Below are 108,456 nucleotides of genomic sequence, written 5' to 3' on the forward strand. Positions count from 1 at the left end.
AAGGGCAAGGGCAAGACGACCGCCGCGCTCGGCATGGTGGTCCGCGCCATCGGCCATGGCAGGAAGGTGGGCGTCGTGCAGTTCGTGAAGGGCGCGATGACCACCGGAGAAAAACGGGTGTTCGATGCGTTCCCCGACAATGTCGAATTCAAGCCGATGGGCGAAGGCTTCACCTGGAACACGCAGGACCGGACGCGGGACATTGCCCTTGCACGCGAAGCATGGGATGAGGTGAAACGCATGATCGCCGATCCGGCCTATGACATGGTCCTTGCCGATGAACTCAACATCGTCCTGCGCTACGACTATCTTCCGGTCGAAGAGGTGCTGGAGGCCGTGACCGCCAGGGGCGAAATGAAGCATGTCATCGTTACAGGCCGCAACGCGCCCGAGGCGCTGATAGAGGCGGCCGATCTCGTCACTGAAATGACCCTCGTCAAACATCCCTTCCGCAGCGGCGTGAAGGCCCAGCCGGGAATCGAATTCTGACACACACCGCCTTCGACATCGCCGCCTTCGAGGAACTGGTGCGCCTGCGTCGCGACGTGCGCCATTTCCTGACCGATCCGCTGGACGAGAGCGAGGTCGAACGGCTCCTTGCCCTCGCCCATAGCGCGCCCTCCGTCGGGCTGTCGCAGCCCTGGCGTTTCGTCCGGATCGAAACGCCCGCCTTGCGCGAGGATCTTGCCGCCCATGTCGACGCGCAGGTGATCGAGGCGGGCAGTATCTATCGGGGGGAGGAAGACAGGCTGTACCGAAGCCTGAAATTGCACGGCCTGCGCGAAGCGCCGGTGCTGTTCGCGGTCTATTGCGACGAAGGCACGGAAACCGGCCACAGGCTGGGCGCGATCACCATGCCGGAGGCGCGCCGCTATAGCTGCGTGATGGCGATCCACACCCTCTGGCTGGCTGCCCGCACGCGCGGCATCGGCATGGGCTGGGTTTCGATTCTCGACCGCCCGACCGTGGACGCCCTGCTCGCCATTCCGGAAAACTGGCGCTGCCTCGGCCTGCTGTGCCTGGGCTATCCGGTGAGCGAGGAGGCGACGCCGGAACTGGAGAGGCGCGGCTGGGAACATCGCACCGACTGGCATTCCACCATCGTCACGCGCTGACGATTCCCGTCCGAAGGCCTCTTCCCTTTCCTTTCCGCCCGGCCTATGAGCGTTTTTGGAGCGGGTTCCGCCCGCTCCATCGATCGCGTCGGTGCCCCGAAGGGGCTTAAATGGGAACGCGGTGCGGGAGGAGACTCCCTAATCCGTGGCTGTCCCTGCAACTGTGAGCGGCGAGCAAGGCAAGGACGTGCGGTTCCCCACGGGGAACGGCCAGCCACTGGAGCGATCCGGGAAGGCCCGTGCCGAAGCGACGACCCGCAAGCCAGGAGACCTGCCGAACGCAAAGGTCGCTCTAGCCATGGTCCAGGGGATGGTCACGGCTCGGTTCTCCGCACGGGCGACGAAATGCGGCTGGGGGTGAACCCTCCGGCCGTCGTTGCGACGTGGGAGGTAAGGTCCGTTGCCAGACGCGCAAAGCGCATCGTCCGCCGCCATTCGCGGCTGGTGCCCGACGGCATGGCGCCCGATGATGGCGGGCGACGGGCTGCTGGTGCGGGTCCGTCCACCGCTGGGCCGCCTGACCGCCCCCCAGGCCATCGGCCTTGCCGAAGCCGCGCGTCTTCACGGCAATGGCCTTGTCGACCTCACCAACCGGGCCGCGCTCCAGCTTCGCGGCGTGACGGAACAAGGCCATGGCCCGCTGCTCCGGCACCTTGTCGCCCTGGGCCTTGCAGATCACGATCCGGCCCGCGAAGCGCGCCGCAATTTCCTGCTCGCTCCCGATTCATCGCCCGGGGATGACACGGAAAGCATCGCGCTCAGCCTGATCGCCCACATCGATGAGCTGCCCCAGCTTCCTTCCAAGATCGGGATCGCCATAGATGCCGGGCCAGCCCCCTGTCTTGCCGCCGTCCCCGCCGATTTCCGGTTCGAGCGCAGCGAGGCGGGCAGGCTGCTGCTGCGGGTGGAGGGGCGTCCGCTGGGTTCGCCCACCAGCGTCGAAACGGCGGCGCGCGACCTGATTGCGCTTGCCCGCTGGTTCCTTGCCACGGGCGGCGGCGCATCGGGCCGCGCGGCCCGGCACGAAGCCCCGCTGCCGACCGCTGCCGACATCGCGCCCGCGCCGTCCCGCCCGCTGTCCCAATTGCTGGCGGAGGCATCGGGGCCTTTCCACGGCATTCCCTTCGGTCAGCTTGACGCCGACAGCCTTATCGCGCTGGCCGGGAAACCGCATGTCACGACCCTGCGCCTCACCCCATGGCGCGGCTTGATCCTGGAAGGCGGCGCAGATAGGGCGGAGCACGCCTCCCCTGACGGCCTGCTCCGCGTCGACGCCTGCCCCGGCGCGCCCGCATGCCCGCAGGCAAGCGTCGAGACCCGCGGCCTCGCCACCCGGCTCGCGCCCCTTGTCGAAGGGTCGCTGCATGTGTCCGGCTGCGCCAAGGGCTGCGCCCGTCAAAGACCCGCAGGGCTGGTCCTCACCGGACGGCAGGGCCGCTTCGACCTGTCCCGCAACGCCCGCGCCGGATCGCCGCCGGAAACGACCGGCCTGACCGCCCGACAAATCCTCGCCCTTTTCGGAAGGCCCTGATGCCCCACAGCTACGAAACCGACGGAGCCGCCATCTACCGGCAATCCTTCCGCACCATTCGCGCCGAAGCCGACCTTGCCCGCTTCTCGCCCGAGGAGGAACGCATCGCCGTCCGCATGATCCATGCGGCGGGTCTGGTCGGACTTGCTTCCCACATCCGCTTTTCGCCGTCCTTCGCCCGGGACGCCATCGCCGCGCTTCAGGCGGGCGCGCCGATCCTCTGCGACGCGCGCATGGTGTCGGAGGGCATAACCTTGAAGCGCCTGCCTGCCGCCAATCCGATCCTCTGCACCCTGAACGATCCGCAGGTGCCTGCCCTGGCGGCGCAAATGTCCAACACCCGCTCGGCCGCGGCGCTCGAACTCTGGCGCCCGCATCTGGAGGGCGCGCTGGTCGCGATCGGCAATGCCCCGACGGCGCTTTTCCATCTGCTCAACATGCTGGAGGACCCCGACTGCCCCCGCCCGGCCGCGATCATCGGCTGCCCCGTCGGCTTCGTCGGCGCGGCGGAATCGAAGGAAGCGCTCTGGCGCAGCCGGCCCGTCCCCTGCTCTGTCGTGGAGGGTCGCCCCGGCGGCAGCGCCATCACGGTCGCGGCGGTGAATGCGATAGCGAGCCCGGCGGAATGAGCGGCGGGACCATCCATGGCGTCGGCCTGGGACCGGGGGCGCAGGACCTGATGTGCGTCCGCGCCGACCGGCTGATCCGCAATGCCCGGCACATCGCCTATTTCCGCAAGAGGGGAAGGTCGGGCCATGCCCGCAGCATCGTGGAGGGCATGTTGCGCGCCGATGCCGTCGAATATCCGATGGAATATCCGGTCACGACGGAAATCCCGCTGTCCGACCCGCGCTACAATGATCTGCTCTCGACCTTCTATGCCGATTGCACGGCGCATCTGGACGGGCTTTCGGCACGCGGCGAGGATGTGGTCGTCCTTTGCGAAGGCGATCCCTTCTTCTACGGCAGCTTCATGCACCTGCACAGCCGCCTTGCCGCGCCGGTGAAGATCGTCCCCGGCATCACCGGCATGTCCGGCGCCTGGACCGCCAGCGGCACGCCGATCAGTTGGGGCGACGATGTCCTAACGGTGTTGATGGCCACCCTGTCCGAAGAGGAACTGACCCGCCGCATCCGCGACAGCCATGCTCTGGTCGTCATGAAGATCGGCCGCAACCTTCCCAGGCTTCGCCGCGCCGTCGAAGCCGCCGGCAAGCAGGACAGCGCCTGGCTGGTCGAATATGCGACCATGGCGGATCAGCGCATCACCCCGCTGACGGAAGCGACCGACGTCACCGCCTATTTTTCGATCCTGCTGGTCCACGGACAGGGCCGCCGTCCATGACCGGATGGGTCGTGGCCGCCGGTCTTGGTCCGGGAGCGGACGCGCTCATCACGCCGGAGGTGTCGGATGCGCTGGCGCAGGCGAGCGACGTCATCGGATACATCCCCTATGTCGCCCGGGTGGCCCAAAGACCGGGCCTGACGCTCCACGCCTCGGACAATCGGGTCGAACTCGACCGCGCCGCCCATGCCCTGGCACTCGCCGCGCAGGGCAAGCGGGTGGCGGTGGTTTCCTCGGGCGATCCGGGGGTCTTCGCCATGGCATCCGCCCTGTTCGAAGCCGTGGAGGCAGGGCCGGAGGACTGGCGCGACCTCGACATCCGCGTCCTGCCCGGCATCACCGCCATGCTCGCCGCCGCCGCAAGGGCGGGCGCGCCGCTCGGCCATGATTTCTGCGCCATCAACCTGTCCGACAATCTCAAGCCCTGGCCGCTGATCGAGCGCCGCCTGCGCCTCGCCGCACAGGCCGATTTCGCCATGGCCTTCTACAATCCCCGTTCCCGTTCCCGGCCGGAGGGTTTCGGGCGGGCGCTGGCGATCCTGCGCGAGGAATGCGGCGAGAACCGGCTCATCCTGTTCGCCCGGGCCGTCTCCACGCCGGAGGAAACGCTGAGCGTGGTGCCGTTGAGCCGGGCCACTGCGGACATGGCCGACATGCGCACCATGGTCATCGTCGGTTCCAGCCGCACCCGGCTGATCGAACGCTCCGGCCCACCGATCCTCTATACGCCGCGCTCCGCCGCATGACCCAGCCATTGCAGCACCCCGGCGACCTCATGCGTCACCTGCGCCGCTGGACAGGCCGGACGCTCGATCATCACGACCGGCAGTCCCAGCATCCGCGCGGCGACCAGCTTCGCCCGCGCGCCGCCGCCCCCCGCATTTTTCGACACCACGCAGTCGATGCCATGGGCGCGCATCAACTGCATGTCGCCCTCCACCGTGAAGGGACCGCGGTCGATCACCAGCGCATGATCGGGCAGCCCCGGCACAACGGCGGGCATATCGACGAAGCGCAACAGATAATGATGCTGAGGCTGCACGGCGAAGGCGTCCACATGCATGCGCCCCAGGGCCAGCATCACATTCCGCCTGGCTCCCTCCAGCGCCGCCACCGCCCCGGCCATGTCCGGCACATGGGTCCAGCGGTCTCCCTCCGCTGCGGTCCAGGGCGGCCGGGTCAGCATGATGTGCTCCACCCCCGCCTCCCGCGCCGCGCCAAGGGCATTCCCGCTCATTACAGCGGCGAAGGGATGAGTGGCGTCCACCAGATGGGTGACGCCTTCCTCCCGCAAATAGTGCGCGAGGCCGGCCATGCCCCCGAAGCCGCCGACGCGCACCGGCACCGGCTGCGCCCGTGGTTTGTCCGTCCGCCCCGCATAGCTCAACACCGCGCGAACGCCCCGCTCGGCAAGAGCAGCCGCAAGCGCGCTCGCTTCCGTGGTGCCGCCCAGAATGAGGATGTTGGACATGGCCGATACTCCTGACGGTCCGTGGCTGACGATCGTCGGCATCGGGGAAGACGGCCCGAATGGCCTGTCGTCCGCCGCCCGCGAAGCGCTGGAGAAAGCCGCGCTCGTCGCCGGAGCGCCGCGCCATCTTGCGCTGCTGCCAGCCCTTAGGGCCGAAAGCCTGCCCTGGCCAGTCCCGTTCGCGGCGGGCGTTCCGATGCTGCTCGCCCGCCGTGGAGACCCAACCGTCCTGCTTGCCTCCGGCGATCCCTTCTGGTTCGGCGCGGGGAGCAGCATCACGCGGCATTTGCGGCCGGATGAATGGACGGCGCACCCTGCCCCCTCCACATTCTCCCTTGCCGCCGCGCGGCTGGGCTGGGCGCTTCAGGACGTGGAATGCCATGGCCTCCACGCCGCGCCGCTGACGCGGTTGCGCCCCGGTCTCGTGCCCGGCCGCCGCGCCATATTGCTGCTGCGCGACGGGCAGGCGGCGGGCGAGCTTGCCGCCTGGCTGACGGAACAGGGCTTCGGCCGTTCGACCCTGCATGTGCTGGAAGCGTTGGGCGGCCCCCGCGAACATATCCGCCAGTGCACGGCCGAGGCGCCGGACCTTGCCGATATCGCGCATCCCGTTGCGGTCGGCCTGTCCGTGGCGGGCGAAGGCAGGACGCTCCCCCGCTCCAGCGGCATCCCCGACGACTGGTTCGACCATGACGGCCAGATCACCAAGCGCCCGGCCCGCGCCCTGACCCTGTCCGCCCTGGCGCCCCGCCCCGGCGAGACATTATGGGACATAGGCGCAGGTTCCGGCTCCATCGCCATAGAATGGCTGCTCGCCCATTCCTCCACCCAGGCCATCGCTTTCGAGGCTGATCCGGACCGCGCCGCCCGGGCGCGCGCCAATGCCCTTCATCTGGGCGTCGACCGCCTGACCGTCATGGAGGGCAGAGCCCCCGACATCCTGACCGGCCGGACCCGCCCCGAGGCCGTCTTCATCGGCGGAGGGCTGAGCCAGTCCCTGCTCGCGACATTGTTCGCCCTGCCCGGCGGTCCCACGCGCCTTGTCGCCAATGCCGTCACGCTGGAATCCGAAGCGCTGCTTGCCAAATGGCATGCCGACAAGGGCGGCGACCTGCTTCGCATCGAGCTTGCGCAGGCGATGCCCCTGGGCAGCCGTCGCGGCTGGCGTTCCGCCTATCCGCTGGTGCAGTGGAGCGTGACGCTATGATCGTCGCCGGCTTCGGCTTCCGCCACAGCGCGTCGCTCGCTTCGCTGGAATCGGCGCTGGAGCAGGCGACGGGCGCCATGATCGCGGTCGACGCGCTGGCAACCCTCGATGGCAAGGCCGGGCAGCTTGCGCCATTGGCGCGCAAGCTCGCCCTGCCCCTGATGGCCGTCGGCGTGGAAAGGCTGGCGGAACAGCCCGTGGCCACCCGATCTCCCGCCAGCATGGCCGCCCATGGCACCGGCAGCGTCGCCGAAGCCACGGCCCTCGCCGCCTCAGGGCTAAAGGGCCGCCTGCTTTCCCCCCGCGCCTTCTCTTCCGACCGCCTCGCAAGTTGCGCCCTAGCCGAAAGCCCTGCCTCTTGACCGTTCATTTCATCGGCGCCGGTCCCGGCGCGCCCGACCTCATCACCCTGCGCGGGCGCGACCTGATCGCGCGTTCTCCGGTCTGTCTCTATGCCGGATCGCTGGTGCCCGCCGCCCTGCTCGATCATTGTCCGGCAGGCGCGCGGATCGTCAACACGGCGCCGCTGACCCTGGACGAGATCGTCGCCATCATCGTCGATGCCCATCAAGCGGGGCATGACGTCGCGCGCCTTCATTCCGGCGACCTGTCCGTCTGGTCGGCCATGGGCGAGCAGCTTCGGCGGCTGAAAGCGATCGGCATTCCTTTCAGCATCACGCCCGGCGTCCCCTCCTTCGCCGCCGCCGCTGCCGCCATCGGCGCCGAACTGACGCTGCCCGAACTCGGCCAGTCGGTGATCCTCACCCGGACGCCGGGACGCGCCAGCGCCATGCCGTCCGGTGAAAGCCTCTCCGCATTCGGCGCGACCGGCGCGACGCTCGCCATCCATCTGTCGATCCATAATCTGGCGCAGGTGGTGCGCGACCTGATCCCGCATCATGGCGCCCATTGCCCCGCGGCCGTGGTGTGGCGCGCAAGCTGGCCGGATCAGCGGATCGTGCGGGCGACGCTGGGCACCATCGGGGAAGCTGCTGCGGACGGGCCCGAACGGACCGCCATCATTCTTGTCGGCCCGGTGCTGGGCAGTGAGGATTTCGCGGAAAGCAGCCTCTACGCGCCCGGCTATGACCGCCGTTTCCGACCGGCCAGCGCCGACTCCGCCTTCATCGACAAGCCATGACGCCGGGCCTTCTGATCGCGGCGCCCCGTTCAGGATCGGGCAAGACGACCCTCACGCTGGGCCTGCTGCGGGCCTTTTCCCGGATGGGCATCAGGGTACAGCCGTTCAAGTCCGGCCCCGACTATATCGACCCTGCCTTCCAGCAGGCGGCCAGCCGCCGCCCGTCCTTCAATCTCGACAGTTGGGCGATGTCCGCACCGCAGATGGCGACCGTTGCAGGCCGGGCCGACGCAGAGCTGATCGTCGCGGAAGGCGTGATGGGCCTGTTCGACGGCGCCCCCGCCATCGGGGAAGCCGGGACCGGCGCGAGCGCGGACATCGCGGCGCTGTTCAGCTGGCCTGTCCTTCTCGTCATGGACGTGTCGGGCCAGAGCCAGTCCGCCGCCGCCATCGCCAGCGGTTTCCGTGGCCTTCGTTCCGATATCTCCATGGCAGGCGTCGTCCTCAACCATGTCGCCAGCCAGCGCCACGAACGGCTGATCCGCGCGGCGATGGAGGAGGCGGGCATCCCCGTCCTGGGCGCCATACCGCGCTCCGCCGCGCTCCACCTTCCGGAGCGTCATCTGGGTCTGGTCCAGGCGGCCGAACAGGCCGATCTCGACCGGATCATCGACCGGATGGCGGACATCGTGGCGACCCATGTGGACCTCAACGCTGTCCGGCGCGCGGCCCGGTCCGCCCCGGCGCAGGATCGCGTTTCGATGCCGACCCTGCCGCCACCCGGCCAGCGCATCGCCATCGCCCGGGACGAAGCCTTCTCCTTCACCTATGCGCATCTCCTGTCCGGCTGGCGGGATGCAGGCGCCGAAATCCTGCCCTTCTCCCCCCTGGCCGACGAAGCGCCGGCGGCCGATGCCGATGCGGTCTGGCTCCCCGGCGGCTATCCCGAACTCCATGCGGGCCGGATCGCGCAGGCGGCCCATTTCCTTTCCGGCCTGCGCCGCCACGCACTGGACCGTCCGATCCATGGCGAATGCGGCGGCTATATGGTGCTGGGACAGGCGCTGATCGATGCCGACGGGCAGGCACATGCCATGGCCGGCCTGCTCGGCCTCGTCACCAGCTTCGCGGAACGGCGCCTTCATCTTGGCTACCGACAGGCGCGCTTGCTGGCGCCGATGGGCGGCATGCCTGCGGGAGCGATGCTGAACGGCCATGAATTCCATTATTCCACCATCGTCGAGCAACCGGACAGCCGGCTCGCTCATGTGACCGACGCGGAAGGTCAGGCCGTTCCGTCGACGGGATCGCATCGCGGCCGCGTCACCGGCAGTTTCTTCCACCTCATCGCTCCCGCCTCGAAAGCCTCCTCATGATCAGTATCGACCTTATCGGCATCGGCACGGGCAATCCCGATCACCTCACCCGCGCCGCGGTGAAGGCGATGAACGACGCCGACCTCATCCTGCTGCCCCGCAAGGGCGACGCCAAGTCCGACCTCATCGACCTGCGCCGCGCCATTTGCGCCGAACTGCTGACGCAGGCGGTGAAAATCGTGGAATTCGACATGCCCCGGCGACCGGACCGGACCGATTATGTCGGCGCCGTCCTCGACTGGCACGATGCCATCGCCGCGCTCTGGATGGAGCAGGTCGCCCGGCACCTTCCCGAAGGCGGCAGGCTCGCTCTGCTCGTCTGGGGCGATCCGTCGCTTTATGACAGCAGCCTGCGTATCGCCGGGCGCCTGCCAGGCGCGAAGATCCGCGTGATCCCCGGCATCACCAGCGTACAGGCGCTGACCGCCGCCCACGGCATCTGCCTCAACGACCTTGCCGATCCCGTGCTGATCACCACCGGCCGGCGCCTCAGCGAACGCGGCTGGCCGGACTGCGCCGACAGCCTGGTCGTCATGCTGGATGGCCATTGCGCCTTCCAGACCCTGCCGCCCGAGGGTCTCGACATCTGGTGGGGCGCCTATCTGGGATTGCCCCAGGAAAGACTCGCCCAGGGTCCGCTGGCCATGAGGGGGGCCGAGATCGCCTCATGCCGCGCTGCGCTCCGCCAGGAACACGGCTGGATCATGGACATCTATCTTTTACGAAGGCGCAAGACGGTCCGACGACCCTGAAGCCGTCAGGCGACGTTCGGCATCAGTTCGATGATCGGCCTGCTAGCGGCCTGTCGCATGCCGCTCGATGCCGTTTCGGCGCGGCGGCGGAACTCGGCAGCCATTGCCTGATGCATCATGCGCGCCGAAGCATCCGCAGTGGTCGCTGCCAGTTGATCATGCATTCTTGCCCGGTCTAGACATTCTTCTGGCGTAAGAGCATTCGTCATGAATCGAACTCCTGCCTGTCGCAGGGCCCGTCCTCTCCACCGCCTTCAGAGCGACAGATCCGACTTCGCCCACGAAAAACCGGCGGACAACTTAACCTTTCCCATCATCGATTGAAAACGGAATCTTGCCGCAGCCCTTTTCCCGTCCGCCGCGCGCACCGGTTCAGCGCAGCCAGACCGCATTGGGCTGCGCGCTATGGCTTTTCAATTCCTTGCGCGTTTCGGAATCGACCTCCTTCAACAGCACTTCATAGCCCCAGAGATTCGCCAGATTTTGCAATACCATAGCGGCATCGCGGGCCTCCAGTTGGACGCCGTCCAGCACCGAATGCTCGACGATCAGCTTGCGGTCGCCCGCCAAGTCGACATCGACCACCTGTATGTCGGGTTCCTGCCGCCCGATTTCATATTCCCGCGCCAGGGAGCGCCGAATCCGGCGATAGCCGCGCTCATCGTGAATGGCGTCGACCCGCAGTTCCGATTCGCCCTGCTTGTCGAGGATCTTGAACAGCCGCCATTGCCGGATCAGATGTGGGCTCAGAAATTGCGAAACGAAGCTTTCGTCCCGATAATTGGCCCATATGTCCTTCAGCACCTCCATCGGGTCGCCCGATCCGGCAATATCCCCGAACCATTCGCGATCCTCCTCCGTCGGCGCCCGGCAGACCCTTTCGATGTCCGACATGATGCCGAAGCCCAGGGCATAGGGGTTGAAACCGCCAAATTGTCCTGAATCATAGGTGGGTTGATAGACAACATTGGTATGGGATGAGAGGAATTCCATGAAGGCGCCGTCGGTCAGCCATCCCCGTTCGTGCAGCGTCGTCATGATGCGATAATGGGTGTAGGTCGCAGCGCCTTCGTTCATCGCCTTGGTCTGGCGCTGCGGGTAGAAATATTGCGCGATCAACCGCACGATCCGCAAAATCTCCCGTTGCCAGCTTTCCAACCGGGGGCCGGACTTTTCCAGGAAATAGAGGATATTTTCCTGCGGCAGTCCCAGCGCCGCCCGTCTGGCGTCGCTGGGGATCGCATCCGCCTTCGCTCCAGTGGGCACGGTGCGCCACAGATCGTCATAGATGCGGTCGCGATAAGCCTGCCGTTCCGCCTCCCGCGCCGCCTCCGCCTTCAAGTCCCTTGGGCGGACGCGCGGATAGCGATGCACGCCCTGGTTCATCAGCGCATGGGCGGCGTCCAGCACCCGCTCGACCGGCAATTGGCCGTAGCGCTCCTCGCATTGCGCGATGTAGCGCTTGGCGAATTCCAGATAATCCAGAATTCCCTCGGCATCGGTCCATTGCTTGAAGACATAATTATTCTTGAAGAAATGATTATGCCCGAAGGCCGCATGGGCGATGACCAGCGTCTGCATCGTCGCGCTGTTTTCCTGCATCAGATAGTTGATGCAGGGATCGCTGTTGATGACCAGCTCATAGGCCAGGCCGCGCAGCCCCTTGCGGTACATCATCTCATTGGTCACGAACTGCTTGCCGAAGGACCAATGCTTGTAGAAGAGCGGCATGCCGATGGAGGAATAGGCGTCCAGCATCTGCTCCGCGCTGATGACCTCTATCTGGTTGGGATAGATGTCGAGCTTCATTTCCTGGAGCGCGATGGGCTCGATCGTTTCGTAAATGCGGTTGATGAGCGCGAAGTCCCAATCGCTTCCCGTGAACAGCGGGGCGGACGCCAGTTCGACCGTCATGCCGGTTCCACCTTCATGAACTCCGCTCCGCCACGCCCTTGCGCTGGAACAACTCCCGGAAAACCGGATAGATTTCCCGCCGATGATGCACCTTGCGCATTACGAAATTGCGGTTTGCCTCGCTGACCGGGGCATAGGCCTGCCACAGTCCGGTCGTCGTGCCGATGGTCTCTATGTCGGCGAATTCCTCTCGCCCGACTTCCAGATAGGCGAAATATTGGCTGAAGGGCAGGATTTCCTGCTGCATCAGGCTGACCACCCGACCATTGTCGGACTGCATGGTGTCGCCGTCCGACGCCTGCGCCACATAGATGTTCCAGTCATCCGGACGGAAGCGTTCCTGCACCACCTCGATCAGTTTCTCCAGCGCGCTCGACACCAAAGTTCCGCCCGTCACCGTGCTGTAGAAGAAGGTCTGCTCATCCACCTCCGCCGCCCGGTCGGTATGGTGGATGAACACCACCTCCACATGCTCGTAGCAGCGCGACAGGAACAGGTGCAGCAGCGCGAAGAAACGCTTCGCCAGATCCTTCATATGCTCCGTCATGGAGCCGGAGACGTCCATCAGGCAGAACATCACTGCCTGGGCCACGGGCTTGGGCACCGTCTCAAACCGGCGATAGCGCAGGTCCACAGGGTCGATATAGGCGATCAGGTTGCGGCGGCGGATGACGGTCGAGCGTTCCTCGCGCAATGCCTCCAGTCGTACGGCATCGTCGGGCAGGGCCGGATCGCGCGCCTCGATCAGCGCGATCTCCTCCTCGATCCGGGCAAGATCGGCGCCCTTGGGACGGCGCAGCGCCAACCGACGCGACATCGCCTTCTGCATGGTGCGCGGCACGGACAGGTTGGACGGGTTGCCGACCGTCGAATAGCCTGCCCGCCTTATGCCGTCGACCGCCCCGCCGATCAGCCGCCTTTTGGCGAGGTCCGGCAGCTCCAGATCGTCGAGGAACAGATCCAGAAACTCTTCCCGGCTGAGCGCAAACTGGAAATCGTCATTCCCCTCGCCCTGCCCGGCCTTCGACCCCGCGCCCGCGCCGCCATCGGGCCGCTTGATCCGGTCGCCTTCCATATAATCGTGATTGCCGGGGAAGACCCGTTCGCGGCTGCCCCCCTGCGCGGCGCGGTGCAGCGTCGGTTCGTGGATGACGTCGCGCTGGATCGAAATCTGGCCTTCCTTGTCCAGATCCTTGATGCTGCGGTCCTTCAGGCTGTCGCGCACCGCCTGTTGCACATATGCCCTTGCCCTCCGCAGGAAGCGCTGCCTGTTGACCAGGCTTTTGCCTCCTGGATTCAACCGTCTGTCGACTATGTGCATGGCGGGCTTGGCGCCTCCATCATCCGGCCTGCTTGACGCGTATATACCATTCGACAAGCCGCCGAACCTGCCGCTCAGTATAGCCTCTTTCGATCATCCGCGCGACGAATTCGTCATGCTTGGTCGCGGTTTCGCCGTCCTTCTTCGATCCGAAGCTGATGACCGGCAGCAGGTCCTCGACCTGGCTGAACATCCGCTTCTCGATCACCTCGCGGATTTTCTCGTAACTGGTCCATGACGGGTTGCGCCCGTCATTGCTGGCCCGCATGCGCAGCGCGAACTTCACCACCTCGTTGCGGAAATCCTTGGGATTGGCGATCCCGGCGGGCTTTTCGGTCTTGGACAGTTCCTGGTTGATGACCTCCCGGTCCAGCAATTGACCCGTGTCCGGGTCCTTGAAGTCCAGATCCTCGATCCACGCATCGGCATAGGCGACATAACGGTCGAACAGGTTCTGCCCATAATCATGGTAGGATTCGAGATAGGCCTTCTGGATTTCATTGCCGATGAACTCGGCATAGCGCGGCGCCAGTTCGCCCTTGATGAACTCCAGATAGCGGGATTCGATCTCGGCGGGGAACTGCTCCTGCCGGACCATGCCCTCCAGCACATACATGAGGTGCACGGGATCGGCCGCAATCTCATTGGTGTCATGGTTGAAGGTGGCCGACAGCGCCTTGAAGGCGAAGCGGGTCGAAATGCCCGACATGCCCTCGTCCACGCCAGCAGCGTCGCGATATTCCTGAAGACTCTTGGCCCTCGGATCGATTTCCCGCAGCATCTCGCCGTCATAGACGCGCATCTTGGAATAGAGATTGCTGTTCTCATGCTCCCGCAGCCGCGTCAGCACGGAGAAACGCGCCAGCATGTCCAAAGTCCCCGGCGCGCAGGGCGCCTTGTTCAGGTCCGATTCCCGCAGCAACTTCTCATAGACATGCCGTTCTTCGGTGGCCTGCAAACTATAGGGAACCTTGATGACGTAGATACGGTCGATAAAGGCTTCGTTATTCTTGTTGTTCTTGAAATTCGCCCATTCCGATTCATTGCTATGGGCCATGATGATGCCGGTATAGGGAATGGCGCCGATATTCTCCGTGCCGATATAATTGCCCTCCTGCGTCGCGGTCAGCAACGGGTGGAGCATCTTGATCGGCGCCTTGAACATCTCGACGAATTCCAGCATGCCCTGGTTCGCCCGGTTGAGCCCGCCCGAATAGCTGTAGGCGTCCGGATCGTTCTGCGAGAGCATCTCCAGCTTGCGGATGTCGACCTTGCCGACCAGCGAACTGATGTCCTGGTTGTTCTCGTCGCCCGGCTCGGTCTTGGCGATGGCGACCTGCCGCATGCGGGACGGCATCATCCGCACGACCCTGAACTGGGATATGTCGCCGCCATATTCATCCAGCCGCTTGCGGCACCAGGGGCTGATCATGCCGGTCAGCCGCCGCCGGGGAATGGCGTAATTCTCCTCGATATAGTCGCCATGGGTTTCGGCGTCGAACAAGGCGAGCGGGCTTTCGAAGATCGGGCTGATCTCATCCCCCGCCTTCAGCACATAGATGGGATGCACCTCCATCAGCGCCTTCAGCCGTTCGGCCAGGGACGACTTGCCGCCGCCCACCGGACCCAGCAGGTAGAGGATCTGCTTGCGCTCCTCCAATCCCTGGCTGGCGTGGCGCAGGAAACTGACGATATGCTCGATTGTCCCTTCCATGCCGTAGAAATTGGTGAAGCTCTTGTAGCGGCGGATGGTCCGGTTCATGAAGATCCGGCCCAGCCGCTGATCGCGCGAGGTGTCGATGATCTCCGGCTCACCGATTGCAGCCAGCAGCCGCTCCGGCGCGGACGCATGCATCAATGGATCGTTGCGACATCCCAGCAGATAATCTTCGATAGACATTTCGGCCTGACGCCGATCATCGAACTTCCGCGTGAAGCTGGAAAACAGCTCATTCTTTGTCACTGGCGACTCCCGCTAAAGTAGCCATGGAATGTATATAGACCCTTATGGTCTGTAAAAACAGTGCAATAGAACCTGTTCAGAGTAAAAAATTCAAATCTGTCCAATCGTCGATCTGCATGTTTCTGCAAAAAGAACGCACGATGCTTATCCGGCCACGCAGAAGCATTTCCGGCAATCGCACGACCATCTTCATGCGACCGGCAAGATCATTACCGCGCCGCCGTCATGCAGCATCTTCCAATCGGCGCGACGTTCCCCCGCCGCGATATGATGCATAGTGTCACCTGAGCCCCCGGGAGGGAAGAGGGTAAAGGAGATAATCTCACCAGGGGTGCATTGGTTCCCAGGCATGGAACGATGCGATCGCGCCGATCGAAGGCTGCATTGCGTGTGCTGAACTTGTTTCAGCATCCTTCCCGCCTGCGGAAATGCCGTTACGCCCGCATGTCTATCGTGGCGATCAGCCCGCCATCCGGCGCATTGGCCAGGCGCACGGACGCCTCGAAACTCAGCGCCAGCGATCGCGCGATGGTGAGGCCGATGCCGGTCCCGGGCCGCCCGCCGGGCTGCCCCGCCACACCGCGGGTGAAGGGTTCGAACATCTGGTCCAACTGATCGGGCGCGATGCCCGGCCCATGGTCGCGCACCTCGATCAGCACGCGCGCGCCCTGCCGCATGCAACTGACGTCGGCGCTGCCGCCATATTTCACGGCATTGTTCACCAGATTGCTGATGCAGCGGGTCAGCGCGTTGGGCTTCACCCGGACCGTGCCGCCGCAGCCTGACAGGAAACGCACGGGCAATCCCAGGTCCTGCGCGTCTTCGGCCATGCTGGTCAGCAGCGAATCGATGTCGATCACCGACCAGTCCTCCTGCGCCTCCGTGCTCGCCGCCAGGTCCAGCCCTTCGCGGACCAGCGTCATCATCGCCTGGTGATCCTGCAAGAGGCGGGCCCGCAACTCCTCGTTCTCCACCAGTTCCAGCCGCAAGCGCAGGCGGGTGAGCGGCGTCTGAAGATCATGGCTGATCGCCGCCAGCAACTGCGTCCGCTCGGCAAAGCCCGCACGGACCCGGCGCTGCATCAGGTTGAAGGTCGACAGGGCGGCCCGCACTTCTTCCGGCCCCCGCTCCGGGATTTCCTCCGGATCGACCGATACCGAAAAGGCTTCGGCCGCCCGCTCCAGCCGGCGCAGCGGCTTGGCGACGAAGCGCGCGACGACGATCGCCAGCCCCGCCGAGGACAGCAGGATCAGCAGCAGGTAGATCGGCTTGGCGAGATTGCTGGGCGGCTTGACGACCCGCGGCAAATAGAGGGCGAGCGACCGCCGTTCGCCCGTGCCGTCGGTGAAGCGCACGACCCAGCAATCGGGCCGTGGCGCGTCGATCAGACCCGCCGCCCGATTGTTCGGATCGACCTTGCCGGCCGGAAAGCACAGCCCGACCGGCACCTGCCCCGCTTCGGGGTTGGAGTGCGGCCCGAAACGCACCGCCAGCGCGTCCGCCAGCGTCGGGTCCGGGTCCGCCAGCGCCACGCCCTCCGGCGCGGTCCTCGCCCCCATGATCTGCTGGTCCTTCAGCATCGCCTCTATCTTGACCGGATCGTGACTCAGCCGCTGCGCGATGTCGACGGCGCTGGCCACGACGCGCTGGAGGCGCCAGCGCTCGAAATCGAGATGCCGGGCCTGCTCCGCGACCAGCAGCGCCAGCACGGCGGCGATCGTCATGCCGACGGTCAGCAGCAGGAATATCTGTCCCACCAGCGACCGGAAGAAATTGCGCGCCCGCGCCACGACGGGGATCATCATGCGCCGATCATCCGCCCGTCATTCATAGGTCACCGTGCTCGCCAGCACATAGCCTTCGCCCCGCACCGTCAGGATCAGGCCGTCGCCGCCCGGGCTGTCGGCCAGTTTCTGCCGCAACCGGCTGACCTGCAGGTCTATGGACCGGTCGAACGCCGCCGTGGCCCGGCGTTCGGGCACCAGCGCCTCGCGCGCGAGCACCACATTGGGTTCCTCGATAAAGCGCGACAGCAGCCGGAATTCGGCGGAGGAGAGCATGATCAGCCGCTCGTCGCTGGCGATCAGCCGCCGCTGGAACAGGTCGAGCCGCCACGATCCGAAGCGGGCGATCCGCGCCGTCTTCTGCCGCGCCGGCTCCTCGCTGCGCGACCGCCGCAGCAGGTTGCGCACCCGCACCAGCAGCTCGCGCGGCTCGAACGGCTTGGTCAGATAATCGTCCGCGCCCAGTTCCAATCCCAGCACCCGGTCTATGGCGCTGCCCCGCGCCGTCACCATGATGATCTGAACCCCATTGCCCTGCCCCCGCAATTCCCGGCACAGCGACAGGCCGTCGCCGTCTGGCAGGTTGAGGTCGAGCACGATGAGGTCGACCGCCCCCGCCGCCATGAGCCCCCGCAACTCGGCAAGGCTGCCGGCCGCCTCCACCTCATAATGGTCCTGCGCAAGCTGTCCGACGATCAGCCCCCTTATGTCCTCATCATCATCGACGACGATCACGCGGAACGGGCGGGATGGCGGCATATCGGGCATCGTCTCCTTCTAACCGCATTCGCGCGGCAAGTCTGCGCTCGCGGCGGCGGCCGTTACATATCGATACAATCCGCTACACAATGATCCAACCGGATGAAAAGTCGCTCTACCATGCGACATGATGAAGAGGGATGAGGAGCAGGTCGGCGCCCCTTTTGAAGGAGCCGACCTTCGCCCGGCGCGCCCCTCCCTCCCCCTGCGCCGGGCGAAGTCCCCATCTTCATTCTGGACCCGCCCGACGACCATGCCCAGCCGCCTCCCCGCCCTTCGGACCGCCCCCATGGCGCTTTGCGTCCTTGTCGCCGCCTGCGGTCACAAGGAGGCGCCGAAAAAGGGACCGGTGGAGGTCGGGGTGGTGACTCTGGCGGCGCAGGATGTGACCGTATCCACCGAACTGCCCGGCCGCACCGCCTCCACCATGATGTCGGAGGTCCGGCCGCAGGTCGCCGGCGTCGTCCAGAAGCGGCTGTTCGCGGAGGGTTCGACGGTCAGGGCGGGCCAGCCCCTCTACCAGATCGACCCCTCGCTCTACCGCGCCTCCCGCGACGAGGCGCAGGCCACCTTGGCCAGCGCGCAGGCGACCGCCGCCGCCGCGCAGGCAAGGGCCAGTCGCTACCGTACGCTAGGCCAGAGCGAGGCGGTGAGCGCGCAGGATCGCGACGACGTCATCGCCACGGCCCGTCAGGCCGCCGCCGCCGTGCAACAGGCCCGCGCCACGCTCCAGACGGCGGGCATCAACCTCAACTTCACGCAGGTCCGGGCGCCGATCAGCGGGCGCATAGGCCGGTCCGCCGTGACGCCCGGCGCGCTGGTGACGGCCAGCCAGGCGACGCCGCTCGCCATCATCCAGCAGCTCGACCCGATCTTCGTCGATGTGACGCAATCGAGCGCAAAGCTGCTCCAGTTGCGCCGCGCGCTGGCGGCGGGCAAGGCGCTGCCCGCCAGCGCCACGATCCGGCTGAAACTGGACGACGGCACCGATTATCCGCTGGAAGGCCGCATCGAATTTGCCGAGCCCATCGTCGATCCCGACAGCGGCACCGTCACGCTGCGCGCCCGCTTCCCCAATCCGGACGGCCTGCTGCTGCCCGGCATGTTCGTGCGCGTGGTCGCGCCGCAGTCGGTCGTGCCGAATGCGATACTGGTGCCGCAGCAGGGCATCAGCCGCGATCCCAAGGGCAACGCCACCGCGCTGGTGGTGGACAAGGGGAACAAGGTCGAACGGCGCACCGTCACCGCCGCGCAGGCCGTGGGCGACAAATGGCTGATCACCGACGGATTGCGGAGGGGCGACAGGCTGATCGTCGAGGGCACGGACAAGGTGCAGCCCGGCGACACGGTCAAGGCCGTTCCGGTCGACCAGGCCGCGAAATAAGGGGCCGGGACCTTGCTCAGCCGCTTTTTCATCGAACGGCCGATCTTCGCCTGGGTCATCGCCATCGGCATCATGATGGCAGGCCTGGGCGCGATGCTGACTCTGCCGATCGCCCAATATCCGGACATCGCCCCACCGTCGGTCAACATCAGCGCCAACTATCCCGGCGCGGCGGCCGAAACCGTGGAGACCAGCGTCACCCAGGTCATCGAGCAACAGCTCACCGGCATCGACGGTCTCATGTACTTCTCCTCCTCGTCCACGGCCAATGGACAGGCGCGGATCACCGTTACCTTCAAGAAGGGCACCGATCCCGACACCGCGCAGGTGCAGGTGCAGAACAAGGTGCAGCAGGCGCTGAGCCGGCTGCCCAATGCCGTGCAGCAGCAGGGCCTGACCGTCACCAAGTCCCAGACCGATTTCCTGATGGTCGTCGGCCTTTACGACAGGACCGACACGGCGTCGCAGGCCGACATCGCGGACTATCTGGTCAATAATTTCCAGGACGCCATCGCCCGCGTCGACGGCGTCGGTTCATCCCAGATCTTCGGATCGCAATATGCGATGCGCATCTGGCTGGACCCCTACCGGCTGGCCACCGTCAAGCTGATGCCGTCGGACGTGCAAAGCGCCATCGCGGCCCAGAATGTCGAGGTGTCGGCGGGCCAAATCGGCGCCGACCCCGCGCCGGAGGGGCAGCAGCTCAATGCCACCGTCACCGCTCGCGCGCGCCTGCAGACGCCCGAGCAGTTCCGCAACATCATCGTCAAGACGCAGAGCGACGGATCGGTCGTCCACCTGTCGGACGTGGCGCGGGTCGAACTGGGCAATGAAAGCTACACCTCCTCCGCGCGCCTCAGCGGTCATCCCGCCTCCGGCATGGCGTTGCAGCTCGCGCCGGGCGCCGACGCGCTCAAGACCGCCGAACTGGTCAAGGCGAAGGTGCGGGAACTGTCGACCAACCTGCCGCATGGCTACACCGTCACCTATCCACGCGACACCACGCCCTTCATCAAGCTGTCGGTGGAGGAAGTGGTCCAGACGCTGATCGAGGCGGTCGCTCTGGTGGTGGTGGTGATGTTCATCTTCCTGCAAAGCTGGCGCGCGACACTGGTGCCCGCCATCGCCGTTCCGGTGGTGCTGCTCGGCACATTCGGCGTGCTGGCGCTGTTCGGCTATTCGATCAACACGCTGACGCTGTTCGGCATGGTGCTGGCCATCGGCCTGCTGGTCGACGACGCCATCGTCGTGGTCGAGAATGTCGAACGCATCATGGAAGAGGAAGGACTTTCCCCGCGGCAGGCCACCATCAAGTCGATGGAGGAGATCGGCAGCGCCCTGATCGGCATCGCGCTGGTCCTGTCCGCCGTGCTGCTGCCCATGGCCTTTTTCGGCGGGTCGACGGGCGTCATCTACCGGCAATTCTCGATCACCATCGTCTCCTCCATGCTGCTTTCGGTGGTCGTTGCGCTGATCCTTTCGCCCGCCCTCTGCGCGACGATCCTGAAGCCGGTTTCGCATGAGAAACGCGACCGGGGATGGACCGGCAAGTTCAATCGCTGGTTCGGCCGCGTCACCCATGGCTATATGGCGCGGCTGAATGGCTTCATCGGCCGGCGGACCGTCTTCTGGATCGGCTATGCGGTGATGCTCGGCCTGCTCTGGCTGCTGTTCGTCCGCCTGCCCACCAGCTTCCTGCCGGTGGAGGACCAGGGCCAGGTGATGGTTCAGGTCACATTGCCCGCCGGCGCCAAATCCTCCCGCACCAGCGCCGCGATCGACCAGATCCAGAATTATTTCGTCAATGACGAGAAGGACAATGTCGACTTCATCTTCGTGACCCAGGGCTTCAGCTTCGCCGGGCAGGGTGAGAATACCGCCCAGGGCTTCGTCAGCCTCGTGCCGTGGGACAAGCGCAAGGGAGCCGCCAACAGCGCTACCATGATCGCGAACCGCGCCACGAAGCAACTCGCCGCGATCCGCGATGCCAAGGCGCTGGCGATGACTCCGCCCTCCATTCGCGGGCTGGGCCAGTCCAACGGCTTTACCTTCGAACTGCTGAACACCGGCGGCCTCAGCCGCGAACGCTTCCTCGAACTGCGCAACCAGCTCATGAAGGCGGCGACCGGCAGCCCGAAACTGGCGGGCGTGCGCGCCGCCACGCTGGAGGACACGCCGCAGCTCAAGGTCGACATCGACTCCGAGAAACTCGCGGTACTCGGCCTCACCCAGAGCAGCGTCGACAATGTGCTGAGCGCCGCCTGGGGCAGCACCTATATCAACGATTTCGTCGACCGCGGCAGGGTGAAGCGCGTCTATATGCAGGCCGACGCGCCCTTCCGCGCCCTGCCGACCGATCTCGACAATTGGCAGGTGCGCTCCGCCACGACGGGGGAAATGGTGCCCTTCTCCGCCTTCGCCACCACCCACTGGACGATGGGGCCGACCACCGTTTCGCGCTATAACGGCCAGTCTTCCTATGAAATCCAGGGGCAGGCCGCGCCCGGTTCCAGTTCGGGCGAGGCGATGGACGAGATGGTGAAGCTGCAAAAACAGCTTCCCCCCGGCACCGGCTATGCCTGGAGTGGCCTATCCTATCAGGAGCAGCTTTCCGGCGGGCAGGCGCCGCTGCTCTACGGCCTGTCGGTGCTGGTCGTGTTCCTCTGCCTCGCCGCGCTCTACGAAAGCTGGTCGATCCCGCTCGCCGTGCTGCTGGTGATCCCGCTCGGCCTGATCGGCGCGGTGCTGGCGGTGACGCTGCGCGGGCTGGAGAACAACATCTATTTCCAGGTCGGCCTGCTCACCACCATGGGCCTCGCCGCCAAGAACGCGATCCTGATCGTTGAATTCGCGGAACTCGCCTATCTGCAGGGCAAGGACGCCATGTCCGCCGCGCTGGAGGCCGCGCGCCTGCGCTTCCGCCCGATCCTGATGACGTCGCTGGCCTTCATCGCGGGCGTCATTCCGCTCGCCATCGCGAGCGGCGCGGGCGCGCAGAGCCGCGTCGCCATCGGCACGGCGGTGATCGGGGGCATGCTGACCGCGACCGTGCTCGCCATCTTCTACGTCCCCCTCTTCTTCCTGACGATCATGCGCATCTTCAACCGCAAGAATCCGCCCTCCCCCGCCGCCAACGCCACGGAGGTTCCGGCATGAGGCGCGCCTTCCTCATCCTGACCTGGGGGGCGGCCCTGTCGGCCTGCAACATGGCGCCGACCTATGTGCGGCCTACGCCCCCGGTGCCCGCCGGCTTCCCCGGCGGCCCAGCCTATGCGCCCGCGGCCGCGACGGAAAGGCCCGGCCTGCCCTGGACCGCACTGGTCGGCGATCCCAGCCTCAGGACGGTGATCGGGCGTGCGCTGGACAATAATCGCGACCTGCGCGCCGCGCTCGCCAATGTGGAGGCGGCCCGGGCGCTCTACCGGGTGCAGCGCGCCGAACGGCTGCCCGCCGTCACCGGCGAGGCGGCAGCCAGCTTTTCCCGGCGGAACGACGCGCGCCAGGACAGTTACAGCGCCGACATCGGTTTCAGCGCGTTCGAGATCGACCTGTTCGGCCGGGTGAAGAACCTGACCCGATCGGCGCTGGAATCCTATCTGGCGACCGAGGAAGGGGCGCGGGCGACCCGCATCGCCCTGATCGCGGAAACGGCCACGGCCTATGCGACCTTGGCCGCCGATCAGGAATATCTGGACCTTTCCCGGCAGACATTGGCGAGCGCCGAACGGACGCTTGCCCTCACCCGGTCGCTGAACGGCGCGGGGCTGATCGGCAAGCTGGACGTCCATCAGGCCGAAACCACGGTCGAACAGGCGCGCAGCGACATTGCCGCGAACGTCACCCAGGTGGCGCAGGACCGGAACGCGCTGGACCTGCTGGCCGGCGCGCCGGTCGAGGATGCGCTGTTGCCCCGGTCGTTGCAGCAACTGACCAGCAGCATTGCGAAGGTGCCGGCGGGCCTTTCCTCCGACGTGCTGCTCCAGCGGCCGGACGTGCTGCAGGCCGAACATCAGCTGAAGGCCGCCAATGCCGACATCGGCGCGGCGCGCGCTGCGATGTTCCCGAGGATCAGCCTGACCGCGGCCATCGGCGTCGCCAGTTCGGCGCTGTCGTCGCTTTTCACGGGCGACGGCTTCGCCTGGTCGGCGGCGCCGTCCGTCGGCATGCCGATCTTCGGGGGCGCGGCTCGCGGCAATCTCGAATATAGCAAGGCGCAGCGCGACCTCAGCTTGGCCCAATATGAAAAGGCGATCCAGACCGCCTTTCAGGAAGTATCCGACGCACTGGCGCGCGAAGGCACGATTGACGAGCAGCAGGCCGCCCAGCAGCGTCTGGTCCTCGCCAGCCAGCGCAGCTACAGGCTGGCCGAGGAACGCTATCGCGCGGGCATCGACCCATTCCTCAACAGCCTGACCAGCCAGCGAAGCCTCTACAATGCGCAGCAAAGCGCGATCGCGACGAACCTGGCGCTGATCAGGAACCGCATCCTTCTCTACCGGGTCATCGGGGCCGATTTCCGGGAAGGATGATCGCCATGGCTGGCCGAATCTGCGCCGCCTGAACTGGCCCCCAAAGGTCAGGCGGCCGGCCACATCCAGCCTGACCTTAGCCCTTCAACCGCAGCGGCAAGCCGGCGGCCATCAATATGACGTCCTCGCACAGGGCCGCCATCTGCTGGTTCAGCCAGCCCGCCTCGTCCCGGAACCGCCGGGCCAGGGCATTGTCCGGCACGATGCCGAGGCCCACTTCATTGCTCACCAGCACGACAGGAACCGGACAGGCCATCATCGCCTCCGCCAGCGCCGCCCGGGCGCTGGCCAAATCCTCTTCGGCAAGCATCAGATTGGTCAGCCACAGCGTCAGGCAATCGACCAGGACGGCATCTGCCCGGCGCGCTGCTTGGGACAGGGCGGCGGGCAGGTCCATGGGCGCGTCGATGGTCAGCCAGCGGCTTCCACGCTCACCCTTGTGGCGCGCTATCCGCTCCTCCATCTCCGCGTCGAAGGCCTGCGCGGTCGCGATATAGGCCAGGTTCCCGTTCCCGACAGCCTCGCAGCGTTGCTGCGCATAGCGGCTCTTGCCGGACCGGCATCCGCCCAGCACCAGCATTCTCGTCATCCGACATTCTCCCAAATGGCGGCCAGGACCCACAGCAGCAGGCAGGCGCGCAAATAGATCCGGAGCGCGGCCCGCATCGCGCGGACGTCCGCTTCCCCACCCGCGCCGATCCATGGCTTGTCGTGCAGCACGCCGTCATAGTGGATCGGTCCCGCCAGCCGGATGCCGAGCGCGCCGGCCATCGCCGCCTCCGGCCATCCCGCATTGGGCGAGGCATGCTTCCGGCGATCCCGCCGCAACACGGCCCATCCGCCGCCGCCCGCAACGCACAGGATCAAGCCGGAGAGCCGCGCCGGCACCCAGTTCAACAGATCGTCGAAGCGGGCCGCCGCCCAGCCGAAGTCGGTATAGGGCGCTTCCTTGTGCCCGATCATGCTGTCGGCTGTGTTGACGGCCTTATAGGCCCATATTCCCGGCAGACCGAGCAGCAGCAGCCAGAACAGCGGCGCCACGACGCCATCGCAGAAGCTTTCGGCCAGACTTTCTATGCCGGCCCGTGCAACGCCCGCCTCATCCAGTGCGGCCGTGTCGCGGCCCACGATCCGGGCCACCGCCTGCCGCGCGGCATCCAGATCCCCGCGCGCCAGAGCGCGAACCACCGGCGCCACATGGACATAGAGGCTGTTCTGCGCCAGCGCCGGCCATGCGGCGAGCGCCAGCCATGGCCAGGCCATGGCCCCGCCCCAGCGGCGGATCGCCCATTCCAAAGCCAGACCGGCGCCCCCGCCCACGGCCAGCAACAGCAACAACAGGGCGAGTCCCGTCCAGCGGCGCAGCGGGCCGCTCCACGCCTCCCGGTTCCATCGCCGCTCCGCCACGCCGATGATCCGGGCGAAACCGCCCACCGGATGGCCGATCCGCGCATGCAGCCAGCCCGGCCAGCCAAGCGCCGCATCCAGCATCAGCGCCGCCAGGGCCACCGGCTCACCCATCGGCCAATGCCCGGTCAAGACGGGCGAGAGCCCTCGTATCGGCAGGCAGGCCGATCCGCAGCCAGCGCCGGTCCTCCTCGAAGGGGCGCGTCAGGATCGAACGCCGCGCCAGCCTGTCGAACAGGGCCCACCCATCTTCCAACTCCACCAGACGGAATAACGGGCATTCGCCCCGCGCCCCCAATCCGTGCCGCGCCAGCAAACCATCCAGTTGCGCCGCGTGCTCGCCCAGCGCCGTCACTGTCCCGTCGATCCAGTTCCGGTCGCGATAGGCCGCGCCGCCGAACGCCACCGCCGCCGCCGAAACCGGCCATTCCCCCAGCATCCGCCGCAGCTGTGCGACGATCTCTCGCGGTCCGAGCAGGAAACCCAGCCTGACACCGGCCAGCCCGAAGAATTTACCGAAGGACCGCAACAGGATCAGCCGCCGCCCATCCCCCACTTCGCCCGCCAGACTGCATGAAGGCACGGCGTCGGCATAGGCTTCGTCGACGATCAGCCATCCTCCGCGCTCCTCCAGCCGGGCCAGCCATTGCAGCAGGCGGGCAGGCGGCAGGATGCGCCCGTCGGGATTGTTGGGGTTGGCGAGCAGCAGGGCGATCGCTTCGCGAGGCGGTTCTTCATCGGCGGACATCGGGGCGCCATGCGCGAAAATCTCCGCATGGGTGCGGTAGCTGGGCACGAGCCATCGTGCGGGCATGTCCAGCATCCGCCCCACCAGCCGCAATCCCGCCTCGCTGCCGGGTACGGTGCAAAGATGATCGGGATCGACCCCGAAACAGGCCGCCGCCGCCGCCTCCATCGCCGCCAGATCGTGCGGATCGGGCAAATGCCGCCAGTCGATGGACAGATGATCGGACCCCGGCCAAGCCAGGGGGTTGATCCCGGTCGAGAGATCGATCCAGTCCTGCCCGCCATAAGCGCCCCGCGCTTCGGCCAGGCGGCCGCCATGCCAGGTGAAGCCGCTCATCGCGCCACCGCCATCGCCAGCAGCAGGGCGCTCTCCAGCAATTCGATGCCGGCGCCATGCCCATCCCCGGAGATGCCGCCGATCCGCGACCGCAGCCAAAGACCCCAAAGCGGGATCAACGGGATCGCCGCCAAAAGGGCAGGCTCCCGATAACCCAGCGCCAGCCCCAATATCGACCAGAAGATAAACGGCTCGGCCCGCCAGCCGGCCCGGAAACGGCTGGCCAGTCCTTCGTGGAGCGGCGGCAGCCAGCGCGTCCAGAATAGCGGCCCGATGCGCGCCACCATCGCCACGGCCGCCAGCATCCATGGCGGAAAGCTTTCCAGCCAGAGCCGCAACAGCACCAGCTTGGCCGCCAGTTGCAGGCCGATGGCGACAACGCCGAAGCTGCCGATATGCGGATCGGCCAGAACGGCGGACAGGCGGCTCCGATCGCCATGCGCCGCCCCCGCCGCATCCGCTATGTCGCCCAATCCATCCAGGTGCAGCGCACCGGTCACGGCCACCCAGGCGACCAGGCCGAACAGCGCCCCCGCCCAAGGGTCTATGCGCATGCCCAGCCCGGCACCGCCCGCGACCACCAGCCCGACGGCAATGCCCGTTGCGGGCAGCCAGCGGATGGCGGCGGCGAAATCCCCCTCATCGACATCCTGCGCGGGCAACGGCAGGCGCGTCATCAATTGCAGGGCCAGCACCAGCCGCTTCATGCGGTCAGGCCCGTAATCTGTCCCGACCGCCCTTCCGGCCAGACCCGCAGGCTCAGCACCGCGCCATAGGGCAGGTCAACCGCCCAGCCCTGCCGCACGTCGAAACCGCACAGCACAGCCAACGCCGCCCGTATCGCCCCGGCATGGCAGACCACCAATGCCGGCTCGCCAAGCACGTCCAGCCCGTCCCCGATCCGGGCGCGTAGGTCGGTCCAGCTTTCGCCCCCAGGCGGCGGAAATCCGTCCGGATCGTCCCAGAAGCGCGCCAGATCCTCCGCAGGCAGGAGCGCGGGGTCCGCACCCTCCCAATCCCCGAAATTCAGTTCCCGCCAGCGCCGGTCGACGTCAAGTTCAATGCCCCGCTCCGCCGCGATCGCCGCGCCCGGCGCCCGCGCCCTGGCGAGGTCGGATGTCACCACCCGCGCGAAATCCAGATGCCGCGCCCGCTCGATGCAGAGGGCGATCCCCTCCGCTTCAGGCGGGGCGTCCAGATGGCCGAGCAACCGTCCGGCAAGCTGCGGTGCGCCATGGCGCATCAGGTGGAGGGGAAAGGCGTTCATAGCGCACCTGCCACCGCCGCTTCGGCAAAGGTCGCCATGCCGCCATGCGCTGCCAGAGCGGAACGCACGATCTGCGCCGCGACCGCCGCGCCGCTTCCTTCGCCCAGCCGCATGTCGAGCCGCAGCAACGGCTCCAGCGCCAGAGCGGCCAGCAGGCGTTCATGCCCCGCTTCCGCCGACATATGGGCGGCCATGCAGTGCCCGACGATCGCCGGATTGTCCTTCGCCAGCGGCGCGACCGCCGCGCAGCCGATGAACCCGTCCAGCATCACCGGCACGCGCAGCATCCGCGCCGCCAGCACCGCGCCGGCCAGCGCCGCGATCTCTCGCCCGCCCAGCCGGCGCAACGTTTCGAAGGCATCGGCGCAACGCGCCCCGTGCAAGGCGAGCGCCCGCGCCACAGCTTCGGCCTTGCGCGCCAGCCCGTCGCCATCCACGCCTGTCCCGCGTCCCACCCAATGGGCCGCAGCAGCCCCAAAGGCCTGCGCGCAGAGCGCCGCCGCCGGCGTGCTGTTGGCAATGCCCATCTCGCCCAGCAGCAGCAGGTCCAGTCCCGGTTCCACCGCCACCGCCCCCGCATTGATCGCGCTCAGGCAATCCGCCTCGCTCATGGCCGCCGCGACGCAGATGTCGTCCGTCGGCCTTTCCAGATCGAGCGCGACGACGGCCAGCTCCGCCCCGCAGGCTTGGGCCAGCGCATTGATCGCCGCGCCGCCATGACGGAAATTCGCCACCATCTGGGCGGTGACCTCGGCCGGGAAGGCGCTGACCCCGCGCGCGGCCACGCCATGATTGCCGGCGAAGATCGCGGCGCGGATGCGCTCCGCCCGGGGGCGTTCCCGCCCCTGCCAACCCGCCATGAAAAGCGCGATCTCCTCCAGCCGCCCAAGCGAACCGGCCGGCTTCGTCAGCACCCGCTGCCGCGCCGCCGCGGATTCGGTGGCGCCTGCATCCGGGGCGGGAAGGTCGGCCAGCGCGGCGGCAAAGGCCGCGCGGTCGTCGAACCGGATCATGAACAGACGAAGCCTTCGGGCGGCGTCCGGACGATGAAATGCCCCTTCACCCCCTGGGGCCAGTCCGCATAGCGCACCACGCCCTCGTCACTTTGGGCATGGCGCAGGGCATAATCCAGGATCGCGCGCGCGGCTTCCTCATCCGGCGTGAAGTCGCCCAGCACATAGCCGATCTTGCCCGTTCCGCGCACATGTACCGTGCAATGGCGCTGACAGGCGAAGAGGCAGGGCATGTCCTGAACAGCGACGGACGCATAAGCGGGATCGCCTTCGCGTACCCTGTGCAGCGCCTCTGCCAGCAAGGCGCCGCCCCGCCGTCCGGCAGCATCCTCCCGCTGTTCCGCCGAAAGGCGGCAGGTCGAACAGACGACGACCGAAGTCCCCGGCCCCACGGCCCGCAGCATCAGCGATCGCTCCGCAAATCAGTCATTCCACATCCTCCCGCCCGACGGCATGTGCCCCGACGGGAACCGGGCAAGGGAGGACGGTCCGGCACCAGGCAGGCGACAGGCCTTCCCCCGCACGGTCCAACCGGCAAGGCGATGGCTGTCGTTCAGCGAGGGAACCCCCGTTCGGCCGGCACACCCTGTCCGGTCGAAGAACGACGGCGTCAGGCAGGTCTCCTGGCTCGCGGGTCGATGCTTTCCGGCCGCCTTCTCGGACCTTCATGGCCCAATGGCGCGATGGCCGGATGGCTCGCCGCTTACAGTTGCAGGGGCAGCGCGGGCGTTCCACCCGACTTCCCTTTTCATCCCCTTGCGGGGAACCTGTCGCACCAGCGCTGATAAAGCCGCCTTCGTCCAATCGCAAGGGTGGAAAAAACAAAGCCGGCCCAGCCCGCTCCAATGGCGCGACTTCCCCTGGGCCGGGCAATGGCAAAGCTTCTCTTCACCTGCGTGAACTGCTATTATCGGGCGATAGGGAGAGGGCCATGGCGATTCTGACGCGATGGATGGACTGGTTCTGCCGCCTGTTCGCATGCACGGCTGAAAACGACATGCGGGTCAACGACCTGATCGCGCACCTCCGTTCCGACATCACCGAACGCTGAGCGGCAGGCGCGAAGCCGCTTTCCCATTCGGCCGCATTCACGGGAACGGGCGCGCCTCTCGCGGGTATTATGGCTATGTTGGCCAACGACCTCGGCACCACGCTCGTCCGCCTTTTTCTCGCGACCCTGCTGGGGCTCGCCCTGGGGTTCGAGCGCGAACGCAACGGCCATGATGCGGGCCTGCGCACCCACGGGCTGGTATCGCTGAGTTCGGCCATGCTGACCCTGTCCGCCCTGGAACTGGCGGAGGTCCACAAGGACAGCGACCCGATCCGCGTCGTTCAGGGCCTTGCCCAGGCCATTGGCTTCATCGCGGGCGGCCTGATCTTCGTGCGCGGCGGAGATGTGCGCAACATGACCACGGCGGCAAGCCTGTGGATGGCCGCTGCCGTCGGGATCACGGCGGGCGCCGGCCAATATGTCCTCGTGCTGGCAGGGTCGCTGATCGCGCTGCTCCTGCTTTCCCTGCTGCTCATATTCGAAAAGCATATCGGTCCGCGCGAGAGCGGATCGGACGATCCGGACGCCGATTCCATGACCATGCCCAACCGGCGCGGGTCCGCCCCGGAGCGCGAAAACTGAAAGCCGGCAAGATGCGTTGAAACGAGCAGCCGGAAATCGCCCGCCCACGGTCCGTCGTCCCTTCGCCCTAACGGATCGTCATTCCGGAAACTGCGCCGTCATCTGTGCGGATCGGAATAGCCGGCGCATGATTCACCGCCGCCGGGTTGGAAAGGCATAGGCAGCATCTATGGGGCATATACCTTAATCGCATCTGGCGCGTTGGGCGCGTCTTCCCGATGCTGAAACGACATGAAGTTCAATGAACTGCGAACATCATTTTCGTCGCCTGGCGAGGCGGACACGCCCGCAGGGACGAGGCAGCATCTCGAGGTCAGCATATGGACGGCGTTCGCGTAGGCAAGAGAGTGATAGGCGCGCAGGCGCCCGTCATCATCGGGTGGGAAAATATAGGCCGGGTGGAAGGCGGACCGCTCAAGCAGTTCATCTTCACCTGGTTCCAGCCCACGGCGCTGTTCGCGCTCATCGCCTTCTGGTATTATGCGCCCAATTCCATCGCCAAGGCGTCCACCGCCATCGGGATCGGCATCGGTTTCAGGGTGCTGCTGCTGGCGCTCGAATGGGTCAGCCCGCGCTATGAGAGCTGGCGCCTGACCTGGAAGGAACTGGTCACCGATCTCTTCTATGTCGGGCTGGGCTACACTATTCTGGACCTTGTCGAACATTATATCGGCAGCGGTGCGGTGATCGAGGCCATTCAGCACAGTTTCGACTGGGACAAGCTGGCGTGGTTCACGGGCCTGCCGCTGCTGGTGCAGGCTTTCCTGATCTCCTTCATTTTCGACTTCGGGCAATATTGGATGCACCGGGGGATGCATAACTGGTATCCGCTCTGGCTGCCCCATTCGGTGCATCATTACATCACCCAGTTGAACATCAACAAAGGCGCGGTCGGCAATCCCGTCGAGCTTTTCCTGATCGGGCTGGGCATTGGCGGGTTCTTCGACTTCCTGCCGAGGGCCGCCCTCCTTGCCGGCAGCTTCGGTCTGGCGATCGGCACCTATCAGCACATCAATGTCCGCTTCAACACGCCGCGCTGGTGGCGCTTCCTGTTCAACACCACCGAACATCACAGCCTGCATCATTCGCAGGACTTCGAAGCGACCCGCAGCAATTATTCCAACACCTATATCTTCATCGATCGCATCTTCGGAACCTGCGTCGATGGCGAGGCCGAATTGCTGGGACTGGAGGGCGGACGCCGGATGTCGATCCGCGAGCAGATGACCTATCCCTTCACCGAAGGCTGGAAGACGATCAAGGAACGCTACGGCCGCCCAGCGGCGGTGCCGGCTGAATAAGGCAACTGCTCTTGCAAAAAGGGGATCATGTGACAGCGCGTTTCCTGGACTGGATCTGGCATATAAAGGGCAGCATGGCGCTCGCCTCCGGGCAATCGGCCGATGAGGCAATGGCCAGGCTCGGTCCCCTGTTCCGTCAGGCCGGCACCAGCCATGAGCGTATTGGCGACACGCTGACCTTCAGCAAGAAGGATCAGGCCGCGCAGGACAGGATGTCCATCTTCGATGGCGGCATTCTCAGGATCGAGAGGGAGCCGGCCGGGCCGGTGCTGCGCTATTGCCTGACCAGCCGGGCATTGCTGTTCTGCTTCCTGGCGCCGCTGCTGTTCCTGAGCTTCGCCGGGCTGACGATCGTCGCCGGCAAGCTCGCAAAGCCAGCGGCGCAGGAGACGGTGAAAAAGGACGACAAGAAGGACAAGGTCCTGCCGCAGCACTGGATCGACAAGGCGCTGGGCGCGCCGGCGCCTGAAAAGCCCAAGAAGGACGACAAGAACAAGGAGGATGGCAAGACGCCAAAGCCCACCGCGGCCTATGTCTTCGCCGGCCTGTTCGCCGCGCTCTATGTCGTGGGACGCATTCTGGAGGGTCGGCTCGTCAAATCACTGTTCAGAAAGAGCCTGCTGAGTTGACGATGGCTGCATCGGTTCGGCTGCGCTGCTGGCCGGGCCGAAGGAATCGAGCGGCAGGGCGCCGTCGAGCACGAGTTCGCCGCTGGCGATCCTGCGCTTCAGATAGGCGAAGGTCTGCGCCGTCTGGTTGAACAGATGCTCGCCGCCCTTGAGCGGGGCGTAACGGGGCGCCTCCCCGCGCACGACCGGGGCAACGACATAATCATAGTCGCACGCGTGGAAGAGCGCGAAGGAATAGCGTTCTTCCCTGACCTTCTTCACGCGGTGCCGTGTCGCGGCATAGCGGCCGTTGGAGAGTATCTCCATCATGTCGCCGATGTTCATGATCATCGTGCCCTCGACCAGGGGAACGTCGATCCACTGGCCCTGCCGGTCGATGATCTGGAGACCGGGCGCCGTTGCGAACAGCAGGGTGAAACATTCGTAATCGGTATGCGCGCCGATGCCCCGGCGATCTTCAGCGGTCGCGTCGAAGGGATAATGGATCAGCCGAAGCTGGCTGGGGGGATTTCGCAGATGCGCCTGGAAATGGTCTTCGTCGAGCCCGAGCGCCAGGGCGAAAGCGCGGAAAAGCTGGCCACCAATACTCGTCACATGGCGGTAATAAGCCTGCACGTCTTCGCGGAAGCCCGGCATTTCAGGCCACAGATTCGGACCCAGCAGCGGTCGCCTACCCTCGGAGCGCACATAGTCGCAATTGACGTCGAACGCCTCTTTGAGGTCGCGCTGGCCGGCGGCGAATTGCTCCTCCCCCACCGGCACATAGCCGCTGTGGTTTTCCGAAAGGCCGATATAGCTCTTCATCTTGGTGTCGACGTCGAGCGCGAAATAAGCCTGTGCGCGCGCGACGATCCTGCGGAACAAGGCATCGTCCATCTGTGCGCCCGCTATGTAGAGGAACCCTGCCTCCACGCAGGCGCGGTCGAGTTCACGGGCAACGGAAAGCCGATCCTCAAGCCTGGGGCTGTCCAGTTTCGAAATATCGACGAGCGGCAGGACATGGTGCTGTGTCATGGATGAGGAGCGTAAATCCCCCTGGGCATAGCGATAGATGGACCCATGCTATGATTTCCATCGATTTGATCTATGAGCGGAGCAGTCCACCGCCTATGAAGAGCCGCTCTATCTTCCAGGAAAGCAGCACGCGCATGAACGATCGAACGCCGCTGATCGACAGGAAATTTGCCAGCCGGGTCGATTGGAACCTCATGCGGACCTTCGTGGATATCGTTCGCGCCGGCGGCATAGGCGCGGCGGCGCGACGGCTCAACCGGCAGCAGCCCAGCATCAGCGCGGCGCTCAAGCGGCTGGAGGACCATGTCGGGACGGCGCTGCTCCACCGCACCGCCACCGGCGTGGAGATGACCGCGGCCGGCAAGGCGATGATGGCGCTGTGCGAGGACATGCTGGAATCCGCCCGGATGATGCCCCATGTGATCGCGCAGGCGACCAAGCGGGTGGAGGGCATCGTCCGCATCCAGATCGTGTCCGGCCTGGTGTCGGCCGAGTTCGACGAGGCCATTGCCAGCTTTCACCGACGCAATCCGGCCATCCACATCGAAATCCGCGTCTCTCCCTGGCGTCAGCTTCTCGATGCGCTGGAGCAGGGGGAGGTTGAGATCGGGGTGGGCTATGACAGCAGCGTTCGGGGAAGCCTGATGTACGAACCGCTGCTGATCGAGCGTCAGCAGCTCTATTGTTCGCGCAGCAGCCCCTATTTCGGCTATCGGGTGAGCCGATTGGGCGAGTTGAAGGATCAGGGTTTCGTCCTGACCGGCGATGATGAAATAGAGGCGATCACCCATTTGCGCCGGCGCTATCGGCTCGGCACCGTGGTAAGCGGCCTTGCGGAGGACATCAACGAGGCGCGGCGGCTTATCAACATGGGCGTAGGGATCGGCTTCCTTCCCACCGCCGCTGCTGCAAGTGACGTTGCAAGCGGCCGTTTATGGCCCATGCTGTTCGCGGATTTCGAGCCCGCTTACGACATCTTCCTGCTCGCCCGGTCGGAACCGGCGCGGGACACAGCCACGCAGCTCTTCTGGGATGAGGTCATCCGGCGCGTGCGTGCGCAACGGGCATAAATCCAGTCTATGGCTTTCATCGGGATTTTCGACCTCCCTTCATGACGCAGCGCAGCGCAGTGTGAATGCACTGACAGGAGCTGCGGCATGGAAACCAGCCTCAAAGACCGGCTATTCAACCTGATCCCGCCTGCCATGATCGCGGTCGTCCTCAGCTTCTGGGCGTTCGGGCCAAGGTCTCTGGTCGAGCATCCCTGGGCTCTCACCGTGACTTCTCCCCTCATCGTGATCGCCATCCTGCTGCTGGAGGCTGTGCACGAACGTCATGCCGGCTGGCGCATGAACAGGCGGGAGTTCCTGACGGACCTTTATTATTCGGTCCTCAGCGCGACCGTGATCGCCTGGCTGACGCAGAAACTGTCCGAGGAACCGCTGGTCGCCCTCAAGGCCTCGCTGGGGCTGACCACGGCATGGGCGAGCCATCTGCCCTGGCTGGCGCAGGTCGCAATGGTGATCTTCCTCATCGAATTCGGCCAATATTGGATGCATCGGCTGATGCACAATTGGACGCCTTTCTGGCTGACCCATGCGCCGCATCACCATATCACCCAGCTTAATGCGGCCAAGGGCGCCGTCGGCAACCCGATTGAGCTGTTCCTGATCAGCCTGAGCGTCGTCGCGCTGTTCGATTTCGACAAGACGGCCATCTTCGCAGCCCTGAACACCATGGGCGTCATCTCCGTCTTCGCCCATGCCAATGTGCGCGCCGACCCCCCGATCTGGTACTCCTTCTTCTTCACGACGATCAGGCATCACAGCCTGCACCATTCCACCGACTATGAGAGCACGCGTTGCAATTACGGCAACTCGCTGATCCTGCTGGATCGCATCTTCGGAACATATCGCGAGGGCGAGGGCATTCTCGTCGGGCAGGACGACCGCAAGCGGCTGACCATCCGGGAGCAGACGATGTTCCCCTTCGCGCCGATGATCGAGAAATTCAAGGTCTGGCGCGCAGCGAAGCAGCCACGCGGCGCACTGGCTGAGGCGAGCCCGGCCGATGATCTGGACCGGGACGCTGCGGGAGCAAAGGCCGCGGCATGATGGCGGCCCGCTCCGGTCAGGCCATCGCAGCGCGCAGCGCGCTCGCCCGGGGCGATATCGATGCCACCCAGCGATTGGCCGCGACGCTGGTGTCGGAAAATCCCGGCGATGCCGAAGGTCACTTCCTCCTTGGCGTCGCAGAATCGAGCATCGGCCGCGTCCATGCCGGCATCCAGCATCTCGGCCGCGCGGTCGAACTCGATCCCCAAGGCGAATATCGCGCGCAGCTTGCCAAGCTCTTCACTCTGGTACGGCAGGACGGGGACGCCGCCGCCGTGCTGCAGGATGCAGAGCATGCTCTCCCTGCCGATGCCCTGAGCCGCGACACGATGGGCTGCGTCTATGCCCGCCTGGGCGACCATCCGGCCGCGCTCGGTCATTTTTCGGCAGCGGTGCGGCTCGAACCCGGGAACAGGCAGTTCCGCTACAACCAGGCCGTGACGCTCAACTTCCTCGGCCGGACGGAGGAAGCCGAAGCCGCGCTGGAGGCGTTGATCGCCCTGGCGCCGGATGATGCCCGTGCCCATCACCTTCTCTCCAGCCTGCGCAAGCAGTCAGCCGGGCATAATCATGTCGAGCGCCTCGCGAAGGTTCACTCAACCACCGGGGACGGACGGGGCAGGCTGCTGCTGGGCTATGCTCTGGCGAAAGAACTCGAAGATCTCGGCCGCCCGGAAGAAGCACTGGAACGGCTCTGCGCGGTCAATGCCGAGCATCGCCGCACGTTGCGTTACGAGTTTGCGCGCGATGCCGCGACCTTCGACGCGATAGAGGCGAGTTGGCCGAGCATCGCTACGGCTCCCGCGGACGACGCCCCCCGCGATGCGCCGATCTTCATTATAGGGATGCCGCGCACCGGCACGACGCTGGTCGACCGCATTCTCTCGTCTCACCCTGGCGTCGAAAGCGCCGGGGAACTGCAAGCGATGCCGCTCGCCGTCAAGAAGGCGGCAGGCACGCACACGCCCACGGTCTTGGACCCGGAGACGATCGCCACGGCTGCCGCCAGCGACATGGGCGCGATCGGCCGCGACTTCCTGCAACGCGCCAGCCATCACCGGCGCGCCCCCGGCCGGAGGTTCATCGACAAGTTTCCGGGTAATTTCCACTATGCCGGGTTCATTGCGCGGGCCCTCCCGGCAGCCAGCATCGTCTGCCTCCGTCGCCACCCGATGGACACGGTGCTCAGCAACTTCCGCAATCTCTTTGCCGTCAATTCGCGCTATTATGACTATAGCTACGACCTTCTGGAGATCGCCGCTTACTACATCCGCTTCGACCGGCTGATGGCCCTGTGGCGCGAAGTCCTGCCGGGGCGGGTCATCGAACTGCGCTACGAGGATCTTGTGGCGGACCAGGAAGCCCAGAGCCGCCGCCTGCTCGCCCATTGCGGTCTGGAATGGGCGGATGAGTGCCTGTCCTTCCACACCAATGATGCGCCGGTTTCCACGCCCAGCGCGGCGCAGGTCCGCCGGCCGATCTACCGCGACGCGGTTGCGCGGTGGAAACGGCATGAGCAGGTCCTGGAACCCGTTCGACGCTTCTTCGAACGATCCGGCATTTCCATCGACTGAAAGGGAGCGCGCGACCATGCCCAGATCTGGAACATTCGCCTTCTGCATGGCCCTGGCTGCGGGGTTCGTGCAGCCAGCCGCCGCCGCTTCCTCCCCACGGACCCGTCTGGTGGAGTTTCGGTCGGAAAACTGCCTGCTGATTTCCGGCAGTCGCGACAATGCCGCTTCAAAGGTCAGCGTCAATGGCCACATCGTGCCGGTCGAAGGCCGCCATAACTGGCGGGTTCGCTTGCCGGTCAGCACCGTCCGGTCCTGGTCCGCTCCCATGGCGCGAACGGTTACGGTCGCGGTCGAGGGATTGAGCCATGAAGCCGATCTGCCGATCGGGCTGCTCGGTCATGCTGATGACCTTGCGATGCTGGTGGTCAGGGCGAAGTAATAACCGCTATGGTCATAAGTAATAAAAGAACATATTCGGAATAGATATTGTAAGTTTTCTCTCCTGGGCTTATCTACGCGCCAGCCGCCGAAGAGCGGTGCTCGTTTTTCGCACAGGAGAAGATAATGAAGATTGGGCTCATGTGCCTGGCGGCTTTCGCCTTCGCGACCCCGGCAATCGCTGGCACTGCCGGCGGCAATCCCTTCGCTCAGGACACCGCGATCCTCGACCTCGAGGGGTTGGACCTCTCTACCGCCTCTGGCCAGCAGAGCCTCGCCATCCGCATGGATCAGGCGGCGCGGGCCGTTTGCGGCGATCATTTGGCGGGCGTGCACCTCGCTCTCGAATCCAAGGCGCGGGATTGTCGCACTGCGGTTGCGGCCGACATCCGCGCCCAGATTGAAGCCCGGCTTGCCAAGGCTGGCGATAAGTCGCCCGTCCAAATGGCTTCCGCCCGCTGAAAATCTGCTCCGCGGCGCTTGATGGCGCCGCGGACGCCTCATTTCGCCAGCTTCGCCGGATCGGGCCACCAGGTCAGCGTGTGCACGTCATGCGCGGACGTCCAGATGCCCGAATCCGTGAAGCGCAGCGCGCCGCTGCCTTCCGCTTTCCCCACTCGCGCCCTGACCGTCATCGACTTGGGATCGATCACGACAAAGGTCTGATCCTCCGTGGTGCGCAGCCACACCAGCCCGCCGCCCGTATCGATGTCGCCCCATTTCAGCACTGCGCCGACCTTCACCCGGCCAGCCACGTCGCCAGTTTCCGGGTCGATGCGGACGACCGTTCCGTCGCCCTGCTCCTGAACCCAGACCCCGCATTCCCCGGCCGCAAGGAAACCCGGCTCCTTGCCCAGTGCCGTCGTCTTGACGACGCTGTCGGTCGCGGGGTCGATGCGCTGGATGGAGCGGCTCTCGCTGCTGACCGCCCAGACCGATCCGAAACCGAACGCCAGATAATGGGTGCCGGGATTGACGGGAATGGTCGCCGTCACCGCGTTCTTCGCCGGGTCGACGCGGGATACGACGCCCTTCTGATCGCTGGCGACCCAGATCGATCCGGCACCGGCGACCACATTCAGCTCGCCCTTGGGATTGGCGATGCCGGTGGGGATGGTGGCGGTCTTCCGCGCGGTCTTCGTATCGATCTTTATGAGCGCATTTTCCTGGCAATCGGCCACCCAGAGCGCTCCGTCGGACAGGGCCATGGCGCCGCAGGGTTTCGACATAGCGACGGCGGCAAGCCTGCCCTGCCGCGACCAGCGCTCGACCCGGCCGGCATTGGTCGCCCAGACGCTGTCGCCGTCGACCGCCAGGAAGTCCGCAAAGCCCGGCACTTCGATCACCTGCTCCGCATGGGCCATGGAAGCCGCACATCCCGCCGCCACTGTCATGATCAATCTCCTGAGCCTTTTCATGCCTTGCCCTTTCCTCGCGAAGATCAGGCGCGCTGCGCGATATAGGCGCGCCATCCGCCCAGGGCGGTGATGTCCTCCGCTCCCGTCAGCGCGCGCGGCTCTGCGACGAAGCCCTTGACGCTGCTGCCGTCGGCCAGCGTCACCGTGCCTATGGCAAGTGGCGCCGGCACCTCGACCACGAAGCTGCCGAACTCGGCGATGCCAAGCTCGTAAACCTCCAGCGCGATCGATCCGCCGTCCTCGCTGTGCACCAGCGCAGGCTTGGGCGGCACGCTGTTCGCGATCGCGTAGAGGCGGTAGTTGGGTGCCGTTTCGAAAGCGCCCACGAACTTCGCGTCGCGGGAGGTGAGTTGCCAGTGCAGCGGCATGTCCTTCAGATGAGCGCCGACTACAGCGAGTTTTACGGTTTCCATTTTGCCCTCCAGATCGAGCGGTGGCGGCGACGGAATATCCGCGGCCGAAATATAGGCGTCGGCGGCGTCGAGCAGCGCAACATCGCTGTCGGCGGGACCGATCAGGGTGATGCCGAACCCGGTCGCATTCGACCTTATGCCGGCGGGCACGGCGACGGCGGCCATGTCCAGCAGGTTCACGAAATTGGTGTAGAAGCCCAGGGCGCTGTTCAGCGCGATCGGCGCGGCCTTGAGTTCCGCCACCCGATAGGTCGTGCCGGTGGTGGGGAAGGCGAGCAGGTCGATGCTCTCCCAAAGCGTGTCGGCGTGACGCTTGAGTTCGGCAAGCCGATAGATGCCGTTGAACAGATCGACGGCGCTTATTTCCAGTCCCGGCTCGACGACTTCACGCACGGTCGGGTCTATCGCGTGGGGATGGTCGGCAAGCAGGTCCGCGATGGCGGCGGTCCGCTCCGCCACCCACGGGCCACCATAGAGGAGCTGCGCCGCTTCCTGTAGCGGCGCATAGTCGATCTCCACCAGTTCGGCGACGGTGGAGAGCCTGTCGAGCGCCCGGTCGTAAAGATATTCGGACTGAGCGTCGCCGAAGAAGGCGCGCTGGTCGCGGCGGGGAACGCCGATCCTCTTGCGCCCGATCGGCCGGTCGGCAAGCGGCTTGGAATAGGGATCGGCCGCATCGAAGCCAGCCGCGACGGAATCGACCAGCCGGGCGTCCGCCGTGTCGATCGTGAAGGCGGTGATGCAATCGAGCGTGCGGCAGGCTGGCACGAGACCGCTGTTGCTCCACCGGCCTTTGCTGGGCTTGAACCCGATCAAATGCTGGAAAGCGGCCGGAACGCGGCCCGATCCTGCGGTGTCGGTGCCGAGTGCGAAGGCAACCAGTCCCGCCGCCACGGCGACCGAGGAACCCGAGCTGGAGCCGCCGCTGACATAGGACAGGTTGTAGGCGTTTCTGGGGCTGCCATAGGGGCTTCGTGTGCCGTTCAGTCCTGTGGCGAACTGGTCGAGATTGGTCTTGCCGACGCAGATCGCACCCGCCGCGATCAGCCGCTCAACGACCGTGGCCGAAGCCTTCGGCCGATAGGTGAAGGCGGGGCAGGCCGCGGTCGTATCGAGTCCCCGGACATCGATATTGTCCTTCACGGCGAAGGGGACGCCGGCCAGCGGCAAGGTTTCGCCCGCCGCCACCCGCGCATCGACCCTATGGGCGGCCTCGATCAGGGCGTCCGGCGCGACCCGGCTGATCCAAATCTGGGGCTGAACCGCGTCATAAAGGGCCAGACGCGCGATCGTCTCTTCGGCCACCGCAACGGCGCTCATGCGCCCCGCCCCGACCGCATCGGCAATCATCGACACGCTGCGGCGGTTCAGCCGGTCCCCGGCTGGCGCGGTCATGCGTGCCTCCTCAGCGCCATCATCGGCGCACCGGGCTGCAGCGACTGCCGCTCCTGCACATAGAGCGCCTCGACCCTGCCCGCGCCCGGGCTGTGAACGGCACATTCCATCTTCATCGCCTCTATGATCGCGATCGTTTCGCCGGCATCGACCTCGTCGCCGGGCCCAACGAGCAGTTTCCACAGGCTGCCGCCGAACGGCGCTTCGACCAGATCCGCGCCATCGGGAATTTCCACGGCGTCCGGTTGCGGCTGCTCAGCTTCGGATAGATGAGCGACGCGGTCGAATTCGCCGTTCCGCTGCCACTCGGCCCGCTCCTCATCGAAGGCGCTCTGTCGTCGCGCCTCAAATTCCGCGATCGACTTCGCATTGTCGGCAAGGAAAGCGCGATAATCGGAGAGGCGGAATTCGCACGGCTCGATCCTGATCGAGCGTCGGCCGCTCGGAAAATCGCGCCGCCATTCGACGAGTTCGTCCGCGCTTACAGGATAGAAGCGGATCTGGTCGAAAAAGCGCAGCAGCCAGGGCTTTCCCTCCGTGAAGGCGTCGGTCTGTCGATGGGTATTCCACATCTGGATGGTGCGGCCGAACAGTTGATAGCCGCCCGGCCCTTCCATGCCGTAGATGCACATATAGGCCCCGCCGATGCCAACGACATTGGGCGGCGTCCAGGTGCGCGCGGGGTTGTATTTGGTGGTGACCAGCCGATGCCGCGGATCGACCGGCGTGGCCACCGGGGCGCCCAGGTAAACGTCGCCCAGGCCCAGGACGAGATAATTGGCCTCGAAGATCAGATTCTCCACGGCCGCGGCATCGGGAAGGCCGTTGATCCGCCGGATGAACTCGATATTGTCGGGGCACCAGGGCGCGTCGGCGCGGACGGCGCCCATATATTTCTCGATCGTCTCGATCGTGGCCGGATCGCGCCAGCTGAGCGGCAGGTGGACGATACGCGACGGGACGACGAAGTCCGCCAGATCGCCCAGCCGCTCCTCCGCCGCCATCAGCATGTCGAGGGCGGCTCGCTGATCCATGATCTCCCCGTCGAAATGCAACTGGAGGGAGCGGATTCCGGGCACGATGTCGACAATCCCGGCAGGATTGAGCCTTTCCAGCTCGGCCATCAGCGCATGCGCCCTTATCCGCAGCTCGATGTCCAGCACGATGGGGCCGTATTCGACCAGGATATTGCGGTCGCCCTGCTGGCGATAGACCGTGCGCGGGCGATCCGGGGTGGCCGGGATTTCCGCAAGGATGGGGGTGAGCGTGCCGATGGGCCGGGCTGGTCCGCCCCCAAGCGCCGTACCCGATGCGATCAGCCCGCGCTGGTGCAAATCCGCCGCGCGCGCATCCTCGACATCGACCGGCACGAAGCGCAGCTTGTCGCCGGGCGCCAGCTGACCCATGATCCAGCGATCGGCGGCGATCACGACGAAGGGACAGACAAAGCCGCCGAGCGAAGGACCGTCCGGACCCAATATGATCGGCATGTCGCCGGTGAAGTCCACGGCCCCGATCGCATAGGGATTGTCGTGAATGTTGGACGGGTGCAGGCCGGCTTCCCCGCCGTCGGTGCGCGCCCAGCGGGGCTTGGGGCCGATCAGCCGGACGCCGGTACGATTGCTGTTATAGTGGACCTGCCACTCCGCCGTCACGATTTCCTCAATATCCTCGTCGGTGAAGAAATCGGGCGCCCCGTGCGGGCCATAGAGCACGCGCAAGGTCCATTCATTCGTCAAGGGCGGCAGCGCGACTTCCGGCAAGGCAGGCCCGACCCCGTCACCGGCCAGATGCAGCGTATCGCCAGCCAGCAGCCGGCGCGCGGCATGTCCGCCGAACTGGCCAAGCTCGAAGGTGCTGCGACTGCCGAGATAGGGCGCGATGTCGAGGCCGCCGGCCATGAGGATGTAGCCGCGTATGCCGCCGCCCCTCACCCGGCCAAGGCTAAGCGTCCGCCCCTCCCCCACGTCGAAGGCGACGCCACGCGGCACCGGCGTTCCGTCAAGCTTGGCGTCGAAATCAGCGCCGGTCAGGCAGATGCGCGCTGGCGCGTTGAAGGTCAATGTCGGCCCGGTATGGAGCACTTCCAGGCCAGCCGTGCCTTCGGCATTGCCGAGCAGCCGGTTGCCCAGCCGGAACGACTGGTCGTCCATCGGGCCCGATGGCGGAACACCCACGGCCCACAGTTTCTGCCGGCCGGGCCAATCCTGAACGGTCGTCGCCGTGCCGCCGCTGACGACCTGGATGCTGCGCGGATGGAAGGCGATGCCGTCGAGGACGCGGGTCGAGACTTCCCCGCTGACGAAGGGAGACGAACGCACCACCTCCCGAAGCCAGCGCAGGTTGGTCTCGATCCCGTCGATACGGCTTTGGTCCAGTGCCGCCTGCATGGCGGATACGGCTTGGGCGCGGGTGGGCGCGTGCACGATCAGCTTCGCCAGCATCGGATCGTACCAGGCGCTGACCGTGCTGCCGGCCATGCACCAGGTTTCGACGCGAATGTCGGGCGGAAACGCGACCGCCGTCAGCGTGCCGGAGGTCGGGCGATAGTCGAGCGCGGGATCTTCGGCGTAGAGGCGCACCTGCACGGAATGGCCATTGGGACGCGGCGGCTCCCTGTCGAGGAAGGAGAAGTCTCCGGCAGCGCCGCGGATCATCCATTCGACAAGATCGATGCCCATCACTTCTTCAGTGACGCCATGTTCGACCTGAAGGCGGGTGTTCATCTCCAGAAAGAAAAATTCTTCCCGTTCCGCATCATAGAGAAATTCGACCGTTCCGGCCGACCGATAGGACGCGGCCTCGCCCAGCCGCGTGGCGGCAGCGATCAGCGCGCTGCGCACCGCGTCGGGCAGCAGGGGCGCAGGCGCTTCCTCGACCACTTTCTGGTTGCGGCGCTGGAGCGAGCAGTCCCGTTCGCCCACCGGCAGGACGCGCCCCTCGCCATCGCCGAATATCTGCACCTCGATGTGCCGTGCGCGCCGGATGTAGCGTTCCAGGAAGATGCCCGCGTCGCCGAAATTGCTTTCGCCCAGGCGAGCGACGGCGGCGAAACTCTCGCGGACGGCGGCCTCGTCCTCGCAGACGCGCATGCCGATGCCGCCGCCGCCCGCAGTCGCCTTGAGGATCACGGGGAAACCGATCTCACGAGCGGCGAGTACGGCCTGCGCCTCGTCCCTGAGCAGATCCGTGCCGGGCGCGAGCGGAACATCGTGCGCGGCGGCAAGCTCGCGCGCGCTGTGCTTCAGGCCGAAGGTGCGGATATTGTCCGGCGTGGGGCCGATGAAGATGATCCCGGCCTTCGCGCAAGCCTGTGCGAACTCGACATTTTCAGCGAGGAAACCGTAACCGGGGTGAATGGCGCCAGAGCCCGTCCTGCGGGCCGCATCCAATATGGCCTCGATGTTGAGATAGCTTTCCGAGGCGCGCGCGCCGCCAATGCAGACCGCTTCGTCGGCCAGTGCGACGTGGAGCGAATCCTCGTCGGCTTCGGAATAGACCGCGACTGATCGCAGGCCCATCCGGCGCAGCGTGCGGATGATGCGGGTGGCGATCGCTCCGCGATTCGCGATGAGGACGGTATCGAACCTCATGCGGCGACAATCATGCGCACGGGCGTCGGGTTGAAACCGTTGCACGGATTGTTGATCTGCGGGCAGTTGGAAGCCACCACGATGACATCCATCTCCGCGCGCAGGTCCACGGTCAGGCCGGGCGCGGAGATGCCATCGACGATCCCCAGCGATCCGTCGGCCTCCACCGGCACGTTCATGAAGAAGTTGATGTTGGAGACAATGTCGCGCTTGCCCCGGCCTTCGCGCAGATTCGCCTCCAGGAAGTTTTCGACGCAGGCATGTTCGGCCTTGGTGTGGTGGCCGTAGCGAAGCGTGTTGGATTCGCAGGAACAGGCGCCGCCGATGGTGTCGTGATAATCGACGGACGTGGCGGTGATCGTCATCATCGCCCGCCCCTCGTTGGAACGCAGCACCGCGCCTTCGCGAAGGAAGAGATTGCCTTGCGCGGCGACGGTGTCCTGCGCGCTGTAACGCTCCGCATCGTCCTGCGCGGAATAGAGGAGGAAATCGACCGCCTGATTCCCTTCCAGATCGACGATCCGCAGGGTCTGGCCGGCTGCGACATGATGCAGCCAGGGCGCTCGCGCCGGCACGATCACGTCATGGAGGACAGTGCCCGGAAGGCCGGACAAGTGAATATCGACGCTCATTGAGGCGTTTTCCTTTTAACGGCGGAAATAGTCTTCGACATTCTCGAAGGCGCGCAGGCCTTCTGGAGTGGCGGTGCGGATGGCATCGTCGGCGGGAGTGACCGGACCGCGCCAGGCCGTCGCGCGAAGCGGCGTCACGGTCCAATCCTCGCGCGGGTCCAGGACATGCGGGCAGTTCGCGATCACCACGATCACATTCATCTCGGCGCGCAGCACCAGGCTTCGCGCCTGGGCAAAGGGGCCCAACTGCGGCACGATCGCTCCGTCGGCTTCGATCCGCACCCCCTTGAACAGGTTGACGCACGGATGCACGTCGCGCCGCTGGAGACCGTGTTTGGCGACGCCGAGCAGGAAGCGGTCGCGTCCGCTGGGCGTCGGGCCGCTATTGGCCCCATTGCCATATTTGGCCGCATTCGTCGCAGCGTTGGAGGTGCCGCAGAAGGCGTCATGCGTTCCCGCCCCATCCTCGACAAAGCTCATGAGGACACGGCCCATGTCCGACAGCAGCAGCTTGCCCGAGCCGAGATAGGCGTTCCATTGCACTTTCACCGTATCGGCGACGTTGAGCCGTTCGGTCGGCAGTTCGGCGTTGAAGATGAGGAGCGAAGCACAGGCATCGCCCTTGAGGTCGATCAGCCGCAGGCGGGCGCCGCGCGGCAAACGCCGCGTTGCATAGCCGCCCGCCGCGATCGTCTCTTCCCACAGAAGATCGTCCGCGGGCACGCCGTCCGGCAGGTCGCTGGCCACCGGCGGCAACACCGGCATGGCTTCCACCGCGGTCCCGGCCTTGGCTCTGGCATGGTCGCGGGCGGCGGTGGGGTTGGTAAGGGCCGTCATGCCATCACTCCCTTGGTCTGTTTGCTGGATTCCTGTTCATAGAGCGGCGGCAGCAGGGCGGTTGTGGTGACGAGCTGGAGCTGGTGGACGCCGCGCACCCGCCGAAGCGCATCGCACAGTTCCTTGAGCAGCGAGGCAGGCCCCTGCACCAGCAGCACCTCAAGCGACTGGTCATCCTCCAGAAAGACATGCTGAGAGGAGATGACCTCCTTCAGATAGTCCGCCTGCGTCTGGGCAAGCTGATGCCGCACGCGGCCGCGGTCGCCGCGATAGACGATGGTGATGGTGCCGGCCAACATCTCGTCGGGCCGGGTAAAGGCTTCATGTTCGGCGAGCGCATGACGGATGAGTTCGGCGATGAGCTGCGAACGCGACGGCAGTCCGCGTTCCTCCACCATCATGTCGAGCTGCCGGAACAGGTCCGCCGGCAGGCTCATGCTCAGCCTTGCAAGGCCCGCAGATTCGCTACCCATGTCCAATCTTCTCCTCATGATGCCGGTCGCCGTTTTCCGGCGCGGCTATCGCCTCTTCCCCGGCCGCGTCGCTCGCGCGTTTGCGCAGGGCGAGGTCGTAAACAGCCGTCGCGCCGAAGCGGTGCGGGGCGTGCGGGTCGTGACGGCGCTTGTCGAGCGCCAGCACCCGCGTCCCCAGGTTGAAGGCTTCGTGGATGTCGTGAGTCACCATGATGATCGTCAGCGAATAGTCGCGCCAAAGCCGGGTGATCAGCCGGTGCATGTCGGAACGGATACCCGGATCCAGCGCGCCGAACGGTTCATCGAGCAGCAGGATGCGGGGGCGCTTGATAAGCGCCTGCGCAATGGCCAGACGCTGCTGCATGCCGCCCGAAAGCTGTGCGGGATAGAGGTGAAGGCTGTCGCCAAGGCCGACGGCATCCAGCATTTCGGTGGCTTCTTCCACCGCCGCGCTGCGAGCCCTGCCGAACAGGCGCGCCAGAAGCGGCGATTGGGCGCATTCCAGCCCGAAAACCGTGTTCCGCAAGGCCGACAGGTGGGGAAATACCGAATAGCGCTGAAACACGACGCCCCGATCGGGTCCGCATTCAGGCGTCAGCGGCATCCCGTCGAGAAGGATGGAACCCCGCGTCGCCGCTTCCTGGCCGAGGATGAGACGCAGCAGGCTGCTTTTGCCGGCGCCCGAAGGGCCGATGATCGACACGAAAGACCCTTCCTCGATATCGATCGTCACGCGTTCGAGCACGATCTTCTCGCCATATTCGATCCAGACATCACGAAGAGAGAGAAGCGCGCTCAATGGCTGACTCCGTGGGCCCAGGGGAACAGGCGCTGGCTGAGGAAAGTGAGGGAAAGATCCATCACCACGGCCAGCAGCGCGATCCACGCGACATAGGGAATGATGACATCCATCGAGAGATAGCGGCGGACGAGGAATATGCGGTAGCCAAGTCCGATGTCGGATGCGATCGCCTCGGCCGATATGAGGAAGACCCAGGCCGGCCCCAGCGACAGGCGTACGGCGTGAAGCAGGCGCGGCATGGCCTGGGGCAGCGCCACCCTTATCATGATCTGCCAGCTGCTCGCCCCCAGCGTCTGCGCTTTGATGATCTGCTCGCGCGGCAGGGCAGCGACGTGCGCGGCAATGTCCCGCACCATGACAGGGGCTATGCCGATGACGATGAGCGCGACCTTGGCAGTTTCCCCCAGGCCCAGGGCGATGAAGAGGATAGGGAGCAGCGCGATGGGCGGGATCACGGCGATGCCCGTTACCAAAGGTCCGAAGGTCGCCCGCACAGGGGGAAGGATGCCGAGCACCAGCCCCACAAGGAGCGCCGCGAGCGTCGCGATGCCCAAACCGATGCCAAGCCGCTCCAGGCTCGCCAGCGTATCCGCCCAGAATAGCAGCTGTCCCGTCAGCTGGTCCGGCTGGAAAAGCAGCCCGGACATCGCCTTCGTCATGCCGTCGGGCAACGGCAATATCTTGTCGAACTGATTGGCGGCGTGGCGCTGAGCCGCCAGGAAAAGATAGAGCAGGACCAGCAGCAGGATCGGCACCGCCCCCAGCAGCAGCCGGTCGCCTCGGCTGACATGTCGATTCACCCAGCGCATATCATCATCGTCCTACAGAGTGGATCGATCGGGGCAGCTCAAAGCTTTCCGTCGGCCGCCAGTTTCATGAAGCTTTCGTCGAACCGCAGCGTCACATGCTGCGCGTCGCCCAGCGTCTTCCCGCCGGCGAAGCTCATGCCGACGGCATCGGCTGAGGCCGCGCCCTTGAACAGGCCATGGGCGAAGCTGAAATCCCGCACCTGCGCCATGCTTTGAACAAGTGCGGGGGCAGATGTGGCCGCCACGGCGGATTTGGGATCGGCATAGAGATGCGTGGTCGCCAGCTGGCTCTCGAACACTTCGGGTGTCGTGCCCGCCAGCTTCGCCATGGCCGCGCGTGCCGCCTTGCCCTGCGCGTCCTGCCTTTTCATCAGCGCCATCGTATCGAACCAGATGCCGGTCAACGCCTTGCCCAGATTCGGATTGGCTTTCAGGGTCGCCGTATCGACCACCAGCAGATCCAGTATTTCACCGGGGATCTGGGCCGAGCTGAAGACCTCCTTCGCCCCGGCCTGTCCCTTCATGACCGAAAGCTGCGGGTTCCATGCGACCGCCGCGGTGACATCCGGACTGGAAAAGGCCCCGACGATATCGGCGTCGGAGGTGTTCACGGTCTTGATGTCGGTGGGCTTCATCCCCGACTTCTCCAGCGCGCGGGCGAGAAGATAGTGGGAGACCGAAAGTTCGACCAGATAGACCTGCCTGCCCTTGATCGCTGAAAAATTGTCGGCGCCCTTGAGCAAGATGCCATCATTGCCGTTCGAATAGTCACCGACTATGATCGCGCTGGTATCCTTCCCCCCGGCGGCCGGAATCGTCAGGGCGTCCATATTGGTCACCGTTACGCCATCGAATTTGCCGGCGGTATATTGATTCACCGATTCGACATAGTCGTTGACCTGAACGATATTGATCTTGATGCCGTATTTATCCGCCCACTTTTTCACGATTCCAGCCTGCTGGGCATAGGGCCACGGCATCCAGCCAGCGTATATCGACCATCCGATGTTGAACTCTGTCTTCGGCTGGGAGGGGGCGTCCGGCGCTGGCGAGCAGGATACAAGCAAAAGCGCTCCAGCCATCAGAGCAGCCCGGCCTGCATTGCGGAACATTCGGATCATTCTTTCGTCCCCTTTCGGCAAACACTATTGCAAAGCAGCACGGGTCTGTCCACCAAGAATTATTACCTTTAAAGTTTTAGGTAATACTCTCCATCGTGGCGGAAATCCGGGGTCCAGCGCCCTGACACCCGCCGTCGGGCCGGCTGAGCGACCGCGCCGATGACCGGCCCTTCCCCGCGAATCGACCAGATTGCGTTATTTTGACGGATAGACAGCGGGCAGCGTCGATCCGTTGGTCGGGGTTTGCGATTCGGGGCCGAATGGTCCCACATAATTCCCACTCCGGTCCCGCCGCCATTCCTCCCACCAATATTGGAATCGGTCTTCATCGTAAGAAAACCGCCATATTGTGCGCCGCACCCAACGATTGCAGTCATACTGAGCAAGTGCGAAATTATTACGCTTGACCCATTACGTAATATCCATACCGTATAGTTGATCGACCGCTCGTCGAAGCGGCGCAACAAAAGGGTAGATTAGCCGGGCAGTCGCCGGCTTGAAGTGAGGGTTCGTGAATCGAAGAACGGCTCGCAATGCTGCTCTCTCAGGCGCTATGGCGCCGGTCGCCAGCAATGCGCGGCATTGTGACCTTGCCGGTTCATCGCACGGCGCTCGAACAGATCAAATGATGATTGCAGCCGCTTCGGTTGCAAAAGACCATGCACATCATGGCATGACAATGACGACTGGCCGGGAACCGGCCGACAAGGTGCCGGCCTAGCCAGAGCGCCAGGGAGAAGGATGTCACTTGGGGCTCAACTGCAAGGGGGTCGAAGTGACTATGAAATTGTTTCGCAATACATTGCTTGGCGCGACCATTCTTATGGGCGTTGGGACCACTTCGGCTTTCGCTCAAGGCGCCGCGGATGGTGCTGACGGTGCAGGCGGCGAGGGCAACGAGATCGTCGTGACGGCCACTCGGCGTGCGGTTTCGATCCAGGACGTGCCGATCAACATCAGCGCCGTCGGCCAGGAGCAGCTCGCCCGGCAGCGGATCGACGACGTGCGCGACATTGCCGACTTTACGCCAGGCGTGACCATATCGGACACGGGCCCGGGCTCGACCGGAACGATCGTGCTTCGCGGCCTCAACGCTTCGGATTCCAGTTCCACCGGCAATTCCTATGACACGGCCTTGGGCGTCTATCTGGGCGAGGTTCCGCTCTATTACGACTTCAAATTGCTCGACATCGCGCGCGTCGAAACGCTGCTCGGGCCGCAGGGGACACTCTATGGCCTTGGCACCCTGGCGGGCGCGATCCGCAATATCCCCAACCGGCCCGACACGGACAAGATCGAGGGCGAGGTGCATAGCCGCCTTTACGGCAAGGGCCACAGCGGCAAGCTGGGCTATCAGGTCGACGGCGTCATCAACATCCCGATCGTCAAGGATCATATCGCCTTCCGGTCGGCCACGGGCTATTTCTACGATCCCGGCTTCATCGACTATCCGCTGCTGCTCCAGACGCCCGGCGTTTCGCTGCCCCAGCCGGATGGTCCGACGAGCATCTCGCCCGCCGGCTATGCCGCGAACCTGAGAAAGGAGAAGGACCTCAATTTCGAGAAGACCTTCACCACCCGCAACCAGTTGCTGTTCCAGATCAGCGAGGATCTAAAGGTCAACTTCACCTACGCGTTCCAGCAGACCAAGACCGATGGAGGTCAATATAATAGCGACGGCGTGCTCGGAACGGGCAAATATCAAAGTGCGGCGCGTTATATCGAGCCGGTGAAGCGCCGCGCGCACCTGGGAGCGATGGAAATCAACGCCAACCTCGCGGACATTGCCGATCTTGTTTCGACAACTGCCTATACCGATGTCAAGAACGACAATCGGACGGACAATACCGACCTTCTGCTCGATCTCGATTATGGCTATGAATCCTTCCCCGCTTTTTCGAGCTGGAACGAAAGCCACGATCGCCGCAAGCAGTTCAACCAGGAAGTCCGCTTCGTTTCCCGCCATGGCGGTCCGTTCAACTGGGTGCTGGGCGGCTTCTACAATCAGCAGAAGCGGCTGCGCGAATATACCGAACATGTTCCGAATCATCCCTGGGTGGAATTCGGAACGCAGCCCAACCCCGAGGAGGTCGAGTATAACAGCTTCAACAAGTCAAAAGTGACGGAGAAAGCAGTCTTCGGTGAAGGCACGTTGAGGATCATACCCGAATGGCAGGTGACGGCAGGCGTGCGCTATTTCGGCTATACGTCGGACGTCAGCGGACGCGCGGTACTTCCACTGCTCGGCGATCCGGTCAGCCCCTATGATCTTCCTTCTGCCGGCGGCAAGTCGAAGAAGAGCGGCTGGGTGTGGAAGTTTAACAGCTCCTACAACTTCACGCCAGACATCATGGTCTATGGCACCTACAGCAAGGGCTATCGGATCGGAGGGCCGAACACGGTCGCGCCTTGCGTCCTGCCACTCGATCTAACGCAGCAGAATGTGTGCGCGCTGCCCAATGAAATCCAATATGGCCCGGACACCACGAAAAACGCGGAACTCGGCATCCGCACCCAGCTTCTGGATCGCAAGCTGACGTTCAATTTCAACGTCTTCCAGATCAAGTGGAAAGGTATTCAGGTCGATTCTGCCACCATCAACGGCATCGTAGGCATCACCGTCAACGGCGGCAAGGCGAAGTCGGAGGGCTTCGAAGCGTCGTTCCAGGCCAAGCCGATAGAAGGATTGTCGATCCAGGGAACATATTCCTACACCGATGCCAAGCTGACCCAGGATGTTCCGGGGATCATCGCGGTCAACGACCCGGCGGGAACCTATCCCAGTTCACCCATTCAGCTGGACGCGCTATCGGGTGATCGCCTTCCAGGCTCTGCAAAGAACAGCGGCAGCCTGGGCGCGACCTACACCATGCCGTTCATGGCCGGGAACCTGGTAGCGGACTGGACAGCGACCTATCGCGGCAATGTCGTGACGCGGCTGGGCTGGGACCGCGCCTATGGCGACAAGCTTCCGGGCTATGTGCTGCACCGCGCCTCGCTGGCCTATGAGACGGACCGTTACAGCCTCGTCCTGTTCGCGAACAATATCTTCGACAAATATGCGGTGGCTTCCGTCTCCAATGACCGCTCGCGCGTAGGCCTCAACGATGGAGTGGTGCTGCGCTATTACAAGCAGACCGTGATCAATCCGCGCACCTTCGGCATCGAAGCACGCTTCAAATATTGATCTGATGATGCTGCCGGGGCGCCATTTCGAAAGGATGGCGCCCCGGCGAGCGCGCAGGATCATCGCAATGCTGCCTTGCATGAAAGGGAAAGAGCCATGGCCGCTGATGCGCGCAGGGTTCGACGGGTACGGGCCCTTGGATTGAGTGCGGCGCTCCTGATGGCGAGCGGCTCGGGATATGCCCCGGACCTGAAGGCAGCTTGCGTAGCGCTGCCGAAGCTCTTCGCGGAAAAGTGGATCGACGGCACGCTGCCGCAGGAGCCCTTCACCCAGGTCCAGCAACTCGACGAGGACAGTTTCGTCATCCGCCAGTCGGTCAAGACCAATTTCGAAGCGCCCTTCCTTTATCTGCTCTTCGGGCGCGACAGGGCTTTGCTGATCGACAGCGGGGCCGAAGGCGGCCGCATCAGGCCGACAGTCGACCGGCTAGTCGCCCAGTGGCTGGCCGCTCACGGACGCCGTTCGATCCCGCTCGTGGTCGCCCATAGCCACAGCCATGGCGACCATGTTGCCGGAGACGCCGCCTTCCGTGACCGCCCGGATACGACCGTCGTCGGGCTGAAGCCATCGGACGTGGCCAGCTTTTTCGGCATCTCCCATTGGCCCGAGGGAGTTGCCAATTTCGACCTGGGCGATCGCGCGCTCAGCGTCATCGCAACACCAGGGCATCAGGCCGCCGCGATCATGATCTACGACCCTCGCCTCAAGATCTTGTTGTCGGGCGACACGCTCTATCCCGGCCGCCTTTACGTGCCGGTAAATTTCATGGCCGACAATCGCGCCAGCATCGAACGGCTGGCAGCCTTCGCGGCGAAGCATCCGATCTGCGCCGTCATGGGAGCTCATATCGAGATGACGTCCGAGCCGGGGCGCGACTATGGGCATGAAGCGTCAACCCATCCAGACGAACATCCCCTCCCCTTGCCGGCGCAAACCATTGGTGAACTCCAGACCAGCCTGCGAGAGCCGCTGGAGACACCCGACCAGCGGCAAGTCCACGATCATTTCATCATTGTCCCGGTACCCGCCCGCGCGGAATGATCCGGCGGTGTCGGATAAGATTGCCTTCAAAATCGGAGCAAAGTCTGTGATTCTGGCGCAAGATCGATATGCCTCCAGTTGGAAAGCTTCGCGCGGGCGACCGGACAGACTTTCGTCCTTGCCGCTTTCTTCTTCGCCTGCGCGGCATCGATCATCTGGCTTGCATCGCGACCCACGCACGCAGTTGATCCCGATGCGGCGCATTGATCGAAAGCTTTCGGTGCATGTCACATGACGATCCAGGAACCTATGTCATGCGCAACATGGAGGAGCAAATCTCCCGCCCACTGACCGAGAGGCGACCCCTGGCAAATGGCCGTTCCTCCTCCTTTGATGTGATATAATAGTGACAATGCAGCTATTTGTGCGTCATGTGGGAAATCGCGCTGCCGATGCTTGTTCTATCCCCGAAGGCATGAAGGGATGCCTTCTGCAAGGGATGAGGGGTGTAACATGCAGCTTCGTGCTATTCTGCTTGGCTCGGCGAGCTGGAGCGCGGCTTTCCTGATCGCAACCGGCGCGGCCTGTGCGCAGACGAATGCGGACGCAGCCTCCCCGGCTGCCGCAACGGCGCCGCAGGGCAGCGACACGGCGTCGGACAGAGGAGAGCCGGTCATCATTGTGACAGGTTCCCGCATTGCGCGGCCGACACTGGATTCGCCGATCCCCGTAACATCGCTGTCGATTGCGGACCTTACCCGGAGCGGCGGCACCGTCATCGGCGATGTGCTGAATGATCTGCCCTCGCTGCGGTCCTCCTACAGTCAGGCGAACTCCACCCAATATATCGGCACGTCCGGCCTCAACCTGCTCGATTTGCGTGGCCTGGGCGTCACGCGCTCGCTGGTTCTGGTGAACGGCCGTCGCCATGTCACCTCGTCCGAAGGCGATTTTCTCGTCGATACGAACACCATTCCCACCGACCTCATCGAGCGCGTCGACATCGTGACCGGCGGCAGTTCGGCCGTCTATGGCTCCGATGCCATGGCCGGCGTGGTCAATTTCGTGCTGAAGCGCGATTTCGATGGCCTTTCGCTTGACGGCAAGGCCGGTATCTCCAGCTATGGCGACCGGGGAACCTATCGGCTGTCGGGCACCTTCGGCCGGAATTTCGCCGACGGACGGGGCAATGTTGCGCTGAGCCTGGAATATAATCGCGCGAATTTGCTGACCTATACCGACCGGCCCGCCCTGACTGGCGCTTTTTCCGGACGGCGGCAATTCCAACTGGTCGACAATCCGTCTCTGGACAATGACATTCCCGACAGAAGCTTCCTGACCGGGGTGCACAGCTTCGGTTATGACAATGGCGGCAATTTCATCGCCTATAATGGCGGCAGCCCCCTGTCCTGCGGCACTGGCGCTGCGGGGGCCTGCCGCGCAAATGGCTTCCCGCGCGTTTTCGGCTTCAACCCCGACGGATCGCTTTACGAATATGCCTATGGCAATGATTTCCGCCCTGCCGGATCCGGGAATAATCAGAATGGCAACGGCGCGACGCTGAACGATCGCGGCACGCTCAATCCCTCGCTCAAGCGCTTCGTGGCGAATTTCCTTGCCCATTATGACGTGTCGGATGCATTTCGCCCCTTTATCGAGGCCAAGTTCGTCCGGGTGAAGAGCTTTAACCAGGGCAGCCCGACATTCGGACAAGGCGGGGAACAAGGCACGGTCGCGTCGGAGGATGAGGACGGCAATCCGATCCGCGTGGCGGCGACGCCCGACACCTATCTGGGATCGGGCGTTCCGATCTTCTTCGACAATGCCTATTTGCAGCCGGGCGCGGCAGCCACCATTCGCTCGCTGCTGCCGGCGGGCGCGGAATTCTTCCGGCTCAACCGCAATAATAACGATCTTGGCACCCGCGACGAATATGACCGCCGCGACACCTATCGCATCGTCGTGGGCGCCGAAGGAACGTTCAACGACGACTGGCGCTATGATTTTTCCGTCAACTACGGGAAGTTCAAGAGCCGCTCCCTGTTCTTCAACAACCGTATCGAATCCCGCTTTCAGAATGCGGCCGACGCCGTTTTCAACGCTGCGGGCAATATCGTCTGCCGCATCAATCAGGTGACCGTCACAGACCCGGCCTGCGCACCGCTCAACCTCTTCGGGGACGGTGCGCCCAGCCAGGCGGCGCTCGATTATATCAACACCACATCCCATCGCCGGGGTAGCGCCAGTCAATTCGACATCAACGCCAATCTGGTGGGCGACAGCTCGCAATGGTTCGAGCTGCCGGGCGGTCCCGTCGCCTTTGCGATTGGCGCCGAATATCGTCGGGAAAAGGCGTTTTACGCCTATGACGATACGGTGAAGAGCGGCGATACTTTCCTGAACGCCATTCCCGACTTCAATCCGCCATCCTTCGCCGTGAAGGAAGCCTATGGCGAACTGGACGTTCCCCTTCTGAAGGACATGCCGTTCGCGCGGGAACTCAGCGTCAATGGCGCGGTTCGCGTCGCGGACTATAAGGGCGCAACCGGCACCGTCTGGGCCTATAATGGCGGTGCGATCTACGCGCCGGTTTCCGACATCAAGTTCCGGGTCAATTACTCCCGGTCGGTGCGGGCTCCGACACTGAGCGACCTTTATTCCTCGCCGTCACAGAATTTCGATCTTCTGGACGATCCCTGCGACGTCAATTTCATCGACAAGGGCAAGTCGACCCGCGCGGCCAATTGCGCCGCCGCCGGCGTTCCCGCGGGCTTCGTCAACAGCGTGGCGCGGGCCGGAAGCACGGAGTTTCTGTCGGGCGGAAATCCCAATCTGACCGCCGAAAAGTCGCGCAGCTGGACCTATGGGTTCATCCTGCAACCGCGCATGATCCCGGACCTGTCGATCACGGTCGACTATTACGACATCAAGATCAGCAAGGTCATCAGTGCCGTGGATGCGCAGACCATTCTCGACGCCTGCTATGATGGAGCAAATCTGAACAACCAGTTCTGTCAGCTCATCTATCCCCGTCAGGCCAATGGACTGTTCGCCAGACCGGCCCTGTTGCAGAGCACGGTGAACTTCGCCGCCCTGGTGGCGAAAGGCATCGACATGGATGTCGCCTATAATCATCGTTTCGACCCCGACAACAGGATCGCGGTCCGGGTCGTCGGCACCTGGGTGCGGACCCGCACGGACTATCCCTATCTCGACAATCCCAGCCAGCCCGAACGGGTGAAGGGAGAGCTGGGCGATCCGATCTGGAACGTCAATGCGTCCATCGACTATACGCACCGCAACCTCACCCTGGGGTATCAAATCCGCTATATCGGCCGCCAATCGATCACGGATTGGGAGGCTCAGCACGACACTTATGGTGTGCCTGCGCTCGATCCCAACTATGCCGACACCGTCTATTATCCGCGCGTTTTCTACCATTCGATCCGTGCGTCGCTGGACGTCGACAAGCGGTTCACCCTTTATGGCGGGGTCGACAATCTCACCAACCGTAAACCGCCCTACGGATTGTTCGGCAATGGCAGCAATGGTGATGGCGACGCCATTTACGACAATATCGGCCGCTTCATGTATATGGGCGTGTCTGTCAAACTTTGATTTGCAAAGCGGGGATGGGAAAGGGCGGGCGGGTTTGCGTGCCCTTTCTCAACAACATGTGACTTACCGATACAGGTCGAAAATGACGTTTGGGCAGCTTAACCCTCGGTAATGACTCAAGCGTCGAATTCCGGTTTTCGAAAGCGGACAGGGATGCCCGCCATATCAGTTCGACCTCGCCCGTCGGTCCAGAATCTGCTTGAGAGGATTGGGTTTGCCCGGCGCCACACGCCGAAGGGTATTCGTATCGTGATGGTCGAACGGGTCGGGCCTGCCGTGGACGGCAAGAGTGGTGTGAATATCATAGCTCCAGCTATCGTCGCCGTCGAAGCGGATGTCGATCCGGTATGCATCCGTTCGAAAACCATATTCCAGGAAAGCGGTCGAGCATATCCCATATTGCGTCTGACCGCGTGCCGCGACCAGCGACAAATTGTCGTCGCCGACCTTGGCGTGGCCCGCGGCCAGCGCCACCTGCCCACGTGGAATAGCCAATGTCTGCAGGATCAGCCCGGTCGCCGGTTCCCATAGCCAGTAACCGACCTGATCGTGGAAGGTGATGTCCTCTTCCTCGGTCGTGATATGGGTGTGATAGCGCAGGCCGTAGAAAAGCTGCGGCCCGTTGGTTTGAGGATCGATGGCATCGAACGAAACGCGCTCAACGAACACGCGCCGCTCGGGAGCGTCTGCCTTGGGATTGATATCAACACCCTTATGGGCCTCCCAGCGACCGGCCAGCCTCGCCAGCGGTCCCAGATTGGCGAGCGTGTCGGGGTCGACACCCGTTGGCTCGGTAAAAATATCCTGAGGAAACGGATTCATGGCCTTTCCCTGCGAAACGAGTGGAACCCGCAACATAGAACCTGATCCTGGTCGACCCAAGGACTCAATTCCTTGCCTGGCTCATAGGCTTAGGGCAAAAAATATGCCGCTGATCGCGTGCGTGAACGTGGACAGCGCGGGAAGGAATATCGGTGCGCCCGTTGCACGCATTGCCGGGATGGGAGAAGAGGCGGGCGATACGGACGGAAACCCTCGTCACGATTCGCGGCATGATCCAGTGCTGGGTTCGTCCCTGAACCGCTTGAGGAAAGAGATATGAGCAAGGACATCATCATCGCTGGCTATGCCCGGACGCCCATGGGCGGCTTTCAGGGCGCACTTTCCAGCGTTTCGGCACCGGAACTGGGCGCCGTTGCGGTGAAGGCGGCGGTCGAGCGCTCCGGCGCCGCGCCGGAGGCCATCGACCGCATCTATATGGGCTGCGTCCTGCCCGCCGCCCTCGGCCAGGCGCCCGCGCGGCAGGCGGCGCTTGGCGCGGGCCTGCCCCAGTCGGTGGAGGCGACGACGGTCAACAAGATGTGCGGTTCGGGCATGCAGGCGGCAATCATGGCGGCCGAAGCGCTGAGCGCCGGGGCCGTGGACATCGTCGTCGCCGGCGGCATGGAGAGCATGACCAATGCGCCCTATGCCCTGCCCAAGCACCGTTCCGGCGCGCGCATCGGCCACGACCGGGTCATCGACACGATGATGATGGACGGGCTGGAGGACGCCTATGATCGCGGCAAGCCCATGGGAGCCTTTGCCGAGGACACGGCCCGCGATTATCAGTTCACCCGCGCGGAAATGGATGCCTATGCGGTCGAAAGCCTCGCCCGCGCCAATGCGGCGATCGACAGCGGCGCCTTCGCTGCGGAGGTGGTGCCTGTCACCGTCAGGACGCGCGGCGGCGAGGTCCAGGTCGACAAGGACGAACAGCCCGGCAATGCGAAGCCGGAGAAGATACCCTCGCTGAAGCCCGCCTTCGCCAAAGACGGTGCGATCACGGCGGCGTCCTCCGCCTCCATTTCGGACGGCGCAGCCGCGCTGGTGCTGACCCGTGCGGATGTCGCTGAGAAGCTTGGCCTTGCCAGGGAGGCGCGCATCGTCGCCACCGCATCCCATGCCCATGCTCCCGCGCTGTTCACGACTGCCCCGGTCTTCGCAATCCGCAAGGTGCTGGAGAAGGCGGGCTGGTCCGCCGGGGACGTCGATCTCTACGAAGTGAACGAGGCGTTTGCCGCCGTCGCCATGATCGCGATGCGCGACCTCGACATTCCGCATGACAGGATCAACGTCAATGGCGGTGCTACCGCATTGGGTCATCCCATCGGCGCCAGCGGCGCGCGCATCATCGCCACGCTGGTGGCGGCATTGAAGGCCCGCGGCCTCAAAAAAGGCGTCGCGGCGCTCTGCATCGGCGGCGGCGAAGCGACCGCCGTGGCTCTCGAAATCCTCTAAGACGGATAGAGATAACAATTTGGACCGGCGCCGTCCTTCCGGATGGCGCCATCCTTTAATCCATGTCTCTCAGATTATGGATTATAGCGCGGCGCGGCTCATCGCGATGGAACGTCCTGCACGCGGCTGAAGTTTTCCCTTCAGTCGATGACCGGAGCCATGGAGCCAGCCGATGCTCGAACATATTCCCGCCTGGATGGGCAGGATCTTCACCAATGTCCGCGCCGGCCATGAAAGGCTGGCCATCGTCAGGGCCGGGCTGCAGGGAACGGCGCCCATGATCCCCCTGTCCAGCCCGGCTTTCGCTGCCGGCGGCCGGCTGCCGATCCGCTTCACGGCGGATGGCGAAGGGGTATCCCCGCCGCTTGTCTGGGGTGAGGTGCCGGCAGGCACGGCCAGCATCGCGCTGATCGTCGAGGACCCCGACGCGCCCACACCCAATCCGCTGGTCCATGGTCTGCTCTGGGACCTGCCCGGCGATCTCCGCCAGGTGGACGAGGGGGAGATTGCGGAGGGCAAGGAGGCCACCGTCGGTTCCGTTGGCCGAAACAGCTATCTTGCCCAGGCCTGGCTTCCGCCGGACCCGCCGACGGGCCATGGCGAGCATGATTATATTTTCCAGCTCTTCGCCCTGGCGCAGGCCATTGATCTGGGGCCGGGGCCCGGCCGGTCCGACATCGTCAAGGCGATGGACGGCCAAGTGCTGGGGGTGGGCGTGCTGGTCGGCACCTATTCCCGCGGCGATCCGGCGCCCGTCGGACATGTCGGCCCCGGCCTGGCGCGCGGTTAGCCCGGGAACAAGGCAGGCGCCTCGTCCGCCTGAACCGGCCGGCACCGATCCTTGGAACGTCTCCGCCCTCAAACCGTTCGGGACATGAAACAGAAACAAATCAGCCTCGCCCGACCGGCGTCCAACCCAGGTTAGTTCGCGCTGCGTAATAAACCGATAGAGAAGCGACAGGAGGGTCGTGCCATGGGCGATGAAGACGACACCGTTCATTATGACGGCACGGAAGGCGGCTGGGGCTCGATCAAGGGCATGGCCGAGATCGCCTGGCGCGAGAAGCCGACGCCGGCCGTCCTCAACACGCTGCGCCGGCAAAACAAGGTCAAGGGGTTCATGTGCGTGTCCTGCGCCTGGACAAAGCCCGCCCATCCGCATGCCGCCGAATTTTGCGAGAATGGGGCCAAGGCCACGTTATGGGAACTGACCAGCCGCCGCTGCACGCCCGAAGTGCTGGCCAGACACAAGGTCGGCGAGCTCAGGACATGGAAGGACCACGACCTTGAGCAGCTTGGGCGGCTCACCCATCCGATGCGCTTCGATCGGGCGAGCGACCGCTATGTGCCCTGCTCCTGGGAAGAGGCGTTCGAGGCGATCGGCAGGGAACTCAAGGCCATCGATCCCCGCGCCGCCGTCTTCTATTCATCGGGGCGGGCCAGCCTAGAAACAAGCTATCTCTATGCCCTGTTCGCCCGGGCCTATGGTCACAACAACCTGCCGGACAGTTCCAATATGTGCCATGAGACGACGTCCGTCGCGCTCAAGAAGCTCATCGGCTCCCCGGTCGGCACCTGCGTGCTGGCCGATTTCGACCTGTGCGACGCGATCTTCTTCTTCGGGCAGAATACGGGCTCCAACAGCCCCCGGCTGCTGCATCCGCTGCAGGAGGCGGTGAAACGCGGGGTGAAGATCGTGACCTTCAACCCGATCCGCGAAAAGGGTCTGGAAGTCTTCAAAAATCCCCAGAGCCCGACCGAAATGCTGACGCCCAAGGCGACGCAGATCTCGACGCTCTATCTGCAGGTCAAGGCCGGCGGGGACATTGCCGCCATCACCGGACTGATCAAGCATGTCCTTGCCGAGGAAGAAAGGAAGTGGCGCGAGGAACAGCGCCACGTCCTCGACATCGACTTCATCGAGCAGCACTGCACCGGATTCGAAGCGCTCAAGGCCCATGTCGAGGCGACAGGCTGGGAGGAGATCGAGCGCGAGAGCGGCCTTGCCCGCGCCGACCTCCGGCAGGCGGCGCAGATCTACATCGACGCTCCCCGCTCCATCGCCATGTACGGCATGGGCCTGACCCAGCATGTCCATGGCTTCGAAAATCTTGCGGCGCTCACCAATCTCTGGCTGCTCAAGGGCAATATCGGCCGCGACGGCACCGGCATATCCCCGGTCCGCGGCCATTCGAACGTGCAGGGCCAGCGGACGGTCGGCATTTCTGAAAAGCCGGAACTGGTGCCGCTGGACAGGATCGCCCGGCAATATGGCTTCGACCCGCCGCGGGAAGAGGGCATGAACACGGTGAAGGCGTGTGAGAAGATCCTGTCGGGAGAGGTGAAGGCCTTTATCGGCCTGGGCGGCAATTTCGTCCGCGCCATCCCGGAACGCGAGAAGATGGAGGCGGCCTGGCAGCGCCTGCGCCTGACGGTCCAGATCGCGACCAAGCTCAACCGCAGTCACCTCATAAACGGCGAAATCGCCTATCTTCTGCCGTGCCTTGGACGGTCCGAGGAAGACATGCAGGCATCCGGCCCGCAGGCGGTGACGATGGAGGATTCTCTCTCCTGCATCCACGGCTCGCTGGGCAAGAACAAGCCCGCCTCCGACCATCTGAAGTCGGAAGTGGCGATCGTGGCCGGAATGGCGAAGGCGACGCTTCCCCCCAATCCAAAGCTGGAATGGGACGCATGGACGGCGGATTATGCCAGGATCAGGGACAGGATCGAGGAAAGCTACCCGGACCAGTTCCACGACTTCAATGACAGGGTGTTCACGCCCGGCGGCTTCTACCGCGGCAATTCGGCGCGGGAGCGGATCTGGAAGACCGAGAGCGGAAAGGCGCAGTTCACCGTTCCCAAGACGATGAGTTCGGTCGGCTTCGAACCGGCGGTGGGCCGTTACAGGCTGGTGACCTTGCGGTCGAACGACCAGTTCAACACGACGATCTACGGCTATTCCGACCGGCTGCGCGGCATCGAAGGAACGCGCGACGTCGTGCTGATGAACCCTGAGGATATGGGAGCCGCCGGCCTTCGGGAGGGCCAGGTCGTCAGCCTGGCGAGCGATGCCGGGGACGGCGTTCATCGTCAGGTCGACGGTCTGGCGGTCACGCCCTTCCTGCTGCCGCGCGGCTGCCTGGGCGCATATTATCCGGAAATGAATCCCCTGGTTCCGCTCTGGTACCACGACGAACAGTCGAAGACACCTGCGGCCAAGGGCGTTCCCGTCCGCATCGTCATCTGAGATGCGGAAGCGCGGGGCAGCGGCATTGATGGCGATCCTGCTCGGCGGATGCAGCCAGGAAGCGCGCGACCTGGGCCCCGGCCTGCCGCAGACGGCGCCGCATGGCAATGCGGACCCGCGGATCGACGCCTATCAGGGGAATTTCTACCAGATCGCGCAGGGCGGCCGCTATTTCGCCTGGTATGGCTGTTCGCCCTGCCACAGCGAACAGGCAAAGGGCGGCGCCCGATTGTCCGATGGGCAATGGGTTCAGGGCGGGGGCTTCGCGGACGTCTACCGGTCGATCGCCACGGGCCATGGCGGCGCCTATGGCCGACGCGTGCCGGTCGAGCAGCTTTGGCAGATCACGGCCTATGTCCGCGATCTGCCGCTGCACTATCCCGAAAAGCGGCGGCGGCTCCTGCTCGACCAGAAGGGCGAGCCGCAGGAATCGGCATGGTCCGGCCCGCAATGAGCCGATCGACATCGGTCATCGCCATGCTGATCCTGTCCGCCTGCACCGGCGTCCAGTCGCCGCTCGCCCCGGCAGGGGATCAGGCGTCCGCTCTCCACATGCTTCTGATCGTCATGACGGTGGTCTGCGGGCTGGTCTATCTGCTGGTGATGGGCGGGCTCGTCTGGGCCCTCATGCGCGCCCGCTCGCGCCGCCGAAAGGATGAAGGACGGGCTGAAAAGCGGGTGGACCGCGCCCTCCATGTCGCGGCGGGGGTCATCGTCGTCGGGCTCACCATCCTCATCACCGCCAGCTTCTTCGCTGACCGCGCCCTGTTCGCAACCCGCGGGCAGGACGCCATGGCCGTGCGCGTGACCGGGCATCAATGGTGGTGGCGGATCGAATATCGCGATCCGGCGAGCGGGCGCTGGATCGAGACCGCCAACGAACTCCATTTGCCGCTGGGCCGCACGACACGGGTCGAGCTTACGTCGGGAGATGTCATTCACAGTTTCTGGGTGCCGAACGTCTCCGGAAAGATCGACATGATTCCCGGCCGCCGCAACCTTCTCGACCTGACGCCGCGTCGAACGGGCTGGTTTCGCGGGGCCTGCACGGAATTTTGCGGCGCGCAACATGCCCATATGGCCTTCGATGTGAAGGTGGAAGCGCCTGCCGATTTCGACCTCTGGCTGAAGACGCAGGCAGCCCCGGCGGCATCCGGCGCGCCCGTCACAGGGCGCGGAGCCCAGCTCTTCGCGACGAAATGCGCGGCCTGCCACAGGATCAGGGGCACATCGGCAACAGGACGGGCGGGACCCGATCTCACCCATATCGCCGCGCGAAGGTCCATCGCCGCCGGCACGCTGCCCATGACGCGGGGCGCGCTGCAAGGCTGGATCGCGCAGCCCCAGGCGTTGAAGCCCGGTACGTCGATGCCGGCCGTACCGCTGCTGCCTGCGGATGCCGATGCGCTCGCCGCCTATCTGGCGAGGCTCAGATGACCGCCGACGCGACCCTGATCGAACGGCTGGACGAAAGGTGGCGCGACCCGCCGGGCCTGCGGGGTTTCCTGACCACGGTCGATCACAAGCGCATCGCCGCGCGCTACATCGTCACGGCCCTGTTCCTCATGTTCCTGGCCGGCATGCTCGCGCTCGACATGCGATGGCAGCTGTCGGTCGCCGAAAACACCCGCATGAGCCCGCAGCTCTACAATGAAAGCTTTTCGCTGCACGGTTCGACCATGTTGTTCCTGGTGTCCGTGCCATTGATGGAGGCCATGGCCTTCTGGCTGGTGCCGCTGATGCTCGGCACGCGCAACATGGCTTTCCCGCGCCTTGGCGCCTTCAGCTTCTGGCTCTATTTCGGCGGCGTCCTGACCCTGTGGATCGCCCATGCGATCGACATCACGCCCGACCTTGGCTGGTTCGAATATCCCCCGCTCTCGGGTCCATCCTACAGCCCGGGGCATCGCGCCGACATCTGGGCGCAGATGATCACCTTCACGGAGGTTGCCGCGCTTGCCGCCTCGGTCAATGTCGCGGCGACCATCCTCAAGATGCGGCCCCCGGGCATGACGCTGACCCGCATGCCGGTATTCCTCTGGGCCATGCTGATCGCATCGATCATGACGATCCTGTCCATGCCGGCGGTCATGCTCGTCACCTCCATGCTGATCGCCGACCGGCTCGTCTCGACCCATTTCTTCTCGCCCGCCGGGGGCGGCGACACGCTTCTGTTCCAGCATCTCTTCTGGTTCTTCGGGCATCCGGAAGTCTATATCATCTTCGTGCCCGCCACCGGGTTCATATCCTCCATCGTCGAGACCTTTTCGCGGCGGACGCTGTTCGGCCATGCCGCCCTCGTCCTCTCCATGATCTCCATCGGCGCGCTGGCCTTCGGCCTGTGGGTGCACCATATGTTCGCCGTCGGCCTGCCCCGCCTGGGCAATGATTTCTACACCGCCGCCAGCATGGCGATCGCGCTGCCCGCCGGATTGCAGATCTTCTGCTGGATCGCGACGATCTGGCTCGGCAGAATCCGTCTTGCGACGCCGATGCTGTGGATTCTGGGCTTTGTCGCGACCTTCGTCATCGGCGGCCTTTCAGGCGTGATGACCGCCTCGGCGGCTCTCGACCTGCAACTCACCGACACCTATTTCGTGGTGGCGCATCTTCATTATGTGCTGATCGGCGGGGCGATCTTCCCGCTTTTGGGGGCCTTTGCCTATTGGTACCCCAAGGCGACCGGGCGGCTGATGTCGGAACGCTGGGGAAAGGTCGCCTTCGTCCTGATCGTCGGCGGCTTCAACCTGGGCTTCATGCCGATGCATTTCCTGGGCCTGATGGGAATGCCCCGTCGCGTCTATACCTATCCGCCCGGCATGGGCTGGGAAACGCTGAACCAGGTCGCGACCGCTGGCAGCGCCATCGCCGTGGCGGGCGGGCTCGTCTTTGTGGGCAATGCGCTATGGGCCTATTGGCGCGGCCAGCCGGCGGGCGACGACCCATGGGGCGGATCGACGCTGGAATGGGCGTCCCCCTCCCCGCCGCCGCCGTACAACATGGCGCATGTGCCCGTGGTGCACGGCCTGACCCCGATGTGGGACGATGCCGGGCGGCTCGACGTCATGGACGGCCTTCGCCCGGACCGGCGCGAAGTGCTGGTAACGTCCGTGACCGACGCCATTCCCCTCTACAGGCAGAAGAGCGCCGCGCCGTCGATCTGGCCGCTGCTGGCGGCGCTCGCGGTCTCCGCCATGTTCATCGGCAGCATTTTCACGCCTTGGGCCATTGTCGTCGGCGCGGCGCCGGTCGCCGCCACCCTGACGGGATGGTTCTGGCCCAGCCGGCCCCGCTCCCGATCGGGACCATTGGGAGTGAATGCATGAGTCCTTCCCGCTCCATCCGGATCGTCGGCGATCTTTCCACCCTGCCGGAAAGCGCATCGGGCCCGCGCCATCTGGTCTGGTGGGGCAATATCGGCTTCATGGTCATAGAGGGGACCGGCTTCGCGCTCGCCGCCGCGGCCTATCTCTACCTTATGACTCAGGCTCCTGCCTGGCCGCCCAAGGGCGACGCCTTGCCCGGACTTTTGTGGAGCGCGATCTTCACCATCGGCCTGCTGCTGAGCGCGGTGCCCAATGTCTGGGTGTTGCGCTGCGCCAGGAAGAAGCATCTGAGCGGCGTGCGCTGGGGTACGCTGGCGATGGCGGTCATCGCAGCCTTGCTCTTCATACCCCGCGCGTTCGAGTTCGCGCATCTCGGCATATCCTGGCATCAGGACGCCTATGGATCGATCGTCTGGACGCTCCTCGTCCTCCACACCACCCATGTCGTCACCGACTGGTTCGACACGGTAGTGCTGGGCGTCTGGCTTTTCACCCATGAGGTCGGAGACGATCAGTTCGCGGATGTGGAGGACAATTCCAATTATTGGACCTTCGTGATCCTATGCTGGCTGCCCGTCTATGCCCTCATCTACTGGGCGCCGAGGGCGCTATGACGCCCAGCCGCCTCAGCATCCGGGCGCGGGCCTGGATCGGCCTGCTGCTGCCGCCGATGACCTGGTTCCTGTTCGAACAGGGCCTTTCCGCACTGCTCCATGCCGATTGCGGGCGATGGCGGATCGGCCTTGCTTGGGGGGTGGTCAGCATCGCCCTTTGCGCCTTGGCGGCGCGCATCGCCTGGCCCCTGACAGGGTCGCATGGCCCCCTTTCCCATCCCTGGCTGGCCAGGCTCGCCATCGCCGTCGCGGGCATATTCGCGCTGGCGAGCGCCTTCCAGACCCTCGCCCTGCTGATCGTGCCGCCATGCGTCGGATAGGCGTGATCCTTCCAGCGCCGCCGCCGGGCTGTCTCGTCCATGCCGGCGCAGCGATGCGCTTCACCCGCAAAGTGCCGAGGCCTGCATATGGCTAGCCGCCCCGTCCCCTCAAGCCTCGTCTGGCTGGCAGCGATCCTTCTGCTCGCGGTCTGCGTCACGCTTGTGGCGGGCGGCGCGATCTATCTGGAAACCAGGGCCGCCGATGAAACCCGCGCCGACGCCATGACCGGCGGACATTCGGAAAGGGGCCGGGCCGCCCTTTATCGCCATGGCTGCGGCGCCTGCCATGTCATTCCCGGCATCGACGGCGCGAACGGCATGGTGGGGCCGGACCTGACCCATGTCGGCCAACGCGCAAGCCTGGCCGGTTCGCTCCCCAACGATCCGGAGACGATGGTGCGATGGCTGATGCATCCGCAGGCGCTGCGTCCCGGAAGCGGCATGCGCGAACAGGGCCCGTCGGAGCGTCAGGCACGCGACATCGCCGCCTATCTCTATGCCCGGAACTGAGGGGAGGCATGGCACAAACAGGGTTCCACCAAGCCGGAAATCCTGGGGCCGATTTAGTTCAGGGTGAGCCGAAAATGGCAGTTTTCCGTGACCCGGAGCGCAGCATATTCAAAGTAAGCGAGCACCGGAAGCACGGGAATGGAAGCGGAGCAGGTGACTCGATTCAACCATTGCAGGCCACCATGAGCCTGAATGTCGATCGGTCCTAATGCGCGTCGCCGGATGGACGCTTCACCTTTCTGATCTGGCCGATCCCCAGGAAGACCGTGATGATCGTCACCGGGAACAGCGCGACATCGATCCAGGCGGGCAAATGCCATCCCTGAAGCTCCAGCGCTTCCTTCAGATGGTGCCAAAGGCCAAGGGCATAATAGCTGATGGCCACCACCGACAGCCCTTCCACCGTATGCTGGAGCCGCAATTGCAGCGCGGTCCGGCGGTCCATGGACGCCAGCAGGTCGCGGTTGCGGCGGGCAAGGGCGGTGTCGACCCGCGTGCGCAGCAAGGCGCTGGTCCAGGCGGTCCGCTGCGCCAGATCCTCCAGCCGGCGGGTGAAGGCATCGCAGGTGCGCATGGCCGGCAGCAGGCGCCGCTCGGTGAAATCGTCGAGCGAGCGATACCCCCGCACCGGCACGACGGCGAGACGGCGGAGGCGGTCGCGGCAGATTTCCGCATAGGCCCGCGTCGCGCTCATGCGGTAGCGGGTGCGCGCCACGATCCCGGCCAGCTCCGCGCTCAAGGCGGAAAGTTGCTCCAGCACCTGATCGGCATCCGCATCCTTCTGCGCGACGCGGCTCGTGATCGCGGTCAGCCGCTGTTCGAGCGCGGTGAGTAAGGGGGTCGCCTGTTGCGCCTCGGGCAGGCCGAGCAAGGCGATCTTGCGGTAATTGCCCAGTTCCTGGAGCCGCTGGACCAGTTGCGAGCTTTCGCCGCCTTGCAACCCCTTGTCGTGGATGAGCAGCCGGCCGAAGCCGTCGGCATGCAGGCGGAAGTCGCTCCAGATGCGGGCATGGCCGTCCGCAACGTCGGATATGATGAGGTCGTCGGTCGCGAAATGCGCGGCGATCGCCGCGGAGGGCGGTTCGTCCATGACCATGGCAATCTGGGTGGAGCGGATCACCCGGCCCAGCATGTCCGCCATCCATGCGGGCACATCGCCAAATGGCGCGAGGTCGAACAGCGTCGCGCCCTCGACCGGCGCGAGGAAGCTGTAGGTCATGAATTCGGTATGACGCTCCCAGGAGAAATGGAGGTCGCCAATCCGCGCGGCAAGGAAGCGGTCACCGGCCTTGAGGGCGGGAAAGCGGTGGGACAGCAGGGCGATGCCCTGCTCGGCCTGCTGCTCGTCGACCAGCAGCACGAATTGCAGCGCGAGGGCCGGCGCATCGAAACGGGGCAGGCCGCGAATATGCATTTCCCGCGAGAGGGAAGCCCGCAGCGGATGGTCGCGCTGGCTCAGCGCCGCAAAGGGATCGGCCGGGGTGCTGGTCATGTCGTCCATGGGCCGGTTCTTCCTTGGCAGGCTTGCGCTATTAAGTCCGACAATATCGTCCTTGTCGATTCATAATGCCGCAGGATCGCCATTGGCAATCCGCCCTGCCCGAAAGGATGACGGGCAGAAGGGCGAGACGGACGAGCTCGCCCGACCCCCGCTATCTGAACAGATCGAGCGGGATCGCCCGGGCCATGGCGCGATAGCCTTCGGGCGAAGGATGCAGCGCATCCCCGACATCATGGCGGGGAAGCAGGCGGTCGGGGCGAGCGGGATCGCGCACCGCCCGGTCGAAATCGATCACGCCGTCGAAATTCCCCGGCTCGCGAATCCAGCGGTTGACGGCCTGCCGGTCGGCTTCGTTGCGGGCGTCGGGATGATAATAGTCGTTGCCCATGAAGGGCAATATGGTTCCGCCGATCACCTTGATGCCCCGGGCCCGCGCCCGCATGACGATCTGGCGATAGGACCCGATGATGCGCGATACCAGCCGGGCATGTTCGGCATCGCTGACCGGCGCTTCGCGCGTCAGCGTGCCGATGTCGTTGATCCCCTCCAGCAGGATCAGGTAGCGCACGCCCGGCTGCGCCAGCACATCGCGGTCGAGCCGGGCAAGCGCGTTGGGGCCAAGGCCGTCGTTCAGCAGGCGGTTGCCGCCTATGCCCTGGTTGACGACCGCCAGATGCCGCGTCGCCGGATCGGCCTGAAGTCGCCGGGCGAGATTGTCGGTCCAGCGGTCATTGCCATCCGTGGTCGACCCCCTCCCGTCGGTGATGGAATCGCCCAGCGCGACGATCAGCTCCGCCGCCGTGCAGCGCTCCACCTCCAGCGCTGCCAGCGAGAACCAGTGCTCCACCGCCTGCGCGCCCGCCATGGCAGGGTCGGTCAGATGATCGCCCTTGAGCAGCCAGGAGGTCGCCCGCGATCCGGGGTGGGAGGTCTGGCCCGAAGGCTCCTCCCCAAAGGCGATGCTGATCGCCAGATCGTCAAAGGCGCGGACCGGCAGCGCCACCGGATCGGACAGATAATCCGCGCCGGCCGGGATCGTCACGTCGCTGCGCCCGTCGAAGCGGAGCGGAAGGAGGGTCTTCGCATCGATGGCCGGCGATCCGGCCCGCAGCGCGCGCGCGATGCTGGCGCCCCTTATGTGCAGCGGCGCGGCGCCCATCAGATTGGACAGGCGCACCCGCAGCCGGTCCCCCGCCATGGAGGGCCGGACGATCTGCCGCAGGCTGCTGTCCGCCAGCATGCCCGGCGCCAGCGCATTGTCCCCGGTGGGCGCCATCTGGGCAGAGGCCCAGGCCGCAGTCCAACGCCCTGCGCATGGCGCCGCCAGAGCCGGGCCCGCGATGCAGGCCGCGAGCGGGAACAGAAAAGCCGCAAAGGTCAACCGCATGGGCTTGTCCTCGTCAGAACGAAAGAAAGGGGCCGGTCTTGCAACCGGCCCCAGGCTCCTTGGGGGAGGATCAGAAATTCGCGCGGATGCCCGCCAGCACCGTCCGGCCCGGATAGTAGATCGAATAGGGTGCATTATCATATTCGAAGGTGGTGCGGATCGGTTCGTTGGTGATGTTGAGCACATCCAGCGTCAGGCGCATCGCCTTGTTGAGGAAAGGCAGTTGATAACCGGCGGACAGATCAAGCTGGCCGCGGGCATCATTGCGCAGGGCGGCGCCGGTAATGCCGTTCTGCGGCGCGTTGACCGCAATCGACTTGTCGTTCCAGACATAGTTCAGGCTGACCGAGAGGCCGTTATTCTCATAGAAGCCCTGGAGATTGTACGACCATTTGGAAACGCCGGTCGCAACCAGCCTGGTCGCCTGACCCGGCATCAGCTTCGACGACTGCTTGAGGTAGGTGCCGTTGGCCGAGAAGCCAAGGCCCTTCACCAGGAAGTCGAGCGGTTGCACCCAGGTTGCCTCGATCCCCTTGATCTTGAGGTCGCTGAGGTTGATCGGCCGGTTCACCGAAACGATCAGGTCGTTGATCGCCACGCCGGTCGATGCCGCGCGGTTGGTCAGCGCTTGCTGCTGGGTCGCGATCAGGCTGTCATAGGGAATATTGAGCGACCCGAAGGTGACATCCTGGGACTGGGTGACGGTAAAGCCCTGGACATTCTTCTGGAACAGCGACAGCCCGACATAGCCGATGCCGCCGGTGTAGATTTCGCCGCCCAAATCGTAATTGTCGGAAGTATAGGGCTTCAGCGTCGGATTGCCGGCGGTCGCCACCAGAGCCGAGGGATCGGTGAAGGTCACGCCCGGCAGGATCTGGCTCGCATCCGGGCGCGTCATGGTCCGCGAGGCGGAGGCGCGCAGTTTCACATTGTCGGCAATGTCGTAGGTCAGGTTAATCGATGGCAGGAAATTATCATATTTCGACCGCGAGGTGATGTCGACGATCGCTGTGCCCACCTGGCTGGGACCGACCACCAGCTGGTTGGTGGCGGCGTAGCGCATGCCGGCATTGATGTGCAGGTCGCGGCCCGCGATGGTGGTGACGCCGTTCAGTTCGAAATAGGCGCCCCAGACCTTTTCATCCATGTCTCCGGTCGCGCCGCCCGTCACCGCGCCGCGCGTTTCCGGCGCGCTGTCGCGATAGCTGTAATAGTCGGTCGCATCCTTGATCGCGCCGAAATCAGGCATGATGAAGGCGTTATAGCCGATATTCCGGCCCGCCAGATGCCCGAAATTGCCGACCGTCATCGGCATCAGATATTGCGGAATGGCGCTGGTAGGGATCGATCCGGTGGCGCCGGTGCAGCCCGTGCCGCAGACCGAAAGCTGATAGGCCGGGCTGTTGTCATAGGCGCGGATCGAGCGAGTCGCCCGGTCATAGGCGGCGCCGACCTTCACGTTGAACATGGCGTCGCCCAGCATGACGTCCAGATGCGCGCCCTTGGTTTCCGTCTTGCGGCGAACCAGCGCGATGTTCTGGCGATACCATTGCCAGCCGAGATTGGGGTCGTTCAGGTCGACATTAGTGGTAATCGACGGATAATAGCCTTGCAGATTGTCATAATAGACGTCGACCCCCGAATTGGGCGGCGTCTGGAACGCGAAGGTCGGCTGCTCGCGGAAGAAGCGGCTCTTGGAATAATTGGCGCTGAGGTCGACCTTCAGGGTTTCGGTCGGCTGCCAGCTCAGGCTGGGATTGATGTTCCAGAACTTGGTGGTCTGCTTGAACTCGCTCGCCTCCAGGAAGAAGGAAGAGTTGGCGAAGGTACCCGAAGTCACGACCCCGTTGTCGTCGACGGTGAGATCGATCGGAATCATGCCGCCGGTCGCCTGCGCTCCCGTGCCGGGGCCGGAGTTGCGGACCTGCCAGTTCATGTTGATGCGCGAATAGTCACGCTTCGATTTTGCCCAGATGCCGTCGAGGGCGAAGTGCAGCGTATCGCTGGGCCGCCATTCAAGAGAGGCCAGGGCTGAAATGCGCGAACGGTCGCCGACCGTCAGCGTATTGCGGCCAAGGCGGGGCAGCAGCGCGGTGCTGAGTTGGCTGCGGGTCAGGCCGGAGGTCGCGACGACATCAACCGGCTGGCCCGGGATAAGGCCGTGACCTGCATTGGCGGGGACGGTCGAAGCCCAGAAGAAGTTGTTGCCGCCCGGATCGGGGACGCCATTGACCGGACCCAGATTGCCGTCGGTCCAGCCGACCGTGTCGAAGCCATCGATGCGGGTCTTGGTCTTGACGCCGGCCACGCCGACCAGAATGCCGAAAGTGTCGGTCGTATGGCTGGCCACGATCGCGCCGCGCGGGCTCAGCTTTTCATTGCTGTCGGTATATTGGCCTTGCGCGACCACGGTGACATGGGTGCCCGGCTTGTCGAAGGGACGGGCGTTGCGCAGGTTGACGGTGCCCGCAATGCCGCCTTCCAGCGTAGAGGGCGACGGCGTCTTGGCAAGGTCGAGGCGGGTGAAGAGTTCGGACGGGAAGAAGTCGAGGTCGACTTCGCGATTGGCGCTGCCGCCGTTCGTGCCGCCGTCCGACGCGACCTGAAGCTGAGAGCCGTTCAGCAGGACGCGGGTGAAGCTGGGGCCAAGGCCGCGGATCGCGACCTGCGTGCCTTCGCCGCTGATGTCGCGGTTCAGGCGCACGCCGGGCATGCGGTTCAGCGTTTCCGCAAGGTTGGTGGCGGGCAGCTTGCCGATGTCTTCGGCAAAGATGGAGTCGCCGAAGGCGACCGCGTTCTTCTTGGCGTTGGTGGCGCTTTGCAGGCTGCCGCGGATGCCGGTCACGACGATGTCGGCTGCTTCGTCCTGCTGGGCGACGGGTTGAGCGGCGGGCTGGGCCGCGCTGTCCTGGGCGATCGCCGCCTGGGCCAGCGTCAGCGCGCCGAAGGCCGACGCTGCGCAAAGCGCGATGCGGAAAGAGCGAATGTGAGAATCTGCCATTTGAAAATCCCCTCCTGAGCGCAGCTTCCGCCTATCCGGTAAGCCTGTCTGGTAGCGCTATCAGTGCGGCTTTGATAAACCCTGAGTTATTTTTGTCAAGCCCGGAAGCGTCTTTATTGGTAACGGTACAAGCGGACCTTCTGGATCTGGAAGTTGCCGGCGGGCAGCCGGATATGGCGCCCCTGATGGGTCTGGTCGCCATTCAGCAATCGTCCGGCGATCCAGCGGCCCTGCGCGTCGAAATGCCCTTCCCAGGCGCTGTCGATCCCGGCGAGACCCGGTCCTGATCCCGCCGGGGCGAAGGTGACGGTGATGCCCTGCCCGGCGATCAGGTAATCCTCCGGCCCGGTCTGAATGACGATGCCGCCTGCGTTAACGGTATCAGGAGTGGCGACGGGTCTCTGGATGTCGGCGAAGGCGACGGTGAAGCGGTAATTGCCGATCGTCTCCGTCACCGGCTCATAGACCAGCGTTTCGTCATAGAGCGATTTCGGCCGGAAAGCCGACATTCGGCCCAGACCCTGCGCGGCGAGGATATGGGGGGCGAGCTGTTCCAGCAGGCCATAGGCCTCGCCCAGCGCCCCCGGCTTCTCGTCGATCGACTCGATGGAAAAGGGGCCGAAGCCGATCGCGTCCAGCTTGCCGATGGCGTAGAAGGCATTGCCGGGCACCTGCGGATGGTCAGCATTATTGGCTTCGGGGATGAACAGCGGATTGTCGGGCCGCTTGTAGATGTTCACGATGTCGACGAAGTTCGGGAAATAAATGTCGGGCGCCAGGAAATCGATGGCGGGCGCTCCCGCCTTCCACACGTCGATCAGGTGCGGCTGCGGCCCGCCGCTCGGATATTCGCCCGGCAGGCGACCGGGGCGGTTGAGCGCGACATTGACATACATGGGCATGGGATAGGCGCCCTTGCCCGCGCGGGTCAGGGCGTCGGCAAAGCGCGCATAATGCCAGGCGGTGAAGATTTCCTCCGCCTGATGGCCGGGGCCGAACACTTCGGACCAGGTGCCGCTGGTCCTGTTCCCCTGCTCCTCCCAGAGGCGCTTCATCTGCGGGACCAGCGTGTCGCGATGCTGCTGCAAATAGGTCATGAGTTCAGCGGGCACCGGCCCCCTGAAAGCGGCATCGGCGAGGGGACCATAGTCGCGGGCGACCGGCAGCATGCCGATCTCATTTTCCACCTGGGTCATCAGCACCGTATTCTGCCTGTCGTCCACGGCCCTGATATGCGCCATCAGCGCGGCAAAGGCCTTCTGGTCGGCCTCCAGCGTCGCGGGCGCCATGGCGGAAAGGATTTCGACGCCCTGCCCATTGGGAAGCTGCGCGCGGGGGAAGCGGCTCTGGTCGCGCTTCACCCAGGCGGGGACGTAGGTCGACATGCTGTTCTTCCACGCGCCGAACCAGAGGATGACCAGCTTCAAGTCATTCGCCCGCGCGTCACGGATCAGCGCGTCCACCGAGGAAAAGTCGAACCTGCCCTCCTCCGGCTCGATCAGTTCCCAGGACACAGGGGCCAGCACGGTGTTGAGGTGCATGGCCTTCAGCCGCTTCCAGTGCGGCGCCATATAGGCCGCGCTCGACGCGCTGCTGTTGCCCAGCTCGCCCGCGATCAGCAGCATCGGCTTGCCCTGCACGCTGAGTTGGGTGGCGCTGCCCTGCCTGACGAGCCGGGGCGGTTCGGCCTGCGCCGTGGCGGCCAGCGCGAAGGCGGTAAGCGCGGCGCCGATCCTGGCGAATTGCATCATATTTTCTCCTGGAAGGTGGCGAGCGCGGCCAGCGCGCCCTGCGTTTCGAGGATGGCGAGCCACCGGGCCAGCGCCACGCGGAAAGCCGCATTCGCCGCCAATGCGGGCGGAACCACGGAGTCGAGGCGCAGGATCGCAGCGGCCCGCTCCTCCGGCGTGTCGGCACCCGCGAGCCGGGCGGCGATCGTGCCTGCCAGCGGGTCGTCGACGACATGCGTTTTGCCAAGATCGTCCCGTCCCGCCTGCCAACGCACCCATGCCGCGACGGCCAGGGACAGCGCCCCTATCCCCTGCCCCGCCGCCAGCCTCGCGGCGATGGGGGCAAGCAGGCGCTGGGGCAGCTTCTGCGATCCGTCCATGGCGATCTGCCGCGTGCGATGGCGCAGCGTCGGATTGTCGAAGCGGGCCATCAACGCGTCACGATAGGCGACGATGTCGAGTTCCGGTGGCGGCGACAGCGTCGTCTGCGCCTCATCCCACAGCGCCTCGACAAAGGCGCGTGCCGGGGGAAGCGCCAGCACGTCATGCACATGGTCGATGCCCGCAAGGCCGCCCAGATAGGCGATGCCGCTGTGCGCGCCATTCAGCAGGCGCAGCTTCGCCTCCTCCCACGGGGCGACGGCCGCCGTCAGTTGCACCCCTGCCCCGAATTCGGGGCACGGGCCGCAAAACCGATCTTCGATCACCCATTGGATGAAGGGTTCGGTCTTGACCATCGCCCGGTCTTCCGCGTCCAGCCGTGCGGCGAGCGCGGCGACATCCTCCGGCGTGGTGGCGGGCACGATGCGGTCGACCATCGTCTCCGGGAAAGCCGCTTCTTCCGCGATCCACTCCGCCAGCGCGGGATCATGGCGGCGCGCCAGCGCCAGCACGGCATTGCGCAACCGCTGCCCATTATGCGGCAGATTGTCGCAGGAAATCGCCGTGAAGGGCGGCAGACCCTGCGCCTTCCGCATCGCCAGCGCCGCGACCAGATAGCCCGGCGCCGTCTGCGGCGCGGCGAGCGAGGCGAGATCGGCCGCCAGTTGCGGATCACCCTCGATCAGCGCGCCGGTAGCGGGGTCGAGCTTATAGCCCTTCTCGGTGATGGTCAGCGTCACGACATGGGTGTCGGGCGACGCCAGGGCGTCCAGCAGCGCCTGCGGCTCCTGCGGCGCGACGATGACCCGCTGGACCGCGCCGATGATCCGCGCCCGCCGGGATGCGCCGTCGCGCACCAGCATGGTGTAGAGGCCGTCCTGCGGCGCCATCTGGTCGCGCACCTGCGGCGAGCGCAGGGACGCGGCGACGATGCCCCAGCGCAGGTCGCCGGCATTCAGCACGTCGTCAAAGACCGCCGCCTGATGCGCGCGGTGGAAGGCGCCGATCCCCAGATGGACGACGCCGGCCTTGACCGCCGTGCGATCATAGGCAGGCCGGATCACATCGGCGGGCAGCGTATCGAGCGTTGCGGAGCATAGCCGCCTCACAGCTTATAGGCCTGCTTCACAAGGTCGTAGGACAAGGCGCGGGCCAGTTCGAAAGCCTCGTCTTCTTCCAGCCTGTGTTCGGCCACCAGCCGCGCCAGCCAGGCGCAATCCATCCGGCGCGCCATGTCGTGCCGCGCGGGAATCGACAGGAAGGCGCGGGTGTCGTCATTGAAGCCGACCGTGTTGTAGAAGCCCGCCGTCTCGGTCGCACGCTCGCGGAACCGGCGCATTCCTTCCGGACTGTCATGGAACCACCAGGGCGGGCCCAGCTTCAGGGCGGGATAATGGCCCGCCAGCGGCGCGAGTTCGCGGGAATAGACATCCTCGTCCAGGGTGAAGAGGATCAGCGTCAGCCGCGGGTCATTGCCGTAGAGGTCGAGCAGGGGCTTGAGCGCCTGGACGAACTCTCCGGCCGCCGGAATGTCACCGCCCTTGTCCCTGCCGAAACGCGCCAGCACGGCTGCATTATGGCTGCGATGCACGCCGGGATGGAGCTGCATCACCATGCCGTCCTCGATCGACATGCGCGCCATTTCCACCAGCATATGGCCACGGAACAATTCGGCGTCGCGGTCGCTGACGGGCCCGGACATGACGCTGGCATAAAGCGCCTCGATCTCCGTCCTTCCGAGGTGCGCGGTGAAGGCGGTGGGGTGGCCATGATCGGTGGAGGTCGCCCCGGCGGCGCAGAAGTCTGCGCGACGCCTTTCATGGGCGCGCAGATAGCCGGCGAAACTGCCCGCATCCTCCCCCGCCATGGCGCAGAAGGCGCGGACATTGTCGGCAAAGCCGCGCACCGCCGGGTCCATCACCGGGTCCGGCCGATAGGCGGTGATCACCCTGCCGCCCCAGCCGGACGCCCGGATCGCCCGATGATGGTCGAGCGGGTCCAGCGGCCCTTCCGTGGTCGCGATGACCTCTATATCATAACGCTCGAACAGGGCGCGGGGACGGAAGCCGGGCGTCTTCAGCGCGGCGTCGATGATGTCGTAATAATGGTCGGCAGTCTCCGCCTCCAGCCGGACCTCGATGCCGAAGGCTTCGGCGAAGACCCAGTCGAGCCACATGCGGGACGGCGTGCCGCGGAAGAGGCGATAATGGGCGGCGAACCTGTGCCAGATGACGCGGGGATCGGTTTCCGTGGGGCTGCCATCCTTGGTCGGAACGCCCAGCTCCTCCAGCTTCACGCCCTGGCTCATCAGCATGCGGAACACATAGTGATCCGGCACGATCAGCAGTTCGGACGGGTTGGCGAAGGGATCGTCATAGGCGAACCAGCGCGGATCGGTATGCCCATGCGGGCTGACGATGGGCAGGTCCCTGACCGTGGCATGGAGCGCGCGGGCGATGTCGCGGGTGCGCGGTTCGGCAGGGAAAAGGCGGTCGGGGTGGAGCTTCAGCGGCTTCATGAACGGGATTCCGAAAGGGTGACGGGCGCGTAGCGCGGCACGATGAGGTGGACGACCAGCAGCGCGATCAGATAGGCGCAGGCCGCGACGATGAAGATCGGCTGGAAGCTGCCGACGCTTTCCAGGATCATGCCGGCGAACTTCGCCATCAGCATGCCGCCGATGGCGCCCGACAGCCCGCCAAGGCCGACGACCGATCCCGCCATCCAGCGGGGAAAGAGGTCGCCCGGCAGCGCATAGACATTGGCGGAAAATCCCTGGTGCCCGGCGCAGGCAAGGCCGATCAGCCCGACCGCGACCCACAGGCCCGGCGCCTGCGCGGCGAAGGCGATGGGCAGGGCGCAGAGCGCGGCGCAGAACATCGCGGTCTTGCGGGCGCGGTTGATGCTCATGCCCCGGCTCATCAGTCGCGACGACAGCCAGCCGCCCGTGACGGACCCCACGTCCGCCAGCAGATAGACGGCGATCAGCGGCGGACCGAAGTCCAGCATCTTGACGCCATATTGCTTGTTGAAGAAGTCCGGCAGCCAGAAGAGGAAGGTCCACCACACCGGATCGATCAGGAAACGCGCGGCGATATAGGCCCAGGTCTGGCGATGGCGGAACAGGGCGCGCCATTTGACCGGGCGCTGCGGCTCCTGCGGGTCGGCTTCGATCCAGGCGAGTTCTTCCTGCGAGAGGGTCTTCTTCTCCCGCGGGCGGCGATAGAAGCCGATCCATGCCGCCAGCCAGACCACCGTCAGCAGGCCGGTCAGGATGAAGGCCCAGCGCCAGCCCATGGTGACGGCGATGACGGGCACGATCAGCGGCGTCAGGATCGCGCCGACATTGGACCCGGCATTGAAGATGCCGATGGCGAAGGCGCGCTCCTTCCTGGGGAACCACTCATTGGTCGCGGCGATGGCGGCGGGGAAGGTTCCCGCTTCCCCGATGGCGAGCGGAATGCGCGCAAGCAGCATCCCCGCCGTCGAGGTGAAGAAGATGTGCATGACGTGGCCGGCGGTCCACAATCCCACCGCCAGCGCATAGCCCGCCCGCGCCCCGATCCGGTCGATCAGCCGCCCGAAGAAGACATAGGCGATGCCGTAGCCCGCCTGGAACCAGATGGCGAGGTCGGCATAGCCGCTCTCGCTCCAGCCGTAGCGGGCCTGGAGATCGGGCTTGAGCGTCGGCAGGACCAGCCGGTCGACATAGCTCAGCACCACCGCCGCGAACAGCAGGGCGCAGACGATCCAGCGGACCTTGCCGGAGGGTTTGGGGATGGATCGGGTCATGGTCGGTCCCTATGATCCGTCATCCCCGCGCAGGCGGCGATCCGGTTCGCGCCCCATATCCAGCCGCAAGGCCGGGAGAGGGATACCCGCCCGCGCGGGGATGACGGAGAAGGAGGGGCAGGCACGGATCACCAACTGAACATCGTGCCGTCTTCCAGCCGGTTCACCGGCAGGAAGGCGCGCTTATATTCATATCCGGCGGCCAGTTGCTCGTCGATGTCGACGCCCAGGCCCGGCGCCTCGCCCGGATGCATCATGCCGTCGGAGAAAGTGTAGGCATGGGGGAAGACCGCGTCGGTCTCGGGCGTGTGGCGCATATATTCCTGAATGCCGAAATTGGGCACGCTAAGGTCGAAATGCAGCGCGGCGGCCATGCAGACCGGCGACAGGTCGGTCGCGCCATGGCAGCCTGTGCGGACCTGATAGAGATCGGCCAGCGCGGCGATCCGGCGCAGATGGGTGATCCCGCCCGCATGCACCACGGTCGCGCGGATATAATCGATAAGCTGGTTCTGGATCAGGTCCTTCGCGTCCCAGATCGAATTGAAGATCTCCCCCACCGCCAGCGGCGCGGTGGTGTGCTGGCGGATCAGCCTGAACGCCTCCTGATTTTCCGCCGGCGTCGCATCCTCCAGCCAGAAGGGGCGATATGGCTCCAGGTCCCGGCCCAGACGTCCGGCCTCTATGGGGGTCAGGCGGTGATGGATGTCGTGCAGCAGATGCACGTCCCAGCCCAGCGCTTCGCGGGCGGCCTTGAAGAGTTCGGGAACGACGCGAAGATATTTGGACGTGTTCCAGACATTTTCGGTCGGCAGGTCGGCGTCGGCGGGTTCGTAGAAATATTTGTCCTTCGACACGCCATAGGTCGACGCCATGCCCGGCACGCCGCATTGCAGGCGGATCGCCTTGTAACCCTGCGCCTGATATTCCAGCGCGGCGTTGATCGTATCCTCTATGGTCGTGCCATTGGCGTGGCCATAGACCGTCACCCCCTCCCGGCTGGCCCCGCCCAGGAGCTGATAGACGGGCAGGCCCGCAATCTTGCCCTTGATGTCCCACAGCGCCATGTCGACCGCGGCAATGGCGGTCATGGTGACGGGACCGCGCCGCCAATAGGCGCCCTTGTAGAGATATTGCCAGAGGTCCTCGATCCGGTGCGCGTCCCGCCCGATCAGACAGGGAACGACATGGTCGGCCAGATAGCTCCCCACCGCCAGTTCGCGGCCGTTGAGCGTCGCGTCGCCCACGCCATGGACCCCCTCATCGGTGATGATCTTGAGCGTGACGAAATTGCGGCCGGGGCAGGTGACGATGACCTTGGCATCGATGATCTTGGGCATTGGACGATCCTGTTCAGATGATTTCGAGCGTGGTTTTCTGGAGATTTTCGCTGTCCGGCCCGGTCATGACGTCGAACAGGCCGGGTTCGACCACTTCCTCCATGTCGAGATTCCAGAGCGCGAAGGCGGCGGGGCCCAGCGTCATGCGCACGGCGCGGCTCTCGCCGGGCGCCAGCGTGATGCGTTCGAAGCCCTTCAGTTCCCTGATCGGCCGGGTGACGCTGGCGGTCTGGTCGCGGACGTAAAGCTGTACGACCGCATCCCCTGCCCTCTGCCCGGCATTGCGGACGTCGACCTCCACCGTCACCTCGCCGCCCGTGCCGATGCGCGGCGACGACAGGCGGGGCGGCCCGAATTCGAAATGCGTGTAGCTGAGGCCGAAGCCGAAGGGGAAGAGCGGCGAAATATCCTCGAACACATAGCCGCGCCGGGCCGATGGCTTGCGGTTGTAGAAGATCGGTATCTGCCCCGCGTCGCGCGCCACAGTGACGGGCAGCTTCGCGCCGGGATTGACGTCCCCGAACAGGATGTCGGCCATGGCGGTGCCGCCCTCCTGCCCCGGATACCAGCACTCCAGCAGCGCATTGGCGCCATCCGCGACCATGGGATAGCTGGGCGGGCGGCCGTTGATGGCGCACACCACCACCGGCTTGCCGGTCGCCTTCAGCGCGGCGAACAGGGCGTTCTGCTCGCCCAGCAGGTCCAGGCTCGTGCGGTCGCCCAGATGGTTCTTCGCAAAGCCTTCCCGGCTGGTCTGTTCCGTGTCGCCGATGGCGAGCAGGACGATGTCCGCGGTCTTCGCGACCTCGACCGCCTGCGCGATCAGGGCGCGGTTCTCCGCCGGGTCCGCCAGCAGCACCTCGTCCGCCGAGCGATCCTCGCTCCGCGTGATGAAGACGCCCTGGGCGTGGACGACCTCCGCCTTGCCCCTGAGCTTCGCCTGCACGCCTTCCAGCAGGGAGACGGTCTGGCGCGGGACGCTGCTATAACCGCCCAGTCGCGCAATGGCGGCATTGGGACCGATCACCGCAACCCGCCGGTGCGCGCCGGGCGTGAGCGGCAGCGTGCCGTCATTGCCGAGCAGCACGATGGAGCGATGCGCCGCCTTCAGCGCCAGTGCGCGCGCCTCCGCATTGCCGGTCAGCCGCTCATGATCCTTGCGCGGCCAGGGATTTTCGAACAGGCCCGCACGGAACTTGAGCATCAGCATCCGGGTGCAGGCCAGATCGACCGCCTCCAGCGGCACCTTGCCCGCGCGGACCTGTTCGACGAGCGTCCGATAGGTCTGGCCATCGGGCAGTTCGCAATCGACGCCCGCCCGCAGCGCGGCGCGCGCCGCCGCCTCCGGGTCGGGCTGGACATGGTGGATGCTGTCCAGTTCGTGGACCGCGCCATAGTCGCTGACCACGGCACCGTCGAAACGCCATTCCCCGCGCAATATGTCGTTCAGCAGCCAGCGGTTCTGGTGCGAAGGCACGCCGTCTATCTCATTATAGGACGGCATGACGGCGGCGATGCCGGTGCGCTTCACCACCTCCCGGAAGGGTGGAAAGAAATTCTCGCGCAGTTCCCGTTCGGAGATCGGCGCGGGCGCGATATTCTCGCCGCTCTGGGGTTGGCCGTGGCCGGTCATGTGCTTGAGCGTCGCCATGACCTTGTCCGGGCCGATCCGGCTGCTCTCGCCCTGAAGGCCGCGCACGGCGGCCACGCCCATCTCGGCGCAGAGATAGGGGTCTTCGCCGAAGGTCTCCTCGATCCGGCCCCAGCGCGGGTCGCGGGCAATGTCGACCACCGGCGACAGCGCCAGATGGACGCCGCGCGCCCGCACCTCGCGGGCGATGACGGAATGAACCTCCTCCATCAACTGGCGGTCGAAACTGCCCGCGAGCCCGATCGCCATGGGGAACATGGTCGCCTCTGTCGCCATGAGCCCGTGCAGCGCCTCCTCATGGAACAGCACCGGGATGCCGAGCCGCGTCTCCTCCGTCGCCCATTTCTGGACGGCGGTAATGAAGGCGACGGTATCGGCGGGCGTCCGCCAGCGCGCGCCCACGCCGCCCGCCTGGGTCGATCCGTTCGGCACGCCGCGGCGGTCGGACGGGCGGGTGATCTGGCCGAAGCCGTCGGGATAGGCCTTGCTCGCCTTGGCGGGAGAGAAGGTCAGATCGTCCATGATGTCGGCCTTGGTCGCCCAGAGCGCGATGATCTGGCCAACCTTTTCCTCCAGCGTCATGCGCGCCAGCAGGTCCCTGACGCGCAGGTCGTTGGGGGCGGAAGCATCCTTGTAGAGCGGCCCGCCCCTCCCCTTCGCGGCGGCGGGCGCGGCGGCGAGCAGCGAGGTCGAAGCGAGCAGGCCCAGCGCCTGCCGGCGCGCGAAACCGTTCATGGCACCACCGTCAGCGTTGCCGATTTGAGCGCGACCGAACTGTTGCCGGTCATGATCTCGAAATCGCCCGGCTCGACCACGCGGTCCATATGATCGTTCCACATCCGCAGCGCCTCCGGCCCGACCGTGAAGGTCACCGTGCGAACCTCGCCGGGCTTCAGCGTCACGCGCTGAAATCCCTTCAGCTCCTTGATCGGCCGGGTGACGGAACTGACCTTGTCCCGCACATATAATTGGACGACCTCGTCGCCCTCGCGCTGGCCGCCATTGCGCACGTCGACCGACACGCTGGCGGTGCCGCCGACGCCGATCTTCGCGGCCGACAGTCGCGGCGCGGACAGGTCGAAGCTCGTATAGCTGAGGCCGAAACCGAAGGGGTAGAGCGGATCGGTCGTATCGAAGAGATAGCCGCGCCGCGCGCTGGGCTTCGCATTGTAGAACATCGGCAATTGCCCCGCCGAGCGCGGGATGGTCACCGGCAGCTTGCCGCCCGGATTGACGTCCCCGAACAGCACGTCCGCCACGGCATGGCCGCCCTGCTCGCCCAGATACCAGCCCTCCAGAATGGCGTCCGCCTGTTCCGAAACCTTGACGGTGGAGGCAGGGCGGCCGTTGATGAGCACCACGGCGATCGGCTTGCCCAGCGCCTTCAGCGCGTCGAACAGGTCCTGCTGCTCCCCCACCAGGTCCAGGCTGGGCCGGTCGCCCAGATGATTGTTGGCCCAGCCTTCGCGGCTCGACTGTTCCGTGTCGCCCAGCGTCAGGACGATGCGATCGGCATGACGGGCCGCCTCGACCGCCTGCGCGATCAGGCGGCGGTTTTCGGCGGGATCGGACCGGACGACCTTGTCGGCCCACCAATCGTCATTCTCCGTGATCCTGACGCCCTGCGCGAAGACGATCTTCGCCCGGGTTCCGACTTTGGCCCTGATGCCTTCGAGGATCGAGACGCTATGCGGCGGCTGGCCATAATAGCCGCCCAACCGCGCCACGGCGGCGCTGGGGCCGATGACGGCGATGCTGCCCTCCGGCTTCAGCGGCAGCATGCCGTCATTCTTGAGCAGGGTGATGGAGCGCTGCGCCGCCTTGAGCGCCAATGTGCGGGCCTGCGCACTATTGGTGATCTTCTCCGACGCCGCCGCATCGGCATAGGGATTTTCGAACAGGCCGGCGCGGAATTTCAGTTCCAGCATGCGCCGCACGGCACGGTCGACCAGCGCCTCGCTGATCTTGCCCTCGCGCACCTGCCGGCCGAGCGTCGCATAGGAGAGGCCATCGGGCAGGTCCGCATCCACGCCCGCATCCAGTGCGCGCCCCGCCGCCTGTTCCAGATCGCCGGCGATATGGTGGATGCTCATCAACTGGTCGATTGCCGAATAGTCGCTGACCACCGCGCCCTTGAAGCCCCATTCGCCGCGCAGCACATCGCGCAGCAGCCAGCGATTGGCATGGGAGGGCACGCCGTCGATTTCATTGTAGCTGGCCATCACCGCCTCGATCCCGGTGCGTTTCACCACCTGTTCGAAGGGCGGAAAGAAATTCTCGCGCAGTTCGCGTTCGGAAACCGGCGCCGGACCGACATTGGTGCCGCTTTCGGGCTGGCCATGGCCGGTCAGATGCTTGAGCGTCGCGAACACCTTGCCCGGCGGCAGCAGGCGCGAACGCCCCTTGCCTTGCAGCCCCTCGACAGCGGCCACCCCCATTTCACCGACCAGATAGGGGTCTTCGCCATAGGTTTCCTCGATCCGGCCCCAGCGCGGATCGCGGGCGATGTCGACTACGGGGGAAAGGACGAGGCTGACGCCGCGCGAGCGGATTTCGCGGGCGATGACGGCATTCACCTCGCGCAGCATGTCAGGGTCCCAGGACGAGGCCAGGGCAATCGACTGCGGAAAGCTGGTAGCGCCAACAGCCGCATAGCCGTGCAGCCCTTCCTCATGGAACAGGATCGGAATGCCCAGCCGCGTCCGCGTCGTCGCCCAGCGTTGCAGCGCATTGACCAGCGCCACTGTCTGGCGCGGATTTCGGCCGGGAACTTCGCGGGGGGAAAAAGCCCCCTTGGCATCGGACGGGCGGGTGAACTGCCCCATGCCATGGGGAAAGATCTGCGCCAGTTTCGATGGGTCGAGCTGCAACCTGTCGTCGAAAATCTTGACCTTGTCGGTCCACACCGCCGTGATCTGGGCGATTTTCTCCTCCAGCGTCATGCGGGAGAGCAGATCGTCGACCCGCGATTCGATGGGCGCGGAAGCATCCTTGTACAGCGGACGCGCGCCCATCGACGCAGGCGCCGCCAGAACGGGGACGGCGGGCGTCGCGACCGTCAGCGTCAGCAGCGAAACCGCGCCCAACAGCTTGCGGAACCGGATCACGAAACAGCCTCTCCCCTTTTTTGCGGCGGCTTCCAGCTTTTTGCTTGCCGCATCCCAACTGATAGCGTTAACATTGCTCAGACAAGAGCGGCCTGTCAATGCCCTTCGATCCGAAGCGTCGGTTCGGGCGAAGACGGGAAGGAGAGGAAAGGGGATCTATGTTCGCGCGCCTGTTCTGCTGGACCGTCGCCACCGCCGTGATGACGGCGCCCGCCATGGCGGAGGACGGCTATGATCTGTGGCTGCGGCACGAAAAGGTGCAGGATGGCGGCAAAATGGCGCGGCACGCCACGGCGGTCGTTGCGCCGGGCCGCGGTGCGACTGCGCTGGCCGCCCGCGATGAACTGATGCGTGGCCTTGCGGGCGCGAATGGCGCGGCGCCGGCGCTGGCTGACAAGCCTATGAATGGCGCGATCTGGCTGGCGACTCCGGCTTCCGCCCCCGATCTGCCGGTGAAGCTCGATGGGCTGGGCGAAGAGGGCTATGCCATTCGCTCGGTCACGCTGGACGGCCAGTCCGTGACGGTGATCGCGGCCAATGGCGATGCCGGACTTCTTTATGGCGCCTATGCCTATTTGCGGCTGGCGGAAACGGGCGCCCCGCTGGACCGGCTCGACATTCGCAGCGCGCCGCGCATGAAGCTGCGCTTGCTCAACCATTGGGACAATCTGGATGGCACGGTGGAGCGCGGCTATGCCGGGCAATCCATCTGGGACTGGTGGCGCCTGCCCGACTGGAAGGGGCCGCGATACACCGACTATGCCCGCGCCAATGCCTCCATCGGCATCAACGGCACGGTCCTCAACAATGTGAACGCCAGGTCCGACAGCCTGACCGCGCCCTATATCGCCAAGGCGGCGGCGCTGGCGGACGTGTTCCGGCCCTATGGCATCAAGGTCTATCTGTCGGTGAAATGGACCGCGCCGATGGAGCTGTCCGGCCTCGGGACCGCCGATCCGCTCGACCCGGCAGTCGCCGCCTGGTGGAAGGCGAAGGCCGACGAGATCTACAGGGCCATTCCCGATTTCGGCGGCTTCCTGGTGAAGGCGAACAGCGAAGGGCAGCCGGGGCCGCAGGATTACAAGCGCACCCATGCCGATGGCGCGAACATGCTGGCCGCGGCCGTGAAGCCGCATGGCGGCATCGTGATGTGGCGCGCCTTCGTCTATGCGCATGACAATCCGGACGACCGCGCCAAGCAGGCCTATAACGACTTCAAGCCGCTGGACGGCCAGTTCGCGGACAATGTGCTGGTGCAGGTGAAGAACGGCGCGATCGACTTCCAGCCGCGTGAGCCTTTCCATCCTCTGTTCGGCGCCATGCCCCGGACGCCGCTGATGATGGAATTCCAGATCACCAAGGAATATCTGGGCCAGTCGACCCACCTCACCTATCTCGGCCCCTTGTTCGAGGAGACGCTGAAAAGCGACACCTTCGCCCGCGGCAAGGGGTCGACCGTGGCCAGGGTGATCGACGGATCGCTGGAGGGCCACAAGCTGACCGGCATTGCCGGCGTCGCCAATATCGGCGCCGACCGCGACTGGAGCGGATCGATCTTCAACCAGGCGGACTGGTACGCCTTCGGCCGCCTTGCCTGGGATCCGGATCTGTCGGCGGAGGCAATCGCACGCGAATGGGCGGCGCAGACTTTCTCGACGGATGCAAAGGTGGCCGATCGGGTGGTCGCCATGATGATGGGATCCCGGGAGGCGGCGGTCGACTATATGACCCCGCTCGGCCTGTCCCATGTCATGGGCACCGGCCATCATTACGGCCCGGCTCCCTGGATTTCAGAGCTTGCCCGGCCCGAATGGAACCCGGTCTATTATCACAAGGCGGACGCGCAGGGGATCGGCTTCGACCGGACGAGGACCGGCAGCAACGCCATCGCCCAATATGCCCCGCCGGTCGCCAGGATGCTCGCCGACCCGAAGACGACGCCGGAACGCGACCTCCTCTGGTTCCACCATGTCGGCTGGGACGCGAAGCTGAAATCGGGCGAAACCCTGTGGAACGGCCTCATCCGCCATTATGACGCGGGGGTCGCCTATGTCGCGGCCATGCGCAGGACGTGGGACAGCCTGCGCCCCTATGTCGATGCGGAACGCTTCGCCCAGACGCAGTCCTTCCTCGGCATCCAGCATCGCGAGGCGAAATGGTGGCGCGATGCCAGCATCGCCTATTTCCAGACGCTGTCCAAACGCCCGCTGCCGGCGGGCACGGCACCGCCGGAACATGATCTGAACTGGTACAAATCGCTCGCTTTCCCCTATGCGCCGGGCAATCCATGACTGGCTTTCAATGGCCGCAAAGGCTAGGCCGTGAACGACCATGAACGAACGTAAGCCGCCGACAATCCGGGAAGTCGCAGCGCGGGCCGGCGTGTCCGTGATGACCGTGTCGCGCGTCGCGAACAAGCAGAGCTGGGTCAGCCCCCAGACCCGAGCCCGGGTGGAAAAGGCGATCGCGGAACTGAACTATGCGCCCAATGTCTCCGCCCGGGCGCTGGCCGGGGGCGACGACCGGCGAGTGGCGCTGCTTTACCGCAATACGACGACCTCCGCCTATCTGGGCGAACTGTTGCTGGGCGGGTTGGACGAGGCGGCGAAGCATCACCTCCACCTGGTGGTGGAACAGTGCGAGATGGGCGCCACGGCGCAGGACATCGTCGCCCAGGTTCTTCAGGCGCGCGTTTCCGGCGTCATCGTGCCGCCGCCCCTGTGCGACTGGGACGAACTGGCGCAGGCGCTCGGGCGGCAGGGCATTCCCTGGGTCGCGATCGCGCCGGACGAGAACCATGGCATGATGGTCGTCGCGATAGACGACCGCCAGGCCGCGAGCGAGATGACGCGGCATCTGATCGACCTCGGCCACCGCCGCATCGCCTTCATCCAGGGCAATCCCCAGCACCGTTCCAGCGCGCGACGGCTGGAGGGCTTTCGCGTCGCCATGACCGCGCAAGGCCTGCCGGTTGAGGAAGATTATATCGTCGAGGGCGATTTCAGCTACCGGTCCGGGCTGGAGGCGGCGGCGCATCTGCTGAGCCTGAAGACGCCGCCGACAGCGATCTTCGCCTGCAACGACGATATGGCCGCGGCGACCATCACCATCGCGCATCAGCGTCAGATCAGCGTGCCGGCCGATCTGACGGTCTGCGGTTTCGACGACACGCCGCTTGCCGCCGCGATCTGGCCCACGCTCACCACCATCCGCCAGCCGATTCGCGACATGAGCCGGGCCGCCATGACCCTGCTGGCGGAAGCGATGAAGGGCGGGGAAGAAGTCGACGGGCGGGGGTTGGCGCGACTGGACTACAGCCTGGTCCGCCGGCAATCCGACGCGGTTCCGCGCCTGCACCACCGACGGGGGTAGCGGGCTGGGCCCGCCAGCCATGTCCTGCCGCAAGGGCTGGAGCAGGTCTCCACCGCTATCCTGGGGCCTGAAATTTCCTAGGCAAAGCGCGCCAGCAACTGGTTGAGCAGCGGACGCAAGCGGCGGATCTCATCGCGATGCGTGGCCGACAGCTTCGCCAGCAGGTCCAGAGCGCCCAGCGTCAATTGCAATTGCGAGCGCCGCCGGTCCGTGGCGCTGGCATGGCGCGTCACCAGCCCCAGCTTTTCCAGCCGGTCGACCAGCCCCGTCGCGCTGTGGGGCTTCAGCAACAGTCGCCGCGCGACATAGCCGACGGTCGCATCCTCGGCCGGCGCAGCGCGCAGGGCGAGCAAGGCCTGATGCTGCTGCGGGGTGAGTCCCACCCTGGCCGCCCGCTCGCTGCTGAACGCCTGGAACTGTCGCAGAGCGAAGCGGAATTCCGCCAGCGCCGCATAATCTTCATCCTGCAATATGGCGCCGTCTGCTTCCATCTGACCTTCATCTTCATGTATCGCGTCGCGATTTGATCGCGCAGCCTGACGCATCAAAGAAGGATTTGCATGATTCGGGAACCCCCGCGTCGGTCCCGGCGCGATTTCTACCGGCGGCAGAGGAACATCGGCGCGTGCGGGCGATCTGCGGCTAGCCCGCCGGACTGACGGCGTCATTGAAATAAGGCATGGCCACATAGGTGATCAGGCCATTGGCAGATCCCACCAAGGCATTCATCGCCTTCGCGGTCAGCCAGGCATTGCGGAGGCTTTCCGCTCCCCGGTAAGGACGGCCAAGCAGACCCTTCCAAATCGCGATCAGCCATGGTTCGCTCCGACTAAAGGCGTTCAGGCTGTGGAGTGAATGCCTTCAAGCCAAGATCCGGCACAAGATGGCCGGTAGAAGCGGCATGATCTGCTCTGTCTCAGCCAGTGGCAGACGCGCGTGCACCAACACTCCCCGAACAACGCCAAGACATGATCGCAGGAAATATGCGGCGGGGTCTTGGTATGTCCACCAGTTTGTGGCAGATCATATAGGATAGGATCGACCGAGAGAGTCGCGATACGAATCTTTGCTGGTGAGGATGAGTTGAAAGGGACGTTCACAAGCTGGGCCCGCAAGGTCCGCAATATGGCTGCTCCGCCGGGCAGGAAGCGAAGCCATTCCCGTGCCCCGCGCCCGGCGGGTGCGGCGCTGGCGGCGATGGCGGTCGCTTTCCTCTTGCCGATGCCGGCCGGAACGGCGCCCTTGCCGCCCGTGCGCATCCTGCTGTTCGCGGGACCGAAGCAGCATGGCGCGCCCGGCCGCCATGAATATGAGAAGGACCTGCGCGAACTGGCCTGGCTGCTCGAACATTCCGGCGCGGCGCGGGAGGTGAAGACGCAGGTCGTCGTCGGAGAAAAGCCGCGGGATCGGGCAATGCTGGAGGCGGCCGACGCCATCGTGATCGACGGCAATGGCGACTGGCTGAAGCGCGAAACCGGGGCGATCTTCCAGCAATATGCCGAAACGGACGGTCTGGGCTATAATGCCGAGACCAGTGCCGCGCTCAAGGATTTCGACGCGCTTCTGAAGCGCAGGAAGACGGGGCTGGTCGTCTATCATTATACGATGTTCGTCGATAACCGGGCAGGCCGCCTCTATCTGAACGATTGGCTGGGCGGCGTCTGGATTCCCTATGTCTCGCACAATCCCGTCGACACATGGGCGATCAGGCCGATCCCCGGCAAGCATCCGATCCTGCGCGGGGTCAAGCCCTGGACGCCGCGGGAGGAAATGTACGCGCGCTATTTCCTGCCCGACAATCCCCGCCGCACGCCGTTGCTCACCGCCCGGCCGTCACAGGCGGCCAATGGCACCGGCGGTCCGGTCGCCTGGGCCTATGAGCGGCCCGACGGCGGACGTTCGGTCGTGTGGGGCGGCAACGACTTCCATGACAACATGCACCTCTATCCGCAGCAACGCCGGTTCCTGGTGAATGGAATACTGTGGGCCGCAGGGGTCGAGGTGCCGCGCGGCGGCGCGAACGACCAGATGCCGCCGGAATTCTAGAATGGAAGATCCGACCGGCCGCTGCGCGGATCGGCGCTGCGCCACGCACTGGATGGGGAGAGACCGAGCCATGGGATTTGACCGGCGGCTGATGGGCGCCGCCCTCGCCTTCGCGGCCATGCTGCTGCCGCAGCACGCGCTGGCCGAGGACGGCTTCTTCACGCGCGAACAGGTGATCCGGCATACGCCGGCCTGGACCGGCGAACGCTTTCCGGACGGACGGCCGAAGGTCCCCGACGACATTCTGGAGCGGATGCGGGAAGTCACTCTGGAGGAAGCCTGGGCGACGCTGCGCAGCGCCGGCTTCAACCATCAATATGAGGATGGCTGGCTGTCCATCTTCCCCGACAAGGTGCTGGTCGGTCGGGCGCTGACCTCCCAATGGCTGCCCGGCCGCCCGGACATCCAGACCGTGCTGGAAAAGCAGGGCGCCGACGACGGACGCAAGGGCGCCATGAACGCCTGGCCGGTCGACATGCTGCAAAAGGGCGACGTCTATGTCAGCGACCATTTCGGGCTGAAGCAGGACGGCCCATCGATCGGCGACAATGTCGGCAACGCCATCTACGCCCGCAGCGGCAACGGGGTCGTCTATGACGGGGCGGTGCGCGACATCAACGGCCTCAGGGAACTGCCGAATTTCGTTTCCTTCGTCCGCTCCTACGATCCGTCGCATCATTTCGGCGCCATGGCGACGGGCGCGCGGCTCAATTCGACGATGGTGGGCATCAACGGTCCGATCCGCATCGGCAAGGCGACCGCCATGCCCGGCGATGTCGTGCTGGGCCGGGACGGCGGCGTGCTGTTCATCCCGCCGCAACTGGCCGAAAAGGTGGTGAAGCTGTCGGAGAATACGCGGCTGCGCGACATGTTCGGCCATATGCGCCTGCGCGAGGGCAGATATACCGCCGGCCAGATCGACACCCGCTGGACCGACGCGATCGAGGCGGACTTCTTCGCCTGGCTCCAGGCCAATCAGAACAAGCTGCCCGTGAAGCCCGACGCCGTAAGGCAGATCATCCGCGATCATGAAGCGGGCATCCCCTATGAGGGATGACCGGCCCGCAACCCACCCTTCCCCCCGAAATGCTTGAGAAAGGCCCCGCCAACATGGACTTCCGCCTCCCCTTCGCCACCCTCCTAAGTCTCTGCCTGGCCGGGGCCGCCCAAGCCGCCACACCCGCCGAAGTGGTCGCCCGTCATGTCGAGAGCATGAAAGCCGGCAAGTTGCAGCCGATCATGGACGATTACTCCGCGGACACCGTCGTCGTGACTCCCCAGGGGCTGGTCGCGGATCAGGCGCCGGCCAAGGGGCCGGGCATCTATTCGGGTCAGGCGCAGGCGCGGCGCGTTTTCACGACGCTGACCGACAAGGATCATCATCCCGGCATCAAGGCGATGGAAACGACCATCGAACCGGCCGGCCCGGACAGCGTCATCCTGCATTGGGTCCAGTTCAAGGGGCAGCCCCAGCAGGTCTCGGGCAAGGACGCCTTCATCGTGCGCGACGACAAGATCGTGTTCCAGGCCATCTTCGTCGACTGACCGCAGCCGGCGGACAGTACCGGCCTCAGCGCGACCGGATTGCAAGGTCCGGCCGCGCTGAGATTCAGGCGGCGATCGGTGGGACATTTTCCTCGAATTCAGCTTATTGAACCGAAGTCGTCACCATAGCCCACTTGCGCGTAGACACGGACAGGTTGCGAATGCGGCAGGCTTTGACCTGCCTGTCCCAACTATTCGCATGCAAATATCAACAGCCGTTCCCGATCAACTGCCCCTTCATCAGGCGAGCGGGCTTACGACGTCGAGCCACTCGGTGATGGCCAGTGGGACCTTGTCCGCGCCATCCCGCAGGTCATAAAGCGCTTCGCCGCCAAGCTGGACCCGGCACACGGTGAAGGCCCGCTTTTCGTCACGGCTGTTGTCCGTCAATATGGAGGCGTCGGCCACGCCCAGCGCGTGCGATATGGCCTTCTGCGTCCTGGGAAACCGCAGACGAGTTTGCCGGTGTCGACGCCGTGGCCATGTTCAAGCACGCGCTGGCTGACGCGCAATATGGACAGATCGGCGTTCGAAAGACCGACGAAAAATAGCAGGACGAAATAACCCGCCGCCCGAAGATCGGTTATCGTGTCGAGTTTCGAGGCAGCCGTGCCGTCAGGCCGCTCTTCCCAATGGCTGGAGACGGTTTCGGTTGCGAATGGCACCTTCGCGGCCATGGCATGGGCGGCGAACGTATTCACGCCATTTTACGCCACCTGCATCCAGCCGAGGTTTGTGTCGCGCAATTCCTGCGCCCAGTCCACAAGCGATCCGTCCCCCTGGGCTTCCGGCAGAATCGAAAGCATCATGCGATCCGCGTTCAGCAACGGCAGCTGGAGCTTTTGCGCAAGAATCTTACGCCACATCGTCGATTCGCCCGACCCGTTATGACCGGCCAGAATGATCGCGAGCGGCTTGTCGGTCCTGACCTGTGCGGAAAGTATCTGGTCTACCGCGCCCTTGAGCGCCGTCACGCAAATTCTTGAAACTTGCCGTCGACAAGCTGGCCGCGACTCACCTGTCCGTTGAGCTTACGGATGACGATCTTGGGATTATCTTCATCAACCGAATAGAGCGGCACATTCTTGCGCTGAGGAATAGCCACCCCGCCCCGCACGATACGAGCCGCGGCACGCTCCAACGCCTGGGAGCTGCGCTTGACATTATCCTTGACGAGCGCGGCCGACGGCTTCTGGGCACTGACGGTCACATTACCCAGTTTGGTGGTGACCGTCCGCGTGCGCTTCGAGCCCGCAGGCCCGATGATAATCCCGGTCTTTCCGTCGCGCATGCTCGCCGAAGCCATTTTGCTCCGCTTTGCCATAAGCCCGATATAGCTCTTCCGCAGATCAAGTTCCAGCCGTCATGATCGCCAGGAAATCCATCGGATCGTCCTCACGCGAAAGCTCGCGCGCCGCCTCATGGAGGGTAACGTGCGTCGCGGGGTGTATCACCCAAGTCTCGAACATGGCCTGTCCCAGCTTGATCGCCATGTGCGCCCGGCCCCGACAGGAATGTTTCTTTCATGGCGGGGACTGAGGGATCACGAGGAGCGCAGGTCGCCCGCGGCCACGCAAGAGCCGCTTGTGGCCGCGGGCGGAAAGGATCAATATTTGAAGCCGACCTTGAAGAAGATGGTGCGCGGCGGGTTCTGAGCGCCTTGCAGCAGCAAGGTGCCCGCATAGGGCCCGGCCTTGATGGCCGTGCCGATCGGCGTGAGCGTAGAATAATAAAATTCATTGCCGATGTTGCGCGCCGTCAGCGTGAAATCACACCGCTTGTCAGCAGTCTGGAAACCGATGAAGGCATTTACGAAATGCTTCGAACCGATCCGATATTGGGGATTGTTGAGCTGGTCGGAGAAATAGCCGGTCTGCCAGTTGACGCTGCCGCCGAACTTGATCGCGCCCAGCCCCTCAATCGGGATCGAACAGTCGGCGGACGCGAAATATTGCCATTTCGGCTGACCGGGAAATTGCTTGCCCGTATAGTTATAGGCGGGAACGGTGCCCAGCGCCGGCGCCGAATAATCGTCATATTCGGTTGTCAGATAGGTGACATTGAAAGCCAGCGACAGATTGTTGGTCGGCTCTGCCGAGGTTTCCAGTTCGAAGCCCTGCGTGTGCGCTGACGGCGCATTGCCGCGCGTGCTGACATAAGTGCCGGAGATCGGACTGAACGCCGACACCGCTGTCTGCAGATCCTTATAGTCGTTATAGAAACCTGTAGCGTTGACCCTCAGCCGGCGATCGAACCAGTCTGTCTTGAAGCCGATCTCGAACGCATTGACCGTCTCAGGATCATAGGGCAGCGCGGTGGCAAGGTTAAGCGCGCGGTAAAGCCGCCCGCGTCGAAACCCTTGGCATAGTTGGCGAACAGGAAGATCGTCGGCGTTGCCTGGTAGGAAATGCCTGCCTTCGGCGTGAACGCATGCCAGGTCTTCTTGTTGAGCACGCCGCTATTGTCGAAATTTACCTGCGTCGCGGCGACAGTGACGCCCAGCGCGGGGATCGCGCCGCCTGTCTTCACCTGCGGATAGAACGTCGGATCGATCGGATGGCCGTCCAGGTCATAGTTGACGCCCTGAAAATCGAATGCGCGCCGGATGCTGATATAGCGCCCGCCGGCGGTCAGCGTCAGCCGGTCGGTCAGGCGATAATTGGCCTGGAGATAGGCTGAATAATTATACGTTACGGTCTTGCCGATCTGAGGGCGATGACTTCATAGGCGGGCGCCCTGGGATTCATGCTCTCGACCTTGCGCAGCCCGCTCCGGGGGAGATCGATCGTGCGGGTGGCGATGCGGCCTTCGAGGCGACCGTTGATTTCACGAACTTCAACGATGTTCATTGACTTGACCTTTCATTCTGTCGCTCGAAACCCATTTTTCGGCGACAAAAATCTGAGATCCCTCTCTTGTCTGATCCCGGCGGCGCGGCTGGACGCGTCCGCCTCCGCATCGGCACGACCTCTCCAGACCAAGGTCCCCATTCGCGCGCGTGTATCGCCCACTGACAGCCGCGCGATGTCTTCCCCCCCTCCCCACACGCCACCACGGCAGGGATGAACGCCCGCGAGGGCCGAGACCCGAGCAGCGGGACTCGGGGCGCCAGCCCGTCAGCCCGTTGCCCGCGCATGCGCGGGCAGTCACCCAGCCTCAAACCCCACACCGTTCCACCCTTGACGCCCTGCACCATCTGACGACAGACAGATTCCATGGCTTCTTCCAAAACCCTCAACCAGGCCAATCTCGAGACGCTGGGCGCCAATCGGCTGGCGCAATTACTGCTGGAGCTCGTGGCGGTGGATGCCCAGACCAAGCGGCGCCTGCGCCTGGAGCTTGCCAGCGCAAACGGCAGCGGCGATGTCGCTGGAGAGGTCGCCAAGCGCCTCGCCACCATCGCCAAGGCGGAGGCCTTTGTCGACTGGAACAAGGTGAAGCCCCTCGCCCGGGATATCGAGGCGCAGCGGCGCGCGATCATGGAGCATATCGCGCCCACCGATCCGGCAACGGCGTTCGAGCTGCTCTGGAAGCTGATCGCGCTGGCCCGTCCGGTGCTCAGCTGGTGCGACGACAGCCATGGTACGCTGGGCACCGTGTTTGCAACGGCACTCTCTGTTCTTGGCGCGCTGGCCGCTGCGGCCCGCCTGCCCACTGACCAGCTTGTCGACCGGGTGTTCGACAGCGTCTGCGACAATGACCATGGCCAGTTCCACGGCCTCGTCACCCTGATGACGGAGCCGCTTGGCGAAGCAGGATTGAAATCCCTCAGGCGCAAATTCGAGGCCATGGCGCGCGAAGTACAGCAGCGGCCGCCCCAGGGCGAACGGCGCGTCATCGGCTTTGGCTCAGGCGGCGTTTTCTACGAGGATGAGATGGAAGCCCGGCGGCATGAGCGGCTTGTCCGCCAGGCGCTGGTCGACATTGCCGATGCGCTGGGCGATGTCGATGCCTTCATCGCGCAATGTCCGGCCGACCAGCGCCATAATCCCGCGATAGCCGCAGCCATTGCCGAGCGCCTGCTGGCTGCGGGCCGCGCGGCGGAGGCGATAGCCGCGCTCGACGCGGCCGAAGCAATACGGCGTAAAGGTGGTCATTGGCCAAACTGGGATCGGGTACGGATCGCGGCGCTCGATGCGCTGGGCCATGCAGAATGCGCTCAATGCGGATGACCGAAACCAAAACGCTGTAGAATATAACATAGCTGCCGTGCGGCTTGGACCGGAGCCCGGCACGAATCTCAGGCCGGGCAACGCCGGACCGGGGGAAGTCGGCGATCTTCGCACAAGCCCCTTCGAGTTCATCAACGAAGGTGACGGCCAGAAGAACATTGTCGCGCGCGGTAAAGGTGGCGATCGCGACAAGATCAGCAGCAGCAGCCGGCGAAAATTCGAGACCCATCAACTATCGGTAGCGCCGGCGGCCATATTCGCGATCCGCTGCCGGGCGTTCGCGAAAGCCTCACTGGCGGGAATGCCCGGGCCGCTGGCAGCGCCCCGTTCGATCTCGGCACGGAGCGCGTCAAGCCGAGCCTGGCGGATGGCGTCCTGCTCTTCGAGCAGCCGGAGGCTGTCGCGAACGACCTCGCTGGCAGACGCGTAGCGGCCGCTGTTCACCTGCTGCTTGATGAAGCCCTCGAAATGCGGCCCCAGGGTGAAACTGGAAGGCATGGCCAAACTCCTCTGTCGATGATGAATATCACTTTATGATAGTAGCATGCAAGACACAGATTGACGAAGACTGCGGCGTTTGCGCCTGGTAACCGGGCAAAGAGTGATCGCCTCCGCTGACCACGCCGAAAAACGTCGAGGCAGACGGACTGCCTTCATCATGCACGCACGAGGCAGGTCGGCATGCCGCCATCCTTTCCAGCGGATCGCCCGCGAGATTTTTTGCCGGGGAACGCTGCCCATGGGGCAGAAAAATCGCCTGACGAGATATAGGTTAAATCGCCAACAGAGCACGGATTTTTGCCTGAACTTCCAGCAGCGCCGCTTGCGATACTGTTCCTTTTTTGGTCGCCTTCCGTGTCATCCAGTCAACACTTTTGAGCTGATCTGCCAATACAGCACTTGGCAGGTTCTGGCTGATTAACACCTCAAAGGGATAGCCTTTGATTTTGCTCGTCATAGGACAACAAATCATCATCCCGCGCACGCGATTATAGGCTGCCGGTGACAGGACAAGGGCAGGTCGATGACCAGCCTGTTCATGTCCAGCCTGGGGATCAAAGTTTAGCCAGACGATATCGCCCATGTCGGGGACATATTTGGCCATTACCAAAGCTCATTGCCGACAGGCGGACCGAAATCGACGTTTTCAGGAAAGTTTTCAGGCTTCATGCCCGCCAGCAACCCCTCAAGAGTGAAGGCAGGTGCGGTGATCGGCTCGATGATGACCCGGCCCTCTTCTTCCCTGACATCCACCTCCTGATCGATATGCAGCGCAGCCGCGGCCATAATCGAGGAAGGAATCCTGACCGAAGCACTATTACCCCACTTTTTCACTCGCACACGCATAACCATCTCCACCGTATCGATATTGATAATACATTATCATAACACGAACATGTATCAACATTGTATCGACTTTCGGTGCATGGGGTGTGCACAAGTTGGTGCCGATGTCGTCGGCAACCGATACGGATTTGCCGGATCTGACCAGTCGATGTTTTCGATCACCCAGTTGGGCGCGAAATCCCAGTCAAAGCAGAGCGAATAAGTTCCGCTGACCTTCTGCCACGCCGTCTCGACCGCATTCGTCCAGCCCACGACGACGAGGCGACGGACCAATGGCGGCAACCGTGCACAGCTTCATGGCGACCAAGCGTCATGTGCGGCCGGACGAGGCGTCGCCGTGTCGGGAGGGCGGCCGAGAAAGGCAGCCAGACGCTTCACATGGCGCACATAATCCTTCTGGGTGTGGGGACCGAGACCGCGCATCATCATGTCGTGCTACATCCGTTGACGCAGTAGGCTGATCGGGGCGGTGTTGATCGAGACAGTCACGGCAAGTTCCTCTTCGCTGAAGAAACTTCCAACCTCAGTGGGCAACCTCGCCCGCTAAAGGCCCATATTTACCGCACTAACGCGCCCCAAGCGACCCTCCCGTAGAGCGGGTTAGTGCAAGGGTCGTCACCGGCGCTGCCCGTACTGCTGCTGACGTATGCCCTTGCTTCCGTCCTCATTATTCCTTATCTTGTGGACAGGGGACTGGTCTTATGTCGAAATCTATAACTTTGAATGTCCGCGTCAGCGGCTCTCTCAGCGATTTTGTGTCCGCTAACGTCGGGGAGGCGGGGGCCTATGAAAATGTGAGCGAGTATGTTCGAGACCTGATTCGGCGTGACAAGGAACGGGTCGAGAGCGAACGGTTGGCGCTCTTAAAGGCCGAGTTGACCGCCGCATTTGCCGTATCAGAGAACGAATATCTGCCGCTTGATGCCGACGCAATTATTGCCCGTAACGCTCGCAACTAAGTCTCATGATCAGTTATCGCGTGCAGCACGCCGCCGGCCGCCGGCCGCCGGATAGATGACATTTACAACTATACACGCGAGCAATGGGGACAGGATCAGGCCGACCGTTATATTCGCTGCCTTTTTGTTCGCTTTGAAGATATTGCCGAACGCCGCATTGCTTGGCGGGATATCCCCCGGGGACTCGGCGTCGAAGGCTTCTATTGCCGGTATGAGCATCATTATGTCTATTGGCGTATCTTGTCCGATGGTGCCGTTGGTATTGTCACCATTTTGCACGAGCGCATGCATCAGATCGAGCGTTTCCGAGAGGATGTGCCGAATTGATCCCTAGCCGTGTTGAGTTGGCTTTCAGAGATCTTCCGATGACAGCAGCCTAAACCGTCGGTCCGCTGCACCGCAGGGCAAGATGGCTGACCCGCGCGTCGATCTGCTTGAGGAAGTCGAGGAATTCGGTTGCCCGGTGGCGCTTGTAGCATTTGCCGATCACGAAGCCTGAGGCGATGTCGAGCGCGGCGAACAACGAGGTCGTGCCGTGCCGAACGTAGCTGTGGGTGCGGCGCTCAGGTACGCCGGGCATCATCGGCAGAACCGGCTGCTCGCGGTCGAGCGCCTGGATCTGGGACTTCTCGTCGACGCTGAGAACGAGTGCACGGTTGGGCGGCGACAGACACCCCAGGCGATTATCCACCCCTCCTCAAATCCCAGTATGCCGAGCGCGGTGAGCACGCCCACCCGCCCAAGCAAAATAACGGCATAGGATACCGGACTGGCGACGATGATATCCAGCAACTGTTGGCGACGATCAACGGAGACGACTTCACCCGCGACAAAGAAACCCATCTGTCCGATCGTCATCAGCAGCGATGCGCTGAGGGCGAAAGGGGCCAGATCAATGCGGCCAGAATGGATGAGGATCGCCATCGACGGCAGCGTCAGCAGTGGAATGACAAGGATCGGCAACAGATCCTCGACATTATGGCGCGTCAACGCGAGTTGCATTCTGCTAGCGGCTAATAGCAATCTCAACCTCAATGTGCGGCTTCCCCCAAGGCCGCATAGTTACTTCCAGGCTTCGCTTTCCATCAAATTGCTATTTCTCAGCCAACTATTAGGCTTGTTGACCAATGGATGACCGGCAGGTTCGCTTCAGATCATATATGACATTGCCTTGGTCAGCAGGGTTGGGAATGTCGAGCGCCGCCCCATCAGGCCTTCCCCATCACGCCCGATCCGATGCACGTAGCCCGCCGGGGTCAGCGCTTCCTTGTCCTGGGGCATGGCCAGACCTTTCGCGTCGCAGCGAATACGGTCCTGGATGCCGAAGCGCTGCGTTCTTCCGGATTGTCGCGCAGATAATCCACCGTCACATTCCTCAGCTGGCTGATCGTCACATCGGCCGGAATGCAACTTTTCAGTTTATTGACCTCCCGCGTCGTATTGAATGCATCGACGGCGCCGGTGATATAGGCGATGCACTCATAGGTCTTCTCCAGATAATCATTGCTGCTGCGCGGAGTGGAGCAAAGCTCGTAAAGCTCTTCCCCGGTGTAGAAGCCGGCCAGCGCCGCTGGAGAGCAAGTCCCCGCCGCAACCGCCAGCAGCAGATAAGCCGGTTTGCCAGATTTCATCATCTACACTCTCAAAAGCACGATAAAGGATCGCAGAACTATACAGCCCTCCAACGGCAAACTTCCGCTGCTGCTAACCGGTTTCCCGCGTCGCGACCGTCGATGCCGCAAAATCGCGGGCGTGATCGAGGAAGGCCCTGAACGCCGCGGACGGATTTCGCCGGCTTGGATAATAGAGGCATAGTGATGAAAGCGGTGGTGTCCAGTCTTCCAGAACGCGAACGAGACGTCCTGCGGCCACGTCTTCCTGAATATCGGATTCCATGAAGAAGCCTATGCCGAAACCGTCCAGGACGGCAATGCGCGCAAGACTGGCCTCATCCAGTGTGATCGGCCCGTCGACATCGATTTGAGCCTGCCGGCCATCCTTTTCGAACTGCCAGCGGTAAAGGGCTCCATTCGGCAGCCTGACACGAATGCATGGGTGGGTCAGAAGGTCCGGCGGCACCTGCGGCTTGTCACGCTGCCCGAAATAGGCGGGCGAAGCGACGACGGCGTAGCGCCGACAGCGGCCAAGGGGGACTGCAATCATGTCGCTGGGAACCAGGTCGACGTGGCGGATGCCGATGTCGAAACCGTCAGCCACGATATCCACGAGCCGGCCTTCGGTAACCAGGTCGACATGAACCTGCGGATAGCGCCGCAGAAAGGGGAGGACGAGTTGCGCAAGGATTTCCCGCGCAGCGGTTGCGAACGCATTGATGCGCAATGTCCCCGAAGGCGTCTCCTGCTGCGACCGGGCAGCGTCCATCGCCTCGTGAATGTCCTGGAGCGCGGGACCGACCTTGCCGACGAAATGCCGACCGGCATCGGTCAAGGAAACGCTGCGGGTGGTGCGATTGAACAGGCGCACGCCAAGTTGGTGCTCCAGCTTGCCCACCGCATTGCTGAGCGCGGTGGTCGACATGCCAAGCTCGATCGCCGCAGCGCGGAAAGAGCCCTTGCGCATGATGGCGATGACGGAATCGAGTTCGATCAGGCTATGTCTTGCCATTGTCCTGCTTTTCGGGATGCCGTATCCCCCTTTATCCCGATTATCGCGCAGCATATCCACCCCTAAATTGATGCGACGATCGAGCCGGACAGGGATCGACGCACGCATCCCCGGCTGTCGGAAATGGAAGGAGAAGAGACGTGGCTATCGATCTGCCAAAGGCTATAGTTGACTATTTCGAAGCCGACCGCGCCGAGGACGCGGGCAGCGTATCACGCTGTTTCACCGAGACAGCGGTGGTGAGGGATGAAGGCAATATCTACCGGGGCCGAGCAAAAATCGGGCACTGGAAAGCGGAGTCCTCCAGAAAATATAATTATACGGCCGAACCCTTCTCCCTCGCGAAAGAGGGTGACCGCATTGTCGTGGCCTGCCATCTGGCAGGCGATTTCCCCGGCAGTCCGTTGGACCTGCGCTATTTCTTCATGCTGGAAGGCGGGAAGATCGCTGAGCTGGAGATCGTGCCATGAGGGCCGATCGTCATGACCGGCCGCTGATCGGGTCGACGGCGGCGCATCGGAAGTTCGGCGCATGACGCCGTTTCTCACCCTCCGGGGCAAGCGGGCGCTGATCACATCGGGCACGCGGGGAACGGGGGCGGCTACGGTCAGCCTCTTCCAGACCCTTGGCGCGGATGTTCTGACCACCGCCCGGACGCGCCCGGCCGACATGCCGGATGCGCGTTTCGTCGCCGCCGATCTGAGCACGGCCGTGGGCTGCGCGGAACTGGCGGAAGCGGTGAAGGACCGGCTGGGCGGCGTGGACATCATCGTCCACATGCTGGGCGGCTCCTCCTCTCCGGCAGGCGGTTTTTCCGCGCTTAGCGACGACCAATGGCGCAAGGAACTGGATCTCAACCTGCTGCCCGCCGTCCGGCTGGACCGGGAACTGGTGCCGGACATGGTGTCGCGGGGCCATGGCGTGGTCATCCATGTGACCTCCATCCAGCGGGAGCTGCCCCTGCCGGAAGCCACGACAGCTTACGCGGCGGCCAAGGCAGCCCTGTCCACCTACAGCAAGAGCCTCTCTAAGGAAGTGGCGCCCAGCGGGGTCCGGGTCGTGCGCGTCTCGCCCGGCTGGATCGAAACGGAAGCCTCCATCGAACTGGCCCGCCGATTGGCGGCGGAACACGGCGGCGACATCGACCGGGGCAAGAAGATCATCATGGACTCCCTGGGCGGAATACCGATGGGCAGGCCGGCAAGGCCGGAAGAAGTCGCCAACCTCATCGCCTTCCTGGCGTCGGATCGCGCGGGGGCCATCACCGGGGTCGAATATGTCATCGACGGCGGGACGGTGCCGACCGTGTGACCCCTGTCCCGCCGCAGGACGGCCGGTCCCGCCCCGGGTTCACCTCAGCCATGGATCGGCGTCATGGCCCGCAAGCCGGGCGAGCTGGACGAATTCCTGCCGCCAATAGTCATTCTGGCTGCCCGCCAGGCGGGCGATGTCGGCATAGCCGAAGTCGCCCAGCCGCCTGTCCCCCCGCAGCTTCTGTCCGAAGGCCGCGACCGCCACGGCAAAGGCCATGTCGCGCCGCGGCATGCTCGCTTCGGCAAGGAGGGCGGAGGCAACCGGCTTTTCGATCAGGCGGCTGCGCGTCTCTTCAGGCAATTTGTAGCGCAGGCGGACCGTCGCGATCTCTCCACCGTCCCCCGCCGGAACGACCGGGGCGCGATTGGCGGCATATCTGCGCGGAGCCAGCCAACCCGCCTCGCCCGCCGGGACGATCTCATAGAGCGCCGTCACCTGATGCCCGGCGCCGATCTCGCCCGCATCGACGCGATCGTCGGCAAAATCCTGTTCGGCAAGGCCGCGATTCTCATAGCCGATCAGGCGATACTGGCTGACCAGCGCCGGGTTGAACTCCACCTGCACCTTCACATCCCTGGCAATGGTGAAGAGGGTGGAGGACAGTTCCTCGTCCAGCACCTTCCGCGCCTCCATGGCGCTGTCGATATAGGCATGGTTGCCATTGCCGAGGTCGGCCACCGCCTCCATCATCGCGTCGTTGTAATTGCCCTGGCCAAAGCCCAGGGTGGTGAGCGTGACGCCGTCCTCCCGGTTCCGCCTCACCATCTCCTCCAGGCTTTCCCGATCGGACAGGCCGACATTGAAGTCGCCATCCGTCGCCATGACGATGCGGTTGATGCCGCCGGGGATGAAATGGGCGCGGGCCGTGTCATAGGCGCGCTCCAGCGCCGGGCCGCCCGCGGTCGATCCGCTCGCGGCCAGCCCGTCCAGCGCCGCCTTGATCTCCGCCGGGTCATGGCTGCCCTCGACCAGCGTTTCGACGAAGCCGGCATAGGTGACGATGGATATGCTGTCGTCGGGCCGCAGGGCGTCGGCCAGCATGGAGAGCGCCTGCTTGACCAGAGGCAGCTTGTCGGCATCCTGCATCGATCCAGACACATCGACCATGAACACCAGATTGGCGGGCGGCCGTTGCGACCGGGCCACGTCATAGCCGCGCAGGCCGATGCGCAGCAGCCGCGTACCGGGGTTCCAGGGCGTCGTCGCAAGATCGGTGGTCACGCTGAAGGGCACGAACGGATCGTCGGGCAGCGGATAGTCGTAGCGGAAATAATTGATCATCTCCTCCGTGCGCACCGCCTCCGCAGGGACGGTCCGGCCACCCAGCAGCATGCGGCGGACATTGGCATAGGCGCCCGTGTCCACATCGACCGCGAAGGTCGAGACGGGCTCGGCCGCGACCTGATGGACCGGGCTGACCGGATGGCCGTCATAGCGCTCGCGATTTTCGCCCGGGGCGGCGTCATTCACCGCTTCATAGGAGACGGAGCCGCCGGGCGCCTGACCGCATCCGGAAAGGACAAGAACGGGAAGGAAAGCGAGGGTGATTGCAAGATGTGCGCGCATGCACGTTTCTCCACTGCTTCGGTAGAGAGAAAATAAGGGCGATGAAATGACGCTGGCAAGCGACGGGTGGAGAGCAATGGCGCGGCGTGCAGCACCGCCGGCGTCCAGCATCGGGCCTTTCCCGCGGAAATCCGTCATTTCCGCTGCGCCGTGCACATTTTCTGCACCGGAACTGCGCCAATTATTGATCGTCGGCACGCACCGGTCTGCGTCGGGAAGCCGCATTCTGCCCTGACATTCAGGGAGATAGATTGATGGGTTCCTCTGCCATGCCGCCGCCTTTGCCCTTGCTCGCGCGCTTTCGCTGGAAGCTGGCGGTCGCCTTGACGATCGTCGGGATCGGGGACTGGCTGTTCTACCAACGGCATCTCCATGGCGGCTATCTGGGGCTGTTCGCGCTGGCCGTACTGAGCGCGCTGCTGGCCGGGCGGCCCGTGCTGCGGCGCGACCGGAGGGCCTTGCTGGCAATGGCCGCGGCGGCGCTGTTCGCGCTGGCCCTGCTCCATGATGCGAGCCTGCTGGCCTGGGCGCTGTTCTGGGTAGCGGCCGGCATGGCCGCGCTGATCCCGGCGACGGCGCGCTTCGATGATGGATGGCGCTGGTTCCAGCGGCTGATCTGGCTGGGGCTGCGGGCGCCATTCGGGCCGTTGATCGATCTGAAGCGCCTGTTGAAGCTGCGCGCGGCGGGGCGGACCGGGCGCTGGAGCCTGCACGCGGCGCTCGGCACATTGGCTTTGCCGCTGATGGGCAGCGTTGTGATCCTGACGCTCTTTTCAGCCGCCAATCCGCTGATCGAGCAATTCTTCTCCTCGCTGCTGCTGCCGGAACCGTCGCCCGAACTGATCGTGCGGCTGGCCTTCTGGGGGCTGCTGTTCGCGGCGATCTGGGGCCTGCTGCGGCCGCGCCTGGCGCTGCGCCTGCTGCCGACATTCGACGGCAGGCACGACCGGCATCTGCCCGGCGTGTCGGTCGCTTCGGTGACGCTGTCGCTGGTCGTCTTCAACCTGATCTTCGCGCTTCAGAACCTGATGGACATCGCCTGGCTCTGGGGCTGGGCGCCGATGCCCGGCGGCATGACCATGGCGGACTATGCCCATCGGGGCGCCTATCCGCTGATCGCGACCGCATTGCTGGCCGCGCTGTTCGTGCTGGTGACGCTGCGGCCGGGATCGGAAACCGCGCGCCTGGGGACGATCCGGCGACTGGTGATGCTGTGGATCGGGCAGAATGTCTTCCTGGTCGCCTCGTCCATGTTGCGCACGGCGGATTATATCGAAGCCTATTCCCTTACCCGCCTGCGGATCGCCGCGCTGGTCTGGATGGCCCTGGTCGGCTTCGGGCTGGCCGCGATCTGCTGGAGGCTGCTGCGGGAGCGGAGCGCGTCCTGGCTGATCAACGCCAATCTGGCGGCGGCGGGGCTGCTATTGACCGTCATCTGCTTCGTCGATCTGGGGGCGGTGGCGGCCGAATGGAATGTGCGCCATGCGCGGGAGGTCGGCGGACACGGCGTGGCGCTCGACCTCTGCTATCTGGGCGAGCTTGGGGACTCGGCCCTCCTGCCCCTGCTCTCGCTGGAACGGCGACCCGGTTTGCAGCCGGAATTCCGGGAGCGGGTGCAGGCGGTGAGGCTGCGGCTTCACGCCAGGCTGGAGGCGGAACTGGATCAGCGCTGGACCTGGGCCGGGCAAGGACGGCTGGAGCAGGCGCGGGCGATTGCGGCGGATACCGCACCCGCGCCCCTGAAATCGGGACCCAGGGACTGCGCCGGCAGGCTGGTCCCGCCGCCCTTGCCGGTCAGCCATGTGGCCCCCGATGCGGTTCCTGCGTTGACAGCGGAGACGGGGAAATGATCCTATGCCCCATGCCCAGCACGATCCTGATCGTCGACGACGATCCCCATATCCGCCAGTTGCTCGTCTTCGCCTTCGGCAAGGCGGGGCTGGAGACGATCGAGGCAAGCGACGGCGAGGCCGCACTGGCCGAGGTCGAACGGCACGCGCCGGACCTCGTCATCCTCGACATCAACATGCCGCGCATGGATGGGTTGGAGGTCTGCCGCAGGCTGAGGGCGCATAATGACGTTCCGATCTTCTTCCTCTCCTCCCGCGATGACGAGATCGACCGGGTGCTGGGCATAGAGCTTGGCGGCGACGATTATGTGGTGAAGCCCTTTTCCCCTCGGGAAGTGGTGGCGCGATCCATGGCGATCCTGCGCCGCACATCCGCCCGGCCGCCGGCGGTGGAGGCGATCGGCACGATCCGGCATGGGCGGCTCGCCCTCGACACGGAAAGCTGGTCGGCGCATTGGGGGGCGGAGGAGGTCAGCCTGACCGTGACGGAGTTCACCATATTGCGCACCCTGCTGGCCATGCCATCGCGCATCTTTTCCCGCGACCAGATCATCGACCGGTTTCGCGGGCCGGGCTTTGCGCTGACCGACCGGACGGTGGACAGTCATATCCGCAACCTGCGGCGTAAATTCGCGGATGTCGGCGGCTTCGACATCATCGAGACGCGGGCCGGCATCGGCTATCGGCTGGGCGGGTGCAGCGGGACGGCGCCGCCTGCATGATCGCAGGGCTGAAGGGGTGGATAGCCCGGCATTGGCCTGTGCTGCGTTTGCGCACGATCCTGCTGGGCACCCTGCTGTTCGTGGCGGCGCTGCCGGGTTTCGGGGCGATCTTCCTGCGGGTCTATGAAAATGCGCTTGTTCGCCGGACGGAGGCCGAGCTTGTGGCGCAGGGCGCGGCGCTGGCGGCGAGCGCGGCGGTGGTGGGCAGGGGCATGGCCGCCGATCCCGCCCAGCCCGCCACGCCCGTGCGCTATCATGACCGGATGACGGAGGTGGACCTGCGCTCCTCCCCCATCCTGCCGCCGCGTCCCCGTGCAGCCCCGACGCGGGACCGGCCGGACGGCGGCGCCCTGGCGCTTGCGCGGCGGATGATGCCCGCCTTTGCCGAAACCAAGGTCACGACGCTGTCTTCGATCCTGATGCTCGACCGGCGCGGCGTGGTGCTGAACGGTCGGGAAGGCGGACGGAGTCTCGCCGCGCTGCCAGAGATCAGGGCGGCGCTGGGCGGCAGGGCCGTAACGGTGCTGCGGGAAAATGAAGGGACGGCCACCCGTTATCCGCTGGAATGGCTGAGCCGGGCGGCAAGCATCCGCCTGCATCATGCCCGGCCCATCCGCGTCGACGGAAAGCCGATGGGCGTGCTGCTGGTGTCGCGTTCGCCGCGTGCGCTGTTCCTGGGGCTGTACGAGGATCGCGGCAAGATCGCCCTGGGCGTGGTGGCGATCTTCCTGCTGCTGGTGCTGCTGTCGGCCATATTGTCGCGCGCCATCGTCCGCCCGATCGAAAGCCTGAGCCGCGCCACCCGCGACCTGGCGCTGGGCCGCCGGGTCGCGCCGCGTCACCCCTCGCTGCAGGTGGTCGAAATCAGGGCGCTCTATCGGGATTTCGAGCAGATGGCGGAGAGCTTGGAAAAGCGTTCCCGCTATCTGCGCGACTTCGCCTCTTCGGTCAGCCATGAATTCAAGACGCCGCTGGCCGGCATTTCCGGCGCGATCGAACTGTTGCAGGATCATGGGGCGGACATGGCGGCGGCCGACCGGCAACGGTTCCTCACCAATATGGCGGCCGACGCCCAGCGGCTGTCCCGCCTTGTCCGGCGGCTGATGGAACTGGCGCGCGCCGACGTGCTGGTGGGCGAAAGCGACGCGCGCACGGACGCCGCGCCGCTGCTGGTGTCGGTGGCGGATGCGCTGACGGCGGAGGATTTCGTCATCGATCTGCATCTGCCCGAGGTCTTCCCCCCGCTGATCGTGGATGCAGCCGCATTGGAAGCCGTGCTGACGACGATAGCGGAAAATGCGCGGCAGGCGGGCGCATCGCGGCTGGACATCGTGGTCGCCTTGCAGGATCGCCTGGCATGGATCGACTTTGCCGACAACGGCCCCGGCATTCCGCCGGGGGACCGGCAGCGCATCTTCGACCTGTTCTTCACCAGCAAGAGGGAAGACGGCGGAACGGGCCTTGGCCTCGCCATAGCCCGGTCGCTGCTCGACGCCTATCATGGCGAGCTTCACCTGCTTCCTTCGGAACAGGGCGCTCGCTTCAGACTCGTGATCGCAATCGCGCCATAGACCGCATGCATGAAGGCGCAACGCCGCCCATGCCGCGCATGTGCCCTCATCTCGATGGACGATGCCTCCTCCCTCCCCCCCCCGACGTCGCCCGGTTGCGCCGCGCATGCCGGCGCTCTAGCCTGGGGCGGAACATCAATCCCTGAAAGCGTGCCTGTTGCCGATGCCTCCTGCTGCCTTGCGTTATGTCGTTCCGCTGATTGCCCTTCTGCCATGCTCCGTCCTCGCCTTGCCTGCCAGCGCGCCGAAACCGGGCCACACCCGCGTGGCGATCGAAACCTCGCTCGGCACCATCATCGTGGCGACGGACGATCGCCGGGCACCGATAACCTCCGCCAATTTCCTGACCTATGTCGATGACGGCCGGTTCGACGGCGTCACCTTCTATCGCGCGGCGCGGCGCAAGAGCGATCCGAAGCTGGGGCTGATCCAGGGCGGCATCGATACCGATGCGCGCCGTTCGCTGCCGCCGATCCGCCATGAGCCGACGACGCGGACGGGGATCAGGCATCTGGACGCAACGCTGTCCATGGCGCGGCCCGACCGCGCCAATTCCGCGATGGGCAATTTCTTCATCACCATAGGGCCGACGCCGAACATGGACGCGCGGGGCGATTATATCGGCTATGCCGCCTTCGGCCATGTCGTCGCGGGCATGGATGTGGTGAAGCGCATCCTCGCCGTGCCGACCTGCTGCGGATCGGGCCCGATGCGCGGTCAGATGATCGTCAAGCCGGTCAGGATCATCCGTGCGAAGCGGCTCGACGGCAAGCCGCATCCGACCCGCAGGGTGAAGCCATGGCTGCTAGGCCTCAAGCGGAAGATTTAGAGTATCCGTGATGATCAAGCTGGAGATTGCGTCCAGCATCGATCGGCTTTGAGCATGGCGTTCGCGGTGACGACGAGCTTTCGCATGACGGCGGTGATGGCGATCTTGGCGGGCTTTCCGGCA

General features: G+C 64.7%; 96 protein-coding genes, 3 pseudogenes and 2 riboswitches (1 of these 101 cut by a window edge). Of the genes and pseudogenes, 48 read left to right on the plus strand and 51 right to left on the minus strand.

Going from position 1 to position 108,456, the window contains the following annotated elements:
• The 6 genes from cobO to cobJ form a co-directional block, all read left to right on the plus strand.
• Positions 1-489 carry the 3' portion of a cob(I)yrinic acid a,c-diamide adenosyltransferase gene (gene cobO, locus EWH10_RS12535; protein ID WP_025546651.1) on the plus strand. 117 nt of this gene lie to the left of the window's left edge, so only the last 489 of its 606 coding nucleotides appear in the window; the start codon falls outside the window, past its left edge; the stop codon is at positions 487-489.
• Positions 490-506: 17 nt separating this feature from the next.
• Positions 507-1,115, plus strand: coding sequence for a 5,6-dimethylbenzimidazole synthase (gene bluB, locus EWH10_RS12540; RefSeq protein ID WP_083199147.1), 609 nt, complete (start codon positions 507-509; stop codon positions 1,113-1,115).
• A gap of 72 nt (positions 1,116-1,187) precedes the next feature.
• Positions 1,188-1,409, plus strand: a riboswitch (cobalamin riboswitch).
• A gap of 172 nt (positions 1,410-1,581) precedes the next feature.
• Positions 1,582-2,646, plus strand: a complete 1,065-nt coding sequence (locus EWH10_RS12545) for a cobalamin biosynthesis protein CobG (protein ID WP_065846940.1) — start codon at positions 1,582-1,584, stop codon at positions 2,644-2,646.
• Positions 2,646-3,275 (plus strand): precorrin-8X methylmutase, encoded by a 630-nt coding sequence (locus tag EWH10_RS12550; protein ID WP_065846942.1) that lies wholly within the window; start codon positions 2,646-2,648, stop codon positions 3,273-3,275. Before EWH10_RS12545 ends, EWH10_RS12550 begins: the two co-directional genes overlap by 1 nt.
• Positions 3,272-3,991 (plus strand): precorrin-2 C(20)-methyltransferase, encoded by a 720-nt coding sequence (gene cobI, locus EWH10_RS12555; RefSeq protein WP_065846944.1) that lies wholly within the window; start codon positions 3,272-3,274, stop codon positions 3,989-3,991. The genes EWH10_RS12550 and cobI overlap by 4 nt, the downstream gene beginning before the upstream one ends.
• Positions 3,988-4,737, plus strand: coding sequence for a precorrin-3B C(17)-methyltransferase (gene cobJ / locus EWH10_RS12560; RefSeq protein WP_065846946.1), 750 nt, complete (start codon positions 3,988-3,990; stop codon positions 4,735-4,737). The genes cobI and cobJ overlap by 4 nt, the downstream gene beginning before the upstream one ends.
• On the opposite strand, the gene EWH10_RS12565 is transcribed toward cobJ, so the two are convergent.
• Positions 4,713-5,462, minus strand: a complete 750-nt coding sequence (locus EWH10_RS12565; RefSeq protein WP_065846948.1) for a cobalt-precorrin-6A reductase — start codon at positions 5,460-5,462, stop codon at positions 4,713-4,715. The two genes, cobJ and EWH10_RS12565, sit on opposite strands and share 25 nt — an antisense overlap.
• On the opposite strand from EWH10_RS12565, the gene EWH10_RS12570 reads away from it, so the two are divergent.
• Genes EWH10_RS12570 through cobF form a run of 5 tightly spaced genes read left to right on the plus strand, consistent with a single transcriptional unit; the run spans position 5,461 to position 9,878 of the window.
• Positions 5,461-6,669 carry a bifunctional cobalt-precorrin-7 (C(5))-methyltransferase/cobalt-precorrin-6B (C(15))-methyltransferase gene (locus EWH10_RS12570; RefSeq protein ID WP_065846950.1) on the plus strand — a complete coding sequence of 403 codons (1,209 nt, stop codon included), beginning with the start codon at positions 5,461-5,463 and terminating at the stop codon, positions 6,667-6,669. The genes EWH10_RS12565 and EWH10_RS12570 overlap by 2 nt on opposite strands.
• Positions 6,666-7,031: a cobalamin biosynthesis protein gene (locus tag EWH10_RS12575; protein WP_065846952.1), complete on the plus strand. Its 366-nt coding sequence runs from the start codon at positions 6,666-6,668 to the stop codon at positions 7,029-7,031. The genes EWH10_RS12570 and EWH10_RS12575 overlap by 4 nt, the downstream gene beginning before the upstream one ends.
• Entirely contained in the window at positions 7,028-7,810 is a 783-nt protein-coding gene (gene cobM / locus EWH10_RS12580) for a precorrin-4 C(11)-methyltransferase (RefSeq protein ID WP_025546638.1), read from the plus strand. Before EWH10_RS12575 ends, cobM begins: the two co-directional genes overlap by 4 nt.
• Positions 7,807-9,126, plus strand: a complete 1,320-nt coding sequence (locus tag EWH10_RS12585) for a cobyrinic acid a,c-diamide synthase CobB (protein ID WP_065846954.1) — start codon at positions 7,807-7,809, stop codon at positions 9,124-9,126. Before cobM ends, EWH10_RS12585 begins: the two co-directional genes overlap by 4 nt.
• Complete coding sequence (gene cobF / locus EWH10_RS12590; protein WP_065846956.1) at positions 9,123-9,878, plus strand: precorrin-6A synthase (deacetylating); 756 nt, start codon at positions 9,123-9,125, stop codon at positions 9,876-9,878. The genes EWH10_RS12585 and cobF overlap by 4 nt, the downstream gene beginning before the upstream one ends.
• Before the next feature lie 372 nt (positions 9,879-10,250).
• Here the strand turns inward: cobF and EWH10_RS12600 are convergent, their stop codons facing one another.
• The 5 genes from EWH10_RS12600 to EWH10_RS12625 form a co-directional block, all read right to left on the minus strand.
• A complete protein-coding gene (locus EWH10_RS12600) occupies positions 10,251-11,792 on the minus strand; it encodes a SpoVR family protein (RefSeq protein ID WP_065846958.1) in 1,542 nt (513 codons plus the stop codon).
• 13 nt (positions 11,793-11,805) lie between these two features.
• Entirely contained in the window at positions 11,806-13,113 is a 1,308-nt protein-coding gene (locus EWH10_RS12605; protein WP_044660808.1) for a YeaH/YhbH family protein, read from the minus strand.
• Positions 13,114-13,132: 19 nt separating this feature from the next.
• Positions 13,133-15,076, minus strand: a complete 1,944-nt coding sequence (locus EWH10_RS12610) for a PrkA family serine protein kinase (protein ID WP_025546627.1) — start codon at positions 15,074-15,076, stop codon at positions 13,133-13,135.
• A 434-nt stretch (positions 15,077-15,510) separates the two neighbouring features.
• A complete protein-coding gene (locus tag EWH10_RS12620; RefSeq protein WP_044660810.1) occupies positions 15,511-16,881 on the minus strand; it encodes an ATP-binding protein in 1,371 nt (456 codons plus the stop codon).
• Between the two features lie 18 nt (positions 16,882-16,899).
• Positions 16,900-17,628: a response regulator gene (locus EWH10_RS12625; RefSeq protein WP_065846960.1), complete on the minus strand. Its 729-nt coding sequence runs from the start codon at positions 17,626-17,628 to the stop codon at positions 16,900-16,902.
• Positions 17,629-17,872: 244 nt separating this feature from the next.
• Here EWH10_RS12625 and EWH10_RS12630 point away from each other — a divergent pair, with 244 nt between their 5' ends.
• Genes EWH10_RS12630 through EWH10_RS12640 form a run of 3 tightly spaced genes read left to right on the plus strand, consistent with a single transcriptional unit; the run spans position 17,873 to position 23,532 of the window.
• Complete coding sequence (locus EWH10_RS12630) at positions 17,873-19,003, plus strand: efflux RND transporter periplasmic adaptor subunit (protein WP_065846966.1); 1,131 nt, start codon at positions 17,873-17,875, stop codon at positions 19,001-19,003.
• A 12-nt stretch (positions 19,004-19,015) separates the two neighbouring features.
• The gene (locus EWH10_RS12635) at positions 19,016-22,159 is read left to right on the plus strand and encodes an efflux RND transporter permease subunit (protein WP_044660813.1); all 3,144 of its coding nucleotides are present in this window, start codon (positions 19,016-19,018) and stop codon (positions 22,157-22,159) included.
• Positions 22,156-23,532, plus strand: a complete 1,377-nt coding sequence (locus EWH10_RS12640) for an efflux transporter outer membrane subunit (RefSeq protein ID WP_065846962.1) — start codon at positions 22,156-22,158, stop codon at positions 23,530-23,532. The genes EWH10_RS12635 and EWH10_RS12640 overlap by 4 nt, the downstream gene beginning before the upstream one ends.
• Before the next feature lie 76 nt (positions 23,533-23,608).
• Here EWH10_RS12640 and cobU read toward each other — a convergent pair whose 3' ends face one another.
• Genes cobU through EWH10_RS12675 form a run of 7 tightly spaced genes read right to left on the minus strand, consistent with a single transcriptional unit; the run spans position 23,609 to position 28,707 of the window.
• Positions 23,609-24,112 (minus strand): bifunctional adenosylcobinamide kinase/adenosylcobinamide-phosphate guanylyltransferase, encoded by a 504-nt coding sequence (gene cobU, locus EWH10_RS12645; protein ID WP_065846964.1) that lies wholly within the window; start codon positions 24,110-24,112, stop codon positions 23,609-23,611.
• A gap of 5 nt (positions 24,113-24,117) precedes the next feature.
• Positions 24,118-25,053, minus strand: coding sequence for an adenosylcobinamide-phosphate synthase CbiB (gene cbiB / locus EWH10_RS12650; RefSeq protein WP_130029998.1), 936 nt, complete (start codon positions 25,051-25,053; stop codon positions 24,118-24,120).
• Entirely contained in the window at positions 25,046-26,023 is a 978-nt protein-coding gene (locus EWH10_RS12655) for a threonine-phosphate decarboxylase (RefSeq protein ID WP_065847905.1), read from the minus strand. The genes cbiB and EWH10_RS12655 overlap by 8 nt, the downstream gene beginning before the upstream one ends.
• A complete protein-coding gene (locus EWH10_RS12660) occupies positions 26,020-26,730 on the minus strand; it encodes an adenosylcobinamide-GDP ribazoletransferase (protein ID WP_130029999.1) in 711 nt (236 codons plus the stop codon). The genes EWH10_RS12655 and EWH10_RS12660 overlap by 4 nt, the downstream gene beginning before the upstream one ends.
• The gene (locus EWH10_RS12665; protein WP_130030000.1) at positions 26,727-27,290 is read right to left on the minus strand and encodes a histidine phosphatase family protein; all 564 of its coding nucleotides are present in this window, start codon (positions 27,288-27,290) and stop codon (positions 26,727-26,729) included. The genes EWH10_RS12660 and EWH10_RS12665 overlap by 4 nt, the downstream gene beginning before the upstream one ends.
• Positions 27,287-28,303 (minus strand): nicotinate-nucleotide--dimethylbenzimidazole phosphoribosyltransferase, encoded by a 1,017-nt coding sequence (cobT, locus tag EWH10_RS12670; RefSeq protein ID WP_099186757.1) that lies wholly within the window; start codon positions 28,301-28,303, stop codon positions 27,287-27,289. The genes EWH10_RS12665 and cobT overlap by 4 nt, the downstream gene beginning before the upstream one ends.
• Positions 28,300-28,707, minus strand: a complete 408-nt coding sequence (locus EWH10_RS12675) for a DUF1636 domain-containing protein (RefSeq protein WP_065846362.1) — start codon at positions 28,705-28,707, stop codon at positions 28,300-28,302. The genes cobT and EWH10_RS12675 overlap by 4 nt, the downstream gene beginning before the upstream one ends.
• Positions 28,708-28,899: 192 nt before the next feature.
• Positions 28,900-29,089: riboswitch (cobalamin riboswitch) on the minus strand.
• Between the two features lie 340 nt (positions 29,090-29,429).
• On the opposite strand from EWH10_RS12675, the gene EWH10_RS12680 reads away from it, so the two are divergent.
• From EWH10_RS12680 to EWH10_RS12690, 3 genes are all read left to right on the plus strand, one after another.
• Complete coding sequence (locus EWH10_RS12680) at positions 29,430-29,936, plus strand: MgtC/SapB family protein (protein ID WP_025546607.1); 507 nt, start codon at positions 29,430-29,432, stop codon at positions 29,934-29,936.
• Between the two features lie 320 nt (positions 29,937-30,256).
• Positions 30,257-31,237 carry a sterol desaturase family protein gene (locus EWH10_RS12685; protein ID WP_025546605.1) on the plus strand — a complete coding sequence of 327 codons (981 nt, stop codon included), beginning with the start codon at positions 30,257-30,259 and terminating at the stop codon, positions 31,235-31,237.
• A 29-nt stretch (positions 31,238-31,266) separates the two neighbouring features.
• On the plus strand, positions 31,267-31,866 hold the full coding sequence (locus EWH10_RS12690) for a hypothetical protein (RefSeq protein WP_052628138.1): 600 nt from the start codon (positions 31,267-31,269) through the stop codon (positions 31,864-31,866).
• Here EWH10_RS12690 and EWH10_RS12695 read toward each other — a convergent pair.
• Positions 31,837-32,880, minus strand: coding sequence for an isopenicillin N synthase family dioxygenase (locus EWH10_RS12695; RefSeq protein WP_065846361.1), 1,044 nt, complete (start codon positions 32,878-32,880; stop codon positions 31,837-31,839). The two genes, EWH10_RS12690 and EWH10_RS12695, sit on opposite strands and share 30 nt — an antisense overlap.
• A 134-nt stretch (positions 32,881-33,014) precedes the next feature.
• Between EWH10_RS12695 and EWH10_RS12700 the strand changes: the two genes are divergently transcribed.
• The 5 genes from EWH10_RS12700 to EWH10_RS12720 all read left to right on the plus strand — a co-directional run bounded on the left by EWH10_RS12700 (position 33,015) and on the right by EWH10_RS12720 (position 37,408).
• Complete coding sequence (locus EWH10_RS12700; RefSeq protein ID WP_025546599.1) at positions 33,015-33,950, plus strand: LysR family transcriptional regulator; 936 nt, start codon at positions 33,015-33,017, stop codon at positions 33,948-33,950.
• A gap of 87 nt (positions 33,951-34,037) precedes the next feature.
• Entirely contained in the window at positions 34,038-34,994 is a 957-nt protein-coding gene (locus EWH10_RS12705) for a sterol desaturase family protein (protein WP_065846360.1), read from the plus strand.
• Positions 34,991-36,568 carry a tetratricopeptide repeat-containing sulfotransferase family protein gene (locus EWH10_RS12710; RefSeq protein WP_065846359.1) on the plus strand — a complete coding sequence of 526 codons (1,578 nt, stop codon included), beginning with the start codon at positions 34,991-34,993 and terminating at the stop codon, positions 36,566-36,568. Before EWH10_RS12705 ends, EWH10_RS12710 begins: the two co-directional genes overlap by 4 nt.
• 16 nt (positions 36,569-36,584) lie before the next feature.
• Positions 36,585-36,947 (plus strand): hypothetical protein, encoded by a 363-nt coding sequence (locus EWH10_RS12715; RefSeq protein ID WP_044660827.1) that lies wholly within the window; start codon positions 36,585-36,587, stop codon positions 36,945-36,947.
• Positions 36,948-37,072: 125 nt separating this feature from the next.
• Complete coding sequence (locus tag EWH10_RS12720; RefSeq protein ID WP_065846358.1) at positions 37,073-37,408, plus strand: UrcA family protein; 336 nt, start codon at positions 37,073-37,075, stop codon at positions 37,406-37,408.
• Positions 37,409-37,446: 38 nt separating this feature from the next.
• Here the strand turns inward: EWH10_RS12720 and EWH10_RS12725 are convergent, their stop codons facing one another.
• From EWH10_RS12725 to EWH10_RS12765, 9 genes are read right to left on the minus strand one after another with little or no spacing between them, the layout of a single operon-like run.
• Positions 37,447-38,364 carry a Vgb family protein gene (locus tag EWH10_RS12725; protein WP_065846367.1) on the minus strand — a complete coding sequence of 306 codons (918 nt, stop codon included), beginning with the start codon at positions 38,362-38,364 and terminating at the stop codon, positions 37,447-37,449.
• 23 nt (positions 38,365-38,387) lie between these two features.
• Positions 38,388-40,172 (minus strand): allophanate hydrolase, encoded by a 1,785-nt coding sequence (atzF, locus tag EWH10_RS12730; protein WP_065846357.1) that lies wholly within the window; start codon positions 40,170-40,172, stop codon positions 38,388-38,390.
• Positions 40,169-43,765: an urea carboxylase gene (gene uca, locus EWH10_RS12735; RefSeq protein ID WP_065846356.1), complete on the minus strand. Its 3,597-nt coding sequence runs from the start codon at positions 43,763-43,765 to the stop codon at positions 40,169-40,171. The genes atzF and uca overlap by 4 nt, the downstream gene beginning before the upstream one ends.
• Positions 43,762-44,397, minus strand: coding sequence for an urea amidolyase associated protein UAAP2 (locus tag EWH10_RS12740; RefSeq protein ID WP_065846355.1), 636 nt, complete (start codon positions 44,395-44,397; stop codon positions 43,762-43,764). Before EWH10_RS12740 ends, uca begins: the two co-directional genes overlap by 4 nt.
• Before the next feature lie 15 nt (positions 44,398-44,412).
• The gene (locus EWH10_RS12745; protein ID WP_065846354.1) at positions 44,413-45,234 is read right to left on the minus strand and encodes an urea amidolyase associated protein UAAP1; all 822 of its coding nucleotides are present in this window, start codon (positions 45,232-45,234) and stop codon (positions 44,413-44,415) included.
• The gene (locus EWH10_RS12750; RefSeq protein ID WP_025546584.1) at positions 45,231-45,707 is read right to left on the minus strand and encodes a CopG family ribbon-helix-helix protein; all 477 of its coding nucleotides are present in this window, start codon (positions 45,705-45,707) and stop codon (positions 45,231-45,233) included. Before EWH10_RS12750 ends, EWH10_RS12745 begins: the two co-directional genes overlap by 4 nt.
• Positions 45,700-46,506 carry an ABC transporter ATP-binding protein gene (locus EWH10_RS12755; RefSeq protein WP_044660831.1) on the minus strand — a complete coding sequence of 269 codons (807 nt, stop codon included), beginning with the start codon at positions 46,504-46,506 and terminating at the stop codon, positions 45,700-45,702. Before EWH10_RS12755 ends, EWH10_RS12750 begins: the two co-directional genes overlap by 8 nt.
• On the minus strand, positions 46,503-47,318 hold the full coding sequence (locus EWH10_RS12760) for an ABC transporter permease (protein ID WP_044660832.1): 816 nt from the start codon (positions 47,316-47,318) through the stop codon (positions 46,503-46,505). The genes EWH10_RS12755 and EWH10_RS12760 overlap by 4 nt, the downstream gene beginning before the upstream one ends.
• 38 nt (positions 47,319-47,356) lie before the next feature.
• Positions 47,357-48,439 carry a putative urea ABC transporter substrate-binding protein gene (locus EWH10_RS12765; RefSeq protein WP_065846353.1) on the minus strand — a complete coding sequence of 361 codons (1,083 nt, stop codon included), beginning with the start codon at positions 48,437-48,439 and terminating at the stop codon, positions 47,357-47,359.
• 781 nt (positions 48,440-49,220) lie between these two features.
• Between EWH10_RS12765 and EWH10_RS12770 the strand changes: the two genes are divergently transcribed.
• The 3 genes from EWH10_RS12770 to EWH10_RS12780 all read left to right on the plus strand — a co-directional run bounded on the left by EWH10_RS12770 (position 49,221) and on the right by EWH10_RS12780 (position 56,225).
• Positions 49,221-51,626, plus strand: coding sequence for a TonB-dependent receptor (locus EWH10_RS12770; protein WP_048575579.1), 2,406 nt, complete (start codon positions 49,221-49,223; stop codon positions 51,624-51,626).
• A gap of 159 nt (positions 51,627-51,785) precedes the next feature.
• Positions 51,786-52,667 carry an MBL fold metallo-hydrolase gene (locus EWH10_RS12775; RefSeq protein ID WP_130030001.1) on the plus strand — a complete coding sequence of 294 codons (882 nt, stop codon included), beginning with the start codon at positions 51,786-51,788 and terminating at the stop codon, positions 52,665-52,667.
• Between the two features lie 453 nt (positions 52,668-53,120).
• Positions 53,121-56,225, plus strand: a complete 3,105-nt coding sequence (locus tag EWH10_RS12780; protein WP_065846352.1) for a TonB-dependent receptor domain-containing protein — start codon at positions 53,121-53,123, stop codon at positions 56,223-56,225.
• Between the two features lie 165 nt (positions 56,226-56,390).
• Here the strand turns inward: EWH10_RS12780 and EWH10_RS12785 are convergent, their stop codons facing one another.
• Positions 56,391-57,047, minus strand: coding sequence for an FABP family protein (locus EWH10_RS12785; protein ID WP_065846351.1), 657 nt, complete (start codon positions 57,045-57,047; stop codon positions 56,391-56,393).
• A 276-nt stretch (positions 57,048-57,323) separates the two neighbouring features.
• On the opposite strand from EWH10_RS12785, the gene EWH10_RS12790 reads away from it, so the two are divergent.
• The 9 genes from EWH10_RS12790 (at position 57,324) to EWH10_RS12830 (ending at position 66,525) form a co-directional block, all read left to right on the plus strand.
• Positions 57,324-58,505 (plus strand): acetyl-CoA C-acyltransferase, encoded by a 1,182-nt coding sequence (locus EWH10_RS12790; protein WP_065846350.1) that lies wholly within the window; start codon positions 57,324-57,326, stop codon positions 58,503-58,505.
• A 172-nt stretch (positions 58,506-58,677) separates the two neighbouring features.
• Positions 58,678-59,295, plus strand: a complete 618-nt coding sequence (locus EWH10_RS12795) for a YbhB/YbcL family Raf kinase inhibitor-like protein (protein ID WP_044660838.1) — start codon at positions 58,678-58,680, stop codon at positions 59,293-59,295.
• Between the two features lie 183 nt (positions 59,296-59,478).
• Positions 59,479-61,755, plus strand: coding sequence for an FdhF/YdeP family oxidoreductase (locus EWH10_RS12800; RefSeq protein ID WP_065846349.1), 2,277 nt, complete (start codon positions 59,479-59,481; stop codon positions 61,753-61,755).
• A gap of 28 nt (positions 61,756-61,783) precedes the next feature.
• Positions 61,784-62,209: a cytochrome c family protein gene (locus EWH10_RS12805; RefSeq protein WP_130030002.1), complete on the plus strand. Its 426-nt coding sequence runs from the start codon at positions 61,784-61,786 to the stop codon at positions 62,207-62,209.
• Positions 62,191-63,192, plus strand: a complete 1,002-nt coding sequence (gene coxB / locus EWH10_RS12810; protein WP_207212583.1) for a cytochrome c oxidase subunit II — start codon at positions 62,191-62,193, stop codon at positions 63,190-63,192. Before EWH10_RS12805 ends, coxB begins: the two co-directional genes overlap by 19 nt.
• Positions 63,189-65,081, plus strand: coding sequence for a cbb3-type cytochrome c oxidase subunit I (locus EWH10_RS12815; RefSeq protein ID WP_065846346.1), 1,893 nt, complete (start codon positions 63,189-63,191; stop codon positions 65,079-65,081). Before coxB ends, EWH10_RS12815 begins: the two co-directional genes overlap by 4 nt.
• Entirely contained in the window at positions 65,078-65,695 is a 618-nt protein-coding gene (locus EWH10_RS12820; RefSeq protein WP_065846345.1) for a cytochrome c oxidase subunit 3 family protein, read from the plus strand. Before EWH10_RS12815 ends, EWH10_RS12820 begins: the two co-directional genes overlap by 4 nt.
• Positions 65,692-66,015, plus strand: coding sequence for a hypothetical protein (locus tag EWH10_RS12825; protein ID WP_061933930.1), 324 nt, complete (start codon positions 65,692-65,694; stop codon positions 66,013-66,015). Before EWH10_RS12820 ends, EWH10_RS12825 begins: the two co-directional genes overlap by 4 nt.
• 87 nt (positions 66,016-66,102) lie before the next feature.
• Positions 66,103-66,525 (plus strand): c-type cytochrome, encoded by a 423-nt coding sequence (locus EWH10_RS12830; RefSeq protein WP_083199026.1) that lies wholly within the window; start codon positions 66,103-66,105, stop codon positions 66,523-66,525.
• A 205-nt stretch (positions 66,526-66,730) separates the two neighbouring features.
• On the opposite strand, the gene EWH10_RS12835 is transcribed toward EWH10_RS12830, so the two are convergent.
• The 10 genes from EWH10_RS12835 to EWH10_RS12880 form a co-directional block, all read right to left on the minus strand.
• Positions 66,731-68,026 (minus strand): DUF3422 domain-containing protein, encoded by a 1,296-nt coding sequence (locus EWH10_RS12835; RefSeq protein WP_065846344.1) that lies wholly within the window; start codon positions 68,024-68,026, stop codon positions 66,731-66,733.
• Between the two features lie 151 nt (positions 68,027-68,177).
• Positions 68,178-69,413 carry an SGNH/GDSL hydrolase family protein gene (locus EWH10_RS12840; RefSeq protein WP_044660845.1) on the minus strand — a complete coding sequence of 412 codons (1,236 nt, stop codon included), beginning with the start codon at positions 69,411-69,413 and terminating at the stop codon, positions 68,178-68,180.
• A 70-nt stretch (positions 69,414-69,483) separates the two neighbouring features.
• On the minus strand, positions 69,484-72,414 hold the full coding sequence (locus EWH10_RS12845) for a TonB-dependent receptor (RefSeq protein ID WP_065846343.1): 2,931 nt from the start codon (positions 72,412-72,414) through the stop codon (positions 69,484-69,486).
• 113 nt (positions 72,415-72,527) lie between these two features.
• Positions 72,528-74,165, minus strand: coding sequence for a GH35 family beta-galactosidase (locus EWH10_RS12850; protein ID WP_130030003.1), 1,638 nt, complete (start codon positions 74,163-74,165; stop codon positions 72,528-72,530).
• Positions 74,162-75,634 carry a mannitol dehydrogenase family protein gene (locus EWH10_RS12855; protein ID WP_065846342.1) on the minus strand — a complete coding sequence of 491 codons (1,473 nt, stop codon included), beginning with the start codon at positions 75,632-75,634 and terminating at the stop codon, positions 74,162-74,164. The genes EWH10_RS12850 and EWH10_RS12855 overlap by 4 nt, the downstream gene beginning before the upstream one ends.
• Positions 75,631-77,043, minus strand: coding sequence for a glucuronate isomerase (uxaC, locus tag EWH10_RS12860; RefSeq protein WP_065846341.1), 1,413 nt, complete (start codon positions 77,041-77,043; stop codon positions 75,631-75,633). Before uxaC ends, EWH10_RS12855 begins: the two co-directional genes overlap by 4 nt.
• Positions 77,040-78,317, minus strand: coding sequence for an MFS transporter (locus EWH10_RS12865; protein WP_065846340.1), 1,278 nt, complete (start codon positions 78,315-78,317; stop codon positions 77,040-77,042). Before EWH10_RS12865 ends, uxaC begins: the two co-directional genes overlap by 4 nt.
• Positions 78,318-78,445: 128 nt before the next feature.
• Complete coding sequence (manD, locus tag EWH10_RS12870; protein WP_065846339.1) at positions 78,446-79,657, minus strand: D-mannonate dehydratase ManD; 1,212 nt, start codon at positions 79,655-79,657, stop codon at positions 78,446-78,448.
• 13 nt (positions 79,658-79,670) lie between these two features.
• Positions 79,671-82,043 carry a glycoside hydrolase family 3 N-terminal domain-containing protein gene (locus EWH10_RS12875; protein WP_065846338.1) on the minus strand — a complete coding sequence of 791 codons (2,373 nt, stop codon included), beginning with the start codon at positions 82,041-82,043 and terminating at the stop codon, positions 79,671-79,673.
• Positions 82,040-84,415 carry a glycoside hydrolase family 3 N-terminal domain-containing protein gene (locus EWH10_RS12880; protein ID WP_065846337.1) on the minus strand — a complete coding sequence of 792 codons (2,376 nt, stop codon included), beginning with the start codon at positions 84,413-84,415 and terminating at the stop codon, positions 82,040-82,042. Before EWH10_RS12880 ends, EWH10_RS12875 begins: the two co-directional genes overlap by 4 nt.
• A 158-nt stretch (positions 84,416-84,573) precedes the next feature.
• Here EWH10_RS12880 and EWH10_RS12885 point away from each other — a divergent pair, with 158 nt between their 5' ends.
• Positions 84,574-86,706 (plus strand): alpha-glucuronidase family glycosyl hydrolase, encoded by a 2,133-nt coding sequence (locus EWH10_RS12885; protein WP_065846336.1) that lies wholly within the window; start codon positions 84,574-84,576, stop codon positions 86,704-86,706.
• Positions 86,707-86,746: 40 nt separating this feature from the next.
• Positions 86,747-87,787 (plus strand): LacI family DNA-binding transcriptional regulator, encoded by a 1,041-nt coding sequence (locus EWH10_RS12890; protein ID WP_065846335.1) that lies wholly within the window; start codon positions 86,747-86,749, stop codon positions 87,785-87,787.
• Positions 87,788-87,864: 77 nt separating this feature from the next.
• Here EWH10_RS12890 and EWH10_RS12895 read toward each other — a convergent pair whose 3' ends face one another.
• Complete coding sequence (locus EWH10_RS12895) at positions 87,865-88,278, minus strand: MarR family winged helix-turn-helix transcriptional regulator (RefSeq protein WP_065846334.1); 414 nt, start codon at positions 88,276-88,278, stop codon at positions 87,865-87,867.
• Positions 88,279-88,870: 592 nt separating this feature from the next.
• On the opposite strand from EWH10_RS12895, the gene EWH10_RS12900 reads away from it, so the two are divergent.
• The 3 genes from EWH10_RS12900 to EWH10_RS12910 all read left to right on the plus strand — a co-directional run bounded on the left by EWH10_RS12900 (position 88,871) and on the right by EWH10_RS12910 (position 91,378).
• Positions 88,871-89,833: a ThuA domain-containing protein gene (locus EWH10_RS12900; RefSeq protein ID WP_226870096.1), complete on the plus strand. Its 963-nt coding sequence runs from the start codon at positions 88,871-88,873 to the stop codon at positions 89,831-89,833.
• A 70-nt stretch (positions 89,834-89,903) separates the two neighbouring features.
• Positions 89,904-90,890, plus strand: a complete 987-nt coding sequence (locus EWH10_RS12905) for an RraA family protein (protein ID WP_065846332.1) — start codon at positions 89,904-89,906, stop codon at positions 90,888-90,890.
• A 53-nt stretch (positions 90,891-90,943) separates the two neighbouring features.
• Complete coding sequence (locus EWH10_RS12910) at positions 90,944-91,378, plus strand: nuclear transport factor 2-like protein (RefSeq protein WP_044662922.1); 435 nt, start codon at positions 90,944-90,946, stop codon at positions 91,376-91,378.
• 240 nt (positions 91,379-91,618) lie between these two features.
• On the opposite strand, the gene EWH10_RS21885 is transcribed toward EWH10_RS12910, so the two are convergent.
• From EWH10_RS21885 to EWH10_RS12930, 7 genes and pseudogenes are all read right to left on the minus strand, one after another.
• On the minus strand, positions 91,619-91,786 hold the full coding sequence (locus tag EWH10_RS21885) for a hypothetical protein (RefSeq protein ID WP_207212584.1): 168 nt from the start codon (positions 91,784-91,786) through the stop codon (positions 91,619-91,621).
• A complete protein-coding gene (locus EWH10_RS21890; protein ID WP_207212585.1) occupies positions 91,765-92,055 on the minus strand; it encodes a hypothetical protein in 291 nt (96 codons plus the stop codon). The genes EWH10_RS21885 and EWH10_RS21890 overlap by 22 nt, the downstream gene beginning before the upstream one ends.
• Positions 92,056-92,085: 30 nt before the next feature.
• Positions 92,086-92,352: a hypothetical protein gene (locus tag EWH10_RS21895; RefSeq protein WP_197565242.1), complete on the minus strand. Its 267-nt coding sequence runs from the start codon at positions 92,350-92,352 to the stop codon at positions 92,086-92,088.
• Positions 92,349-92,684: a hypothetical protein gene (locus EWH10_RS12920; protein WP_226870094.1), complete on the minus strand. Its 336-nt coding sequence runs from the start codon at positions 92,682-92,684 to the stop codon at positions 92,349-92,351. The genes EWH10_RS21895 and EWH10_RS12920 overlap by 4 nt, the downstream gene beginning before the upstream one ends.
• Before the next feature lie 43 nt (positions 92,685-92,727).
• Positions 92,728-92,871: a hypothetical protein gene (locus EWH10_RS21760; RefSeq protein WP_157009786.1), complete on the minus strand. Its 144-nt coding sequence runs from the start codon at positions 92,869-92,871 to the stop codon at positions 92,728-92,730.
• Between the two features lie 113 nt (positions 92,872-92,984).
• A pseudogene (locus EWH10_RS22240) lies at positions 92,985-94,084 on the minus strand (TonB-dependent receptor).
• Positions 94,069-94,227, minus strand: a complete 159-nt coding sequence (locus EWH10_RS12930; RefSeq protein ID WP_371873087.1) for a hypothetical protein — start codon at positions 94,225-94,227, stop codon at positions 94,069-94,071. The pseudogene EWH10_RS22240 and the gene EWH10_RS12930 overlap by 16 nt, the downstream one beginning before the upstream one ends.
• 366 nt (positions 94,228-94,593) lie before the next feature.
• On the opposite strand from EWH10_RS12930, the gene EWH10_RS22025 reads away from it, so the two are divergent.
• Positions 94,594-95,550, plus strand: a complete 957-nt coding sequence (locus EWH10_RS22025; protein ID WP_052628150.1) for a DUF6880 family protein — start codon at positions 94,594-94,596, stop codon at positions 95,548-95,550.
• Positions 95,551-95,581: 31 nt separating this feature from the next.
• Here EWH10_RS22025 and EWH10_RS22030 read toward each other — a convergent pair.
• The 4 genes and pseudogenes from EWH10_RS22030 to EWH10_RS12950 form a co-directional block, all read right to left on the minus strand.
• A pseudogene (locus tag EWH10_RS22030) lies at positions 95,582-95,779 on the minus strand (type II toxin-antitoxin system RelE/ParE family toxin); the annotation flags it as partial.
• Positions 95,779-96,048, minus strand: a complete 270-nt coding sequence (locus EWH10_RS12940) for a type II toxin-antitoxin system ParD family antitoxin (RefSeq protein WP_044660855.1) — start codon at positions 96,046-96,048, stop codon at positions 95,779-95,781. The gene EWH10_RS12940 and the pseudogene EWH10_RS22030, both read right to left, overlap by 1 nt.
• Before the next feature lie 274 nt (positions 96,049-96,322).
• Positions 96,323-96,655 (minus strand): endoribonuclease MazF, encoded by a 333-nt coding sequence (gene mazF / locus EWH10_RS12945; protein WP_044660856.1) that lies wholly within the window; start codon positions 96,653-96,655, stop codon positions 96,323-96,325.
• Positions 96,655-96,897, minus strand: a complete 243-nt coding sequence (locus tag EWH10_RS12950; RefSeq protein WP_082166021.1) for an AbrB/MazE/SpoVT family DNA-binding domain-containing protein — start codon at positions 96,895-96,897, stop codon at positions 96,655-96,657. The genes mazF and EWH10_RS12950 overlap by 1 nt, the downstream gene beginning before the upstream one ends.
• 701 nt (positions 96,898-97,598) lie before the next feature.
• On the opposite strand from EWH10_RS12950, the gene EWH10_RS12960 reads away from it, so the two are divergent.
• Positions 97,599-97,856, plus strand: coding sequence for a ribbon-helix-helix domain-containing protein (locus tag EWH10_RS12960; RefSeq protein WP_044660858.1), 258 nt, complete (start codon positions 97,599-97,601; stop codon positions 97,854-97,856).
• Positions 97,857-97,916: 60 nt separating this feature from the next.
• Positions 97,917-98,183, plus strand: a complete 267-nt coding sequence (locus tag EWH10_RS12965; RefSeq protein WP_229742590.1) for a type II toxin-antitoxin system RelE/ParE family toxin — start codon at positions 97,917-97,919, stop codon at positions 98,181-98,183.
• Positions 98,184-98,277: 94 nt separating this feature from the next.
• On the opposite strand, the pseudogene EWH10_RS12970 reads toward EWH10_RS12965, so the two are convergent.
• The 4 genes and pseudogenes from EWH10_RS12970 to EWH10_RS12985 form a co-directional block, all read right to left on the minus strand.
• A pseudogene (locus EWH10_RS12970) lies at positions 98,278-98,526 on the minus strand (IS630 family transposase); the annotation flags it as partial.
• Entirely contained in the window at positions 98,436-98,858 is a 423-nt protein-coding gene (locus tag EWH10_RS21900; RefSeq protein ID WP_065846329.1) for a hypothetical protein, read from the minus strand. The gene EWH10_RS21900 and the pseudogene EWH10_RS12970, both read right to left, overlap by 91 nt.
• A gap of 254 nt (positions 98,859-99,112) precedes the next feature.
• Positions 99,113-99,490: a Rap1a/Tai family immunity protein gene (locus tag EWH10_RS12980; RefSeq protein WP_226870093.1), complete on the minus strand. Its 378-nt coding sequence runs from the start codon at positions 99,488-99,490 to the stop codon at positions 99,113-99,115.
• Positions 99,491-99,560: 70 nt separating this feature from the next.
• Positions 99,561-100,481 carry a LysR family transcriptional regulator gene (locus EWH10_RS12985; protein WP_065846328.1) on the minus strand — a complete coding sequence of 307 codons (921 nt, stop codon included), beginning with the start codon at positions 100,479-100,481 and terminating at the stop codon, positions 99,561-99,563.
• Positions 100,482-100,621: 140 nt separating this feature from the next.
• Between EWH10_RS12985 and EWH10_RS12990 the strand changes: the two genes are divergently transcribed.
• Both EWH10_RS12990 and EWH10_RS12995 read left to right on the plus strand, forming a co-directional pair.
• The gene (locus tag EWH10_RS12990) at positions 100,622-100,951 is read left to right on the plus strand and encodes a nuclear transport factor 2 family protein (protein WP_048575606.1); all 330 of its coding nucleotides are present in this window, start codon (positions 100,622-100,624) and stop codon (positions 100,949-100,951) included.
• A gap of 61 nt (positions 100,952-101,012) precedes the next feature.
• Positions 101,013-101,792: an SDR family oxidoreductase gene (locus EWH10_RS12995; protein WP_048575607.1), complete on the plus strand. Its 780-nt coding sequence runs from the start codon at positions 101,013-101,015 to the stop codon at positions 101,790-101,792.
• A 39-nt stretch (positions 101,793-101,831) separates the two neighbouring features.
• Here EWH10_RS12995 and EWH10_RS13000 read toward each other — a convergent pair whose 3' ends face one another.
• Positions 101,832-103,361 (minus strand): vWA domain-containing protein, encoded by a 1,530-nt coding sequence (locus EWH10_RS13000; protein ID WP_065846327.1) that lies wholly within the window; start codon positions 103,359-103,361, stop codon positions 101,832-101,834.
• 254 nt (positions 103,362-103,615) lie between these two features.
• Here EWH10_RS13000 and EWH10_RS13005 point away from each other — a divergent pair, with 254 nt between their 5' ends.
• The 4 genes from EWH10_RS13005 to EWH10_RS13020 all read left to right on the plus strand — a co-directional run bounded on the left by EWH10_RS13005 (position 103,616) and on the right by EWH10_RS13020 (position 108,333).
• A complete protein-coding gene (locus EWH10_RS13005; RefSeq protein WP_065846326.1) occupies positions 103,616-105,211 on the plus strand; it encodes a DUF4153 domain-containing protein in 1,596 nt (531 codons plus the stop codon).
• A gap of 11 nt (positions 105,212-105,222) precedes the next feature.
• Positions 105,223-105,933, plus strand: a complete 711-nt coding sequence (locus tag EWH10_RS13010; protein ID WP_048575622.1) for a response regulator transcription factor — start codon at positions 105,223-105,225, stop codon at positions 105,931-105,933.
• A complete protein-coding gene (locus EWH10_RS13015) occupies positions 105,930-107,504 on the plus strand; it encodes a sensor histidine kinase (protein ID WP_065846364.1) in 1,575 nt (524 codons plus the stop codon). Before EWH10_RS13010 ends, EWH10_RS13015 begins: the two co-directional genes overlap by 4 nt.
• A gap of 163 nt (positions 107,505-107,667) precedes the next feature.
• Positions 107,668-108,333 (plus strand): peptidylprolyl isomerase, encoded by a 666-nt coding sequence (locus EWH10_RS13020; RefSeq protein ID WP_065846325.1) that lies wholly within the window; start codon positions 107,668-107,670, stop codon positions 108,331-108,333.
• Positions 108,334-108,456: the final 123 nt, after the last annotated feature.

Source organism: Sphingobium fuliginis, assembly GCF_004152845.1.
GTDB classification, from domain to species: Bacteria; Pseudomonadota; Alphaproteobacteria; order Sphingomonadales; family Sphingomonadaceae; genus Sphingobium; species Sphingobium fuliginis.

What these genes read in the sequence shown, in the direction of transcription:
- EWH10_RS12545 (WP_065846940.1), top strand. Translation starts at nt 1,582, where the DNA reads ATGATGGCGGGCGACGGGCTGCTGGTGCGGGTCCGTCCACCGCTGGGC.
- EWH10_RS12550 (WP_065846942.1), top strand. Translation starts at nt 2,646, where the DNA reads ATGCCCCACAGCTACGAAACCGACGGAGCCGCCATCTACCGGCAATCC.
- cobI (WP_065846944.1), top strand. Translation starts at nt 3,272, where the DNA reads ATGAGCGGCGGGACCATCCATGGCGTCGGCCTGGGACCGGGGGCGCAG.
- cobJ (WP_065846946.1), top strand. Translation starts at nt 3,988, where the DNA reads ATGACCGGATGGGTCGTGGCCGCCGGTCTTGGTCCGGGAGCGGACGCG.
- EWH10_RS12570 (WP_065846950.1), top strand. Translation starts at nt 5,461, where the DNA reads ATGGCCGATACTCCTGACGGTCCGTGGCTGACGATCGTCGGCATCGGG.
- EWH10_RS12565 (WP_065846948.1), bottom strand. Translation starts at nt 5,462, where the DNA reads ATGTCCAACATCCTCATTCTGGGCGGCACCACGGAAGCGAGCGCGCTT.
- EWH10_RS12575 (WP_065846952.1), top strand. Translation starts at nt 6,666, where the DNA reads ATGATCGTCGCCGGCTTCGGCTTCCGCCACAGCGCGTCGCTCGCTTCG.
- EWH10_RS12585 (WP_065846954.1), top strand. Translation starts at nt 7,807, where the DNA reads ATGACGCCGGGCCTTCTGATCGCGGCGCCCCGTTCAGGATCGGGCAAG.
- cobF (WP_065846956.1), top strand. Translation starts at nt 9,123, where the DNA reads ATGATCAGTATCGACCTTATCGGCATCGGCACGGGCAATCCCGATCAC.
- EWH10_RS12600 (WP_065846958.1), bottom strand. Translation starts at nt 11,792, where the DNA reads ATGACGGTCGAACTGGCGTCCGCCCCGCTGTTCACGGGAAGCGATTGG.
- EWH10_RS12605 (WP_044660808.1), bottom strand. Translation starts at nt 13,113, where the DNA reads ATGCACATAGTCGACAGACGGTTGAATCCAGGAGGCAAAAGCCTGGTC.
- EWH10_RS12620 (WP_044660810.1), bottom strand. Translation starts at nt 16,881, where the DNA reads ATGATGATCCCCGTCGTGGCGCGGGCGCGCAATTTCTTCCGGTCGCTG.
- EWH10_RS12625 (WP_065846960.1), bottom strand. Translation starts at nt 17,628, where the DNA reads ATGCCCGATATGCCGCCATCCCGCCCGTTCCGCGTGATCGTCGTCGAT.
- EWH10_RS12630 (WP_065846966.1), top strand. Translation starts at nt 17,873, where the DNA reads ATGCCCAGCCGCCTCCCCGCCCTTCGGACCGCCCCCATGGCGCTTTGC.
- EWH10_RS12640 (WP_065846962.1), top strand. Translation starts at nt 22,156, where the DNA reads ATGAGGCGCGCCTTCCTCATCCTGACCTGGGGGGCGGCCCTGTCGGCC.
- cobU (WP_065846964.1), bottom strand. Translation starts at nt 24,112, where the DNA reads ATGCTGGTGCTGGGCGGATGCCGGTCCGGCAAGAGCCGCTATGCGCAG.
- cbiB (WP_130029998.1), bottom strand. Translation starts at nt 25,053, where the DNA reads ATGGGTGAGCCGGTGGCCCTGGCGGCGCTGATGCTGGATGCGGCGCTT.
- EWH10_RS12655 (WP_065847905.1), bottom strand. Translation starts at nt 26,023, where the DNA reads ATGAGCGGCTTCACCTGGCATGGCGGCCGCCTGGCCGAAGCGCGGGGC.
- EWH10_RS12660 (WP_130029999.1), bottom strand. Translation starts at nt 26,730, where the DNA reads ATGAAGCGGCTGGTGCTGGCCCTGCAATTGATGACGCGCCTGCCGTTG.
- EWH10_RS12665 (WP_130030000.1), bottom strand. Translation starts at nt 27,290, where the DNA reads ATGAACGCCTTTCCCCTCCACCTGATGCGCCATGGCGCACCGCAGCTT.
- cobT (WP_099186757.1), bottom strand. Translation starts at nt 28,303, where the DNA reads ATGATCCGGTTCGACGACCGCGCGGCCTTTGCCGCCGCGCTGGCCGAC.
- EWH10_RS12675 (WP_065846362.1), bottom strand. Translation starts at nt 28,707, where the DNA reads ATGCTGCGGGCCGTGGGGCCGGGGACTTCGGTCGTCGTCTGTTCGACC.
- EWH10_RS12680 (WP_025546607.1), top strand. Translation starts at nt 29,430, where the DNA reads ATGTTGGCCAACGACCTCGGCACCACGCTCGTCCGCCTTTTTCTCGCG.
- EWH10_RS12685 (WP_025546605.1), top strand. Translation starts at nt 30,257, where the DNA reads ATGGACGGCGTTCGCGTAGGCAAGAGAGTGATAGGCGCGCAGGCGCCC.
- EWH10_RS12695 (WP_065846361.1), bottom strand. Translation starts at nt 32,880, where the DNA reads ATGACACAGCACCATGTCCTGCCGCTCGTCGATATTTCGAAACTGGAC.
- EWH10_RS12700 (WP_025546599.1), top strand. Translation starts at nt 33,015, where the DNA reads ATGAACGATCGAACGCCGCTGATCGACAGGAAATTTGCCAGCCGGGTC.
- EWH10_RS12705 (WP_065846360.1), top strand. Translation starts at nt 34,038, where the DNA reads ATGGAAACCAGCCTCAAAGACCGGCTATTCAACCTGATCCCGCCTGCC.
- EWH10_RS12710 (WP_065846359.1), top strand. Translation starts at nt 34,991, where the DNA reads ATGATGGCGGCCCGCTCCGGTCAGGCCATCGCAGCGCGCAGCGCGCTC.
- EWH10_RS12715 (WP_044660827.1), top strand. Translation starts at nt 36,585, where the DNA reads ATGCCCAGATCTGGAACATTCGCCTTCTGCATGGCCCTGGCTGCGGGG.
- EWH10_RS12720 (WP_065846358.1), top strand. Translation starts at nt 37,073, where the DNA reads ATGAAGATTGGGCTCATGTGCCTGGCGGCTTTCGCCTTCGCGACCCCG.
- EWH10_RS12725 (WP_065846367.1), bottom strand. Translation starts at nt 38,364, where the DNA reads ATGAAAAGGCTCAGGAGATTGATCATGACAGTGGCGGCGGGATGTGCG.
- atzF (WP_065846357.1), bottom strand. Translation starts at nt 40,172, where the DNA reads ATGACCGCGCCAGCCGGGGACCGGCTGAACCGCCGCAGCGTGTCGATG.
- uca (WP_065846356.1), bottom strand. Translation starts at nt 43,765, where the DNA reads ATGAGGTTCGATACCGTCCTCATCGCGAATCGCGGAGCGATCGCCACC.
- EWH10_RS12740 (WP_065846355.1), bottom strand. Translation starts at nt 44,397, where the DNA reads ATGAGCGTCGATATTCACTTGTCCGGCCTTCCGGGCACTGTCCTCCAT.
- EWH10_RS12745 (WP_065846354.1), bottom strand. Translation starts at nt 45,234, where the DNA reads ATGACGGCCCTTACCAACCCCACCGCCGCCCGCGACCATGCCAGAGCC.
- EWH10_RS12750 (WP_025546584.1), bottom strand. Translation starts at nt 45,707, where the DNA reads ATGGGTAGCGAATCTGCGGGCCTTGCAAGGCTGAGCATGAGCCTGCCG.
- EWH10_RS12760 (WP_044660832.1), bottom strand. Translation starts at nt 47,318, where the DNA reads ATGCGCTGGGTGAATCGACATGTCAGCCGAGGCGACCGGCTGCTGCTG.
- EWH10_RS12765 (WP_065846353.1), bottom strand. Translation starts at nt 48,439, where the DNA reads ATGATCCGAATGTTCCGCAATGCAGGCCGGGCTGCTCTGATGGCTGGA.
- EWH10_RS12770 (WP_048575579.1), top strand. Translation starts at nt 49,221, where the DNA reads ATGAAATTGTTTCGCAATACATTGCTTGGCGCGACCATTCTTATGGGC.
- EWH10_RS12775 (WP_130030001.1), top strand. Translation starts at nt 51,786, where the DNA reads ATGGCGAGCGGCTCGGGATATGCCCCGGACCTGAAGGCAGCTTGCGTA.
- EWH10_RS12780 (WP_065846352.1), top strand. Translation starts at nt 53,121, where the DNA reads ATGCAGCTTCGTGCTATTCTGCTTGGCTCGGCGAGCTGGAGCGCGGCT.
- EWH10_RS12785 (WP_065846351.1), bottom strand. Translation starts at nt 57,047, where the DNA reads ATGAATCCGTTTCCTCAGGATATTTTTACCGAGCCAACGGGTGTCGAC.
- EWH10_RS12790 (WP_065846350.1), top strand. Translation starts at nt 57,324, where the DNA reads ATGAGCAAGGACATCATCATCGCTGGCTATGCCCGGACGCCCATGGGC.
- EWH10_RS12795 (WP_044660838.1), top strand. Translation starts at nt 58,678, where the DNA reads ATGCTCGAACATATTCCCGCCTGGATGGGCAGGATCTTCACCAATGTC.
- EWH10_RS12800 (WP_065846349.1), top strand. Translation starts at nt 59,479, where the DNA reads ATGGGCGATGAAGACGACACCGTTCATTATGACGGCACGGAAGGCGGC.
- EWH10_RS12805 (WP_130030002.1), top strand. Translation starts at nt 61,784, where the DNA reads ATGGCGATCCTGCTCGGCGGATGCAGCCAGGAAGCGCGCGACCTGGGC.
- coxB (WP_207212583.1), top strand. Translation starts at nt 62,191, where the DNA reads ATGGTCCGGCCCGCAATGAGCCGATCGACATCGGTCATCGCCATGCTG.
- EWH10_RS12815 (WP_065846346.1), top strand. Translation starts at nt 63,189, where the DNA reads ATGACCGCCGACGCGACCCTGATCGAACGGCTGGACGAAAGGTGGCGC.
- EWH10_RS12820 (WP_065846345.1), top strand. Translation starts at nt 65,078, where the DNA reads ATGAGTCCTTCCCGCTCCATCCGGATCGTCGGCGATCTTTCCACCCTG.
- EWH10_RS12825 (WP_061933930.1), top strand. Translation starts at nt 65,692, where the DNA reads ATGACGCCCAGCCGCCTCAGCATCCGGGCGCGGGCCTGGATCGGCCTG.
- EWH10_RS12830 (WP_083199026.1), top strand. Translation starts at nt 66,103, where the DNA reads ATGGCTAGCCGCCCCGTCCCCTCAAGCCTCGTCTGGCTGGCAGCGATC.
- EWH10_RS12835 (WP_065846344.1), bottom strand. Translation starts at nt 68,026, where the DNA reads ATGGACGACATGACCAGCACCCCGGCCGATCCCTTTGCGGCGCTGAGC.
- EWH10_RS12840 (WP_044660845.1), bottom strand. Translation starts at nt 69,413, where the DNA reads ATGCGGTTGACCTTTGCGGCTTTTCTGTTCCCGCTCGCGGCCTGCATC.
- EWH10_RS12845 (WP_065846343.1), bottom strand. Translation starts at nt 72,414, where the DNA reads ATGGCAGATTCTCACATTCGCTCTTTCCGCATCGCGCTTTGCGCAGCG.
- EWH10_RS12850 (WP_130030003.1), bottom strand. Translation starts at nt 74,165, where the DNA reads ATGATGCAATTCGCCAGGATCGGCGCCGCGCTTACCGCCTTCGCGCTG.
- uxaC (WP_065846341.1), bottom strand. Translation starts at nt 77,043, where the DNA reads ATGAAGCCGCTGAAGCTCCACCCCGACCGCCTTTTCCCTGCCGAACCG.
- EWH10_RS12865 (WP_065846340.1), bottom strand. Translation starts at nt 78,317, where the DNA reads ATGACCCGATCCATCCCCAAACCCTCCGGCAAGGTCCGCTGGATCGTC.
- manD (WP_065846339.1), bottom strand. Translation starts at nt 79,657, where the DNA reads ATGCCCAAGATCATCGATGCCAAGGTCATCGTCACCTGCCCCGGCCGC.
- EWH10_RS12875 (WP_065846338.1), bottom strand. Translation starts at nt 82,043, where the DNA reads ATGAACGGTTTCGCGCGCCGGCAGGCGCTGGGCCTGCTCGCTTCGACC.
- EWH10_RS12885 (WP_065846336.1), top strand. Translation starts at nt 84,574, where the DNA reads ATGTTCGCGCGCCTGTTCTGCTGGACCGTCGCCACCGCCGTGATGACG.
- EWH10_RS12890 (WP_065846335.1), top strand. Translation starts at nt 86,747, where the DNA reads ATGAACGAACGTAAGCCGCCGACAATCCGGGAAGTCGCAGCGCGGGCC.
- EWH10_RS12895 (WP_065846334.1), bottom strand. Translation starts at nt 88,278, where the DNA reads ATGGAAGCAGACGGCGCCATATTGCAGGATGAAGATTATGCGGCGCTG.
- EWH10_RS12905 (WP_065846332.1), top strand. Translation starts at nt 89,904, where the DNA reads ATGGGATTTGACCGGCGGCTGATGGGCGCCGCCCTCGCCTTCGCGGCC.
- EWH10_RS12910 (WP_044662922.1), top strand. Translation starts at nt 90,944, where the DNA reads ATGGACTTCCGCCTCCCCTTCGCCACCCTCCTAAGTCTCTGCCTGGCC.
- EWH10_RS21890 (WP_207212585.1), bottom strand. Translation starts at nt 92,055, where the DNA reads ATGGCCGCGAAGGTGCCATTCGCAACCGAAACCGTCTCCAGCCATTGG.
- EWH10_RS12920 (WP_226870094.1), bottom strand. Translation starts at nt 92,684, where the DNA reads ATGGCTTCGGCGAGCATGCGCGACGGAAAGACCGGGATTATCATCGGG.
- EWH10_RS21760 (WP_157009786.1), bottom strand. Translation starts at nt 92,871, where the DNA reads ATGGCGATCAAGCTGGGACAGGCCATGTTCGAGACTTGGGTGATACAC.
- EWH10_RS12930 (WP_371873087.1), bottom strand. Translation starts at nt 94,227, where the DNA reads ATGAACATCGTTGAAGTTCGTGAAATCAACGGTCGCCTCGAAGGCCGC.
- EWH10_RS22025 (WP_052628150.1), top strand. Translation starts at nt 94,594, where the DNA reads ATGGCTTCTTCCAAAACCCTCAACCAGGCCAATCTCGAGACGCTGGGC.
- EWH10_RS12940 (WP_044660855.1), bottom strand. Translation starts at nt 96,048, where the DNA reads ATGCCTTCCAGTTTCACCCTGGGGCCGCATTTCGAGGGCTTCATCAAG.
- mazF (WP_044660856.1), bottom strand. Translation starts at nt 96,655, where the DNA reads ATGGCCAAATATGTCCCCGACATGGGCGATATCGTCTGGCTAAACTTT.
- EWH10_RS12950 (WP_082166021.1), bottom strand. Translation starts at nt 96,897, where the DNA reads ATGCGTGTGCGAGTGAAAAAGTGGGGTAATAGTGCTTCGGTCAGGATT.
- EWH10_RS12960 (WP_044660858.1), top strand. Translation starts at nt 97,599, where the DNA reads ATGTCGAAATCTATAACTTTGAATGTCCGCGTCAGCGGCTCTCTCAGC.
- EWH10_RS21900 (WP_065846329.1), bottom strand. Translation starts at nt 98,858, where the DNA reads ATGCAACTCGCGTTGACGCGCCATAATGTCGAGGATCTGTTGCCGATC.
- EWH10_RS12980 (WP_226870093.1), bottom strand. Translation starts at nt 99,490, where the DNA reads ATGATGAAATCTGGCAAACCGGCTTATCTGCTGCTGGCGGTTGCGGCG.
- EWH10_RS12985 (WP_065846328.1), bottom strand. Translation starts at nt 100,481, where the DNA reads ATGGCAAGACATAGCCTGATCGAACTCGATTCCGTCATCGCCATCATG.
- EWH10_RS12995 (WP_048575607.1), top strand. Translation starts at nt 101,013, where the DNA reads ATGACGCCGTTTCTCACCCTCCGGGGCAAGCGGGCGCTGATCACATCG.
- EWH10_RS13000 (WP_065846327.1), bottom strand. Translation starts at nt 103,361, where the DNA reads ATGCGCGCACATCTTGCAATCACCCTCGCTTTCCTTCCCGTTCTTGTC.
- EWH10_RS13005 (WP_065846326.1), top strand. Translation starts at nt 103,616, where the DNA reads ATGGGTTCCTCTGCCATGCCGCCGCCTTTGCCCTTGCTCGCGCGCTTT.
- EWH10_RS13010 (WP_048575622.1), top strand. Translation starts at nt 105,223, where the DNA reads ATGCCCAGCACGATCCTGATCGTCGACGACGATCCCCATATCCGCCAG.
- EWH10_RS13015 (WP_065846364.1), top strand. Translation starts at nt 105,930, where the DNA reads ATGATCGCAGGGCTGAAGGGGTGGATAGCCCGGCATTGGCCTGTGCTG.
- EWH10_RS13020 (WP_065846325.1), top strand. Translation starts at nt 107,668, where the DNA reads ATGCCTCCTGCTGCCTTGCGTTATGTCGTTCCGCTGATTGCCCTTCTG.